Consider the following 111,609-nt stretch of genomic DNA (forward strand, 5'->3'; position numbering starts at 1 on the left):
CCGGACTCGAGAGTCCCGGAGTAGAGGCGGATGTAGGTGAGCTTGCCGAGGTGCGGGTCGCTCATGATCTTGAAGGCGAGCGCGGAGAACGGCTCCGAGGCGTCGGGACGACGCTCGATGACCTTCTCCTCGTCGTTGACCGCGTGACCCTTGAAGGCCGGGATGTCGGTCGGCGCCGGGAGGTAGGCGACGATCGCGTCGAGCAGGGGCTGCACGCCCTTGTTCTTGAACGCGGTGCCGCACAGGACCGGGTTGATCGAGCTCGACAGCGTGGCGCGGCGGATGGCCGCGACCAGCTGCTCCTCGGAGGGCTCGACACCCTCGAGGAAGAGCTCCATCAGCTCGTCGTCGTTCTCGGCCACGGTCTCGACCAGGCGGTCGCGCCACTCACGGGCGGTCTCGGCGTGGTCGGCGGGGATGTCGACGGTGTCGTACATCTCGCCCTTGGCCGCCTCGGCGCTCCAGATCAGGCCCTTCATCTTCACCAGGTCGATGACGCCCTTGAAGTCGGCCTCGACGCCCCAGGGAAGCTGGATGACCGCGGGGGTCGCGCCCAGCCGGCTGATCATCATGTCGACGCACCGGTGGAACTCCGCGCCGACCCGGTCCATCTTGTTGACGAAGCAGATGCGGGGAACGTCGTAGCGGTCGGCCTGCCGCCAGACCGTCTCCGACTGCGGCTCCACCCCGGCGACACCGTCGAACACCGCGACGGCACCGTCGAGCACGCGGAGCGAGCGCTCCACCTCGATGGTGAAGTCGACGTGGCCCGGCGTGTCGATGATGTTGATGGTGTGGCCGAGCCACTCACAGGTCGTCGCGGCAGACGTGATCGTGATGCCGCGCTCCTGCTCCTGCTCCATCCAGTCCATCGTGGCAGCGCCCTCGTGGACTTCACCGATCTTGTAGTTGATACCGGTGTAGAACAGGATGCGCTCGGTCGTGGTGGTCTTGCCCGCGTCGATGTGGGCCATGATCCCGATGTTGCGGACCTTGGCCAGGTCAAGCGTGGTCGCCACTGCTCTCGCGTCCTCGTCGTCTCGTCGAAATTCCGCCGACTACCAGCGGTAGTGGGCGAAGGCCTTGTTGGACTCGGCCATCTTGTGGGTGTCCTCGCGCTTCTTCACGCTCGCCCCGAGGCCGTTGCTGGCGTCGAGGAGCTCGTTCATGAGGCGCTCGGTCATGGTCTTCTCGCGGCGTGCACGCGAGTACTGCACCAGCCAGCGGAGGGCCAGCGTGGTGCTGCGCGCGGCGCGGACCTCGACCGGGACCTGGTAGGTCGCGCCACCGACACGGCGGCTGCGGACCTCGAGGGTCGGCTTCACGTTGTCCAGGGCGCGCTTCAGCGTGACGACCGGGTCGTTGCCGGTCTTGTCCTTGCAGCCCTCGAGGGCGCCGTACACGATCGACTGGGCGATCGAGCGCTTGCCGTCGAGGAGCACCTTGTTGATCAGGGCGGTGACCAGCGGCGAGTTGTACACCGGGTCGGCCATGAGCTGGCGGCGGCCAGGAGAACCCTTGCGAGGCATTACTTCTTCTCCTTCTTGGCGCCGTAGCGGGAACGAGCCTGCTTGCGGTTGCGGACGCCCTGGGTGTCGAGCGAGCCGCGGATGATCTTGTAGCGAACGCCGGGGAGGTCCTTCACACGACCGCCACGAACGAGCACGATGCTGTGCTCCTGGAGGTTGTGGCCGACGCCGGGGATGTATGCGGTGACCTCGATGCCGTTGGTCAGGCGAACACGCGCGACCTTACGAAGCGCCGAGTTCGGCTTCTTCGGGGTGGTGGTGTAGACGCGGGTGCAGACACCGCGCCGCTGAGGGCTGCCCTTGAGCGCAGGAGTCTTGGTCTTGGAGACCTTGTCCTGCCGGCCCTTTCGGACCAACTGCTGAATCGTGGGCACTACGACAACTCCGTTTCGTGCCTTGGCCGGTGAATCGTGAACATGCTTATTCGCAGGTACTGCCGGTGTCATGACCTGCTGGTTTTCCCTCTCCGCCGACCCACGCGGTCGGGCGTGTCGCGCACTGGTGGCGCAACACCCCGGACCTGGAAATCGGGAACCAGGGGCACACGGCGCGCTTCGCTGGCAAGCTGCGCGCACGCGTGTTGGGCCCATGAACCCATGGGCACGAAAGAGAAGACTACCCAGCCGGTAGCGACACGTCAAAACGGTCGCGAGTACGGGTCGTCGGGATTCGCACCTTGAGTCCCGCGGCCCACCTTTCAAACGCAGGCCGTGATTGAGTCCGTGTCAACTATACCGCGCGATGGCAAGTGAAAAAGCCGGAAGCCCGGCACGAGGCCGGGCTTCCGTGATGAATCTCTGGTGACTAGCGGCCGTACTGACCGAAGTCGTACTCCTCCAGCGGGACGGCCTCGCCGCTGCCCGAACCGAAGGTGTAGTCGGCCGCGGAGCCGTCGTAGCCGCCGACCGTGTACATCGCGGCCTTGGCCTCCTCGGTCGGCTCGACCCGGATGTTGCGGTACTGGGGCATGCCCGTACCGGCCGGGATGAGCTTACCGATGATGACGTTCTCCTTGAGGCCGAGCAGGCTGTCCGACTTGGCGTGGATCGCCGCGTCGGTGAGCACCCGGGTCGTCTCCTGGAAGGACGCCGCCGACAACCACGACTCGGTGGCGAGCGAGGCCTTGGTGATGCCCATCAGGACCGGACGGCCGGAGGCCGGCTGCCCGCCCTCGGCGACGCACTCACGGTTGATGCGCTCGAACCTCGGACGCTCGACCAGCTCACCGGGCAGCATCTCGGTGTCGCCCGACTCCAGCACGTTCACGCGCTTGAGCATCTGCCGGACGATGACCTCGATGTGCTTGTCGTGGATCGACACACCCTGCGAGCGGTAGACCTGCTGGACCTCTTCGACGAGGTGCAGCTGGACCTGGCGCGGGCCGAGGATGCGCAGCACCTCGTTGGGGTTGCGGGCACCGGCGATGAGCTGGTGGCCCACCTCGATGTGCTGCCCCTCGGAGACCTGCAGCCGCGACCGCATCGAGACCGGGTAGGCGATCTCGTCGCTGCCGTCGTCGGGGGTGATGACGATCTTGCGGGTCTTGTCGGTCTCGTCGATCCGGACCCGGCCGGTGACCTCGGAGATCGGGGCCACACCCTTGGGGATGCGGGCCTCGAAGAGCTCCTGGACACGCGGCAGACCGTGGGTGATGTCGGCGCCCGCCACACCACCGGTGTGGAAGGTCCGCATCGTCAGCTGGGTGCCGGGCTCACCGATCGACTGGGCGGCGATGATGCCGACCGCCTCGCCGACGTCGACGAGCTTGCCGGTGGCCAGCGACCGGCCGTAGCAGGTGGCGCAGACACCGATCTTGGCCTCGCACACCAGCGTGCTGCGGGTGCGGACCGTCTCGATGCCGGCCTCGACCAGCGCGGTGACGGTGATGTCGTTGATGTCGGTGCCGACCGCGGCGATGAGCTTGCCGTCGACCTCGACGTCCTCGGCCAGGATCCGGCCGTGCACGTTGGACTCGGCGTTCTCCGCCTTGACCAGGTTGCCCGACGCGTCGCGCTCACCGACGTGCAGCGGGACCGCGCGGTCGGTGCCGCAGTCGATCTCGCGCACGATGACGTCCTGCGCGACGTCCACCAGACGACGGGTCAGGTAACCCGAGTCGGCGGTACGCAGCGCGGTGTCGGCCAGACCCTTCCGCTGACCGTGGGTGGAGATGAAGTACTCCAGCACCGACAGGCCCTCGCGGAAGGAGGACTTGATCGGACGCGGGATCGTCTCACCCTTGGTGTTGGACACCAGGCCGCGGATGCCGGCGATCTGACGGACCTGCATGAGGTTTCCTCGGGCGCCCGACTGGACCATCATCCAGATGGGGTTGGTCTTCCCGAAGGCGTCCTGCATGTCCTGGGTCACGTCGCTCGTGGCCTTGGTCCAGATCTCGATGAGCTCCTGACGGCGCTCCTCGTCGGTGATCAGACCGCGGTCGTACTCGCGCTGGACCTTGTCGGCCTGCTTCTCGTACGACTCCATGATCGCGCCCTTGTTCGGGGGCGCGATGACGTCGTCGATCGAGATGGTCACACCGGCGCGGGTGGCCCAGTAGAAGCCGGCGTCCTTGAGCGCGTCGAGCGCGTTGGCGACCTCGACCTTGGGGTAGGTCTCGGCCAGCTCGTTCACGATCGCGGACAGCTGCTTCTTGCCGACCTGGTAGTTCACGAACGGGTAGTTCGCGGGCAGCGTGTTGTTGAACAGGCAGCGGCCGAGCGTGGTCTCCAGGCGCAGCGGGTCGCCGGCCTCCCAGCCCTCGGGCGCCTCCCAGCCGCGCGGCGGGGCGACGTCCTTGAGCCGGACCTGGATCTTCGCCTGCAGGTCGAGCTCGTGACGGTCGAAGGCCATGAGGGCCTCGGAGACCGACGCGAACACCCGGCCCTCACCCTCGGCCTCTTCGGCCTGGGTGGTGAGCGAGTAGAGGCCGATGACCATGTCCTGGGTGGGCATCGTCACGGGCTTGCCGTCGGCGGGCTTCAGGATGTTGTTGGTCGACAACATCAGGATGCGCGCCTCGGCCTGGGCCTCGGCCGACAGCGGCAGGTGCACGGCCATCTGGTCGCCGTCGAAGTCGGCGTTGAACGCCGTGCAGACGAGCGGGTGGATCTGGATGGCCTTGCCCTCGACCAGCTGCGGCTCGAAGGCCTGGATGCCCAGGCGGTGCAGAGTCGGAGCACGGTTCAGCAGCACGGGGTGCTCGGTGATGACCTCTTCGAGCACGTCCCACACGACCGGGCGGGCCCGCTCGACCATGCGCTTGGCGCTCTTGATGTTCTGCGCGTGGTTCAGGTCGACCAGGCGCTTCATCACGAACGGCTTGAACAGCTCCAGCGCCATCTGCTTGGGCAGACCGCACTGGTGCAGCTTCAGCTGCGGGCCGACGACGATGACCGAACGGCCGGAGTAGTCGACTCGCTTGCCCAGCAGGTTCTGGCGGAACCGGCCCTGCTTGCCCTTCAGCATGTCGCTGAGGGACTTCAGCGGACGGTTGCCGGGGCCCGTGACCGGGCGGCCGCGGCGGCCGTTGTCGAACAGCGCGTCGACGGCCTCCTGGAGCATGCGCTTCTCGTTGTTGACGATGATCTCGGGGGCGCCGAGGTCGAGAAGCCGCTTGAGGCGGTTGTTCCGGTTGATCACTCGCCGGTAGAGGTCGTTCAGGTCGGAGGTGGCGAAGCGGCCACCGTCGAGCTGGACCATCGGCCGCAGGTCCGGCGGGATGACCGGGATGCAGTCGAGCACCATGCCCGCGGGCGAGTTGCGGGTGTTCAGGAACGCCGCCACGACCTTGAGCCGCTTGAGGGCGCGGGCCTTCTTCTGGCCCTTGCCGCTGCGGATCGTCTCGCGGAGGTTCTCGGCCTCCTGGTCGAGGTCGAAGCTCTGCAGCCGCTCCTGGATCGCCTGCGCGCCCATGCCTCCGCGGAAGTAGCGGCCGAACCGGTCGCGCATCTCGCGGTAGAGCAGCTCGTCGCCCTCGAGGTCCTGGACCTTGAGGTTCTTGAAGCGGCTCCAGACCTCCTCGAGCCGGTCGAGCTCACGCTGCGCCCGGTCGCGGAGCTGACGCATTTCGCGGTCGGCGCCCTCGCGCACCTTGCGGCGCTGGTCGCCCTTGGCCCCGGCGGCCTCCAGCTCGGCCAGGTCGGCTTCGAGCTTCTTCTGCCGGGCCTCGATGTCGGCGTCACGGCGCTGCTCGACGTGCTGACGCTCGACCGAGATCTTGGCCTCGAGCGAGGACAGGTCGCGGTCGCGCATCTCGGTGTCGACATGCGTGATCATGTACGCCGCGAAGTAGATGACCTTCTCCAGGTCCTTCGGGGCGAGGTCGAGCAGGTAGCCCAGACGCGAGGGCACACCCTTGAAGTACCAGATGTGGGTGACCGGGGCGGCCAGCTCGATGTGGCCCATCCGCTCACGACGCACCTTGGCACGGGTCACCTCGACGCCGCAGCGCTCACAGATGATGCCCTTGAAGCGCACGCGCTTGTACTTGCCGCAGTAGCACTCCCAGTCCCGGGTCGGACCGAAGATCTTCTCGCAGAAGAGTCCGTCCTTTTCGGGCTTGAGGGTCCGGTAGTTGATCGTCTCCGGCTTCTTGACCTCGCCGTGGGACCACTGGCGGATGTCGTCGGCGGTGGCCAGGCCGATCCGGAGCTCGTCGAAGAAGTTGACGTCCAGCATGTACTAAATTCCCCCTCAGACTTCTTCCACGCTGCTCGGCTCACGCCGGGACAGATCGATACCGAGCTCCTCCGCCGCGCGGAAGACGTCCTCGTCGGTGTCACGCATCTCGATGGACATGCCGTCGCTGGAGAGCACCTCGACGTTCAGGCACAGCGACTGCATTTCCTTGATGAGGACCTTGAAGGACTCGGGGATGCCGGGCTCGGGGATGTTCTCGCCCTTGACGATGGCCTCGTAGACCTTCACACGGCCGAGGACGTCGTCCGACTTGATCGTGAGGAGCTCCTGCAGCGCGTAGGCGGCGCCGTAGGCCTCCAGGGCCCACACTTCCATCTCGCCGAAGCGCTGGCCGCCGAACTGCGCCTTACCGCCCAGCGGCTGCTGGGTGATCATCGAGTAAGGACCGGTCGAACGGGCGTGGATCTTGTCGTCGACCAGGTGCAGCAGCTTGAGGATGTAGATGTAGCCGACCGAGATCGGGTGCGGGAACGGCTCGCCGGAGCGGCCGTCGAAGAGCCGGGCCTTGCCGTTCTCCTGGACCATCCGGGAACCGTCGCGGTTCTTCAGGGTGCTGTTGAGGAGGCCGACGATCTCCTCCTCGTGGGCGCCGTCGAACACCGGCGTCGCGACCTTGGTCCAGGGCTTGACCTCGCCCATCTCCTTCTCGCGCAGCCGCTCGGCCCACGCCTCCTCGATGCCGGAGACGTCCCAGCCTCTGGCGGCGATCCACCCGAGGTGTGTCTCCAGCACCTGGCCGACGTTCATTCGGCCGGGCACGCCCAGCGGGTTGAGCACGATGTCGACCGGGGTGCCGTCTTCCAGGAACGGCATGTCCTCGACCGGAAGGATCTTGGAGATGACGCCCTTGTTGCCGTGGCGGCCGGCCAGCTTGTCGCCGTCGGTGATCTTACGCTTCTGGGCCACGTAGACGCGGACCAGCTCGTTGACGCCGGGAGGAAGCTCGTCGCCCTCCTCGCGGCTGAACACGCGGACGCCGATGACCTTGCCCGACTCGCCGTGGGGAACCTTCAGCGAGGTGTCGCGCACCTCGCGCGCCTTCTCACCGAAGATCGCGCGGAGCAGGCGCTCCTCGGGGGTCAGCTCGGTCTCACCCTTGGGGGTGACCTTTCCGACGAGGATGTCACCCGTGACCACTTCGGCGCCGATCCGGATGATGCCCCGCTCGTCGAGGTCGGCCAGGACCTCCTCGGAGACGTTCGGGATGTCCCGAGTGATCTCCTCCGGGCCGAGCTTGGTGTCGCGGGCGTCGACCTCGTGCTCCTCGATGTGGATCGAGGACAGGACGTCGTCCTGCACGAGGCGCTGCGACAGGATGATCGCGTCCTCGTAGTTGTGGCCCTCCCACGGCATGAACGCCACGAGCAGGTTCTTGCCGAGCGCCATCTCACCGGTGTCGGTGCAGGGGCCGTCGGCGATGACCTGACCCGACTCCACCCGGTCGCCCTCGGCGACGATGGGCTTCTGGTTGAAGCAGGTGCCCTGGTTGGACCGCTTGAACTTGGCGACGCGGTAGGTGGTGCGGGTGCCGTCGTCGTTCATCACGGTGACGTAGTCGGCGGAGACCTCCTCGACGACACCGGCCTTCTCGGCGCTGATGACGTCGCCGGCGTCGGTCGCCGCACGGTATTCCATGCCGGTGCCGACCAGCGGAGCCTCGCTCTTCAGCAGGGGCACCGACTGGCGCTGCATGTTCGAACCCATGAGCGCGCGGTTGGCGTCGTCGTGCTCCAGGAAGGGGATCATGGCGGTCGCGACCGACACCATCTGGCGCGGCGAGACGTCCATGTAGTCGACCTCGGACGGGTGCACGGCCTCGAACTCGCCGCCCTTGCGGCGGGCGAGCACGCGGTCTTCGGCGAAGCTGCCGTCGGTGTTCAGGCGCGTGTTGGCCTGGGCCACGACGTGGCGGTCCTCGACGTCGGCCGTCAGGTAGTCGACCTGGTCGGTGACCTTGCCGTCGACGACCTTGCGGTAGGGCGTCTCGACGAACCCGAAGGAGTTAATCCGGCCGAACGACGCGAGCGAGCCGATCAGGCCGATGTTCGGGCCTTCCGGCGTCTCGATCGGGCACATGCGGCCGTAGTGGGACGGGTGCACGTCACGGACCTCGAAGCCGGCCCGCTCACGCGACAGACCACCGGGGCCGAGCGCCGACAGACGGCGCTTGTGGGTCAGGCCCGCGAGGGGGTTGGTCTGGTCCATGAACTGCGACAGCTGCGAGGTGCCGAAGAACTCCTTGATCGACGCCACGACCGGGCGGATGTTGATCAGGGTCTGCGGCGTGATCGCCTCGACGTCCTGGGTCGTCATGCGCTCGCGCACGACGCGCTCCATGCGGGCCAGGCCCAGGCGGACCTGGTTCTGGATCAGCTCGCCGACGGTGCGCAGGCGGCGGTTGCCGAAGTGGTCGATGTCGTCGATCTCGACGATGACCTGACCGTTGTCGCCCATCGACTCCTCGCCGGCGTGGAGCCGGACGATGTACTCGATGGCGGCGACGATGTCGTCTTCGGTGAGGGTGCCCTGCGTGATCTCGGAGTCGCAGCCGAGCTTCTTATTGATCTTGTAACGGCCGACCTTCGCGAGGTCGTACCGCTTGGGGTTGAAGTAGAGGTTCTCGAGCAGCGCCTGCGCGGACTCCTTGGTCGGGGGCTCGCCCGGACGCAGCTTGCGGTAGATGTCGAGCAGCGCGTCGTCCTGGCCGGAGGTGTGGTCCTTCTCCAGGGTGGCGCGCATCGACTCGTACTGGCCGAAGCGCTCGAGGATCTGGTCGGTCGTCCAGCCGAGCGCCTTGAGCAGCACCGTGACGGCCTGCTTGCGCTTGCGGTCGATGCGGACGCCGACGCTGTCGCGCTTATCGATCTCGAACTCGAGCCAGGCACCCCGCGACGGGATGACCTTGGCGCCGTAGAGGTCCTTGTCGGACGTCTTGTCGACGGTGCGCTCGAAGTAGACACCGGGCGAACGGACGAGCTGGGACACCACGACACGCTCGGTGCCGTTGATGATGAAGGTGCCCTTCGAGGTCATGAGCGGGAAGTCGCCCATGAACACGGTCTGGCTCTTGATCTCACCGGTGGTGTTGTTGATGAACTCCGCCGTGACGAACATCGGGGCGGAGTAGGTCATGTCCTTGTCCTTGCACTCGTCGACCGAGTACTTGGGCGGCTCGAACCGGTGATCCCGGAACGAGAGGGACATGGTGCCGGAGAAGTCCTCGATGGGACTGATCTCCTCGAAGATCTCCTCGAGACCCGACTGGGCCGGCACATCGCGGCGGCCCGCCTGGCGGGCCGCCTCGACCCGGGCCTTCCACTTCTCGTTGCCGAGCAACCAGTCGAAGGACTCGGTCTGCAGAGCTAGTAGATCAGGAACTTCCAGAGGCTCCTGGATACGTGCGAACGACACGGTGCGGGGACCGGCGGGTACGGCGGAGGCGTTGCGCGAGGCTGCCAACAGATGTCCTTCCGAGGGCTCGCGGACTGACTACACGCACGCCAGACGACCAAGGAAAGCGAGGTTACTCAGAGAAACGGTCGTCAAAGGGCAGCGCAAAGGGGCAGTGTAGCCGATGGGCATACACCTGTCCACTCCGCTCTCGCTCTGCGCTCCACGTTGCTGGCAGCATCACCCGTCTGGGCTCAAACGTCAAGCCCGAGAGACGACATTTCGGCTAACCAATGGCCAGCACGCTGGGTTTTTCCCTTCCGTGAGACGACCGCCGGCTGCGAAGCCCTATCGACAACCCGCCGAGCCCAGTCGATACCCTGGACCCGAGTCCGCTAACGCTCTGTCACACGGAAGGCCCAACGATGACCGTTGATCGACCTTCCAACGCCCTGGACATTCCCTGGGCCCGCGAAACCAAAACACAAACGTGACTAACAATTGGGTCTCGCGGCTCAGCGGATGGGCGTGTTGCCGATCAACGTCGAGAGCCCGGACACCAGCCAGCGACCGTCCGTAACCACCATGACCAGGCGCGCTCTGTTCTGCACGACCTCCGCCGGCCCCTCTGTCCGGCTTGTGGTGGTGTTCAGGAAAACCAGCACTTTGACCCTTTCGGGACTGGCCTCCTCGACCGCCACGGCGGCCACCGTCGCCTGCTGGACCTTACGCTCCCGGCGCACCTGCGGGACGAACGTGCCCGCCAGGTTGGCGTAGTGCTCGGCCAGCGGTCCGGTGGCGTGACCACGGGCCCGCGCGAGATCGGCCTCGATCGTGCGGTGATCATAGGAGAGCATGTCGGCGGCGTACGCCCGGGCCGCCTGCCGCGCCTCCGCGGCGGCCGTCGCGGTGTCCTGGACCCGCTTCAGGTCCAGGTAGAGCCGCCCGAGCGCGCCCAGCGCCAGCACGGCCAGCACGACGAGCAGGGAGGTCAGCCGCAGCGCGCGCTGGACGACGGCCATCACGACACCAGCTCCGCATTCGCGACCAGCCAGCGGCCGTTCTCCTTGGCCAGGTCCATGCGCCAGCGGTAGAAGCGGTCTTCGAGCCGGTCGTCCTTCCGGCCGGTGAAGTCGACCAGGACGTCGGCGACCACGAGCACCTGCGCGCGGGTCCCCTCGGCGTTCATGGACGCCAGCCCGGCGCCCCGGAGCACGCCCGTCTGGAGGACCTTGTCCTTCATCACCGCCTCGCGGGCGGCCGCCTGGTCGCGTTCGTAGCGGGCCCGGGTCTCCCCCGTCGACGTCGACACCACGCCGCGGAAGGCGGTGTCGAAGGTGCGGTGATCGAGCGACATCAGGCTGACGGCGTGGGTGGAGGCGGCCGCGACGGCGGCGGCCTCGTCGGCCTCCCGGGCCAGGGCCGAGGCTCTCAGCGTCCACACCCACCCGGCGGCGGCCCCCAGCAGGAGGACCAGGGCCAGCAGGGCCAGGTTGAGACGGCGGGGGGCCTCACGGCGGATCCTGGCCACGGGCGGATTGTACGTGGGCCGTGCCGGGGCGCCGGCGGAAAGCGATCAAATCGGTCTGAGACCCGGACCGCCCCGGAAAAGCCGGAAGCGGCCCGCCCAGGCACCTGGGGCAGACCGCTTCGCGGGGTGAAGCCACTTACTTGACGGTGACCTTGGCGCCGGCGCCCTCGAGGGCAGCCTTGGCCTTCTCCGCCTGCTCCTTGTTGACCTTGCCGTCGAAGACCGCCTTCGGAGCGCCGTCGACCAGGTCCTTGGCCTCCTTCAGGCCCAGGCTGGTGAGCGCGCGGATCTCCTTGATGACCTGGATCTTCTTGTCGCCGGCGGCCTCGAGGATGACGTCGAACTCGTCCTGCTCCTCGGCCTCTTCGGCCGGAGCGGCGCCGCCGGGGCCGGCGACGGCCACGGCCGCGACCGGGGCGGCGGCCTTGACGTCGAAGGTCTCCTCGAACAGCTTCACGAAGTCGGACAGCTCAAGGAGGGTCATCTCCTTGAAAGCGTCGAGCAGCTCGTCGGTGCTGAGCTTCGCCATGATGGTTCCTCCATAAGGATCGTGCTGAATAACGTGAAAAGGGACCGCGGTTTGCGTTTCCCCCCGCTCGCGCGGACCTGCTTACTCTCCGGACTCCTCGCGCTTGGCGCGCAGGGCCTCGGCCAGACGAGCCATCTGCGTGGGCAGCGCGGCGAAGGTGGCGGCAGCCGTGGACTGCTTGGCCTTCAGGGCACCGGCCAGCTTCGCGAGGAGCACCTCACGCGACTCGAGGTCAGCGAGCTTGGAGATCTCGGCGGGCGTCATCGACTTGCCGTCGACGACACCGCCCTTGATCACCAGAAGGGGGTTGGCCTTGGCGAACTCACGCAGACCCTTGGCGGCCTCCACCACGTCGCCCTTGACGAACGCGATCGCGGTCGGGCCGTAGAGCAGGTCGTCGAGGACCGTGATCCCGGCGTTGTTCGCCGCGATCTTGGCCAGCGTGTTCTTCGCCACGGCGAACTTCGCATGCCCACCGAGAGAGACGCGCAGCTGCTTGAGCTGGGCGACGGTGAGCCCGCGGTATTCGGTCAGAACGGCGGCGCTGCTGCCGTCGAACTCAGCCTTGAGTTCGTCGACCGCGCCGGCCTTCTCCGTCTTCGCCATGGGCCTCCTTCCAGATGTCGCCGCCGGAAGGGATGAAGGCCCCAAGAAAACAGACGAGCCCCGGGCGCAGGGCGCACGGGGCTCTCAGCAAGCTCCAGAAAAGGCTTGTCAGAGGCTCTCAGTCACACCTGCGCGGGTCGCCCACAAACGTGGGACCTTCGGTCACCGGGATAGGCACCCGGAGACGACCGGCGGTCTTTGGCAGGTCTAAGAGTACGGTGTCAAGCCCGCAACACCAAATCAGCCGCCCACGGGCATGTTCTTGGGCAGCTCGCCGACCTGGTCGGCGGCCGGCGCGGCGATCTGGAGCTGCTCGTTGAACGACTTGAACAGCAGGGTGGCGGAGAAGCTGGCACCGCTCTCGGCGCCGTTGAGGCCGATCTTGCGCGGCAGCCCGTCGGCGTCGATCCAGGCGTCGAACTTGACGTTCTTCAGCGAGGCGAGCTGGCCCTTGACCCGCTCCTGGGTCTCCTTCGGCAGCAGCAGCACGGCCGCGTCGGCGGGGAAGCTGCCCGAGTAGTGGGTGGTGTCGACCCCGTTCACCGACTCGGTGCCGACGGCCTTGACGTCCTTGGACGCCGTCAGCAGCGTGACGCTCGTCTTCAGGTCGATCTGCTGGGCCTGGTCGAGGAACTGCCCGGCGGCTTCTGCGCCCCCGACCTCCTTGAGGTCGACCTTCACCCACGGCTTGTCGGTGCCGAGGAGGGTCTTGAGCATGTCCATCTTCACGTAGGCGACCTCGTCGGCCAGGATCACCCGCAACCCGCCCGGCACGGTCTGACCGCCGAAGGACACCTGGCTCAGGGTCACGTCGGAGGCGAGGGTGGGCTTCTGCTGGAACAGCATGCTGCCCTGGACGCTGCCCTTCTGGCCCTTGGGGTCGGCGAAGTCGAGCACGATGTCGGCGCTGTAGGAGTCGATCGACTCGGCCTTCTGTGCCGTCTGCTGAATGGCCTCGGCGGCGGAGAGCTTGACGTCCCCCAGCGGCTGGGCAGTCGTGGTCCCGCAACCGGCCACCGCCAGGGCGGCGACGACCCCGGCGGCCACTAAGAATCTGCGCATCTTGTCAATCCCTTCGTCGGCCCGAGCCTACGTGGGGCCGTTCTGGCGCGCGTTCCTGTCCTCAGGATTCGCACAGAAAAGACACAACCCCCGTCCGGTACCCGGACGGGGGTTGGGTAGGCCTGATCGGCCAAGCAGTGGATCAGGCGTCGATCTCGGCGGTCATCCCGCGGGTGACGTTGGGGTCGACCGGGATGCCGGGGCCCATCGACGTCGCGAAGGTGACCTTCTTGAGGTAGCGGCCCTTGGCGGCCGACGGCTTGAGACGCAGCACCTCGTCGAGGGCGGCGGCGTAGTTCTCGAGGAGCTGACGCTCGTCGAAGGACGCCTTGCCGATGATGAAGTGGAGGTTCGCGTGACGGTCCACGCGGAACTCGATCTTGCCGCCCTTGATGTCGGTGACGGCCTTGCCGACGGCCGGGGTGACGGTGCCGGTCTTCGGGTTGGGCATGAGGCCACGGGGACCGAGCACGCGGCCCAGGCGGCCGACCTTGCCCATGAGGTCGGGCGTGGCCACGACCGCGTCGAAGTCGAGGCGGCCCTTGGCGACCTCGTCGATCAGCTCGTCGGCGCCGACGATGTCGGCCCCGGCGGCGCGCGCCTCCTCGGCACGGTCACCGGTCGCGAAGACCAGGACCCGGGCGGTCTTACCGGTGCCGTGCGGGAGGTTGACGGTGCCGCGGACCATCTGGTCGGCCTTGCGCGGGTCGACGCCCAGACGCAGGGCGACCTCGACGGTGGCGTCGAACTTCGTGCTCGCGGTCTTCTTCGCCAGGCGGACCCCTTCGAGGGGGGCCAGCAGGGCGTCGCGGTCGACCTGAGCGGCCGCGTTCTTCCAGCTCTTGCTGCGCTTCACTGCGATCTCTCCTGAGAGGGAGTTCGTGGTGCGGGCCGCGCTCGGCCCTCCCACTGGGTTTGATTTGCCGCGCCTTCGGCACGGCGGCTTGGTCGCTTTGATCCGGTTTCTTCCCTCGTCGCTCCGGGTCGCTTCGCTCCCCTGCGCTCCTCAGTCCAGAAACCGGCGCTCCCTCGCGGGATTACTCGGCGATCGTGATGCCCATCGAACGGGCGGTGCCGGCGATGATGCGCTCGGCCATCTCGATGTCGTTGGCGTTCAGGTCGGGCATCTTCTGCTCGGCGATGGCGCGCAGCTGCTCCTTGGAGAGCTGGCCGACCTTGGTCTTCAGCGGGTTGTTCGAGCCGCTCTTCAGACCGAGGGCCTTCTTGATCAGTTCGGGCGCCGGGGGCGTCTTGGTGACGAACTGGAAGGTGCGGTCTTCGAAGATGGTGATCTCGACGGGGATGATGTTGCCCCGCTGGGACTCCGTCGCAGCGTTGTACTGCTTGACGAACTCCATGATGTTGACGCCGTGGGGACCGAGGGCGGTACCGACCGGCGGGGCGGGGGTGGCCTGGCCAGCGGGAAGCTGGACCTTCACCAACGCCGCGATCTTCTTCTTGGGAGGCATGACTCTCTCCGGGTCCTGTTATTCGATGAAGCGTTCCCCCGGCGAATCGGAGGGGGAACATGTCGGCGAGCCGCCCTTCGCGAAGGAGCGGCTCTAGCCGAACGTCTAATTGTAGGCGACCGCCTCAGATCTTCGAGACCTGGTTGAACGACAGCTCAACGGGGGTCTCGCGACCGAAGATCGACACCAGCACCTTGAGCTTCTGCGACTCGGGGCTGATCTCGCTGACCGAGGCCGGGAGCGTGGCGAACGGGCCGTCCATGACGGTGACCGACTCGCCGATCTCGAACTCGACGGTCGAGGCGGCCGACTTGGTGGCGGCCTTCTTGACCTCTTCGGTCGGCTCGGGCGCCAGCAGCTTGGCGACCTCGTCGAGGTTCAGCGGGCTGGGCTTGTTGGACAGGCCCACGAATCCGGTGACACCCGGGGTGTTGCGGACCGCGGCCCAGGACTCGTCGGTGAGCTCCATGCGGACCAGGACGTAGCCCGGCAGCACGCGCTCCTTGATCGGGGTCTTCTTGCCGCCCTTGAACTCGGTCACCGTGTGGGTCGGCACCTCGACCTGGAAGATGTAGTCCTCCATGTTGAGGCTGCCGGTGCGGCTCTCGATGTTCTGCTTCACGCGGTTCTCGTAGCCGGCGTAGGAGTGGATCACATACCACTCGCCGAGCTGGCCGCGCAGCTGGCGCTTGAACTCCTCGACGGGGTCGACGTCGGGGAGGATGTCGCCGTCTTCGTCGACGTTCTCGTCGTCTGAGTCGGCGGCGGAAGCCTTGACATCGGTGGCCTCGTCGGCTTCCGCAGCGTCGTCAGCGGCCTCGTCGACCTCTTCAACGGCCTCGTCGTCCCACTCGTCGCGGGAGTCGTCGGCCGGCAGCGGGGACTCGGACACGATGGCTATTCCTCTTTCCGTCGGGTTTTACTGTGCTGGGCGGGTCAGGAACCGAAGACCGCCAGCACACCCTGCGTCAAAAGGAAGTCTAGTGCGGACACGATTCCGACCATGATCAGGCAGAAAACGAGGACCACGATGGTGTAGTTGATCAGCTCCTTGCGCGTAGGCCAGATGACCTTGCGGAGCTCCGCTACTGCCTGCCGATAGAAAAGGGCAGGGGTGGTGCGCTTGGCCTTCTTCTCGCCACTCGGCTTTTCCGGCTGAGCCGCGGCCTCGCCGCGCGTGTCGATCGCCACAGTCCTCACCTGATCCGTCGTGTCCATCGCAACCGGCGGCTCATACGCCCTTAGTGCGCGGACCGCACTCCGCAGGGCACGAGGGACTCGAACCCCCAACCGCCGGTTTTGGAGACCGGTGCGCTACCAATTGCGCTAGTGCCCTAAGCCGTGCACCACACTACAGGAGAACAGGCGAACTGTTCACCGCCGTTGTGGGCCACTAGACGTGGAAGTGTACGCACGATCGGTCACTTCGTCGAACCGGTACGACCCCGCAGGTCAGACGTGTCGTCCGCATCGTGGATATGGCGGGGCGGCCGGATACCCGTCTGAAAACATGTGCGCATGAGCCGAATCTCCGCGCGTGTCGCCGCCATTTCCGAGTCAGCCACCCTCGCCGTCGACGCCAGGGCGAAGGCGATGAAGGCCGCCGGCCGGCCCGTGATCGGGTTCGGCGCCGGGGAGCCCGACTTCCCGACACCCGGCTACATCGTCGAGGCGGCCGTGGCGGCCTGCGCGGAGGACCGGTTCCACAAGTACACGCCGCCGGGCGGGCTGCCGGAGCTGAAGCAGGCCATCGCGGCCAAGACGCTGCGCGACTCGGGGTTCGAGGTCGACGCGGGCCGGGTGCTGGTCACCAACGGCGGCAAGCACGCCGTCTACGCGGTCTTCGCGACGCTGCTCGACCCGGGTGACGAGGTGCTGGTCGTGGCGCCCTACTGGACCACCTACCCCGAGGCGATCAAGCTGGCCGGGGGCGTCCAGGTCGACGTGGTCACCGACGAGGACAGCGGCTATCTGGCGTCGGTGGAGCAGCTGGAGGCGGCCCGGACCGACCGGACCAAGGCGCTGCTGTTCGTGTCGCCGTCCAACCCCACGGGGGCGGTCTACTCCCCCGAGCAGGTCGAGGCGATCGGCCGCTGGGCGGTCGAGCACGACCTGTGGGTCGTGACCGACGAGATCTACGAGCATCTCGTGTACGGCTCCGCCACCTTCACCAGCATCGCGACGGCGGTCCCCGAGCTGGCCGACAAGGTCGTGGTGCTGAACGGCGTGGCGAAGACCTACGCGATGACCGGTTGGCGGGTGGGGTGGCTGATCGGCCCCTCCGACGTGGTGAAGGCCGCCACCAACCTGCAGTCCCACTCGACGTCCAACGTGTCGAACGTGGCCCAGGCGGCGGCGCTGGCGGCGGTGTCGGGCGACCTGTCGGCGGTGGCCGAGATGCGGACCGCCTTCGACCGGCGGCGGCGGACCATGGTCCGGATGCTCAACGAGATCCCGGGCGTGGTCTGCCCCGAGCCGTTCGGCGCCTTCTACGTCTACCCGTCGGTCAAGGAGCTGATCGGCAAGGAGATCCGGGGCCGCCGGGCGGCGTCGTCGGTCGAGCTGGCCGAGCTGGTGCTGGAGGAGGCCGAGGTCGCGGTGGTCCCCGGCGAGGCGTTCGGCACGCCGGGGTACTTCCGGCTCTCCTACGCCCTGGGCGACGACGACCTCGCCGAAGGGGTCACCCGGCTGGGCAAGCTCTTCGGCGAGGCGCGCCAGTAGTCCAGGCCGGCCTCGCCCATGACGATGAGCGCGATCGCGAGGCCGGGCTCGGGTGTCCAGAGAGGCGCGAACCCCGCTGCCGGCGACCACCTCGCGAAGCTCGTCGTCGGCGAAGCACTGCGGGCCATGGCCTTGACCGTCTGGCTCTGAATCCCGTCATGCCCTCACCTACGCCTGACCGGGCGGGGAGGTTGCCCTACTTCTCGAGGCGGATGTGCCCGATCACCTTGGCGATCTCGGCCAGGGCCGTCTTCTCGCCGAGCGAGGCGCTGTAGTCGGGGCTGAACAGGACCTGGACCACCTGGTCACCGGGAAGGTCACGGCTGGCGGTGAGGGTCGAGCCGGCGCCGAAGTCGAGCTTCTCGCCGCCTTCGCCGTAGTTGGAGACCCAGGTGCCGGGGGCGATCTGCTCGCCGTCGCGGCGCAGCAGGTTCTGGTCGACGCCGACGATCACCTGGATGGAGTACATGCCCTCCTCCAGGCCCGCGGTGACGTAGGGCACGGTGGCGGACTTCGGGCCGAAGCCGCCCACGTAGGAGTCGCCGCCCCACTTCACGCCCTCGGGGAGGTAGCCGACGTGGATGCCCATCCAGGTCAGGCCGTCGCCGAGGTCGCCCAGGTTCTCGATCTCCGGCTTGCCGCCCTCGTCCTCCGGGGGGGCCGTCGGGGAGACGGTCGGGGCGGGCACCCACGGGACCTTGATCTGGACGAGCGCCTTGGGGTCGGCGACCTCTCCGGCGGCGGGGCTGGTCTGGATCACCTTCTCGCCCGCGACCACTCCGGCCTGCTCGCCGCCCTCTCCCGGCGTCATGAGCATCGGGGTCAGGCCGGCCTGCTCCAGGACCATGTAGGCCTGCTTGGCGTTCATGCCGACCACGTCGGGCACCACGATCCCGGGCACCGCGACCGCGGGCGCCGAGGCGCCGCTCGCCGGGCCCGCCGACGGGGTGGTGTTCGTCAGCACGACGGGGACGGTGACCGCGACCGCCGCGGTCACCAGCACGGCCCCGGCCGTACGGAACCGGACGAGGGAACGCCGACGGCGGCGCCGGACGGCGCTGCCCATCGACGGCGGGGCGTAGACCTCGCCCACCTGGGCGCGCATCGCCTCTTTCAGTGCTTCCTCGACGTTCATGCGGGCACTCCTTCGACCATCGCTTCTCGGATTCTGGCGAGCCCCCGCGCCGCCTGGCTCTTCACCGTGCCGACCGAGCAGCCGAGCAGGGTGGCGGTCTCGGCCTCCGACTGGTCCTCCCAGTAGCGCAGCACCAGGACGGCCCGCATGCGGGCCGGCAGTTTGCGCAGCTCGGCCAGCATCGCTTCGCGAAGACCGAGGTCGGGGCCGTCGACGGGGGTGTCGGGCGGCGCGGCGAACGTGATCTCCTGGATCACGCGCCGGCGGCGCGAGCGGGTGATGGCGCTGTTGACGACCACTTTCCTGGCGTAGGCCTCCGGGTTGTCGGCCCGGATGCGGGACCAGTGGCGGTAGACCTTCTCCAGTGCGCCCTGAACCAGATCCTCGGCGTCGTGGGCGCTGGCCCCGCAGACGAGGATCGCGGTGCGGAGCAGCGCCGTGCTGCGCGCGGCCACGAACTCGTCGAAGGCCGCTTCGTCTTCATCGGTCATGGGCTCCCCTTTCGCTCGTCCACAACGCGCGAAGCGGGTGAAGGGTTGAGTGCTGTTGCGGCAGGATATGGAGATGCGGCGGCCACTCGAAACACTCCCCAAGGCACATCTCCACCTGCACTTCACCGGCTCGATGCGCCATTCGACGCTCATCGAGCTCGCCCGCGAGCAGGGCGTGCACCTGCCCGACGCCCTGGTGCAGGACTGGCCGCCGCAACTGCACGCCACCGACGAACGCGGCTGGTTCCGGTTCCAGCGGCTCTACGACATCGCCCGGTCGGTGCTCCGGCGGCCCTCCGACGTCTACCGGCTGGTCCGCGAGGCGGCCGAGGACGAGGCCCGTGAGGGGTCGCGGTGGCTGGAGATCCAGGTCGACCCGTCGGGTTACGCCTCGAAGTTCGGCGGGCTGACCGAGACGCTGGAGCTGGCGCTCGACGCGGCCCGGCAGGCGTCCACGGCGACCGGGGTCGGGGTCGCGGTGATCGTGGCGGCCAACCGCACGCGCCATCCGCTCGACGCCCGCACCCTGGCCCGGCTGGCCGCGCAGTACGCCGACAAGGGCGTGGTCGGGTTCGGGTTGTCCAACGACGAGCGGCGCGGCCGGGCGCGCGACTTCGACGCGGCGTTCCGGATCGCGAAGCGGGCCGGGCTGCTGGCGGTGCCCCACGGCGGCGAGCTGCTGGGCGCGGCCTCGGTCGCCGAGTGCGTCGACGACCTGGGGGCCGACCGGGTCGGTCACGGCGTACGCGCGGCGGAGAGCCCCCGGCTGATGGAGCGGCTGGCCGACCGGCAGATCACCTGCGAGGTCTGCCCGCTCTCCAACGTGGGTCTGGGGGTGGCACGGGGTCCGGAGGACGTGCCGCTGAGGAGGCTCTTCGAGGCCGGGGTGCCGATCGCGCTGGGCGCCGACGACCCGCTCCTGTTCGGGGCGCGGCTGCTGCCGCAGTACGAGCTGGCCAGGGACGTCTACGGCTTCTCCGACGCCGAGCTGGCCGAGCTGGCCCGCCAGTCGATCCGGTCGTCGACGGCCCCCGAGCCGGTCCGCAAGGAGATCATCGCCGACATCGACGCTTGGCTAGCGAACTGACGCCGCGATCCTCTTGGCCTCCTCGACGTCCGGCACGCCTTCGAGGCGGAGTCCGACGCGGCCGTGCTGCCAGATGAGGGTGGGGCCGGCCAGTCGCAGGGAGACCGGCGCCCCGCCTCCCACGGGCAGGTATTCGACGCCGTGCTGCTGGGGGATCCACACCCCCGAGGTGGTGCCGAGCCAGAGCTGCTGCGGGAACGGTTCGCCGAGTTCCTTGTGCCAGACCTCGCGCAGCGACCCGTCGTACTGGTCGAGGCGGATCGTGTCCCAGTACATGCTGACGACCTGACCGCCGTCGGCCACCCTGACCTGGTCGGGTTCGCCGAGCACGGCCGGCACGACGAGCGGGAAGGCCACCGCCGACCGGGCCTCGGCCAGGGCGGCGCTCGTCTCCGAGGGAAGCGGCGCGGGCGAGCCCGACGGGACGGGCGCGGCGCCGCCGATCTCGATCTCGACCCCGGCGAACCGCAGCACTCCGGCGACCGCCGCGCGGCCCTGCGGGGTGGCGGCGACCAGCACGACCAGGACGGCGGCCACGACGGCGACCAGCCGCTTGGTGGTGAAACGCCGCTTCGGCGCGGGCTCGCGGAGGGCGGTCAGCACGCGGTCGGCCATCGCCTCGGGCGGCGGCGGCACGTGGAGCGACTCGCCCAGGGCGCGCAGTTCGGCCTCGAAGGGGTCGTCAGAGGAGTTCACGGTCCACCTCCTCCCTCAGCCGCCGCAGACCCCGATGAGTGCGGCTCTTGACCGACCCGATCGGGCAGTCGAGGACCTCGGCCGTCTCCGCTTCGGACAACTGCAGGAAATACCGGCAGACCACCGCTTCACGTTCCCGATCAGGCAGGGCCCGGACCGCCGCGAGCAGCCGCGCCGACCGGTCGCCCGCCACCGCCGTGTCCTGCGGATCTTCCGGCCCGCCCGGTCCGCGCACCGCTTCCAGCCGCACCGACAGGTCGGCCCGGCGTCCCCGGGACCGGGTGGCGTTGTGGGTCTCGTTGGCCACGATGCGCAGCAGCCAGGGCCGGAAGGCCGAGTCGCGCCGGAACGACCTCAGATGACGATAGGCCTTGACGAACGCCTCCTGGACCACGTCCTCGGCCTCGTCGCCCGCGCCGAGCAGGAACGCCGTGCGGTGGGCGATCGCGGTGTACCGGGTGACCAGCGCCTCGTAGGCGGTCAGGTCACCGGCGAGCGAACGGCCGACCGCTTCGTCGTCGGTCAGAGGGGGAGGATCATCGGCATTCATCGGCGGGATGATTCCACCGCATCGCTTCAGAATTGGGAAGACCGCCCAAGGCGTAGCCGACGCCGCCGTCGAGGGACAGGCGCCGGCCTTCGGCATAGGCCTCCAGGTATTCCTGTTCGCCGAGGACGCGGCGGGTGCGCCGGTCGGTGCGGCCGCGCGACTCGACGAAGCCGGGCGGGGCGAAGTGGGCCGGCCCGAACTCGGCCCACAACCGCTCCCCCACGCCGAGCAGGCGGGCGGCGCGGACGGCGTCGCCCATCGCGACGGCGCAGGCGGCCAGGCGTTCGACGGCCATCGCGCTGCCCATCACGTCGCCCAGGCGCCAGATCGTGCGCAGGGAGGTGCGGGCGTAGCGGTCGGCGGTGACGGCGTCGCCCCGGCCGAGTTCGGCGGCGGCCCTGATCTGGTCGCCCATCGAACGCGACCACTCCTCGCCGAGCGCCTCGCACGCCTCCCGCTGGGCCTCCAGGACGGTGATCGCCTCGTCGGGGTCGCCCCGGCCGATCAGGGCCAGCGCGAGCAGCGTCATCGCCGACAGGCGGGCGACGTAGCGGCCGCCCACCCGGTCGAGGTGGTCGATGGCCTCCTCGGCGAGGAGGCGTACGGCGTCGAAGTCGCCCTGGAAGAGCGCCAGACTCGCCGCGCCGGTGCAGGCGTGGCCGATGGCGGCCGGGTCCTCCTGGGCCAGGGCGGCCTCGCGGGCCTGGGTGAGGCGGACGGACATCTGGTCGTGGTCGCCCTGGGCGAAGGCGACGAAGGCGGCGGCCCACAGGGCGCGGGTGCGCTGAGGGCTGTCGGAGGTGTTACGTTCCAACGCCCGGTCGAGGTAGTAGCGGCCCTCGCGGGCGTGGCCCAGGCAGTACCAGACGAACCACAGGCGGCCCACCAGGTCGAGGCCGATCGGGCTGGCGATGCTCCGGTCGAGGGCCAGGCGCAGGTTCGGCATCTCGCCGCGGGCCCAGTCGGACCACGACGCCTGGTTGGGGCCGCACCAGTCGGCCTCGGCGCGGCGGGCCAGCGAGACGTAGTGGTCGCGGTGGCGGAGCATCATGTGCTCCTCCTCGCCGAGTTCGCGCAGCCACTCGGCGCCGTAGACGCGGACCGTCTCCAGCATGTGGAAGCGCTCGCCGACGGCGCAGACGACCGACTTGTCGGCCAGCCTCGCCAGGGTGCCGGGCACGTTGGGCAGCCGGTCGTCGCCGCACACGTACTGCGCGGCCTCGGTCTCGAACGACCCGGCGAACACCGACAACCGGGCCCAGAGCAGCCGCTCGTCGGGGGTGCACAACTCGTGGCTCCAGCCGACCGACGTCCGGAGCGCGGCGTGCCGGCCGGTGCGGCCCGGGTGGCCCGAGAGCAGCGCGAACCGGTCGTCGAGCCGGTCGGCCAGCTCTTTGGGGGTCATCGAGCGCAACCGCCGGGCGGCCAGTTCGATGGCCAGCGGCAGGCCCTCCATCCGCCGGCAGAGCTGGGCGACCTCCTCATCGGAGGTGAAGCCGGGCATGACGGCGGCGGCGCGTTCGGCGAACAGGCGCAGGGCGTCGGCCTCGGCGAGCGGGCGGACCCGGAAGACGCGTTCGGCCGGGTGGCCGAGCGGCTGGCGGCTGGTGACCAGGAAACGCACGCCGGGCGCCTTCGCGAGCACCTGGCCGACCAGGGTGCGGGCGGGCCCGACGAGGTGTTCGACGGTGTCGAGCACGATCAGCAGCCGACTGTCGGCGAGGTGCGCGGCCAGCACCTCGCCCTGGGGCCGGGCCGACTGTTCCGGAAGGCCGAGCGCAGCGGAGACCGCGTGGGCGAGCAGATCGCCGTTGCGCTCGGCGGCCAATTCGGCCACCCGGACCGGCTCCAGGTGAACCCTGGCGTGTTGGGCCGCCACGCGGAATGCCAGACGCGTCTTCCCCACGCCGCCCGGACCGGCGAGCGTCACCACCGACGATTCGGTGATCAGTCGGCCGACCTCGGACAACTCCGCGTCTCGCCCGACGAAGGTACTGGTTTCCGCCGGAAGGTTCACGGCCGTCAGGGTTTCACGGCGCAATCACGTTTGAGGGGCGGAGGTGGATAATTCTCTACCTCGGGTGGAAATTTCTAATGCGCGGTCGAGTCCCATTCTCCGGCCGCGCGCCAGCGCCGTCTGGTAGGCCTCTTCGCCCAGTTCGAGTGCCGCCTTTCTGGCGCATTCCTCGTGGGCGGCGGTGAAGTGGCGGGAGCCGTACAGAGGAGAACCGACCGACTCCCAGACGACCGCCGCCGCGCCCTGCAGCAGCGCGCCGCCGGCGGCGTCGCCGGTGCCGACCAGCACCAGCGCGAGCAGCTCGACGTCGAGCACCGTGCCGATCAGATCGTTGAAGACCCTGCTGTACGTCAGCGACTCCCGCACCAGCCGCTCGGCCCCGGCGTGGTCGCCCGACCCCCACGCGAGATAGGCCTCCACGTAACAGACGTAGGCGAGCACCCACCTCTCGCCGTGGTCTTCGCAGAGCCGCCGCACGTCGCGGCAGATCACCCCGGCCGGTTCGAGCCGGCCGGTGAACGCCTGGGCCATGGCCAGCTCGATCTTGCCCATCAGCACGTGGGTGTCGAGCAGCCCCATGTCCTCGTACTCGGCCAGCGCGTGGAGCAGCAGCGGGATCGCCCGGTCGAGCTCGTCGGCCAGCATCGCCAGCGCGCCCAGCCGCTGCACCGCGCGGGCCCGCGACCGGTCGTCGCCGCGCTCGCGGCACTCGGCCAGCAGCGCCGTGGCCCTGGCGGTGTCGCCCATCATGATCGCGACGTACCCGGCCACCCACAACGCCTTGGCCCGCTCGGGCGTGGGCGAGGGGTCGGAGTCGAGCACCTGCTCCAGCCAGTGACGGCCCTCGCCGAGATGGCCGCAGCAGACCCAGTAGAACCACAGGGTGGCGGCCAGGTCGAGGCCGTCGCGCTCCTCGCCGGGGGTGGAGACGCAGAACTCCAGGGCGGCCCGGAAGTTGCCGTGCTCGGCGTGGGTGCGGGCGTAGATCTTCTGCTGGCCGGGCCCGAACCACTGCGACTCGCCGCGCCGGGCCAGCCGCAGGTAGTGGTTCTTGTGCTTGCGCCGCAACCGGTCGGTCTCGTCGGGGCCCAGCCGGTGGAGCCACTCCTCGCCGTAGTCGCGCACGGTGTCGAGCAGCCGGTACTGCCCTCCGGCACGCACCACGATCGACCGGTCGACCAGGCCGCTGATCAGGCCGAGCAGCGCGTGGGCGGGAAGGGTGCGGTCGGCGCACACCTCCTCGGCGGCGGCCAGCCCGAACGACCCGGCGAACACCGACAGGCGCGCCCACAACAGGCGTTCGGCCGGGGAGCACAACTCGTGGCTCAACCCGATCGCCGCGCGCAGCCCGTCGAGCAGCCGGAACCGGTCGTCGAGCCGGCGCACCAGTTCTTCGACCGGGAACTCGGCGAGCCGCACGGCGGCCAGCTCGATCGCCAGCGGGATCCCGTCGAGCCGGTCGCACAACCCGGCGTCGTCGGCGACCACCCGCCCCGCCCGGTCGGCCAGCAGTTCGAGCGCCTCGGTACGGTTCATCGGCGCCACCGCGAACAGGTGTTCCCCGGCCACGTCGAGCGGCTGCCTGCTGGTGACCAGCACCCGCAACCCGGGAGCGCCGCGCAGCAGCAGCTCGGCCAGCTTGGCGCACGCGTCGACGAGCCGGTCGGCGCCGTCGAGCACCAGCAGCGCGCGGCGGTCGGCCAGATGGGCGGTCAGCACCTCGTCGGCCGGTCGGGCGGTGCGGTCGGTCAGCCGCATCGCGTCGGCGACGGCATGGGCGAGCAGATCGGGCTCGCCGACCTTGGCGAGGTCGGCGACGAACACCCCGCCCGGGAAACCGGCCTGCGCCACGGCCGCGGCCCGGCTCGCCAGCCGGGACTTGCCGACGCCCCCCACACCGGTGAGCGTCACCAGGCGCGAGACCTCGAGCAGACGCGCGATCTCGGTGATCTCCGGCTCCCGGCCGATGAAACTGGTCACCTCGGCACGCATTGACGAATCGTAACTCTCTAGTGGGAGATGCCGCAGAAGAGAATCGGCGTCATTCTCCTGGGCACTAGACTCGCTCGGACCGCCACCGACGAATGAGGAGCCATGTCTGGGTACGACCGTGTAGTACAGCCCGCGGCCGGAGACGAAGCCCTGGAGAACCATCTGGGCGGCGACGAGGCGCGCAACTACCGGCAATACGAGTTCGACATGGTTGCCCCGCACGTCGGCCGGTCGATGCTGGAGATCGGCTCCGGTCTCGGGCACTTCGCCGAGCAGTTCCTGCCGCGGCTCGACCGTCTGGTGACGAGCGACTTCGACCCCTACTGCGTCGAGCAGCTGGAGAAGCGGTTCGCCGACAACCCCGACGTGGGCGTGCTGCAGTTCGGGTTGCCGACCGACATCCCGCTTGAGGAGAAGGTCGACACGGTCGTGCTGATGAACGTGCTGGAGCACATCGAGGAGGACGTCGAGGCGCTGCGTTCGCTGGCCCGCGTCACCCAGCCCGGCGGCAAGATCATTATTTGGGTGCCCGGTTACATGCAGCTCTACGGCGACTTCGACAAGAAGGTCGGCCACGTCACCCGTTACACCCCCAAGACGCTCGGCGCGACGGTGCGCGAGGCCGGGCTCGGCATCCACACGCTGAAGCCGATCAACTTCCTGGGCGGCATCGCCTGGTGGGCGGCCGTGCGCCGGGGCGGCGTCGGCTATCCCGACCCGCGCCTGGTCAAGATCTACGACCGGACGGTCGTGCCGGCCACGCGGTTCATCGAGCGGTTCATCACCCCGCCGTTCGGCCAGACCGTCTTCTGCGTCGCGACGGTGAAATAACTCAGGCTTTTCTCACCCTTCTCCTCCGGGCGCCACAGAAGCGGAGGAGAAGGTGTGGCGCATGAGACGCCACGATGTGACCGATATGGGGCTTTTAGTGGGAGAAAAGCACCATACTTGAGCTCGCCATGAGTGAGACCAGGATCCTCGTCGTCGAAGACGACCCGAACATCCGCGACATCATCGAGGTGGCCCTCCGCTTCCACGGGTTCACCGTCAAAGCGGTGCCCAACGGGCGCGACGCGCTGCGCGAGTTCGCCGACCGCAGGCCCGACCTCATCGTGCTCGACGTGATGCTCCCCGACATCGACGGGTTCGAGATCTGCCGCCGGGTCAGGGCCGAGGGCGCGACCACGCCCGTCATCTTCCTGACCGCGCGCGACACCGTCTCCGACACCGTTCGCGGGCTCACCATGGGAGGCGACGACTACGTCACCAAACCCTTCTCGGTGGAGGCGCTGGTCGCGCGGGTGCGGGCGGTGCTGCGCCGGACGACCGTGCCCGACGTCGCGGAGCGCCCCAGCCGGGACGTGCTGCGGGTCGCCGATCTCGAACTCGACGAGGCCCGGTGGGAGGTGCGCCGCGGCGGGGTCAGGGTGGAGTTGTCGCCGACCGAGTTCCGGCTGCTCGCCTTCCTGATGGAACATCCCGGGCTGGTGCTGACCAAACGGCAGCTGCTCGACCAGGTCTGGGGGTACGGCGGTTCGTCGCAGGTGCTGGAGACCTACATCTCCTATCTGCGGCGGAAGCTGGACCCGCTCGGACCACCTCTGATCCACACGCAACGTGGCGTGGGATACGCTCTGCGGCCCTGACGATCGGGGCCAGACGAAATGGCGTTGACGATGTCGCTCCGCTCCCGGCTGCTGGCCGGGCTGCTCGTGGTGAGCACGATCCTGCTGGTCGTCCTGTCGGTCACGAGCGCGGTGGTGCTGGAACAGCACCTGACCAGCCGGCTGGAGAGCCAGTTGCTGGCCGCCACGGCGACCGCCACCCGGCGGGTCGACGCCGTGGAGTCGGTCACCCAGGCGCTCGCCGGTTCGCCGTTCGCGGTCGCGCAGGTCAACCTGGAGAGCGGGCGGCCCGCGCTCGTCAACGGCGACTTCCCGCAGTCGTCGAAGGTGCCGGGCATGCTCTCCGACCTCGGCGCCGACCGGCTGGGCGGGCACGCCGCCGCCGGACGCACCTTCCGGCTGGGCGACGACCTGCTGGCGAGCGCGGCGAAGGACCGTACCGGAACCAGCATCGTGGTCGTGGCGGTGCCGTTCGACGTCGTCGGCGACCCGGTCCGCCACCTGCTGCTGGCCGAGCTGGTCACGGGCGGGCTGCTGATCGCGCTGCTGGCCCTGGGCGGGCGGCTGCTGATCGTGTCGGGCCTGTCGCCGCTCGACCGGATGTCGCGCACGGCCCTGCGGATCGCCCAGGGCGGCGACCTGTCGGCCCGGATGCCCGAGGGCGCCACCGAGGTCGGGCGGCTGGGCAGCGCCATCAACCTGATGCTCGACCGCATCTCCGAGGCGTTCCGCGACCGCTGGACCTCCGAGGAGCGGGTCCGCCGCTTCGCCGCGGACGCCTCCCACGAGCTGCGCACCCCGCTGTCGACGGTACGCGGCTACGCCGAGCTCTACCGCGCCGGCGCGATCCCGCCCGAGGAACTGCCCAAGATCATGGGCCGTATCGAGGACGAGGCGACCCGCATGGGCAACCTGGTCACCGAGATGCTGGAGCTGGCCCGCCTCGACAAGGGCGCGACCCTCAGCCTGGCCGCCACCGACCTGGCCGAGGTGGTCAGGGAGGCCGCCGCTGACGCGGGCGCGCTGAACCCCGGCGCCCCTCTGGTCGTCGACGCCCCCGACTCGCTGGTCGCGGTGGTCGACGAGGCCAGGGTCCGGCAGATCATGGTGAACCTGCTGGCGAACGTACGCGCGCACACCCCCGAAGGCACCCCCGCGCTGATCCACCTGGCGCAGGACGACGCCCGGGTGCTCCTGGAGATCACCGACCAGGGACCGGGCATGCCCGCCGAGCAGGTCGCCCGCGCGTTCGACCGGTTCTCCCGGGGTTCGTCGGAACGCGCCACCGGCGGGGCGGGCCTCGGGCTGGCCATCGTGAAGGCCATCACCGACGCGCACGGCGGGCGCTGCTGGATCACCTCGGCCCCCGGCAACGGGACGACCGTGCACGTGGCGTTGCCCACCGCGCGCACGGCCGTCATGAGCGAGGTCTAGCTCAGGGCCTCGGCGCGGCCCTCTGCGCGGGCGCGGGCCAGCAGGTCGTCCAGGCGCCTGCGACGGCGCCGGGTGATCGCCCGGTAGGCGAGGAAGAGCGCCGCGACCAGCACGATCAGGGCGAGCTGCGGCCACGGGACGGTCCACAGCGTCACGTCGGCGCTCATGGGGGCGCCGCCCTCGACCGAGGGGGTCACGGTGACGTTCGCCGACATCGGGCCCAGGGCCCAGACGCCGCCGATCCTGGTCGCCACGGTCCGGCTGTCGCCGGGGAAGATCTCCGCCACGTCGGCCCGGCCGTCGCGCTCGGCGATGCCGGTCAGGTCGCTGACCGCCACCGCGCCCGCGCCGCTCGCCGCGACGTTGCCCTTGTTGGTCGCCGTGTACGTCACCGTGACGACACCGGAGGAGAAGGGGTTCCACGGCTGCTCGTAGGTGGCCGACAGGCCGGTGACCGCCACCTGCGCCCGGATCGTGCCGGTGGCGCGCATCATGACGCGGAAGCCGACCCGGCTCTCCACCGCGACCGTGCCGCTGGCGCTGGTGACGGTGGCGGCGATGCCGGCCGGGTGGTCGCCGGGGGCGGCGTCCTTCGGCACGGTGATGGTGAACGGCACGACCGTGGTCGCGTTGGCTGCGACCTTCACCTCCTTCTGGACGTCGATCCAGGTGCCGCCGTCCGTGGAGGCCTGGTCGGACCGGAGCATGTTGAAGCGGCCCTTGTCGGTCAGGTAGCCGTCGGCCGCCTTGAGGGCGAAGACCGCCTCGCCGTCGCTGAAGTTCCGCACCGCCAGGTGCTCGGTCACGGTCTGGCCGGGGTCGAGGGAGAGCTCGATCCAGCGGCGGCCGTCGGGACCCGCCGCGTTCGCGGGCTGCACCGACCAGGTCAGCGTGGCCGGTTCGGCGTGGGCCGCCGCGGGCGTGAGCGGAACGGTGAAAAGCACCGCCGCGAGGACGGCGAGAAGGCGGGTCATGGCGGGCTCCTCCGGCGGGACGGGCGGACGGGGGGCCCGGCGGCCCCCCGTCCAGGGGGTTACTCGAACAGGGAGAGGGTCAGCGTGGAGCTGTAGGAACCGGCGGCCACGTCGGCCGGGGTCTTCAGGAACAGGTCGGCGTCGACGGTGTAGGAACCCTCGGTGACCTCGCCGGAGTCGAAGGTCGAGACGAGCAGTTCCTGGTCGACCAGACCGACGTTGTTGCCCGGCTGGGTCGGCTCGTCGAGCACGGTCACGACCTCCTCGCCCTCGGCGACCAGGCCGGTCTCGCCGCCGTCGATCAGGTTCGGCTTCCAGCCGAGGTGACCGGCGCTGATGGCCGCCTGCCCGGCGTCGCCGGTGAAGTCGGACGCGTTGCCCAGCACGGCCCAGGCCGCGCCTTCGGGGATCTCGTCGCCGGTACGGGTGTCGGTGACCGTCACGGTCGGGAGGGTGCCGGTGAACCGGCGCTCCTCCAGGGTCGAGCCCTCCTCGGCCAGGGCGACCGAGTTGGCGGCGATCGACATGGCCAGGACGCCGGGCTCCTCGATCGGGGCGATCTCGACGGTCACCGCGACGTCGGTGCTGTCACCGGGGTCGGCCGCGGCCGCGCCGGGGATGGCGACGGCGGTGGTCATGGCGACGGCGGCCGCGAGCAGCCATTTGTGCTGGATCTTCATTCTTGCTCCACTTTGGGGGGTTGCCGAACTCATGAGGTGCAGGAGAGAGCGGGGTGGTCCACCGTGTGCTCGGACGTCGTCTCCCCGTCGGTGGCGGTGACGGTGACCGAGCCGGCCGCGAGCGAGGCCGCGCGGGTGGTGAACGACTGGTAGGCGTTGGCGCCCGGGGCGACGCCGGTGAACGACTTCGTGCCGAAGGCGGTCTCGACGGTGAGGTCCACCGCCGCGTCGTGGTCGTTGCGCGCCTGCACGGCGACGTACGCCTTGCCGGCCAGGCAGCGCGGGGTGACCGTGACGGTCACCGGGATCTCGGCGGGCTCCTCGGGGCCCGGTTCCTGGGCGAACACGCGCCACTCCGTGACCGCGACCGCGGAGTGGGTCGTGCCGTTGCCGTTGGCCCGGATCGTGGCCCGCACGCGGGAGGTGGTGACCGGGGTGAAGGTGACGGAGTTGAACGTGGTCGTGCTCGTGCCGTAGGCCGACGGGTCGGCCACGTCCTTCCAGGCCGAGGCGGCCGCGTCCCAGTACTGGAGGACCCAGCCGTCGGGCTGGGCGACGCCGTCGCCGGTCCCCTGGTTGGAGTCGCGCCAGAACTTCAGCTCGGCACCGATGATCCGGACCGGGCGCGACCATTCGTACTGGATCCACTGGGTGGCCGGGCGGGTGCCCGACCATGTGCCCCAGATCTGCGCCTGGCTGGGGTTGGCCGGGTCGGCGTTGTCGTTGAGGGCGGTGACCGCGTTCCAGCCCGCCGTGTACGACGCGGTCGGCGTCGCGATCGGCGCGACGTTGCCGTTGAGCGGCGCCGACAGGTCGGCCGGGACGACGATCGTCTTGGCCGTCTCCAGGTTGCCCGCCCGGTCGGTCGACCGGTACGCCACCGTGTGCCTGCCGGCGTCGGGCACCGAGATGACGCCGCCGGCGAGCGGGGTCCAGGGGCCGGTGCCGATGGCGTACTCGATGGCCGCCACGCCCGAGGTGGGGTCGGCGGCCAGGACCTTGACCGTCCGGTTGCCGTTCAGGGTCCCGACGGAGACCGGCGGGGTGGCGTCGATCTTCACCGCCAGCGTGGCCGGGCCGGAGACGTTGCCCGCACGGTCGGTCGCCTTGGCGGTGACGGTGTGCTGACCGTCGCCGGTGACCTCGGCGTCGGCCTGGCGGGTGTCGGCCGTGACGACCGGCTGGGCGTCGTCGACCCTGGTCTCGATGGTCATCCGGCCGCCGCTGTCGTCGACCCCGGCGGCCCGGACGCGGACCGCCGAGCGGTACCAGCCGTTGTTCCCGGCGCTGCCGCTCGGGGTGAGGGTCAGCGTGGGGGCCGTTTCGTCGCCTTCGGTTCCCTCCAGCGGCAGAACGGTGACCTGGGCGGTGACCCTGCCCGCCGAGTAGCCGAGAACCGTCCCCTGGATGGAGAACGTGCCCGGCTGGGCGACCTGCCCGGCCGTCAGCGTGTCCCAGTAGACCGGGACCTGGAGCGTCTCGCCGCCGAAGGCGACCGGGACCGTGCCGGGCAGGTCACGCTCGCCGACCTCGACCCTGAGGGCGGGCGGGGTGACGGTCTGCGGCTGGGCGGCCAGGATCTTCCACTCCTCCACCGCGACGGCCGAGTAGGTGCTGCCGTTGGTCGAGGCGTTGAAGGTCGCCCGCACCTGCGTGGTGGTGACGGGGTCGAAGTCGGTGTTCTGGAAGCCCTGCGTGGCGGTCGGGTAGCCGCTCGCGCCGGGCAGGTCGGCCCACTGGCCGGTGGCGAGGTTCCAGTACTGGATCTTCCAGCTCGCGGGCGCCGCGACGCCCACGCCGGTGCCCTGCGCCGAGTCGTTCCAGAAGTCGATCTGCGAACCGGAGATCCGCATCGGCTGGTCCCAGGTGTACTGGGCCCACTGCTGCGGCGGGTTGCTGCCGGTCCAGGTGCCCCACATGTCCGGCGGCAGCGGGTTGGGCCGCACGATCTCGTCGTTGAGCGACTTGATCCAGTACTGGGTGGGGACGGGCTCGTTGGAGACGGTGGCCTTCGCCTCCTGCGCGATGTTCGGGCGCGGGGTGAGGTCGCGTCCCTTGACCGGCGTCGGCGTGACGAGCTTCATGCGCGGCGGGGTCTGGCTGTCGTCCCACTCCACCGGGTCGATCGCGACCGAGCGGCGGAAGTGGTTGCCGCCCGCGGCGTCGGCCGTGTGGTAGGCGATGTACCACTTCCCGTCGAACTCCAGGATGCCCGGGTGGCTGGTGGTCGAGGAGACCGGCCGGAGCATCGTGCCGCGGTAGGTCCAGGGCCCTTCGGGGGCCGTGGCGGTCGCGTAGGCGATGCACGCGTGGTAGTTCGCCGGGGTGCACTGCGAGGTCGGGCCGGCGTTGTTGCCGGCGTACGCCATGTAGTAGGTGCCGTTCCGCTTGAACGCCCAGGCCGCCTCGAAGAAGCCGGTCAGGCCGGTGACCGTGCGCTGCGTGGTGACCGGGGTCTTCATGTCGGCGGCGAGTTCCAGCATTCTCAGGTTGCCGAACGATCCCCACCAGATGAAGACCCGCTGGCCGTCGACCAGGACGGTCGGGTCGATGTTGTGGATGGTGTTGGCCGTGGGCACCCGCTGGGAGATCAGCGGCCCGCCCACGTGGTCGGTCCACGGGCCGGTCGGCGACGACGAGACGGCGACGCCGATGGCGAACTTGTCGGAGGCCGGGCTGTCGCGCTCGTTGATCGGGACGTACCAGTAGTAGCGGCCGTCGAGGCCCCTGACGACCTGGCCCGCGTAGGCGCGGCCCGGGGTGGCCCAGGAGAAGACCGCCTCCGGGCGCATGAGCGAGGGGTGGTGGGTCCACTGGCCCGACTCCACGTCGGCGGTCGCGAACGCACCCCACTCGTTCATGATGAAGTCGTTGGTGGTGGGCCCGGCCTGGTCGTGGCCGGTGTAGATGAACAACTGGTCGTCCACGACCAGGGGGGCGGGGTCGGCGGAGTAGTAGCTGCCGTCCTTCAGGATCGGGTTGACGGTGCTGGTGAAGGTGTACGAGTCGGCGGCATGGGCCGGGCCGGGGAGCCCGGCCAGGCAGGCCGCCACGAGTGACGCGGCGGCCGCCGCCCGTATGGCGATCTTCAAGGTGCTCTTCCTTACCGTCGGCAAGGGCGGCGGCGCCCCGTGAGGGACGCCGCCACCGGGGGTGCTAGCCGCAGTCGTGCGCGTTGTAGGGCACGGTCGCCGTCTCGGTGACCGTCTGGCCGCCGACGGTCCCGGTGACCTTCACGGTCGCGGCGCCGGCCGGGATCGACGTGGCGCGGGTGTTGAACGACTGGTAGGCGTTCTTGCCGGGCGCCACGTTGGCCACGGTCTTCGACCCGTACGGCGTGACCAGCTCGATCGTGAGCGGCCCGCCGGAGTCGTTGCGGACGTTGAGCGACAGGTGGACCTTCGTGCCGGTGCACTGCGTCTTCGGCGTGGCGGTGGTCGCGAACTGCGGACCGCCCTCGCCGACGACGAGCTTCAGCGTGGTCTGGATGGTGCCCGACTGGCCGACGTAGGGCGGCAGGACCAGGTCGCCGATGATCGTGTACGTCCCGTCGGTGTTCACCACCTCGGGGTTGTACCGCCAGTTCACGCCGATGGCCTGGTTGTCACGCGAACCGTCGTTGTACGACACCGAGACCTTGGTGGGCAGCACCGGCTGCTCGCCGACCTCGACGTGCCGCTCGAACGACTCGGCGCCCTGGATCGAGATGCCGCCCTCCGACATCTCAGGACGCACGTAGACGCGCGCTTCGGCGATCAGCCCGTAGGCGTCGTTGGTGCCGTACACCACGAACGGGTCGACGTTGGTCTCGGCGACCATGTCGGCGGTGATGGGCTGCCACTTGAACGCGACCTGGGCGGGGGCGCCGCTCGTGTACGTCGCGTCCAGCGTCGCGGGCAGGGTCGGAATCAGCCCGACGCCGGTCCGGATCAGCACCGGGGAGGCCACCGAGTCGACGGTCTCGCCGTTGGCGCGCCAGCGCAGCACACCGGTGCCGGCGCCGCCGGTCATCAGGCCCCAGATCCGGATGCGGATCCGGCTCGTGTTGACCGGGGTGAAGTTGAACCTGTTGTAGGTGTTGGTGTTCAGACCGGCCGCGTACGTGGAGCCTCCGGTGAGGGTGACGGGTGTCCAGGTGGTGCCGTCGTCGGAGGTCTCGATGGCGTACGTGGTGGCCGTCGGGCGGCGGGTGCCGCCGTTGTCGTCGTACCAGTAGACGTCGGTCGAGGACAGCCGGACCGGCGCGGACCAGGTGTACTGGAGGTACGCCTCGGTGGCGACGCTGGTGCCGCTGCGCGGCTGGCCCCAGGTGCCCCAGCCGTTGCCGGAGCCGGGGTTGGAGCTGCTCGGCGTGGTGACCTCGTTGACGCGGTTCTGGTTCTCCCACGACGCGGAGCCGCTGGAGGTGATCGTGGCCGTGGCGCCGAACTCGGCGCTGACGGCCTTCTTGGCGAGGGTCACGCTCACGGTCGCGGTCGTGCGCTTCTCGCCGTCGTCGGCGAAGAAGCGCAGGACGTAGTCGCCCTCGACGGTGCCGGTCACCCGGGTGGCCAGTGCGTGGGGGTCGGTGAAGATGACGCCCGCGCCCTCGGGCGCGGAGACGGTCTCCCAGCCGTAGGTGAGCTCCTCGTCGTAGGGCACGCCGTCGTCGGCGGCGGTGCCGACGACGCGGGTCGACAGGTTGCCGTCCTGCGAGGCGTCACGGGTGGCGGTGACGGTCGGGGCCTGGTTGGTGACGTCCGGGACCTCACGGCCGGAGTCGAAGATCTGGATCTCGGCGATCGCGGTGTAGTAGGCAGGGCTGTTGGTGAAGGCGATGCGCACCTTGTCGGTGGTCACCGGGTCGAACAGCGCCTCGTTGAACTTCGCCGTCGGGACGGCCGGGTTCTTGAACTGGCCCGGCACCTCCTTCCAGCCGCCGTTGCCGTCGGGGACCTGGACCCACCAGCGGGCGGGCTCGTGGTACCCGCCGGTCTGGCGGTCGCTGACGAAGAACACCTTGACGTTGTCGAACGCCTTGGCCGAGCCCAGGTTCAGCTCGACGTAGCCGTTCTTGTTCGTGGTGCCGTAGTTGCCCCAGTAGGGCTCGTTGGCGGTCACGCCGTCGGTGACGGCCGCCAGCGCCACGGGACGCTCCAGCTCCTTGATGGCGCCGGGGGTGTAGTTGAACTGGGTGGTGCTCCACCCGGGCGTGTGGAACTGCCGCCACGGCGCCGGGCGCGCGCCCTGCTGGGTGTACGACGAGGCGAGGGTCGCCCCCTTCGCCAGGTTCGGCGCGTCCTCGGTGAGGTCGATGCCGGCCGTCTTGAGGTAGGAGACGACCCGCTCGTCCTCGATGGGGGTGTCCACCGAGGCCGGGAACTCGTCGCCCTCGGCGTCCGTGAAGGTCACGGTGACCCCGGCCGCGGGGGTGACGGTGTTGGTCGCCGGGTCGTAGGTGACCTTGCCCAGCTTGTCGACGGCGAACTTGCGCTCGCCGTTGAGGAACAGGCTGTAGCCCGAGCCGAGGCCGTAGGCGGTGCCGTCGGGGTCCCAGACGAGGGTGACGTCCTGGCCGTGGTACTTCAGGTTGTTGACCATGAAGTGCTCGTAGCCGAAGTCGATCGGCCAGAGCTCGATCTTGTCGTCGGCGCGCGGCTGGATGCCGCCCATGTCCTCGACGAAGATGTAGTTCATGTTCCCGAGCATCACGTGGTTCGGGTTGTTGCGGTTGTAGGTCCTGGTCGTCGGGTTCCAGTTGGAGTAGTACTCCGACTGGTTCGGCGCCCGCAGGTCACCGGCCGGGTAGATGCTCCACGCCATCCAGTCGAGCAGGCGCTTGGCGTAGGCCGGGGTGATGTACTTGCCGGCCGGGTCGTAGTGCCGCAGGGCCGACCGCACGGCGCGGTACTGCACGGTGAAGTTGATGTTGGAGAAGTTGTTCGAGCCGCCGACCCCGTAGGCCGTCTTGTCGTACTGGTTGGCCGTGTAGAACGGGAAGATCGGGAAGTTGTCGCCGTAGGTCAGGAAGCGGAAGCCGTCGACATACTTGGCGGCCTGGTCGAACGGGATCAGGTTCTCGGCGTAGACGTCGTAGAGGTTCGACTCCTTGGCCGGGATCAGCCCGCGCGCCGCGACCGGCAGCGGGTTGGCCGTGCCGTTGGAGCTGGCCGCGCTGGTGGCGCCGTGCGAGGTGGCGGCCAGGAACATCCTCATGTCCGGGCTCCACAGCTTGTTCAGGATCGCGTCCCTGATCCCGTTCGCGCCGGCCGCCATCTCGTCGACCTTGGCCTGGTCGGCCCCGGCGATCGAGTAGAGCTGCCGGGCGGCGTCGAAGGCGCCCCACACGTACGCCGACTCCGGCCGCTCGATGGTCCGGGCGCCGGGCGCGCCGCTGCCGCTCTTGGGGAACCCGAAGGAGATGGCGTCGGAGTCGTTGCCGGGCATGTAGTTGGTGTCGTAGGCGATCAGCTTGTCGCCGTTGCCGTCGTAGTGTTCGAGCTGGCCCTTGCCGTCGCCCTCGAAGTAGCGGGCGAACCTCTGGGCGATCTCCTTGCCGCCGCCGTGCACCTCGTAGGCCTCCAGGCCCGCGGTGCCGATGTACTGCGAGTAGTGGTTGTTCCAGCTCGTGTGACCCGGGCTGTCCAGGAACGCCGAGGAGCCCGAGAGCTCGCCGATGTTGAGGATCTGCCCGTACGGCAGGTACGGCGTGCGCAGCCACTTGGTGTCCTGCAGGTGCATCGGCTGCGTCAGGGCCACGGCGTTCTGGTAGAGGTTCACCCCCTCGATCGTCGTGGGGTACTGGTAGACGTAGCCGGTCGCGTTGGCGTCGAGCGAGTTGTAGCGCTCGCCCCACCAGCGGTAGACGATGGCCTTCTCCAGCGCCGGGTCGGGCACGTCGATGTAGGGCACGTCCTTGGCCCACTGGCGGTTGAAGGCGGTGATGCCGTCCTTGACCGCCTGGGCCGGGCTCTTCTGGGCGTAGGCCTTGTACTCGGTCGTCGCCTGCGGCAGCGAGTCCTGCGTGACCGCGCCGACGACCGACAACGAGACCGAGCCGCCCGCCGGGACGGTGATCTCACGGTCGAGGTTGGTCCCCGTGCGGGTGAACCCGTCACCGGTCAGGTTGACCCTGATCTGGTTCCACGGAGAGTCGATCGTGCCGTTGTTGGAACCGCTCATGATGGTCCGCGTGCCGGTCAGTTCGGCGTCGCCCTCGCCCGCCTGGGTCGCGAGCGGGGAGGCCGCGCGGACCGTGAAGGTGGCCGCCGTGCCGCCCGGGTTGTCGAAGGTGATCGCGGTGACGGCGACGTTCTCGTAGGTGATGAACTTCGTCAGGTCGGCGGTGACGCCGGTGCCGCCGATCGTGTACCGGGTCCTGGCGTGGGAGGGCGCGTTGAACCGGTTGGCGTTCACCTCGGTCACGGTCTGGCCGGGCACGGTGACGGTGTAGAAGTTGCCGAGGCTGTTCGGGCCGCCGACGAAGGCGCTGCCGGCGAAGCCCATGGTGGTGAAGTTGGCGTTGCTGGCGCCGCGCATGTAGAGCGAGCGGCCGCGGGTCATCAGCACGGCCGACCCGATGGCGCCCTTCACGCCCAGGACGCGGTCGAGGTAGTAGTCCGTCCCGCCGGCGGCGAGGTCCTTGTCGAAGATGGACTGGTGCATGCTGGACGCGGTGAACGGAACACCCGGCTTGACCTGGTCGGCGACGTCGCCGACGTTGCTGTAGACCGGGTCGCCGATCTCCATCACGTGGTTCTGGCCGTTGGTGTAGACACCGACGTCGCCTTCGTTTCCGGGGAGAATCGGGGATGCGGCATGGGCGGCGGGAGGCAGGCTGACCAGGCCCGCCACAGTGAGCGCAGCCAGGGCGAGCCACGTCGGCGCCCTGCCTGTGCGTCTGGCACTCATTTAGACTTCCTCCAGGTACCGGGATCGGTCGGTTCGGGCGGTGTCGACGGGGAGCCAGACCCGCATGGTCGCGGGCCCGTGGTTGCCCCAGCGGTGGTAGGCCACCAGCCGCAGGGTGATCGGCTCCTCGTCCGGGGTTTCCTTCTCGGCCGTGTACGGCCAGCCGGTCGGCGCCCCTGAGATGAGCGCCGCCTTCACGTCCAGTTCGACGGCCCCGTCGACCATGTGCTCGACCACGTGCTCGACGGGCTCGTCCGGCCTGACCACGACCTCGGCCAACGGAGGCCGGTCCCCCACCGATTCGGCGCAGTAGACCAGCGGGCCCCGCTCGATGGCGACGCTGCCCCTGAGCGCGTCGATCCGGGCGTCCGGCACGGTCCACCGGGAGATGACGGGCAGGTCGAGGGTGATGACGTCGCCCGGACGCCACCCGCCTTCGGCCTCGGCCACGGCGTAGCCGGGCGCGACCGCGCGGCGCGTCCCGGCGTAGGAGACGGTCGCGCCCTCGGCCCACGAGGGCACCCGCAGGGAGATCGACCCGGTCCCGCCCTCGGCCACCGTGACCTCGACCCGCCCCGACCACGGGTAGTCGGTCTCCACGTTCAGCACGAGCCCGTCGTGCCGGATCTGCGAGGGCGTGTAGTGGTGGATCCGGACGCCCGCCTCCCCGGCCGCCGCGAAGTAGGCGGGCAGCGAGGCGAACGTCCGGGCGATGTTGCTCGGGCAGCACGACACCGTGAACCAGGGCGAGCGCAGCCCGCCCTCGGCGGCCAGGTTGATCCCGTCGAGCGGCTCGGCGGGCACCCGGACCTGGAGGGGGTTGGCGTAGAAGAACGACTTGCCGTCGAGCGCGGGCGAGGTGGCCAGCACGTTGTAGAGGGTGCGTTCGGCCAGGTCGGCGTAGCGCACGTCGCCGGTGGCCAGCAGCAGCCGGTGCGCGAGCATGAACGAGGCCACCCCGGCGCAGGTCTCCGAGTAGGCCCGGTCGGACGGCAGCTCGAAGTCCTCGCCGAAGGACTCGCCGAAGTGCCGCGAACCCATCCCGCCGGTCAGGTAGGTGCGCCGCGCGATCGTCGACTCCCACTGCGCCTCGACGGTCTTCAGCAGCTCCACGTCGCCGGTCTCGACCGCGACGTCGACGACCCCGCAGGCCAGGTAGAGCGCCCGCACGGCGTGGCCGTGGAACACCTTGGCCCGCCGGACCGGGACGTCGTCCTGGAAGTAGCCCCGGCCGAACTCGATGTCGGCCAGCGCGGGCAGCCCCCGGCGGTCGACGAACCGGCGGGCCATCTCCAGGTAACGTTCCACGCCCGTCGCCCGGTAGAGCTCGACCAGGGCCATCTCGATCTCGGGATGCCCGCAGGTCTCGGTGGTCTCCATGAACCGGTCGCACACGTGGTCGGCGACCCGGCGTACGACCTCGGTCAGTTCGTCCTCGCCGTGGGTCCGTAAGCGGGCGACCCCGGCCTGGATGAGGTGGCCGTAGCAGTAGAGCTCGTGGCCCCACTCGAAGTCGGTGTAGCGGGCGTTCCTCCACCGGGTGTTGAGGTAGCCGTCGGCCTCCTGGGCGCGGGCCACGGTCCCGGCCAGTTCGGGCAGCGCCGGGTGGCCGGCCCAGGCCATGCCCTCCAGCAGCTTGTAGATCTCCGAGTCGCTGAACTCCCGGCCGCGACGTGGCACCTCGCCCCGGAAGTTGGCGATCCAGCCCTCCTTCTCCATCCACTCGTGGCAGTGGGCCATGGTGACCTCGCGGTTCAGGGCGATCCGGTCGCCCCAGAAACCGGGCGCGGGGCGCACGGCGTCCAGGCCGAGGGGGGACAACACGCCGGAGGAGGGCAGCACAGGACTAGCCACGCAGAGCTCCTGACATGAATCCGCGCACGTAGTGGCGCTGGAGGACGAGGAAGAGGATCAGGCACGGGATCGCCATGACCATGACGCCGGCCTGCAACATGCCGTAGTCGATGGCGCCGAACGTGTTCTGCGTCATGCTGACCACCGCGACCGGCAGCGTGAAGCTGGCGCCGTCGTTGAGCAGGATCAGCGGCGCGAAGAAGTCGTTCCACGACGCCAGGAAGGCGAACAGCCCGACGGTGACCATGGCCGGCCGGACCGCGCGGAGCAGGATGCGGACGAACGCCCGGAACGTGGTGCAGCCGTCGACCAGCGCCGCCTCCTCCAGTTCCTTCGGCAGCGCCTCGAAGGCGTTGCGCATCATGAACAGCGCGAACGGGAGCTGGAACATGACGAAGACCAGGGCCACGCCGACGAGCGAGTTCTGCAGTCCGATGTAGCCGAGCAGCACGTACAGCGGGATCAGCACCGTCGCGTACGGCACCATCAGGATCGCCAGCGTGGCCAGGAACAGCAGGTTCTTGCCGGGGAAGGCGAACCGCGCGAAGGCGTAGCCGCCGAGCGCCGAGACGACCAGGGTGCCCGCGACGGTCAGCACCGACACCAGCACGCTGTTGGTCAGATAGGTGCCCAGCCCTTCGCCGAACCGCGCCATCTCGACGTAGTTGTCCGGCTCCTCCATGGACGCCCACCCGCTCCACACCAGGGGGAACAGGAACAGGACGGCCAGGGCCGACATGGTGGTGTAGTACCTCACTCCGGCCTCCTGAGCACCCGCAGCTGCAGGGCGTTGAGCGCGACGAGGGCGACCAGCAGCACGACCGACAACGCGGCGGCGCCGCCGAGGTCGAACCGGAGGAAGGCGTCGCGGTAGATGACCATGACCATCGAGACGGTGCTGTTGTCCGGTCCGCCGTTGGTGAAGATGAAGAACTGGTCGAAGGCCAGCAGCGAGCCGGTGACGCTCATGATGAGCATCAGCGCGATCGTCGGGCGCAGCAGCGGCAGCGTGATCCTGCGGAAGATCACCCAGCGGCTCGCGCCGTCGGTCCTGGCCGCCTCGTACACCGCGACCGGGATGGCCTGCAGGCCGGTGAGCAGGATCAGCATGTTGAACCCGGCGAAGCGCCAGAGCACGAGCGTGATGGTGGAGAACAGCGCCATGTTCGGCGTGCCGATCCAGCTCACCGGTTCGTCGATGATCCCGAGGGTGCGCAGGATCGGGTCGATCGGGCCGAAGTCACTGTTGAGCATGCCGTAGAAGAGCAGCGCCGCCGCCGCGAAGCCCACCGCGCCCGGCAGGAAGAACGCGGTGCGGAAGAACCCCACGCCGGGCCTGCGCTCCTGGACGAGCAGGGCCAGGCCCAGCGCGAACAGCGAGAGCACGACCGTGATGATCACGGTGTACTTGAGCGTGAACCAGACGGCGTCGGCGAAGAGCGGGTTGTCGGCGATCTTGGTGTAGTTGGCGGGGGCGTTGAGCGTGGCCTCGCCCAGCAGCGGCCACCGGTTCAGTGACATCCAGCCGACGAGGACGAGTGGCGCCAGGAAGAGCACGACCACGATGAGGGCGGTCGGGGCGGCGTACAACCAGCCCTGTGCTCCTTGACGGCGCCACCAGGGCGGCGGCGCGACGGCGGCGGAGGAACCGCCGCGCGCCGCCCGCCCACGGGGGCGGGTCAGGGTGGTCATGACCGGAGCGAGGCGTTGATCGCGGCGTTGAGCTCGGTCACCTTCGCGGCGTCGCCGAAGAGCGCCTCGCGGGCGAGGCGGAGGAACGGCCCCTGCGGGTCGTTGAAGCTCTCGCCGAACTTCAGCGCCATCGGGGTCTGGCCCTTGCCGACCAGGGAGTTGATCAGGACGACCCGGGGGTCCTCGGCCGAGTACTTGTTGTTCGCCAGGTCGACCCGGGCGAGCACGTCCTTGTTCTTGGCCATGACCTCGACCTGGGCCTCGTCGGAGACCGACCAGGCCAGGAAGTCCCAGGCGGCGTCGGCGTTCTTGCTGGTGGACGAGATGCCGACGGAGTCGCCGCCCACGAAGGTCGACTCGCCGCCGTCGGGGCCGGCGATCGGCGCGACGCCGATGTTCATGTCGGCGGGCATCGAGCCGAGCGTGGTCGACGGCATCGGCATGACGCCGATCTCGCCCTTGGGGAAGAAGCCGGTCCAGGTCGGGCCCTGCTCCTCCTTGGTGGTGGCGCCGGTGACGCCCTTCTCGAACAGGCCGCGGTAGATCGCGAACACGTCGGTCATCGGCGACCTGTCGTTGAGGGACTCGGTGCCCTCGGGGTTCAGCGTCTGACCGCCGGCCGCCCAGACCGAGGGCCAGAAGGTGAAGACGAAGCAGCCGCCGCAGTTGCCGCCGAAGAAGGTGCCGCTGACCTTGCCGTCCTTGCCGAGTTTCTCGTCGACGACGGTGGCCTGCTCGGCGAACTCCTTGAGGGTCGTCGGGCCCTTCTCCGGGTCGAGCCCGGCCTTCTCGTACAGGTCCTTGTTCCAGAACCAGACCGACAGGTCGAGCGTGTGCGGGAGGGTGTAGTTCCGGCCCTCCAGCGTGCCGAGCTTCATGTGCGAGGGGGCCAGGCTGTCCTTGAACGGCAGCGACGCGACCCGGTCGGTGATGTCCATGAACAGGCCCTGCGACGTGTAGTTGGGCACGAACACCACGTCGGAGGCGAAGATGTCGGGCAGTTGTCCCGCGCCCGCCGCCGCGGCGACCCGCGGCTGGTAGTTGTCCGTCGGGATGACGGTCAGTTTCACCTGGTTCTGGTGGCTCGCGTTGTAGGCCTGGACCAACCGCTCACTCTGCGCCTGGGTGGCCGCCCGCGTCCACATCGTGATCTCGACGCCGGCGTCCGAGGCGGCGGGCCGACCCGCCTGCGCCTGCTGTTCACCACCACCCGAACCGCCGCACGCCGACACTAACGACACCAATGCGACCACCGCAGCGCTGACCAGCACACGTGGCTTCATGGCCTGCTCCTTCCGATACCCCCCGAACCGACGACCGAAATCACCTAAAAGGTTTTCGTAACGTAGAAGAAACCTGCATCACTGTCAACGGTTCGCCGGGTATGATGCCGTTTGACCAGCAAGTGTCAGGCGAAAGGGTTTTCGGGAGTGACGACGAGACGTGCGACCATAACCGACGTGGCCGCCCTCGCGGGCGTCTCCGTCGCCACGGCGTCCAAGGCGCTCAACGGCCGCGACGACGTCCGCGCCACCACCAGGCAACTGGTCCTCGATGCCGCGGCCCAGCTCAGCTTCCAACCGAACGTGCTGGCTCAAGGCCTGCTCAGCGGCCAGACGCGCACCGTCGGGCTGCTCACGAGCGACATGGTCGGCCGGTTCGGCATCCCGGTCCTACTAGGGGCGGAAAACGCTTTCGGAGCCGGGGAGATGGCGGTGCTCCTCTGCGACGCCCGGGGCGACGCCATCCGGGAGCAGCACTACATCCGCACCCTGCTCTCCCGCCGGGTCGACGGCCTCATCGTCGTCGGCGAGAGCACCAACCCCCGGCCGTCCATCACCAAGGACGTGCCCGTTCCGGTCGTGTACGCCTACGCGCCCTCAGACGATCCCGCGGACGTGTCGTTCGTGCCCGACGACGAAGGCGGCGCGCGCCTGGCCGTGCGCCACCTCATCGCGACCGGGCGCACCCGCATCGCCCACATCACCGGCCCCACCACCTACAAGGCGGCCACCGACCGGGCCGAGGGCGTGCGGGAGACGCTGGAGGAGGCCGGCCTGGCGCAGGCCGGCGAGACGCTCTACGGCGCCTGGTCCCAGCGGTGGGGCCGCCTCGCGGCCGACATGCTGCTGCTGAACGACCCCGCGATCGACGCGGTGTTCTGCGGCAACGACCAGATCGCCGCCGGCTTCATCGAGGCCGTCAGGGAACGCGGCCGGCGGGTGCCCGACGACATCGCGGTCGTCGGCTACGACAACTGGGAGGTGCTGTCGGAGGAGACCCGGCCCACCCTCACCACGATCGACCCCGACCTGGAGCGCCTCGGCCACACCGCCGCCCAGCACCTGTTCGCCGCCATCGACGGCAGGGCCACGCCGGGCGTGCACAGCATGCCGACCCGCCTGGTCATCCGCGACTCCACCGCTCCCGGAATTCCTGACACGCCCTGGCAGGTATCGCGAGGAGGATCGGACGCATGACCACGATCGCGAAACTGATCGCAGTGAACATCGACTGCGCCGAACCGAAGATCCTCGCCGAGTTCTACGCCACGATCTTCGGCTTCGAGGTCCAGCACTCCCAGGACGAGTACAGCGCCATCGGCGACGGCACCACGACCCTCTACTTCCAGCAGGTCCCCGAGCAGGCCCCGGCCCCGTGGCCGGGACCGGGCAAGCAGTTCCACTTCGACGTCCGGGTGCCCGACGTCGCCAAGGCGGTCGAGGAGTATCTCGCGCTCGGCGCCACCAAGCCCGACTTCCAGCCGGGCGGCGACCACTGGACCGTGATCGCCGATCCCGAAGGGCACCTGATCGACGTCTGCCCCGAACGCTAGAGCCGCTCGATGATGGTGACGTTGGCCTGACCGCCGCCCTCACACATCGTCTGCAGGCCGTAGCGGCCGCCGGTGCGCTCCAGCTCGTGCAGGAGCTTGGTCATCAGGATCGCGCCGGTGCCGCCCAGCGGGTGGCCCAGGGCGATCGCGCCGCCGTTCGGGTTGGTCCTGTCGGGGTCGGCGTCGAGCTCCTTCATCCAGGCCATCGGGACCGGCGCGAACGCCTCGTTGATCTCGACCACGTCGATGTCGCCGATGCTCAGCCCGGCCCGCTTCAGCGCCTTCTTCGTCGCCGGGATCGGCGCGGTCAGCATGTAGACCGGGTCGTCGCCGGTGAGCGCCAGGGTGACGACGCGGGCCCTGGGCGTCAGGTTGTGGTCGCGTACGGCCTGCTCGGAGGCCACCAGGATCGCGCCGGCGCCGTCGGAGATCTGCGAGGAGGTCGCGGCCGTGATCCGGCCGCCCTCCCGCAGCAGCTTCAGCGAGGCCATCTTCTCGAGCGTCGTGTCGGGGCGCGGGCCCTCGTCGTCCTCGACGCCGGCGACCGGGACGATCTGGTCCTTGAAGTAGCCGTTCGCGACGGCCTTGGCGGCGCGCTGGTGGCTCTCGTAGGCGTAGCGGTCCATGTCCTCGCGGGAGAAGTCCCACTTCTCGGCCATCAGCTCGGCGCCCCGGAACTGGGAGATCTCCTGCATGCCGTAACGCTCGACCCACTTCTCGCCGAACGGGAACGGCATGCCCTTCTCCAGGGCGGCCGTGATGCTGGACCCCATCGGGACGATCGACATCGACTCGACCCCGGCCGCCACCACCAGGTCCTGCGTACCCGACATGACACCCTGGGCGGCGAAGTGGATCGACTGCTGCGACGACCCGCACTGCCGGTCGATCGTGACACCCGCCACGCTCTCGGGCAGCCCCGCGCTCAGCCACGCGTTCCGCGCGATGTCCATGGACTGCGGCCCGAACTGCATGACGCAGCCCATGATCACGTCGTCGACGGCGGACGGGTCGACCCCGGTCCGGTCGATGAGCTCCTTCAGCGGATACGCGGCCAGATCGACCGGATGGACGGCCGACAGCCCGCCCTTCTTCCTGCCGACGGGAGTACGAACCGCACCGACGATGTACGCCTCTGCCACGATGGCCTCCACCTGTGTCACGAAACCGAGCAACATTCGGTCGTTACTTCGGAGGCTACAACAGTCGCTTCCTAGACGCTCCTGGGCGGTAGCAGATCGGCGGGCTCGAAGACCTGGAATCCCCAATGGTCGACCACGGGACCGTCAAGGGCGGTACCGAGGGCCAGGGCGACGTTGCCGGGGTCGAGCATCCGGGCGTCACCGTCGAGCTCCTCGGTGGCGCTGACGGCGATCCTGACGACCTCGGTGGCATAGGGCATGAGCCCGGCGACGGCGGCGGGGAACCGGTGCACGGGGGTGACGGAGACCCGGAAACCGGCGGCTTCGTAGACGCCGTCGGAGGACCAGCGCGACCTACGCGCGGCGGCGGAGGCGGACTCAGCGCCGCCTTCTTGGGCGTTCTCCGAGAGGTCATCTTCGGCCGTGTCACCGATGTCGTCACCGGTCGCCACATCGCCCGGTTTGTCGTCATCACCGGTCGCGGCTTCACTGGCACCGCCTGCGGCTTCACCTGATTCGGCTTCAGGCCCGGCTGCGCCTTCGCTTGACGAGGCTCCCGAGCCGGCCGCGGTCGCGCTCGATGCGGCTGTGGTGTCGGCTGTGGTGTCGGCTGCGGCTTCGGCGGACTCGCTCTCGGCGGCATCCGGTTCGGCCCCGGTTCCTGCTGCTCCAGCGTCGCCCTCCGGCTTTGCGATCGCGCCGCGCTGACCGTCCTCGACGCCGCTCTCGGATTCGAGTCCGGAAATTTCGGATCCGTCCCCAGTGGCGGCGGCGCTCGACTCGGTGTCCGGCGCGGCCGGATCGGCGTCCTCTTCCGTGCCGAGGATCTTCTCCAGCGCAGGAGTCAGCTCGGACTCCTCGACCGCCGGGAGGTAGACCACGTACTCCAGCTCGACGTCTTCGGCCGGGTCGTCGGCCGAGCCCTCGCACAGGCAGTAGCCGCCCAGGCGGTAGGCCAGTCCCGCCGCCAGCAGCTTGTCGTAGTAGTCGACCGGCAGCGGGCGCTCGGCCACCACGCGGTGCGCCCAGAGCTTCTCCTCGCCGTCGAGGCCGAGCTTCTTCTGGAGGTCGGGGGTGAGCTCGACGGCGTCGTGGATGCGGGTCGCGGCGGCCAGCACGTCGGCGCCGTCGAGTTCCGCCTGCGGGTCGGCCAGCCGGACGATCTCCAGGATCGCCTCGGGCTTGGTCTTGGCGGGCACCACGACCGTGGGGCCGGTGCGAAGACGGCCGGGCAGCAGCAGATTGGAGAGAAGACCCATGTGCCCTTCCTTACGTAGAAGTCAGGACGAGGCTAGGCCGGTCCCTGTCATCGTCGCGTAAACGATGACATTGTCTACGTAGTGACGGGTGGTGCGGTTGAATGTTCCGGCACATGTGATCAATCTGAGCTCGGCCATGTCGCTGTCGCCGTAGACCCGCTCGGTCGGGAACGTCGTCTTGTCGGCCTGCTCGATGCCGCCGACGGTGAAAATCGCGACGGTGCCGTCCTGCCGTACCACTTCGATGGTGTCGCCGTAGCGCAGCTCGGCCAGCCGGTTGAACACCGCGGGCGAGGTCGCGGTGTCGCGGTGACCCACCAGCGTGGCCGGCCCGGCCGAACCCGGGGTCGGTCCCTTCCGGTACCAGCCGACCAGGTTCGTGTTGGCCAGCGGCGGCGGCTCGATCGCACCGGTCTTGTCGAGGCCCACCGAGCGCACCGGCGCGTCGATGTTGAGCCGCTTGACGATCAGGCGCTTGGGCGACGACGGCTGGCTCATGGGGGCGACGGGCGTCAGCGGCGGCAGCGGCGCCGGCGCCTCCGGCACGGCCTGCGGCAACTCGGGACCGCCACCACGCCCGACCTCGGGGAGCATGCCGTTGGTGACGTTGAATTTGACCCGGTCAGGCTCGCCGTACTCCTCAGGGTTGCCCAGGATGAACACGAGGCCGAGCCCGACCGTCAGGAGACCGGCGACCGCGGCGATGATCAGCACCAACCGCACCAGCTGCGTGCCGTTCTTCCCCTCAGGCTCCGGCTGCGGCGCCGGAACCTGCTGGTAGTAGACGTAGCCCTGCTGCGGCTGGTTGGGATCCTGCGGGTAGTAGCCGGTCACCGGCGCCTCATCCCTGCTGCGGCCGTCGCCGGGAGCGCAACATCAGTCCGCCGACGCCGGCGGCGAGCACGATCGCCGAGCCGGTCAGCACGAACACCCGCCCGTCGGGGCCCAGCATGCCGCCGCCACCGGTCGCCACACCGCCGTCGGGCGTCTCGACCTGGTCGTCGACCGGCACCTCGGCGGTGGCGGTCTCGGTCACCGTCTTGGTGGTCCGGGGCGTCGGCGTGTTGGAGGTCGACGGGGTCGGCGTGGGCGTGGGCGTCTGCGAGGTCGACGGAGTGGTGCTCGCGCCCGTGACGCTCAGGGTCGCGCTCGCCGGGGTCGGGAGCGGAGCCGTGGTCGGCAGGCTGCAGACGAACTTGGCGGCCTCGGTGGTGCCGCTCATCAGGCGGAGCGTGAAGTTCTTGGCGGTCAGGATCAGCTGCGTCGTCCCGGTCGACGGGGTGATCGTGGCCGTGGGGGTCGGCAGCGCGGGGAGCGCGCCGCCGATGGAGATCGGGGCCCCCGGGGCGACGGAGGCCGAAGGCGTCACCGTGGCGATGGCCGCGGCGCTGCCGTTGCCCTTGATCTCGATCTCGGCGGCCAGCTGGATCGAGTTGGTCGTCTCGAGCGCCACGGGCGCCGGGGGCAGCGCGGTGCCGCTCAGCGCGACGGTCGCGGTGAACCCGGTGCCGACGGTCCCGGCCGTCACCGAGGAGTTGAGGGCGACGGTCACGTCATAGTCGACATCGGTGCCCGGGTTCCCGCTCAGGTGGGGCTTGCAGGTGTAGTTCACCGTCTTCGTGTCGGCGGTGGCGCTGCTGAGCATGGGACCGAGACCAAGAAGAAGACCAGCACTGACCACACCGGCGGCGGCGGCCTTGGTAGCGATGCGTCGCCGTGCCTTGTACTTCAGCACTGACTCTCTCCGTTTCAGATTCGATGACCGTTTCATGGCGGATGGGGAGATCCTAGGGACAAAGACTGGGAGAAGGCAGAGATAACCCCAACTCTGACGACAATCAGTAAAGATTTCGTCAAGACACCACACGTCTCCTCAGTATCAGCCCTCCCACCATCGCGGCGAGCGTGAGGGTGCCTCCGGCCAGCACGAGCACCCGCCCGTCGGGCCCCAGCGACCCCCCTCCACCGGTGGCCACACCTCCGTCGGGGGTCTCGACCTGAGCGGTGACGGTCGCCGTCGCGGTCCGGGTGGAGCGGTCGACCGGCGTGGGCGCGGTCACCGTGGCGGTGGCGGTCACGGTGCCCCTGGGGGTCGGCGTGCCGCTGCCGCTCGGAGTGTGGCTCGGAGTCGAACTGGGGGTCGAACTGGGGGTCGTGGACGACGTCGGGGTCGGCGACGCGACGACGGTGATCTTCAGCGCGACCGGGGTCGCGGTGTCGGGGAGCTCGCAGGTGTAGAGCACGGAGTCGGTGGTGGCTCCGGAGGGCCTGACCCGCACCACGAACTCACGGGCGGACACCTCGAACACCCCGGTGGCCTCGGGGGTCACGACCCCGACCAGCGGCGGGATCGGCCAGAGGGTCGCGCCCTGGGTGAGCGCCGCGTTGACCGTCATCGTGGCGGTGGCGGTCGCCCCGGGGTACGCCGAGGGATCGTCGTCCGACCCGCTGGGGGTCTGGCTCGGCGTCTCGCTGGGGGTCTCGCTCGGAGTTTGGCTGGGAGTCTGGCTGGGGGTCTGGCTCGGCGTCGTGCTGGGGGTCTCGCTGGGGGTTTCACTGCCCGAGCCGCTGGGAGTGGTGCTCGGGGTCTGGCTGGGGGTGGCGCTCGGTGTGGGGGTCGATCCGTCGATGGCCGGGCCGGTGGCGCGCAGCTCGCCCTGGGCGCCGATCTGGTCGCCCACGGCCAGCGGGGTCGGCAGGCTCAGCACGGGCCCGCCACTGGCCGTCGGCGTCCCGGGGACGAGGCTCCAGATGACCGACACGGGCGCGCTCGGGGTCGGCTGGTCGGGCCCGCCGAGGAGCACCCGTACCTGGTAGGGCGTCGACGACGTGTCGGCGCCCCGGGCGCACTCGTAGGTCGTCGTGCCGTCGCTGTTCCCGGCCAGCGCGGGGAGGCCGAGTAAGAGCAGGGCGGCGGCCGCCCCGGCGCCCGCTCCGCGCACGGCGAAGCGGGCACGAGTCTTCAGCATCCTCATCGCTTGCCCCCGGATACGCCGTCTATCCGCGGACCTCGGTCAGGGTCGCGTAGACGACGATGTTGTCGGTGTAGTGATGGGTCTTGGCATTGTAGGCACCACCACAGGTGATCAACCGAAGGCTTGAGGTGATGGTGTTCCCGTAGACGCGCTTGGTCGGGAAGGCCTTCTTGCTGACCTGCTCGACACCGTCGACGGTGAAGACCGCCAGTTTACCGTCCGCCCGCAGGATGCTGATCTTGTTGCCGCGCTTGATGTCACGGAGCCGGCTGAACACCGCGGCGCCCGAGCGGGTGTTGACGTGCCCGAGGATGACGGCCGGACCCTGGTCGCCCGGGGCGGGGCCGAACCTGTACCAGGCGGTCTCCTTGGGCTTGGCCAGCGACGGGGTCGCGATCTCGCCCTTCTTGGTCACGCCGACGGTGCCGATCTTGGCCCGGTTCACGCCGACGGCCGGAATGCTGATCTTCACCGGACGCGACGACTTGGGCGCGGTCACCTTCGGCGCCGAACTGGCCTTGGCGGCCGGCTTCGGGACCTCGACGTTGAGGCCCACGCCGTTCGCCTGCGCCACGACCTGGGGCGACAGGGTCAGCGGGGCGACCGGCTGGGTGGCCGGCGCGGGCGGCGGCGCCGTCGGGTCGGCCGCGGTCAGCGGGACCCCGGGGCCACCCGGACCCACGGTCGGCGGGATGACGTAGGAGTTGCCGGCGGCCTGGATGTTGACCTCGTCGGCCGGCTCCTCGACCGCCGGGGTCGGCGAGAGCACCATCAGCAGACCGGCCATGATCGCCGCGATGCCGCTGAAGGACCCGCCGACCAGCAGCGCCGTGAGGGTGCGCTTGGACATGCCGCCGGGCGGCGGCGCCTGCGCCGGGACCTGGACGACGGGCACGACCTGACCGGCGGCCGTACCGGCGACCGGAACCGCACCCGCCGGAACACCGGCACCCGGAGCACCCGCACCGGCAGTGGCCTGAGCCCCGGCAGCCTGTCCGCCGGGCAGAGCGGCACCGGGAACCCCAGCGCCAGGAATGCCGGCGCCGGGAACTCCAGCGCCAGGAACACCGGCACCCGGAACACCGGCGCCCGGAACCTGGCCCACCGGCACCATCACGACGGGCACCATGCCCGGAGGCACCGACCCGCTCGGGACCATGACCACGCCACCCGGCGCGACCGCGCCGGGCACGTCAGCACCGGCAGCCGGAGCCTCGGCGTCCTGAGCCCCCGAAGCCTGCCCCTCGGAAGCCGCAGAGCCGTCGGCGTCGGCCGGGGTCTTGGGCTCGATGGGCATGGCCGGCTTGTCGCCGCTGTCGCCCTTCACGAGCTTGTGCCCGGTCGCCTTCAGCAGCCGGTCGTAGGGGTGCTGCACGATCGCCCCGGGAGAGGCCGGCTTCGGCTGCTCCTCCTCGGGCTCGGGGTCGGGCGTCGGATAGGGGTTGCGCTTGTCCGTCATCACCGCTCCCCGGCGTGGGCCGCGCGCCTGCGCAGCAGCTTGAGTCCGCTGACCATGCCGCCCATCAGCAGCAGCGCACCGACCACCAGCACCGTGACGCCGGGGTTCGACCGGTCGGGCGCCACACCGGTCTGCGCGCCGCCCAGCGGCGTGATGGCCACCTGCGCCACGGTCGGGGTCGAGGTCAGCGTCACGGTCGTGGTCGCCGTGGGGGTCGGGGTGCCCTGCACGATCACCGACACCAGCGGCGTGAAGTTCTCCTGCGGGGTCGGCGGCCTGCTCACGTTGCCGGAGGGGCTCGGCGAACCGCTCGGCGAGGTGGAGGGCGTCGTCGACGGGGTGGTCGACGGCGTGACCGACGGGTCGCCCGAGGGGGTCTGCGACGGGTCGCCGGACGGGTCGGGCGACGGGGACTGCGAGGTGCCGCCGCCGGTCACCGTCAGCGGGATCAGCGGGAACTTCGGCTCGGGGCTGCAGACCGTGCGGTAGGGCGAGGCGTTCAGGTTGTCGGCCGTGTCGGCGTACACCTTCCAGGCGTCGACGCGGGCGAACTTGTCCTGGGTCTGGTTCTTGATCTTCACGGTGTACTTGCCGTAGGGCAGGTCGGTCGCCGCGGTGAACTTCTCCAGCACACGGCGCTCGCCGGCCACCTGCCAGTAGGCGTTGTAGCGCTCGGAGGCCTCGTCGGGCGGGTTGCCCTGGTCGGTGACGAGCGTGAACTCGCTCATGTCGTTCTTCTTGTCGCCGAACAGGTCGACGCCGGTGCCGACGAAGGTGAAGGTCGCCTCGTCGCCCTCGTTCTTGGCCTCGCGGAGGTCCTGCTCGTAGTGCGTCTTGCCGAAGTAGGCCAGCGGGTCGTTGACGTGGTTCCAGCCCGGCCCGTACCAGTGCGAGAAGTCGCCGACCGGCTGGAAGTCGTTGTTCCAGGTCGACTCGACGTCGGCGAGGTCGAGGATGATCGGCCCGACCTCGATCGACCCGGAGCCGGCCCGCTCGGCGGTCGCCAGGCCCGGCGAGACCAGCCCCAGCGACAGCGGCTTGCCCGTGCGCAGGTCGTCGGCCGGGACCAGACGGACGCCGGTCGAGTCGATCGCGCCCTGGCCGGTCCACACGCCGTGCGCCTTCACGCGGGCGGTGACCGCGAGGTGGGCGCCCTTGTCGTGATTGGGGTTCAGCGGGTCGGGGACCTTCACGCTGCGCTGGGCGTCACCGAGCTGCCAGTTGATGACGAGCTGCTGCCCGACGGTCAGTTCCTTGGACGAAAGGGAGATCGACGCCGCGATCGTCTGCTGGTCGGCCAGCGGGCCGACACACTTGAAGTAGTAGGGACCTTCTGCCGAACCCTGGCTGGTGCCGGGGAAGGCGATCAGTGCGCCAGCAGTGGCAATTCCCACCGCTCCCAGGGCGGCCCACCGCCGACGCATCCGTTCCCACCGCATTGCGCACACTCCGATATCGCGGCATACCAAACCGAAGGTAGATCTTATGGGGTTAAGGAACGTGATTGGTGGGAACGTGGCGCACTTGTGATGCGCTCCCCAGCATGTTCTGAGGAGTAACAGAATCGTATTCTGGTTGTCATGGAGCGAACCCTCTTCGAGGAGGAGCACGAGCTCTTCCGTGACACCGTGCGCGACTTCATGAGCCGCGAAGTCATCCCGAACCACGCGCAGTGGGAGAAGGACGGCATCGTCCCCCGCGAGATCTGGAAGAAGGCCGGCGACCTGGGCATGTTCGCCATGTCCGTCCCCGAGGAACACGGCGGCATCGGGATCACCGACTTCCGGTTCAACGTGGTGGTCATCGAGGAGATCATCCGCGCGGGCGCCAGCGGCCTCGGCTTCGGCCTGCACAACGACGTGATGGCCCCCTACTTCGTCGACCTGACGAACGACGAGCAGAAGGCCCGCTGGTTGCCCGGCTTCGTGAGCGGCGAGCTGATCACCGCCATCGCGATGACCGAACCGGGCGCGGGCAGCGACCTCCAGGGCATCCGGACCACCGCCGAGAAGGACGGCGACGACTACGTCCTGAACGGCCAGAAGACCTTCATCACCAACGGCATCAACTCCGACCTGGTGGTCGTGGTGGCCAAGACCGATCCGGCGGCCGGGGCGCGCGGCACCACGCTGTTCGTGGTGGAGCGCGGCATGCCCGGTTTCCAGCGGGGCCGCAACCTCGACAAGGTCGGCCTCAAGGCGCAGGACACCGCCGAGTTGTTCTTCGAGAACGTCCGGGTCCCGGCCGCCAACCGTCTCGGGCTCGACGACGGCCAGGGCTTCTTCCAGCTCATGGCCAACCTGCCGCAGGAGCGCCTGTCGATCGCGGTGGTCGCGGTCGCCGCCGCCGAGGCCGTGCTGGCCACGACGATCGACTACTGCCGCAACCGCCAGGCGTTCGGCCGGAACCTGGGCGGCTTCCAGAACACCCGGTTCGTGCTGGCCGAGCTGACCACCGAGGTCGAGATCGCCCGCCTGTTCGTCGACACCTGCGTGACCGCGCTCAACGCGGGGACGCTGACCCCGGTCGACGCCGCCAAGGCCAAGTGGTGGACCACCGAGCTGCAGAACAAGGTCATCGACCGCTGCCTGCAACTGCACGGCGGCTACGGCTACATGACCGAGTACCCGGTGGCCAAGGCCTGGCTCGACGCCCGCGTCCAGACCATCTACGGCGGCACCACCGAGATCATGAAGGAGATCATCGGCAGATCGTTCGGGTTCTGAACCGATCCAAAAGCGGCGGTAAAGCTTCATACTGGGCCCATGGAAATCACCGGGCTGATCCTGCTGGTCTTCCTGGCGTTCCTGGCGGCCTGGCTGCTGAACAAGGTGCGCCGGTTCTTCCGGCTCGGCGCCGTCGCCTACGGCGGCGTAATGATCGTCTTCATCATCACCATGCTGTTGATCTGGGGTCAGACCATCCGATGAAACCCGCGTTCGACCCGGCTCTGCCGCCCGCCGACCGGGCGCTCATGGCCGCCTCCCCCGAATTCCTCCACCCGGTTCCCGGCCGCCCCCGCTGGGGCGGCCGCATCGGCGCCGACGCCTGGGCCGCGCTGCTGTCGGCCTCGTTGTGGGGGTTCCTGCCCGTCGTGATCGGCCGCCTCCACGGCCGGTGGTGGTTCCCGCTCGGCGCGACCCTGCAGGTCGTCCAGCTCATGATCTGGTTCTTTTACGGCTTCGCCCTCGCCTTCACCATGAGCCTCGCGGTCGAGGCGGTGGCATTCCTCGTCCTGCTCGGCCTGTCGGGCGAGTCTCCGGTCGCCAAACTGGCCCGCAAGCACCAGGGCCGCTACATCGCCGACCTCCACCTCCGCGACGCCGAGTTGCTGGAGCGCACCCAGAAGGCGGTCGCCGCCGTGCTCGAATCGAGCGTCAACCGGGCCGGCCTGCTCGACGACATCGCCAACACCGTCACCCTCCCCCGCCAGGAGTGGGAGATCGCCGAGACCCTCGCCGAGATGACCCGGCTGCGCCGCGAACAGCGGGCGGCCCGCAAGGGCAAGGTCACCGACCGCATCAAGGACATGCTCGACGCCCACCAGAGCGCCATGAAGGTCGCCACCGACTCGCTGACCGAGCGCGTCGAGGCCCTGGAGGACTACGCCCTGCGGGTGATGGCCGCCGACGACGCCTACCAGGAGTGGAAGACCCTCCAGGAACTGGCCGACGACGGCGACGCCTACACCGAACTCCTGGCCCGGACCGTCCGCGACCGCCTGGCCACCGAGGAGATCGACGCCCTGACCGAGAAGGCCGCCAGGGTCGAGGCGGCGCTGCGCGAGAGCGTGCGCGACGCCCGCAAGGCCGGCCTGGTCCTGCTGCCGAAGGCGGGCTGACATGCCCAAGGTCTCTCCCAAGGCCCGCCGCCTCTACGTCCGCGTCCCGGTGTGGGCCAACGCGCTCGGCGGCGTCCTCCTGGTCACCCAGCTGATCACGGGCATCTCCCTGGCCACCGCCTCGACGCGCACGCCGGTCGCTGTCCCCGTACAGAAGCGGGAGACCCCGATCCTCGCTTCGCCGGTCCCTGCCGACGTCGAGACCACGCCCGAGCCGACGCCTGAACCGACGCCGGAGCCGACGCCGTCGCCCTCCCCCACGCTGGAGGTCGACCGCATCCCCGAAGGCACCGTCGTCCGCCTGAAGAAATACTCCGGCACCCCCTCGCCGGTGATCGGCGAGGTCCGCGACCGCAAGGCCCGCCTCCGCTACGCCGAGCTCGGCGAGCCCTGGAAACCCGCCAAGGGCCAGCCGGAGGGCCTGTTCTCCGACGGCCGCTACTCCACCCGCCAGAGCTTCGTCACCGAGGAGTACGGCCCCGACCTGGACAACGAGTGGTTCGCCGACATCGACGCCCAGCGCCTGTGGAGCGACCTCGACGGAGGCGACAGCCCGTACGACGCCGCCGTCGCGATGCTCGACTACAAGCAGGAGAACAACTTCCCCCGCGGCACCAAGGGCAAGGACGTCGCCTCGCAGCGGGTGCCCAACGGCTGGCTGGTGGCCCGCGAGATGCGCATGCCGCCCAGCGAGCTGGGCCGCAAAGCACGACTGGAGCTGGCCGTCGCCGTCGCCGTGGAGACCGGCGCCGACCGCCCGTCGGTCATCTGGATCACCATTCCGGAGACCCACAAGCGCCTGTGGCCCGACGTCTCGACGGTGGTCAGTTCGCTGCGCGTGCTCCGCTGAGGAGCACCCGTGCCACCAGCTCGGGGTCGTCGGTCATCGGGACGTGCCCGCAGTCGCGCAGCAGGTGCACCCGCTTCTGCGCCCACCGTCCGGCCCTGACCGCCTGGCGCGTGGGCGTCAGCCGGTCTCTGTCGCCCCACGCGATGGTGACCGGCACCTTCGGCGGCGCGGGCGGCGGCAGCCAGTAGAACGCGTCGAGCGTCTCGTAGAACCCGGGCGCGTCCTTGAGCGCCTGCCATCCGGCGTGCATGACCTCGTCGGACACCCGTTCGGGATGGGCGACGACCAGCCCCAGGCCCTTCCGGGTGGCCGGCGCGGCCCGCATCACCTTGAGGACACTCCGGAGCCAGAGCAGCTCGGTCCGCGACCAGAACCCGGCCGGGGAGATCGCGGTGGCCGTACGACACACCCCGCGCGAGGCCATGTCGAGGGCGAGGTAGCCGCCGAGGGAGTTGCCCGCGACGTGGGGTTCCTCGATGCCGAGATCGTGCCAGAAAGCCTCGACGGCGTAGGCCAGCGACTCGGCGGTGGAGATCGTGCCCGGCGGCAGGGGCGGAGAGGCGCCGAACCCGGGCAGGTCGACGGCGATCACGTCATGGTGCCGGGCGAGCAGGCCGATGACCGGTTGCCAGGCCTGCCAGTGGTGCCCGATCCCGTGCATCAGCACCAGAGGCGGGCCGGCTCCCGTGCGGCGGTAGACCAGCTCCATGGCTTCGAGTCAAACACCGAAACCAGGGGAAAGCCAGATCAGCGACCGCCGACCGGAATCTCGAACCAGACGGCCTTACCGTCGGGGGTGGGCCGGGAACCCCAGCGCCGGGCCAGCTGGTCGACCAGGTAAAGCCCTCGCCCGCCTTCGTCGTTCTCCCCGGCGCTGCGGATGCGGGGCAGCCGCAGGTCCTGGTCGAACACCTCGACCCAGATCGACTCACCGCCGCGCCGGAGCCGGAGCGTGAACTTCTTCTCGGGGTCGGCGGCGGCGTTGAGCGCGGCGATGCCCTCACGGCCGAGGTCGAGATCGAGGTCGACCTCGAGATCGGGGAAGTCCCACGACTCGTCGAACGGCAGCGGCGGCCCGTCGAGCACCAGCTCGCGGCGCGGCGCACTCGCCGACGCGGCATGGAGCACGACGTTGGTGACCACCTCGGAGACGAGCAGGCAGGCCAGCTCGCCCTTCTCCTCGGGGATGTTCCAGCGCTCGAAGGCGTTGCGGGCCATCCGCCGCGCCTCACCGACCATGATCGGCTGGGCGGGGTAGTCGGACTCCTCGAACTCCAGCTCGCCACCGCCCGACCGGACGACCAGGATCGCCATGTCGTCGTCGATCTCACCGGGCACCGCGCTGGTGGCGGCGTCGGCGATGCGCTCGACCGGCTCGTCGGCGATCTTGGAGATCTCGTCGCAGAGCACCCGCACGGCCTCTTCGAGATCGCGCGAGGGTGTGCCCGACTCGCGGTGCGGCCGCCGGTCGACCAGCCCGTCGGTGTAGAGGAGCAGGGTGGCGCCCGGGGGCAGCACCCGCGTCTCCTCCTTGTAGACCAGGTCGGCGTGGACGCCGGTGGCCCGCACGCCCAGCGGCTTGCCGACGTCGCCGATGTCGAGCTCGGTGACCGAGCCGTCGACGATCAGCAGGGGCGGCGAGTGACCGGCGTTGGCGAACGACAACTCGCGCGACCAGGCGTCGTAGACCATGTATTGGCAGGTGACGATCGGCGGGCTGGTGACGTCGGCGCCGTAGTCGTCTTCCTCGGGAGAGGCCAGTATGCGGGTCCACTCGTCGAGGCGGGCCAGGATGTCGGCCGGGGGCTTGTCGTCCTGTGCGAAGGCCCTCAGGGCGGCGCGGAGCTGGCCCATGACGGCGGCGGCCTTGGCGCCGCGACCCTCGACGTCGCCGATCACGATGCCGACGCGACCGGCCGAGAGCGGGATCACGTCGTACCAGTCGCCGCCGACCTGGGTCTGGATGCCCTGGCCGTGGCTGGACAGCGGGGCGGCCGGGAGGTAGCGGACGGCGATCTCGAGCCCGTCGAGCTTGGGCAGTTCGCGCGGCAGCAGGTGCTTCTGGAACGACTCGGCGGTGTGGCGCTCCTCCTCGAACAGGAGGGCGTTGTCGACGGCGATGGCGACCCGGGTGGCGATGGCGCCGACGAAGTCGCGGTCGAAGGCGTCGTAGTGGGGCGAGCGCCGGTCGGTCAGGTTGGACATCGACAGGTACATCAGCCCGAGGGACTCCCCGCGTGCGCAGAGCGGCGCCACGATCGCCGAGGTCACCCCGACCTCGCCGTCGACCCGGGCCGCGCCCTCGCTGATGGACGGGTAGCTGACCTGGGAGAAGTCTTCGACCAGGATGGTCTCCTGGCGGCGCAGCGCGCTGTCGGCGAAGTGGCCGATCGGATAGCGGATCTCGGCGCCGACGGGTTTCCAGGTGTCGGCCGGGGGCTGCCAGCCGCCGACGTGGGTGGAGACCTTGCGGACCAGCCGCTCGCCCTCCATCAGCTCGATGAAGCAGTGGTCGGCGAACTGCGGGACGAGCATCTCGGCGACCCGGTTGAGGGTCTCCTCGACGTAGAGGGAGCCGGCCAGCCGCTCGCCGATGCGCTCGAGCAGGCCGAAGCGGTCTTTCTCCCGCTCGTTGCTCTTCATCGCCTCGCGCGCGGTGATCACGATGCCGGTGACCGACCCGGAGGTGTGCCGCATGGGCACCGCCTGCGCCCGGACGTAGATCAGCGTGCCGTCGTGGCGGACGACGTCGAAGGTGCCTTCCCACACGTTGCCCTTGAGCACATGTTTGGCGAGCTCGACGCCCAGCGGGTGGTCACGCTCCATGATGCTGATGGAGATCGTGTCATCACGCCCGTGGGCGTAGCCCGGCCGGCCGAACAGCTGCTCGGCGAAGGGATTCCAGTAGAGAACGTTGCTGAACCGGTCGGTGACGACGACGGCCAACTCCGCCTGGTCGAGCACCGCGCCCGCGGAGAGGTGGTCGGTCGTGTCCTGCGACAGGTCCCCCCAGCGCTTCATCCGACGACCACTCCTAGGAGAACAGAGCTGGACCCGTTGGGATCAGCGCTTGGAGACGAAAACGTGTGCTGCGACGTCGCGCGGAAGCTCCGCGAGGTTGTTGTCAGCCTGTTCGTCACCAGTCACCCGCACACCGTCGTCGCTCGCCGCGAGCGTCACCTCGCGTCCGGGTTGTATCCCAACTTGCTTGAGTTTAAGCATCACAGCGGGATCGCTTTGCACTTGTTCGCTAATTCGGCGCACGACAACGGGTATATCTCTGGGCCCCGCGACGTCGGCCATAGGCGAGACCTGCTCAATTTCCGTCAAACCGGACGCGCCCAGCTCTTCGAGCCCCGGGATGGGGTTCCCATGTGGGCAGACGGTCGGGTTCCCGAGGAGCGCCACGAGCCGCACCTCGACCTGTTCCGACATGACGTGTTCCCAGCGGCACGCCTCGACGTGGACGTCTTCCCACGGCATGCCGATCACCTGGATCAGCAGGCACTCGGCGAGACGGTGCTTGCGCATGACGCGGATCGCCTGCTTGCGACCCGCCTCGCTCAGGGTCAGGTGGCGGTCGCCCTCCACCTTGACGAGCCCGTCGCGCTCCATGCGGGCGACGGTCTGGCTCACGGTGGGACCGCTCTGCTGCAGCCTCTCGGCGATCCGGGCGCGCAGCGGGACGATCCCTTCCTCTTCGAGCTCGAAGATCGTGCGGAGGTACATCTCCGTGGTGTCGATCAGGCCGTGTGCGGTCAACGGTCATCCTCCCGGTCCTGTTCGATGCTACGACCCGCAAGCGCGTTCCCGCCGACCTTACTGGTCCAGAACAGCACCTTGGGCAACAGCCGGACGGCCGAAAACCTTCCGCGCTAGGAACCGACCCGGTAGTTACGGAACGACTTGACCGAAAGCCCGACCGCGAACACGCTCACGGCGCACAGCAGACCACCCCCGACCCAGGCCGGGACCAGCCCGAACGCCGAGGCGGTGGCCCCCGCCCTCAGGTCGCCCAGGCGCGGCCCGCCGGCCACCACGACGAAGAACACCCCTTGGAGGCGTCCGCGCATCTCGTCCGGCGCGTACGTCTGGAGGATGGTCTGCCGCCAGACCGCGGAGACGAGGTCGGCGAAGCCCCCGACGGCCAGCAGGGCCACGCACAGCCACAGAGGTTCGGCCAGGCCCGCCAGAGCCACGCTGAGGCCCCACAGGGCGATCACGACGGTGAGGGCCACCCCCTGGCGGCGTACGCGCCCCACCCAGCCGGAGAAGACGCCGCCGACGACCGAGCCGAGGGCGATCGAGGCCGACAGGGCGCCGAAGGCGAACTCCGAGCCGTCGAAGCGTTCGGCGGCCATCTGAGGGAACAGCGCCCTCGGCAGGGCGAAGGCCATCGCCACGATGTCGACGGCGAAGCTCATCAGCACGATCGGGCTGGTCATGATGTAGCGCAACCCCTCGACCACGGCTCTGGGGCCGGGGGCGGTCACCTCGCCGAGGGGTTCCAGCCTGGGGAGGCGGTAGGCGGCGTACAGGGTCGCGGTGAACAGGACGGCGTCGATGGCGTAGGCCGCCGAGAAGTCGGTGGTGGCGAGGATCACCCCGCCGAGCAGCGGCCCGAGCACCGAGCCGAGGCTGGAGAACAGGAAGCTCAGCGTGTTCGCGGCCGGCACGAGGTCGGTCGGCACCAGCCTCGGCACGATGGCCTGCCGGGTCGGCGAGCTGACCGCGAAGCCGGACGACTGCACGAACACCGCCGCCATGATCACCCACACGTTCTTGGCGGTCAGCGCGTTGACGAGCAGCGCGATCGTGGCGCCCCAGGTGAACAGGGAACTGATCAGCAGCAGCTTCCGCCGGTCCATGGCGTCGGCGACCGCGCCGCCCCACAGGCCGAAGACGACCAGCGGGACGAGGGCGACCGGCCCCATCATGCCGACCCAGAACGACGACTCGGTGATGGAGTAGATCTCGGCGGCGACGGCGACCCCGGTGAGCTGATACCCGATGAATCCGACGGCCTGACCGGCCAGGAGCCTGCGGTACTCGGGGATGGCCACCGGCCTTGTGTCCGCGAAGTGCCGTTCGAGTGCCGCCCTCACCTTGCTCACGGGGGGACACCCTACTCATGGGGGAAATATCACATATTTCAGGGTTCGTCCGGATGTCGGCCCACCCACGAGGGCGGGGTCGATCCTCCCGCCCCAGACCGACGATTTCTCCGGGCATGAACCGAGCCTGTGGACAACGTCGCCCCGCTTCCGGCGGACCGGCCACTCCCCGTGGGCCGCCGCTCAGGGCGCCAGGCGGTCGACCGTCCACCCGTCGCCCGCCCGGCGGTAGCGGAGCCGGTCGTGCATGCGGTCGCCCCGGCCCTGCCAGAACTCGATCTCGCTCGGCACGACCACGTAGCCGCCCCAGAAATCCGGCACCGGCGGATCTTCCGGCCATCTCTCCGCGAGTTCCCGGTAGCGGTTCTCCAGGTCCTCTCTACTGCGGACGACCGCCGACTGTCGGGAGGCCCAGGCTCCGATGCGGGAGCCGTACGGGCGGGACTGGAAATAGGTCGCGGTGTCCTCGCGGGACAGGCGCCGGACGCGGCCCTCCACGCGGACCTGGCGGCTGATGACGTGCCAGGGGAACACCAGGGCCGCGCGGGGATTCTCGGCGAGGTCGCGGCCCTTGCGGGACTCGTAGTTCGTGAAGAACGTGAAACCTTGCTCGTCGGCGCCTTTCAGCAGAACTGTCCGGGCCGAGGGTCTTCCCCCGGCCGACGCCGTCGCGAGCACCATGGCATTGGGTTCCGGAACTTCGGCGCTCACCGCGTCGTCGAACCAGACGGCGAACTGCGTCATCGGATCGTCGGCCACGTCGAGCAGAGGTTCGCCCTGGTAGTTGCGCCGGAGCCCGGCGAGGTGCGATGCGCTGTCCACGGAACGGTATTCTTGCGCGCTTGACAGACGTCGGACACACCAGCCCTAACCAGGGACGACGGCGTTTGGGAGGGACCGGAGGCGACCCGCTGCAACCCTGGGGGTTAAATTGACCCGCCGGTATCTCGACATCAAGGCTTTGGACTTCACAAGAGAGGGAGGCGGCCGGGAATGTCCGACTTCAAACCCGGGCTCGAAGGCGTCGTAGCTTTCGAGACGGAGATCGCGGAACCGGACAAAGAAGGGGGCGCCCTGCGGTATCGGGGCGTCGACATCGAAGAACTCGTGGGCCGCGTCCCCTTTGGGAACGTGTGGGGCCTGCTGGTCGACAACGAGTTTTTGCCGGGGCTGCCCCCGGCTGAGCCGTACCCCGTTCCAGTCCACAGCGGTGACATCCGGGTCGACGTCCAGAGCGCGCTGGCCATGCTGGCCCCGGCTCTCGGCTTCCGCCCGCTGCTCGACATCTCCGACACGCAGGCCCGCGACGACCTCGCGCGCGCGTCGGTGACCGCACTGTCGTTCGTGGCCCAGTCGGCCCGCGGCCTCGGCAAGCCGATGGTGCCGCAGGCGCAGGTCGACCAGGCCGAGAGCATCGTCGAACGGTTCATGATCCGTTGGCGCGGTGAGCCCGATCCCAAGCACGTCAAGGCCATCGACGCCTACTGGACCTCGGCCGCCGAGCACGGCATGAACGCCTCGACGTTCACCGCCCGCGTCATCGCCTCCACGGGCGCCGACGTGGCCGCCTCGCTCTCGGGCGCCGTCGGCGCCATGTCGGGCCCGCTGCACGGCGGCGCCCCGGCCCGTGTGCTGCACATGATCGAAGGCGTGGAGAAGCTCGGTGACGCACGCAAGTGGGTGCAGAACGAGCTCGACTCGGGTCAGCGCCTGATGGGCTTCGGCCACCGTGTCTACCGAGCGGAAGACCCGCGCGCGCGGGTGCTCCGCCGTACCGCCAAGGAGCTGGGCGCGCCCCGCTACGAGGTCGCGGCCGCACTTGAGACGGCCGCGCTCGAGGAGCTGCACGCCCGCAAGCCCGACCGGGTGCTCGCCACCAACGTCGAATACTGGGCCGCGGTCATCCTCGACTTCGCCGAGGTGCCCGCGTCGATGTTCACCTCGATGTTCACCTGCGCCCGCACCGCCGGGTGGGCGGCGCACATCCTGGAGCAGAAGCGCACGGGCAGGCTCGTCCGCCCCAGCGCCACCTACACCGGGCCGGCCTCGCGGTCGATCAACGAGGTGCCGGGCGCCTCGGAGATCACCCCCGTCTGACCCTTCCTTTTCGTGAGGCTCGCGTCCCGTCCGGGACGCGGGCCTTTTCGTTTCTTTGCCGAGGCCCTGCGGCCCCGGCGGCACAGGGTGTTTCGCGTCTCATTTTCCATCTCAAAGGCTGGACCGGCGCGTACACCGTTTCGTGACCTCACTAATGTGGGACACGTGGCTGACATCGTGATCCCCAATGACATCAAGCCCGCCGACGGCCGCTTCGGCTGCGGGCCCTCCAAGGTCCGCACCGAGCAGCTGGCCGCCCTGGCGGCCTCCGGAGCGAGCCTCATGGGCACCTCCCACCGGCAGAAGCCGGTCAAGAACCTCGTCGGCCGGGTCCGCGCGGGCCTGTCCGAGCTGTTCTCCCTGCCGGAGGGCTACCAGGTCGTCCTGGGCAACGGCGGCACCACCGCGTTCTGGGACATCGCGTCCTTCGGCCTGATCCGCGAGAAGTCGCAGCACCTCCACTTCGGTGAGTTCTCCTCGAAGTTCGGCGCCGTCGTCAAGAAGGCCCCGTGGCTGGCCGACCCGTCGGTGATCAAGTCCGACCCGGGCACCCACCCGCTGCCGGTCGCCGAAGAGGGCGTCGACGTCTACGCGCTCACCCACAACGAGACCTCGACCGGCGTCGCGATGCCGATCGAACGGGTGGGCTCCGAGGGCCAGCTCGTGCTGGTCGACGCGACCTCGGGCGCGGGCGGCCTGCCGGTCGACGTGTCGCAGACCGACGTCTACTACTTCGCGCCGCAGAAGAGCTTCGCCTCCGACGGCGGCCTGTGGATCGGCCTGTTCTCCCCGGCCGCGCTCGCGCGGGTCGAGGAGATCGCGGCGACCGACCGGTTCGTGCCGGAGTTCTTCAGCCTTCCGGTGGCGATCGACAACTCGTCCAAGGACCAGACGTACAACACCCCGGCGGTGGCGACGCTGTTCCTGCTGGCCGACCAGCTCGACTGGATGAACGGCAACGGCGGTCTGGCCTGGACGACCGCCCGCACGGCCGACTCGGCCGCCCGGCTCTACCAGTGGGCGGAGAAGACGGCCTACACCAGCCCGTTCGTGGCCGACCCGGCGCAGCGCTCCAGCGTCGTCGGCACGATCGACTTCGACGACTCGGTCGACGCCGCCAAGGTCGCCGCGACGCTGCGCGCCAACGGCATCGTCGACACCGAGCCCTACCGCAAGCTGGGCCGCAACCAGCTGCGCATCGCGATGTTCCCGGCGATCGACCCGGCCGACATCGAGGCCCTGACGGTCTGCGTCGACTACGTGGTCGAGCGCCTCTAGTCCGGAAGACGAGGCCGCGAGGGTGCCCGCACCCTCGCGGCGGCCTAAGGCCTGGTTCTTGGATCTGCTGACAGTGGGTGCCTGGCTTTTAACGCTTGGCGTAGGGGTCGTGATGATCTGACGAACGCCGAATGGGAATGCCTGGCACCGCTGCTTCCGGTCGGGGCGGACGGTGGAATGTCCAGCGGACGGTGATCAACGGGGTGCTCTACCAGGCGCGGACCGGGCTGCCCCTGGCGGGATCTGCCCGAGCGCTTCGGCTCCTGGGTCACGGTCTACAAGCGGGCACCGTCGGTGGGCGGCCGGATGGCACCTGGCACGCGCTGCTGACCGCCCTCCAAGGCGCTCACGACGGGCGCGGGCACAGCGACGGGGACATCAGCGTCGACTTCACGGTCGTCCGCGCCCACCGGCACGCCGCCGGCGCACCCTACGATCCGCCGCATGTTGCCCCGCCCGCCCAGAAGGGGTGGCGGCCGCGACAAAGCAGGGCGATCCGTCCTGCTGGCGGAGGTGGTGCGGCAGTTCCGGGCCGTGGCCACCCGCTACGACATCTTCCTCGGCACGGTGACCATCACAGCTTTGCTCACATGGCTCCGCACCTGAGCCAGGAAACAGGCCCTAGACCTCGGTCGGCCTGTCGTAGCCTTCGTCCTCGCCGTACACCTTGTCGTCGGGGTCGTCCTCCGGCTGGTTGGCCGGGTCGGTGGCGGACGGGCTGAACTCTCCGGCGATGTCGGGCTCGTCGTGGTCTTCTTCGGGGTTCCGGCGGTCCGCTAGGGGGGCCGAGTCATCCGATCGCGTCATGACGGCTGCTCCTCTCCCGCTTTCGGGCTACCCGGTGCACGCGTGCCCAGCCCCTCATTCAGGTCAAGAATGCCGCCATCGGCTGGAGACCCACCCATGCCTGCGCGGTGTCGGCCAGGGTCGAGGGCTTCGATCTCCCGGTACTCGCGTGAGCCGTGCGCGCGGAAGACCTCCACGGCCTCGGCCCCGTCAATCGTGGGCTCAAACGGGAAGTTCGGTGACGCCGAGGGCGAAGTCCACGTTCCCCACCCCGTGGTTGGCGAGGCCCACCGTGATCACGCCCGCTCCCTCCAGCCAGTGCGCCATCTTCAGGCCGCCGACATCCAGCGGGCGCAGCCCGAGGCTCTCGACGAACGCCTCCACACGCGCCTTGGCCTGCGCGTCGTCGCCCGCGATGAAGACGTCGGGCCGGCCCTTCTCCAGGACATGGCGGAAGACGGTGTTGAACGCCTTCACCACGCCGGCATCGGCCGGGGCCGCCCTGGCGACCTCCTGCGCGATCGAGGTCTCCTCGCGGTGGGCCAGCCCGTCGAACGTGGAATTGAAGGGATTGCTGATGTCGACGATGACCTTGCCCGCGAGAGCGTCTCCGTACTGGGCGACGACCGGCACGACACCGTCGTGCAACAGGGCCATGATGACGATGTCCCCGGCCGGGGCGGTGCCCCATTCTCCTGTGGTGGCGCCGCCGCCGAGAGCCCTGGCCAGGTCGGCGGCCTTGGACTGATCGCGGCCCATGACCTCGACGGTGTTGCCGCCCGCTGTCGCTCGCGCGCCGATGGTGCGGGCCATGTTCCCGGTGCCGATGATGGTGATGTCGCTCATGAGGTGCTCCGCCCTGGTTGTGGTTGTGCGGTCTAGATGGCGGTGGTGCCGCCGTCGACGACGAGTTCCATGCCGTTGACGTAGCTGGAGTCGTCGGAGGCGAGGAAGAGAGCGGCGGTGGCGATCTCCTCGGGGCGGCCCATCTGGCCGCGGGGGATGAGGGACTCGAACTGGCGCTTGGTGGCCTCGTCGAAGAGTTCTTCCTGCTTGGCGGTGGCGACCTGGCCGGGGGTCAGGACGTTGACGCGGATGCGGCGGTCTTTGAGCTCGTTGAGCCAGATGCGGGCCCAGGCCTGCTGGACGGCCTTGCTGCCGGCGTAGACGCTCCAGCCGGGGAAGGCGCCGAGAGAGGCGTTGGAGCCGGTCATGAGGATGGAGCCGCCGTCGTTGAAGAGCGGGAGTGCCTTCTGGACGGTGAACAGGGTGCCGCGGGCGTTCAGCCCGAACCAGGTGTCGAACTGGGCCTCGGTGATCTCGCCGAGCGGGGCGGGCTCGCCGCCGCCGGCGCTGGCCCACAGCACGTCGATGCTTCCCTTCTCCCGTTTGACGGTGTCGTAGAGGCGGTCCAGGTCGTCCAGGTCGGCGGCGTCGCCCTGGACGCCGGTGACGTTGCGGCCGATCTGCTTCACGGCCTCGTCCAGGACCTCCTGGCGGCGGCCGGTGAGGAAGACGTGCGCTCCCTCGTCGACGAACAGCTTCGCGCCGGCCAGCGCCATGCCGGTGGTGCCGCCGGTGATGACCGCGACCTTGCCGTCGAGCTTTCCCATAGTCGCTTCCTCGGGTCGTGGTGCCGTCGCACCAGGGGGACGATGTTATGTACACCGATCTGTGTGCTTAACGTACGGGCTGGGCGGCCGGGACGCAAACTATGTACACCGGTCGTTACCCAACCGGCGTACCATGGGGCCATGACGGAGTTGGAGAAGGGCCCCACGGGCCGCCGCCGGGGCCGGGGCGCTCGCGAGCGCATCCTCAGCGCGTCCCAGCAGCTGTTCCGCGAGCAGGGCATCAACCGCACCGGCATGGACCAGCTCTGCGCGGCGGCCCAGGTCTCCAAGCGCACGGCCTACGAGCACTTCACCGGCAAGGACGAACTCGTCGCCGAATACCTGCGCAGGTTCGACCCCTCCGTTCTGTCCGGCGTGTTCGACCGCACCGACCTCACGCCCCGCGAACGGCTCCTCGCCGCCTTCGACATTCCCCCCACCACCCCCCTGTGCCCCTACATCGGCGCCGCCGTCGAACTCCACGACCCCCAGCACCCCGCATCCCAGTACGCGCGCGACTACAAGAAAGCCGTCGCCACGCGGCTCGCCGACACCGCCCGCGAAGCCGGCGCCGCCGACCCCGAACAGCTCGGCGAGCAGCTCGCGCTGCTCCTCGACGGCGCCGCGGCCCGCACCCGGGTCCTCAACGCCGACGCCTTCCCCACCGCCGCCGCCATCGCCACCGTCCTCATCGACGCCGCCATCCCCGCCACAGCCGCCGACGACCGGCGACGGGAGGAGGTCTCGAGCTGACTCGGCACTCCGCGGCCAGGCTGGACGCAATGCCGGTCGCCTACCAAGTGGACGCCCTCGCCGAGGTGCCCGACCTGCAGTTCTACGGAGGCCGCAGGTCGGCGTGACGGACGTGACCGACGGCGCGGTTTACCGGCCGCCGGCTGCACCACCGTCGACCAGGGCTCCGGCGTGGCCACCCCGGCGACCCTGACCTTGACGGGCCCCACCGGGGTCGGCTCCGTAAACGCGACGTGCGCCGGGCGCGGTCGACCAGGCGGGCAACGCCGCCCCGCCGGTCTCCGTGACTACACCGTCGCCTACGTGTTCACGGGCTTCGCCGCGCCGGTGCGCGGCGACGTGGTCAACACGGCCAACCGCGGTCCTACCTCGACACCTGCCTGGCCCTGCACGTGGTCCTCGGGGAAGGAGACATGACCCACACGGCCCGCTTCCGCTTCACCCGCGGCGACGCCCTCTAAGGAGGGGGCGGGCAGGCCTGTCGGCCTCGACCACGCCCCTCCGCCGTCGCCGGATCCCCCACGCGGTTCAGCCGGACCCGTGCATCCCGGCGCCGCGCGCCGCGTCCACCACGATGCTCGGGGTGACACGACCGGCTGTGGTCATGCGGTGATCGCGCGAGGTTCGAGATAGGCCTCCAGGCCGTAGGTGTGGTGCTCGCGGCCGATGCCGGACTGCTTGACCCCTACGCCAAGCGTTACAAGCCAGGCACCCACTATTCGACGGAGGGCGGCGGGACCCAGCCGGGCGGCTGCTCCACCGGGGCCCGCCCGGCTCGCCGCGCCAGTTCGTCGAGCAGCCGCAGGGCGTCGTCGAGGTCGACGCTCTGCGCGAACCGGGACAGCACCGGAGAGCGGTCAGGGCTCTCCGCGAGGGCCGTCAGCATCAGTTCGGTCAGATGCTCCTCGCGCGACTTCGTGGCGCCGTAGCGGAACGCCTTGCGCTCGGCGGTCCGGAACAGCAGGCGTTTTCGCACCAGCCGTTCGGCGACCGTCTGGATGGTCGTGTACGCCCACGGCTTCTCGGCCCGCTGGTTCAGCAGCGCCTGTATTTCGCGGATGAGCAGCGACTCCTTGGCGTCCCACAGAACGTCCATGATCGCGCGCTCCAGGGGCCCCAGGTTCACGAAATCGATTCTGTCAGGCTCTTCGCAGGTCGCGCCATGCGAACAGTGATGCGATCGTGCTCATTCGATGCTCGCGGTCGAGACGCGCGTGACGGGCGGCCTCCTGCGCCGCAGCACCCACGCCGCCAGCACGCCGCCGATCAACCCGAACAGGTGGCCCTGCCACGAGATGCCCGTCTCGCCCGGCAGCGCGCCCCACAGGATCGACCAGTAGAGGGCCGCGACGATCACGCCGAGCACGATGTCGAGCAGCCGCCGGTCGAACAGGCCGCGCGCCACGACGTAGCCGAAGTAGCCGAACACCAGGCCGCTGGCGCCCAGCGTGACCGAGTCGGGCGGGCTGGTGACCCACACCCCGACGCCGCTGACCAGGATGATGATCAGGCTGGCGCCCAGGAACTTCCCGAGGCCCCGGACGGCGGCCAGGAAGCCCAGGATCAGCAGGGGCAGCGAGTTGGCCATCAGGTGCGGGAAGCCGGCGTGCAGGAAGGGCGCGAAGAAGATGCCGGGCAGGCCGTCGGGTTCGTGGGCGATGATGCCGTAGCGGTCGAGATAGCCGTCGCCGACGTAGTCGACGACCTCCAGGACCCACATCACGCCCACGAGGAGCACGACCAGCAGGCCGCTGCCGATCGCCCCGGCGAGCAGGCCGCGCACCTTCTGCCGAGAGGTGGGGGGAATGCCGTCGCTCATGCCATAACGGTACGCAGTTCTCGTCATGAACGCGGAGTTCCCCCCACCGGGACGATCATTCCCCGCGCCAGACGGGCGCCCTCTTCTCTGCGAAGGCGGCCGCGCCCTCCATGGCGTCCTTGGAGGCGAAGATCGGGTTCATGATCTCGGACTGGCGGGCGAACATCTCGCCGAGCGGCCAGTCGACCGACTCGACGACGATCCTCTTGGTGCCCGCGAGCGACAGCGGCGCGTTCTGCGCGATCTTCCCGGCCAGTTCCTTGGCCGCCGCGACCGCCTCGCCCTCGGCGACGACCCGGTTGACCAGGCCGAGCTCGTAGAGGCGCTGCGCCGGGTAGAAGTCGCCGGTCAGGGCGATCTCCATGGCGACGTGGTAGGGGATGCGGCGCGGCAGCCGCATCACGCCGCCCGCGCCGGCGATCAGGCCGCGCTTGGGCTCGGGCAGGCCGAACTTGGCCGACTCGGCGGCCACGATCAGGTCGCACGACAGGGCCAGCTCGAACCCGCCCGCCAGGGCGTAGCCCTCGACGGCGGCGATCAGCGGCTTCTTCGGCGGCGACTCGGCCAGGCCGCCGAACCCCCGGTCGGGCACGAACGGCATGTCGCCGGTCAGGAAGCCCTTCAGGTCCATGCCGGCGCAGAAGGTGCCGCCCGCGCCGGCCAGAACCAGGACCGACACGTCGGAGCGGGCGTCGAGCTCGTCGACGGCCGCCGCGATGCCCTGGGCGACCGCGCCGTTGACCGCGTTCTTCGCCTTCGGCCGGTTGATCGTCAGGACGGCGACGTTGCCGTCGACCTCGACCAGTACTTCATCGGACATGGCGAGTCTCCTTACTTGGGCTGGAAGCGGATGCCGCCGTCGAAGCGGATGACCTCGCCGTTCATGTAGTCGTTCTCGATCAGCGAGCGGACCAGGTGGGCGAACTCGGCGGCGGTGCCCATGCGCTTGGGGAACGGCACCGGCGCGGCCAGGTGGGCCTTGAACGCCTCGGACTCGGGCCCGGAGCCGTAGATCGGGGTGTCGATGATGCCGGGGCAGATCGTCAGCACCCGCACGCCGATCGCGGCCAGGTCGCGGGCCGCCGGGAGGGTCATGCCGATGATGCCGCCCTTGGACGCCGAGTAGGCCACCTGCCCGGTCTGCCCCTCGATGCCCGCCACCGAGGCGGTGTTGATCACCACGCCGCGCGCGTTGTCGGCGTCGGCGGGCTCGGTCCTGGCCATCGCGGCGGCGCCGATGCGCATGAGGTTGAAGGTGCCGATGAGGTTGACGTCGATCACCTTCCGGTACGACGCCAGGTCGTGCGGCGACCCGTCACGGTTGACCGTGCGGGAGGCCCAGCCGATGCCGGCGCTGTTGACCACGGCCCGCAGCGGCTTGCCCACGGCGACCGCGGCGTCGACGGCGGCCTGCACGGAGGCCTCGTCGGCGACGTCGGTGCGGACGAAGATCCCGCCCAGCTCGTCGGCCAGGGCCTTGCCGCGCTCTTCGTTGAGGTCGGCGATGACGACGGTCGCGCCGATTCCGGCCAGCTCGCGGGCGGTGCCCTCACCGAGCCCGCTCGCCCCGCCGGAGATGATCGCTACACAGTTCCTCAGGTCCATACGCGGACCATAACCAACGAACCGAATGAAGTTCTACTCGGGGTGGCCCAAAATCGCGGTGTCGACGTCGGGATAGACCTTGATCCGCCGGTCGAGCCCGGTCGTGCGGAGGATCCGCGCGACCGGGGCCTGCGGCGCGGCGAGCGTCACGCCGCCGCCCTCGCTGGTCGCCAGCCGCCACGCCTCGATGAGCACGCTGAGGCCGCTGGAGTCCATGAACGAGAGCGACGTCAGGTCGAGCACCAGCACGGCGCCGTCCTGTTTGATCGCGTCGCGCACCTCGTCGCGCAGGAAGGGGGCGGTGAACAGGTCGAGTTCGCCCTCGACGGCCACCACCACGGCACCGGAGAGTGATCTCCGGGCAAGCCGCAGTTTCATTGTCGAACCTCCTCCGCGAGGCCCACTTTACTGGTGCATCACCGGCAGTGAGGTGCTTGAACCGTAAGATCGCCTTGTGACAGATGCCGGGATTCGGCTCCCCCAGGAACAGGTCAGCCCTCTGAGGGCCGTCCTGCGCCGGCTCTGGTACGCCCTGGCCGCCCTCGGCGCCGTGTTTCTGCTGGTCGCGTCAGACCTCGACGGATACAAGGACAGCTACGACGGCAAGGTGTCCCTGCTCGACGCGCTCTACTACGCCACGGTCACCGTCTCGACGACCGGCTACGGCGACATCACCCCGACCTCCGATCTGGCACGGCTGATCAACATCGTGCTCGTCACGCCGCTGCGCATCGTGTTCCTGGTCATCCTCGTGGGTACGACACTCGAAGTGCTCACCCGGCGGACCAGGGAGGATTTTCTCACCAACCGCTGGAGGTCCAAGTTGACCGGGCACACCGTCGTGGTCGGCTACGGCACCAAGGGCCGGGCCGCCGTGCGCACCCTCCTCGACAACGACCGCACCCGCGACTCGATCGTGGTGATCGACCCCAACGGGGGCGTCGTCAACGAGGCCAACGAGGACGGCTTCGTCGGCGTCGTCGGCGACGGCACCCGCAGCAGCGTGCTCAGAAGGGCCCGGATCGAGACCGCCAAAGAGGTGATCATCTCGACCCAGCGCGACGACACGACCGCCCTGGTCGTCCTGACCGCCCGCAGCCTCAACCCGAAGGCCACGATCGTGGCGGCGGTCCGGGAGTCGGAGAACGACCCGCTCGTGCGCAGCAGCGGCGCCGACGTCGTGATCACCTCGTCGGAGGCCGCCGGGCGCATGCTCGGCGTGGCCACCCAGAGCCCCGCGGTCAGCACGATCATCGACGACTTCCTCATGTACGGCACCGGCCTCGACCTCTACGAACGCCCGGTCAAGCCGGGCGAGGTCGGCGGCACCTGCGAGCAGGCCGAGGGCATGGTCGTGGCGGTCGTGCGCGACGGCCGGGTCATCCCCTACGCGAAGGTGCCCTCGCTGCTGTCCGGCGACCGGCTGGTCGTCATCCACGTGCCGGAGGACTAGGCACGGCGAAGCCGTAGGGCAGTTCCAGGCGGTGCTCGGCCAGCAGGTCGGCGTCGGCCAGGATCTCGCGGGTCGGCCCGTCGGCCGCGATCACCCCGCCCGACAGGATCACCGAGCGGTCGCACAGCTCCATCGCGTACGGCAGGTCGTGGGTGACCATGAGGACGGTGACGTCGAGCCCGCGCAGGATCTCGGCGAGCTCCCTGCGGCTGGCCGGGTCGAGGTTCGAGGAGGGTTCGTCCAGGACCAGGATCTCGGGGTCCATGGCCAGCACGGTCGCCACCGCGACCCGGCGGCGCTGGCCGAACGACAGGTGGTGGGGCGGCCGGTCGATCACGTCGGCCATGCCGACCTTCTCCAGGGCCGTGACGACCGCCTGATCGAGGTCGGCGCCGCGCAGGCCCATGTTGGCCGGGCCGAAGGCGACGTCCTCGCGCACGGTGGGCATGAAGAGCTGGTCGTCGGGGTCCTGGAAGACCAGGCCGACGCGCCGGCGCACCTCCTTGAGGTTCTCCTTGCGGACCGGCAGCCCGGCCACGCTGACCTCGCCGTGCCCGGCGGTCAGGATCCCGTTCAGGTGCATGACCAACGTGGTCTTGCCGGCGCCGTTGGGCCCCAGCAGGGCCACCCGCTCGCCCCTGGCGATCGAGAGGGTGACCCCGAAGAGGGCCTGCGTGCCGTCGGGATAGGCATAGGCCAGGTCGCGGACGTCGAGGGTCATGACACGAACAGTACGGCCGAGGCCACCACGGGCAGCACGGCGGCCATGGCCCACTGCGCCTTCGGCGCCCGGCCGTCGGCCAGCGTGGGCATGACGCCCGTGTATCCCCTGCTCAGCATGGCCAGGTGCACCCGCTCGCCGCGTTCGTACGACCGGATGAACATCGCCCCCGCCGACTTGGCCAGCACGGGGGCCTGCCGGAAGTCGCGGGCCGTGAAGCCCCGGGACTCGCGGGCGACCCGCATGCGGCGCATCTCGTCGAGGATGACCTCCAGGTAGCGCAGCATGAACGTGGCGATCTGGATCAGCAGCTGGGGCACCCTGAGCCGCTGCGCGCCCAGCAGCAGGGCCCGCGGTTCCGTGGTGGCGGCCAGCACGATCGAGGCCGCGACCCCGAGGGTGGCCTTGGCCAGGATGTTCCAGCTCGCCCAGAGCCCGGCGACGCTGAGCGGCACGCCCAGCACGTCGACCCGCTCCCCCGTCCCGATGAACGGGATGGCCACGGCGAACAGCACGAACGGCAGCTCCACCGCCAGGCGCTTCAGCACGTGTCCCGGCGGGATCCTGGCGAGGAGGACGACGACCGCGAGGCTCAGGGCGTACAGGAGGAAGGCCGCGAACCGTTCGCGCGGCGTCGCCACCACCACCACGGCGAAGAGCACGACGGCGAGCAGCTTGCACTGCGGGGCGAGCCGGTGGATCGGCGAGTCGCCCGGCAGGTAGAGGCCTTTCACGCCGCGGTCTTCTGCCGGACCGACCAGAGGATGGCCCCGCCGACCAGCAGGGTGATCACCACGCCGATGATCCCGGCGACCCCGACGGGGACGCCTCCGACGTCGCCGTAGTCGGCCAGGAGGAAGCCGCCGAAGGAGTGGTCGGTGGCCGCGCCGATGAAGCCCTCGTCCTCGGCGACCCGCTCCAGGCCGTCGGGCGAGGAGGAGGCGAAGAAGCTGACCACGCCCGCCAGCAGCAGGGCCACGATCCCGCCGCCGACGAGGAACGGCCGGACCGGCTTGGGCGTGCTCTCGGGCCGGGCCGGCTCGACGATCCGCTCGCCCGTGGCGGTCTTCAGGACCAGCGGCTTGGTGAGGAACCGGGCGCCGTACACGAGGTCGGGGCGCACGGCCAGCACGCTGCTGACGGTGACCGCGGTGATCAGCCCCTCACCGATGCCCACCAGCACGTGCACGCCGCCCATGGCGGCGAAGACGGCGCCGGCCTCGATCGGCGCGGTGCCGCCGACCACGAAGAGCACCGCGAACACCAGCGCGGCGATCGGCACCGAGATCAGCGCCGCCACGAACGACCCGGCGATCACCGAGGCCCGGTTCCTCGCCACCCGCGTGACCAGCTGGAAGATCCCCCAGCCGACGGCCGCCGGGACGATCGCGATCAGCAGGATGTTCAGCCCCAGCGCGGTCAGCCCGCCGTCGGCGAAGAAGAAGCCCTGCACGGCCAGCACCACCGACACGCACAACACGGCTGTGTACGGGCCGACGAGTATCGCCGCCAGCGCCCCTCCGAGCAGGTGCCCCGAGGTGCCCGCCGCGACGGGGAAGTTGAGCATCTGCACGGCGAAGATGAACGCCGCGACCAGCCCCGCCATGGGCGCGGTCCGGTCGTCGAGCTCGGTCTTGGCCTTGCGCAGGGAGACGGCGATGGCCGCCGCCGAGACGACGCCGGCGCCTATGGCGACCGGCGCGGTGAAGAAGCCATCGGGGACGTGCACGGCCTTCCTCCACTTTTGTACGAATTTTCCACAACAGTAGAGCAGTTGCGAGTCGTTCGCATTAAGACGAGGTGTGCAACAGGCGACGCTCCTTCCGCAGGCTGAGCGTGCCCGTGCGGGTCAGGTAGGGCAGCGCGACCAGGTCGTCGGTGAACCGGGCCGGCAGCGCGATGTCCCGGTCGCCTTCGAGCCGCGCCTGCCGCACGATCCCGTCGCACTCGGCGGTGACGTAGACGTCCCAGACGTCCTGCGGATCGCCGTCCTTCAGCAGCAGCCCTATCTCGGCCTCGGGAAACCCTTCGAGGGCCGCGGTGAACTCGATGCGGAGCCGGTCGCCCTCCCAGGCGACGTTGGTCAGCGCCCGGTGCAGCGGCGCCTCGGAGATGCGCGCGAGCCTTTCCAGCCTGCGGTGGTCCTGCAACGAGGCCAGCCGCGCCTGGTCGGCGGCGTCGAGCTGGGCCCGCACCCCCGGGGTCACCCAGGCGGCGCACCGGTGGGCGACCGCCTTGACGAGCGCGTCCCTGGCCTCGTCGTCGGCCTCCAGGAAGGGCTCGGCCAGATCGGGCAGCACGTCGCGGGTGATGTGCCGGGCGATCAGATGGTCGCGCAGCAGCCCGTTGGGCAGATGGCTCTGCACCCGGCGGACCAGCCGGTCGGGATGGTGCCGCCGCTTCTGCTGCGGCCCCCGCACGGTCGCGATCCGCTCGGCGTGGCAGTAGGCGTGGACGACGAAGTCGGCCGGGTCGGTGAAGGGGATCCGGTCGCGGAACGTGGTCCGGAACAGCTTGCCCAGTGACAGGTCGTCGTAGATGTCGCCGAGCAGCGCGTCGTCACTGGCCTCGGCCGCCACGGCGACCAGGTCGGCGCCGGTCCGGTCGGCCGTCTCGATCATGAGATCGACGGGCGGGATGGGGTGGTCGCCCGCGAAGTAGGTGTACCGGCCTCGGGTGGGGGCGGTCTCCGGACGGTCGACGACGTGGACGTTCCGGTGCAGGCTCGCGTAGAGCCGGGCGAGCCGCGAGTCGGCCACGAGGATCTCTTTGGAGGCCCGCAGAGCCAGCGCGTGCGTCAGCCAGCTGTCCAGGTGCACGGAACCGGCGGCCGGAACGACGACGCTGACGTCAAAGGGGTGGTGACGTTGCGCGTTCATCGGTGGACATTATGTGAGCGCCGCAGGTCTTCCGTGGGGAGGACGTGGCGATATGGCCCGAGGTCTAGTCCCGGGCCACACCACGTGGGTGATCAGGCCTCTGGTTCCTTGTGGGTGGTGACCGCGATCCGGTTCCAGGCGTTGATCGTGGAGATGCACACCACCAGCGCCGCGAGCTGCGCGTCGTCGAAGTACTTGACCGCCTCGCCCCAGACCTCGTCGCTGACGCCGGCGGAGTCGGCCAGCCGGGTCGCCTCCTCGGCCAGCGCGAGCGCCGCCCGCTCGGCCGGGGTGAACGACGGCGTCTCCCGCCAGGCCGCCACCCCCCAGATGCGTTCGTCGGGCTCGCCGGCCTTCTTCATGTCGGCGCTGTGCATCCGCACGCAGTAGGCGCACCCGTTGATCTGGCTGGCCCGCAGCTTGACCAGCTCGACGACCTGCGAGGGCAGCCCGCTGGACCGCAGGTAGCGCTCCAGCCCCAGCATCGCCTTGTACGCCTCGGGCGCCAGTGCGGCGACGTCGATTCTCATCGCAGACTCCTCAGTTTCTCTGGATTGCGGACGATGTCGACCTCGACGATTCGTCCCTGTCTGACCGCCAGCCCGTAGACGGCCGGCGGATCGTCACGGACCAGCCCCGGCAGGCCGTTGACCGTGACCGGCCGGAATCCCCCCTGCTGGATCCCGGCCAGGAACCGCGCGACCTTGGCGGCCCCGGAGATCGGCCGCAGGGCCGCCCTGACCAGCCCTCCCCCGTCGCTGCGCAGGACCACATCGGGATCGAGCACCGCGAGCAGCCCTTCGATGTCCCTCCCCGCGCAGGCCGCCGCGAACGCGTCGACCACCCGCTTGTGGTCGTCGACGTCGACGTCGAACCTCGGAGCCCTCTCCTGAACGTGCCTGCGGGCCCTGGCGGCGAGCTGACGGCAGGCGGCGGGCGTGCGCCCCACCGCCCTGGCCACCTCGTCGAAGGGCACGCCGAAGACGTCGTGGAGGACGAAGGCGGTGCGCTCGGCCGGGCTGAGGCTTTCGAGCACGACGAACATGGCCAGGCTGAGCGACTCGTCGAGCGTGACCCGGTCGGCGGGGTCGGCGTCGACGACCGGCTCGGGGAGCCAGGGGCCGACGTACTCCTCCCGGCGCTTCCTGGCCGATTTGAGGACGTCCAGGGCCAGCCGGGAGACGGTGACGACCAGCCAGCCCTCGACGTCCTCCGGCTGCTCCTCCGCCCTGGTCAGGCGCAACCAGGCGTCCTGGACGACGTCCTCGGACTCCTGGAGATCGCCCAGGAGGCCGTAGGCCAAGCGGACAAGTCTTGGCCGGAATGCCACATACGGTTCCACGCTAAGAAGGACGACACAGGGCACAGGGATGTGACATGGACTTCATCGAACTGAGCGAACGGGCGTGGAAGGCCAACCGCGAGGGGGACGCGGCCTTCTATGACGCCTACCTGACGGACGACCCGGTGGCGATCTCCCCGTGGGGGGTGGAGACCGACCGGGCCGCCATCCTGCGGACGTTCGCGGAGAACGAGAATCCGTACACCCGCACGGATCAGTCCGAGCATCGGGTGGTGCGGCTCAGCGACACCAGCGTGGTGCACACCTCGCGGGTGGAGATCGACTCCGCGCGGGGGACGATGGTGGTCTACGCGACCACGACGATGGTGCTGGACCCGTCCGGCGCCTGGCGGGCCGCCGTCTTCCAGATCACGCCGGTGGCCTAGCGGACGGCCTGGCAGCTGAGGCCGTCACCGGCGATCCTGGTCGCGCCCGCGATGACGTCCGTCGTGAGGTGTTTGCAGGCGAGATAGGGGTCGCCGGTGCCGCGGAAGACGAGACCGGAGCCCTGGGGGGTGTAGCACCTGAGGCCGCTCGCCTCGTAGAGGCCGAGCCAGGCCTCGGGGTGGATCTTCGCGGTGCAGTATTCGCCGATGCTGAGAGGGCCGAAGTTGAGGTTGACGATCACGGCCTGAGCTGGGGCGGTGAGGACGGTCGTGGCGGTGAGGGTGGCGGCGGCCACGAGGGTCAGGGCGCGGCGGAGCATGGGACCTCCCGGGGGGATGAGGGTCGTCATGCGGAGTATTTATTAGGAAACTTTCCTATGCAAGACGCTACTGACGTGCGAAAACGTCGAGATGTTGCGGATGACCCCTGCCCGCCGATCTGATCAGCCGAAAGTAACGCGAGGAAGCGAATATTGACTATGAGTTCAAAATAGGGCGAAATAGGGTTGGCGCGAAGAAGGGTGTGCCGGTTGGCGAACAACCACGAACTCACGACCCCGCTGCCCGAAAACGTATTTCCGGCAAACCTCGACGTCGCGGAATTGCTGGCCACGGGATGGCGGCCGTCCCCCTTTCGGCAGTTCATCCTGAAGGTGCACAGCCGATGCGATCTCGCCTGCCCGGGCTGCTACGTGTATGAAATGGCCGACCAGGGCTGGCGTGCTCAGCCGCGCCAAATGTCACCCGACATCGTGAAGCACACGGCATTCCGCATAGCGGAACACGCCCGCACCCACCGGCTGGCCGATATCGACGTCATCCTGCACGGAGGGGAACCGCTTCTAGCCGGGCCGGAATCCCTCGCCCATATCGTGCGGACGATCCGCGGCGAATGCTCCGCGACCGGCACCCGGGTCCGGGTGAGCATGCAGACCAACGGGGTGCGGCTGAACGAGACCTACCTCAGGCTCTTCGATGAGCTGGACATACGCATCGGAGTCAGCCTCGACGGGACCGCGGCGGCGCACGACAGGACCCGGCTCTTCGCGAACGGGAGAGGCAGCCACCGGCAGGTGAGCCGGGCACTGCGGTCGTTGACCGACGGGCCGTTCCACCATTTGTTCGCCGGCATCCTGTGCACGATCGACCTGAGAAACAACCCCCTGGAGACCTATCACGCTCTACTGGAATTCGATCCGCCGAGTGTCGATTTCCTGCTCCCCCACGGCAACTGGTCGGCGCCGCCGCCGGAACGCGAGCCCCATTCACCGGCGACGCCTTATGCCGACTGGCTCATCGAGATTTTCGACGAGTGGCGGGAGGCGGTGACGTTCCGTACCGAGATCAGGTTGTTCCACGAGATTCTGCGGTTGCTTTCCGGCTTCCCGTCCCGGACTGAAGCGGTGGGGCTGTCGCCTTCATTGATGGTGGTCGTGGAGACCAACGGCGACATCGAGCAGTCCGACATCCTGAAATCGGCCTATGACCGAGCCTCGGCTACGGGCCTCCACGTGCGGACCGACCCGTTCGACGCGGCCCTCGAGAACCCGGCGATCGTCGCCCGGCAAATCGGCGCGGCCGCGCTCGGGCCGGAGTGCACGGCCTGCGACCTGATGGAGGTATGTGGCGGCGGCCTCTACGCGCATCGTTTCCGCCCGGGCGCCGGCTTTCTCGGCCCCTCCGTGTACTGCCCCGATCTCTACCGGCTGATCTCGTACATCAGCGATCGGCACGCCCGTGACACCGCCCGATTGAAGGGACGTGTATGAATACGGTCTCTGACAAGACCTTCCGCGCGCTGGCCGAGGAACCCTCCAACGCGGAGGCGGCCGAAGAGCTCAACGGCATACAGGTCCGCCGCCGAATCGGTCTGCTGCGGGGAGTCGCCGAGGAAGCCCGGTTGTCCGGCCACCCCGACGCCGCTCTGGCGGGCGAGGCCTACACCACCCTGCTCGGCCTGGAGGCCGCAGCTCCCGTCGAAGTCGGCCGGATCCTCCAGCACCCGGCCGTGGGCGCCTGGGCCTGGCGGACGTTCCGCTCACTCCGGGCACGTGGCCAGGAACGGCCCGCCCGGCTGGCGGCCGTCGCCCTGGCGGCAGCCGTCACCTCCGGTGCGTCGTGCCGGCTGACGGTGATCCTCGACGACGACGGCGGGCTGATGCTGCCGGGCCTGGGCCGGCTGAGCCCAACCGGGACCTCAGGAGACGTCGAGGTGGCCGACGGCGTCATCCAGGCGGGCGACTGGCGCGCCGCGGCCGATCCGGCCGCCGACGGGCCCGGCTGGCAGGTGCTGCACCGCATCCGCATCGACGACGGCTTCTCCGTCACCCTGGACGACCTCGATCCCTACCGCTGGCCGGAGCCCGGCCGCGTGACCCCCCGGCTCGCCGCCGAGGAGCTGCCCGCGTGGCGGTCCCTGCTCCCCGAGGCCTGGCATGTCCTGCGCGAGAACCACCCGGGGGTCGCCGAGGAGGTCGTGGCGATCGTGCGTGCCCTCACCCCCATCCAGGCGCCACCGGAAGGTGTCAGCAGCTCCTCCGCCAGGGAGACCTTCGGCACGATCGCCATGTCCGCCCCGAAGGGCTCCCCGGCCTGGCTGGCCGAGACCTTCGCCCACGAGATCCAGCACGCCAAGCTCGACGCGCTCATGCATCTGGTGCCCCTGGTGCGCTACGAACGGACCGAGACCTTCTACGCCCCCTGGCGGCCCGACCCCAGGCCCGCTCACGGGCTTCTCCAGGGCGCCTACGCCTACCTCGGGGTCACCGAGTTCTGGCAGCGCCAGCATCCGTACGAAGGCGTCCGCGGCCGCGTCGAGCTCGCGCGGTGGCGGGAGGGGGTGCGGCTCGTCCTCGACACCCTGGAGAACGAGCGGCTCCTCACCTCGGCGGGGATCACCTTCGTCGAGGGCATGCGCGTCCGCCTCGGCACGGTGCTGGCCGAGACGCTCGACGAAGAGGCTCTGACCGCCGGCAGGGAGGCGGCGGCCGACCACCGGGCCTCCTGGGAGGCCCGGTACGGGCCGTCAGATCGGTAGCGGGTCGAAGTCGCAGTCGATGCGGACGCCCGAGGCGGCGGTCACCGCGTCGGGCTGGTCGAGGTCGAGCCGTTCCAGGTAGAGGTCGGCCACCTCGGCCTTGAGCTTGTCCGCGTCGGGCGCGCCGACCGCCTCACGGTCGAGAGCGAGGTTGGCGGCGCAGGCCAGGGCCAGGAAGTGGTCGCGGCCGAAGAGGCGGGTGAGCTGGTCGAGCGTGACCTCGCCGTGTTGCCGCGCCTCCTCGCTCCGGCCCAGGGCGGCCAGATCGCTGGCCAGGTTCACGGCGCACGACAGGACGTAGTGGTGGTCGGGACCGAGCCGTTCGGTCAGTCCTTCGCGGGCGGCCTCGTTGAGCACGCGTGCCTCTTCGGGCTTGCCGAGCAGGCGGTGCAGGATCGCCAGGTTGGTCATGCAGGCGAGGGTGAACGGGTGGTCGTTCCCGTACACCGACGGATAGGTCCTGGTCATCTCCTCGGCCAGTTCGTACGCCTCGGCGAGGTCGCCGCGTACCCGGAGGACGTTGGAGACGTTCACGGCGGCCGCGATCGTGTCGGGGTGGCGGGCGCCGAAGAGCCTGACAAGCCGCGTGTGGGTGTCGCGGGCGATCTCGATGGCCTCGTTGAGTGCGCCGGCGCGCCGCTGGGCGATCGACAGGTCCTTCGCGGTGATCAGGGTGGCCCAGTGGTCGCGGCCGAGCTTCTGGACCCCGAACGCCAGCGCGGCCTCACCGGTGTCGCAGGCCTCCTCGAAGCCGTTGGTGAGCCGCACGGCCCGGGCCATGCTGTTGCGGGAGAGCAACACGATCTCGGCGCTGGCCGGGTTGATGGCCTCGCTCTGGGCCAGGTAGACCTCGGTATGCAGCCGCCTGGCCTGTTCGTATCGGCTGTTCAGGCCGTAGTCGAGGGCGAGGCTGTTCTTGGCCCGCAAGGTGAGCACGTGGTCTTCGCCGAGCAGCCGCTCGTGCTGGCGGACCGACTCTTCGTCGAGTTCGAGCGCGGCCCGGAAGTCGCCGCGGGCGCGCATGCTGCCACCGAGGCCGTTGGTCGCGATCAGGGTCTCGGGGTGCTCGGCGCCGAACTCGGCGATCACCTTGTCGAGGGTGGAGCGGTCGAGTTCGTACACCTTGCTGTACTCGCCCATGCGGCGCAGGATGTTGGCCTGGTGACGACGGGCCCGCAGCACGTCGGGGTGGTTCTCCCGCGACTTGCCCCAGTCGGTGATGAAGGTGTCGACCAGTTCCAGCGCCGAGGGGTAGTTGCCGGAGGAGTACAGGTAGCGCACCACGTTCAGGGCGAACTCGCGGACGTCGGCCTCAGAAGAGCCCAGCAGTTGCGAAGGCCCCACGTGAGGCACCAGATCGGCGAAGTCGCCCCACTTGGAGTTGTCGTCGGGCGCCTGCGGCGCGCTGCCGGCGAGCAGGCGGTGGACCTCCTCGCGGTGCTTCGTCTGCCGCTCGTCGTCGAGGTCGGCGCGCAGCAGCGCCTGGATCAGCCGGTGCACCTGGATCGTCCGGTTGTCGGGGTCGCTCCGGATGAGCGCGTAGCGGCTGAGCTCCTTCACCGACTTGTCGAACATGATCGGGTCGGCCAGCAGTTTCTCCAGGCTCGGCGCGTTGGCCTTGTTGCCTCGCCGGAACACGTCGAGGGGGATGGGGTCGGGCCCGAAGAAGGCGCAGCAGCGCAGCAGGTTGAGCGCGATCGGGAGGCGCTCCTCCAGCAGCGACATCGACACCCGCCAGGCCGCCGTCATCGTCAGCGGGTAGTCCTTGGCCCGGTCGGTGTCGAGCAGCCGGGCGGTCTGCTTGTCGAGCAGCTCGATGTAGTCGTCGACCGTCATGGTGCTGCGCCGCTGCAGCGCGCCGACCTGCTCGAGGGCCAGCGGGAGGTCGCCCAGTTTGTCGGCCAACCGGAACGCCTCGTCTCTGCTGATGCGCGATCCCAGCCGCTTCGTGAGGAACTCGATGCTCTCCTCGCGGGAGAACACGTCGACCTGGAGAGACCGGAACTGGTCGTCCCAGTTCGGGTCGCGTGAGGTGATGATCACATGACCGGGACCGCGTGGGATGAACTTCTCGATGCGCGCGTCTTCGGCGTTGTCGAAGATCAGCAGCCAGTTGTTGTAGGGAGTGCCCTTCTCCAGCGCCTCACGCACGGCGTCGGCCGCCTCCTCCACACCCACGACCGACGCGGGGGTCAGTCCGAGGTGGGGCGCCATCGCCGCCAGGGCGGAGGAGACCAGGTAGTACTGGTCGGCCGGGATCCACCAGATCAGGTCGTAGTGGGAGCGGTAGCGATAGGCGTATTCGATCGCCAGGTGGGTCTTGCCGACACCGCCGTATCCCTGCAGCGCCTGGGGAAGCGGGATGACGGCGGTCACCGACCGGGTGCCCTCACGTAGCTGGTGCAGCAGACTCTCGCGGCCGGTGAAGTTCCGATTTCGTGGCGGAACCCGCTCGAAGATCTCCGGCTGCTTGTCCCCAAGGGAATGCGTCACTAGCGAGGAGGATTCGGCGACCATCGGACCTCCGCTGCTTCCATGAAAAGATTACTTGCTTCGCGCCAGAGCCTGTTCAAAACTCATCTATACAGCAAGTTCGTCAATGGCGCCCGGGCCGCGGGAGGCGGCCAACCGTAATTCCCATTTCGGCTGCCGCTGAAGGCGAGGACTTAATGAGCGATGCTGCGCGTGGTACTGCGGCGAGCGGGGAACCGTTCCTGAACGCCGTCGGCGAGGTTCCCTACGCAACCCTCCGTGGGCTGCTGGAACACTTCGTCGAAGCCCCTGCCACGACGAGTTCGGGGTTCCAGAACTTCATCTGACACTACGGCGGGAGGGTCGTGTACCGATGATGATCCGCGCCCTCCCGGCCGCCTGCCCGCAAGGCCGAAAAAATACCACCGGCCATCTCGGCGCGACTGGCCCTACAGTCGGGAACGAACATCGGGCCGATGAGGTGGAGCAATGCATGGGCGAAATGCGCGACGAGGATTGGGAACGGCTCATTTATCAATTGCGGGCCGGTCACTGCACCCCGTTCGTGGGCGCCGGCGCCTCAGCGAGTGTTCTCCCATCGGGCGCCGAGCTCAGTGAAAGGCTCGCGGCCATGTGTGGCTACCCCGGGCCGAACGGAACCGAACTCCTGCGGGTCGCCCAGTACGCGGGCGTGAAATACGGCGATCTCCACTACGTCAAGAACCGGGTCCGCGACGTGCTGACCGAGGACACGAGAACACCCGACTTCAGCAACCCGAACGAACCACACGCCCTGCTGGCCGACTTCCCGCTGCCGGTCTACCTGACCACCAACTACGACGACTTCATCGTCCAGGCGCTCGCCACACGGACGAAGTCGGCCATGGCGGCCATCTGCCCGTGGACCGAAACCATCGCCCCCGACCCGCTGTTCGCCGAGACCGCGGGCTTCAACCCCAGCCCGGCGACCCCGCTCGTCTACCACCTGCACGGCGCGATGCGCGATCCGGCCAGCTTCGTGCTGGCCGAAGACGACTACATGGTGTTCCTGCGCAACTTCATCATCGAGCGCACCAACGGCACCAACAGGATGTTCCCCCCGTCGATCCTCGCGGCGCTGACCACCCGCCCGCTGTTGTTCGTCGGCTACAGCCTGCAGGACTCGACGTTCCGGATGTTGTTCCAGGAACTCGGCCGGTCGATCCCCGCCATCAGCAGACGCCGCCATGTGAGCATCCAGCTCGCTCCCACCTCCGGCTACACCATCGAGGACATGGAGGGCCTGCTGAACTGGTACTACGCCGAGTGGCAGATCTCGGTCTACTGGGGTGGCATCGACGAGTTCTGCAAGGAGTTACGCGAGCGGATGGGAGCCATGCCGTGACCGGCCGAGATCAGCCGACCCTCGAACCCTACGTCGGCCTGCGCGCGTTCCGGCGGCAGGACAGCGGCAAGTTCTTCGGGCGGGCCCGTGAGGCCCACGAGGTCTGCGATCTCTGGCGCTCCAACCAGATCACGGTGTTGTCCGGCCCTTCTGGCGCGGGGAAGACCTCCCTGCTCAACGCGGGCGTCATGCCCCTGCTCGACCCGTCGCAGAACGACATCCTGCCGGTGGGGCGAGTCTCGGTCACCTCCTCGTTTCCCCGGGAGGCGCTGCCCGAGCACAACCCCCATGTCTACGCGCTTCTCTCGTCGTGGTCGCCGGGGGAACATCCGTCGCGCCTCGCCAGCCTCACCCTCGAACGGTTCTTCAAGCGCCGCCCGCCCAGGCAGGACCGCTACGGCGATCCGGTGCTCCGGCTGGCCTCGATCGACCAGGCCGAAGAGCTGTTCCTGGGAAACCACCGGCGGGCGCCCTACCACGAATGGTTCCTCGACCAGCTCGTCGCCGCCCTGAGCAAGGATCCCGACCTGCGGGTGCTGATCTCGATCAGAAACGACCAGGCCGGCGCCATCCTCCGCGACGAGCGCATCATCGACGTCATGACGAAGGGGCGGTTCACCCTCGGCGCCCTGGAACCACCGGCCGCGACCCAGGCCATCGTGGGCCCGCTCACCGGTACCGGCTACTCCTTCGACGACGCGGCCGCCCAGCGGCTGATCGACGACCTGAGCGGAGACGGCACCGCGCGCGAGTCGAAGGCCATCGAACCCGTCCAGCTCCAGGTGGTCTGCACGGTCCTGTGGGACTCGCTGCCTCCGGACGTCACCCACATCACCACCGAGCACGTCATCCGGTACGCCAACGTGCGCAGGTCGCTGGAGAAGTTCGTCGACCAGACGATCGCCGAAGTCGCCCGCGACCACCTCGACGGCGACACGGCCCGCCTGCGGGCCTGGCTGCTCGACAACTTCGTCGCCGACTCCGCCAAGACCCCGGTCTACCGGGGTGAGACCATGACGGCCGGAATCCCGAACGACGTGGTCGCGGCCCTGGTCGACCACCACATCCTGACCCCGCGCCCGGGCGTCACGGGAGACGACTCCCAGTGGTACGAGCTGTCACACGAGAGCCTCGTCCGCCTCATCCGCGCGGAGGCGGGCGACGTGGTGGTCGACAGGCGAACCTCCCAGCAGCTTCTCCACACCGCTCAGCACGCCCTCCGCGAGGGCGACTTCGCCCGCGCCCGCCGCGACGCCAGAGACGCGCTCGACCGGACCGACTCCTCCCGCCTCAGGGCCGAAATCGAGTCGTTCCTCGGCGACGTCGCCTTCCAGGACGCCCGCTATGCCACGGCCATCGACCATTACCGCGAGGCCGCCGCCCTGTTCGACGTCCACGGGCGCACGGAGATCGTGGGCCGCCTGCTGGCCGCAAGCGGCCGGGCCCGTCGCGCGCTCGGCCAGACGCGCCGCGCCATTCAGGACATCAAGTCCGCCATCCAACGGGTCCCGGACGACCAGGGCGTCCGGATCGAGCTCGCCTGGACCTATTGGTACGGGGGACACGAGGACAACGCGCTCAAGACGCTCGACAGGGTGCTCGACGACGACGCCAACTCCTGGCCCGCCCTGCGCGCCCGCGCCGAGATCCTGCTTCACCTTGACCGCACCGACGAGGCCCTGCTCGACTTCGGCCGGCTCGGCACGATACGTGAGCCATGGGTCCGCGCCGCCCACGCGTACGCGCTGGCGCGGCTCGGGAACCTGGACGAAGCGCGGAATGAGATCACGGCCGTACGCGCGACCACGGCGGAACACGGGCCCGCCCTCCTTTACGCGGCTCTGGTCGAGCAGCAGGCCGGAGATCTCACAGGAGCCGCCGACCTCGCCGCCGCCGCGATGGCCGCGAAGGCGCCACCACTCCCGGCACATCTCCACCGCCTGGCCGAACGGATGGCCGATGGCCAGTGAGGCCATCCGCTGGCCCACAACCCCGACCATCGCCTCGAACCGGGGCGCGTCGAAGGTTCCGTGGACGCTGTAGTTCGCGAACCGGCTACGAACAGCCATCCCCCACGAGATCACCCTCCACAGCAGGAGCAACCCGGCCACGAACGCGAACCCCCAGGCCAGCAGGAAAGCGGCCCGGTCGACCTCGTAAACGGTCACCAGCGCACCGCCCAGCGGTGCCGCCACCGTCACCGCGGTGTGACTGAGCAGGCGCGAGACACTGGCCACCCGGGCCCGTTTGCGGCGCCTGACATAGACGCCCTCGTAACTGCGCATGGCGATGTTGGTGGCGGTGCCCCATCCGGTCAGCAGCAGGCCCAGCGAGAACGACGCCGGACTCGGATGCAGGGCGATGGCCAGCATGGCGACGGCCACGACGGCGAGCTGGACGTAGAGCACCCAGTTCTCCGGGCGGATGGTCCTGGCCAGCACCGTGCCCAGGGTCCCGCCGATGCTCCCGAACATGAGGTAGAGCCCGATGTCGGCGGCGCCGAGCTGGGTGGCGTACCCGGCGATGAAGACGACGATCAAAGCGTTGATCATCAGATTGGTCGTGCTCGTCAGGATGACCGCGACCAGCAGGAACCGATGCCGGGCCAGCTCCCGCAGACCTTCTCCGATGGACGCCCAGAGCGGCTCCCGGCGGCCGCGTACTTCAGACCGGCGCACCCGCGCCGAGGGGACGGTGAACGCCGAGACGAGAAGCAACAGCGGCGCGAGGAGGAAGGGCACGGCGTGTTGCAGGCCGTAGAGGAACCCGGCCAGCGGCCGGGCGATCAGCGAGCCCACCTGGGTGCTGCGCTCACTGGAGGCGAGAAACCGGGTCAGCCGCTCACTGCGGACCATCGGGATCAAAGCCGCTTCCGCCAGGGAGTAGGCGATCCACATCGCACCCTCGACGAAGGCGGCGACCAGGATCACCGGAAGGGACAGAAAGTCGTAGACCAGCAGACCGCCGACAAGTAGCAACATAAGTCCACGAACAACTTCGACCAACCTCATAAGGCGAGAAGGGTCGATTCTGTCTATGATCGCCCCGAAAGGCAGATAAAACAGGAATCCCGGCAGTGCGAGCATAAAACTTGCCCACCCGACCGCCATCGCGGAGCCCGAATGGTCGAGAGCAAGGAGTGGATACGTCAGCGACAACGTTCGCGCCACGACCGTTGTGCTGGTGAGACCTACCCAGAAACCCATCAGCGACTGCCGCCGATCCACCCGCGGACCACCTTTCAGCTTTCGGCCCGCGGCGGCCCAATCCTTCGTCGCAACGCTTCGATCACCAGCGACGCAAGGCAGAGACCCGGGCACCGCGGGGCTTCTCTGCCTAAAAATTTCTTACTTTAGCGTCATATTTCTAACGCTTAAAGCACGATGCCAAATAGATTGTCAGGCACAGGAAATCGACCCCAAAAACGGAGATTCGGCCTGCTCAGGGCCGTCTCGTATGGGAGGATTACCCATATTTGTCTCCTCCCAATTGGAGCGTTCCATCGAAACTTGGCAAAAATGTGACACAAGCTTCTTGCGGGAGGGAAGCCATAACCAATATCGGCCTCTCGTGCGACGAGAGGCCGAACTATCAGAGCCGCCTTGGGGAATCGAACCCCAGACCTTCTGTTTACAAGACAGATGCTCTGCCGATTGAGCTAAGGCGGCTGGAACCATGGCTAGTCTAGTACACACCTACCCTCTGCGCAGGCGACTCACCTCGTAGAGAGCGATGCCGGCCGCGACACCGGCGTTCAGCGACTCGGCGGCGGCCCCCATCGGAATACGAACCACCTGGTCACAGGCCTCCCGCACCAACCGGGAAAGCCCCTTCCCCTCGGACCCCACCACGACGACCAGCGGCTCGCCGGCAAGGGTCATGTCCCCGATGTCCGTCCGAGACTCCCCGTCCAGTCCGACGACGAAGAGCCCTTCCTCCCGATAGCCCTGCAGCGCCTGCGTGAGGTTGGCCCCCCGGGCGACAGGAAGCGTGGCGAGCGTCCCAGCGGACGTCTTCCAGGCCCCAGCGGTAACCCCAGCGGACCGCCGCCCAGGCACCAGCAGCCCATGAGCCCCGAAGGCGGCCGCAGACCGCGCGATGGCCCCGAGGTTCCGGGGATCGGTGACCCCGTCGAGAGCCACGATCAACGGCACCTCAGCGGCATCCTGGGCGAACCGCACCAGGTCGATGGGGTGCGCATACTCGTAAGCCGGAATCTGAAGCGCGACGCCCTGGTGCACCCCACCCTCGGTCAACCGGTCGAGCTTCCCCCGGTCGACCTCCAGCAGCGCGATCCCCTTGTCAGCCGCGATCTTGATCGACTCCCGGACCCGGTCGTCGTTCTCGATCCGCGCCGCGACGTAGAGCGCGGAGGCGGGCACCCCGGCCCGGAGAGCCTCGACGACGGGGTTGCGCCCCCCGATGTACTCAGGAGCGTCCTCGGACTTGCGCGCCCGCACGGGAGTCTTCCGAGGGGAGGTGCCGCCACGCTCCTCGCGCGCGATGCGCTCGGACCGGGCCTTGTCCTTGTACCAGTGCCGAGCCTCAGCGGGCGGCGTCGGTCCCCTGCCCTCAAGAGATCGCCGAACCTTGCCCCCGGTTCCCCGAGTGGCGCCCTGCCTTTTACGTCCCGCTGCCATAACTGAAAAGCCTATCCGTGAATTCAGCGGGCCAGTTCCCAGCGCGGGCCCTGCGGGGTGTCCTCGACGACGACCCCGGCCGCCGCCAGGGACTCCCGGATGGCGTCGGCGGCCGCATAGTCCTTCCGGGCGCGAGCGGCCTGCCGCTGCTCCAGGGCCACGGCCACCAGCGCGTCGACGACCTCGTGGAGCCCGGATTCGCCGGACGAGCGCCACTGCGGAGACCGGGGGTCGAGCCCCAGGACGCCGAGCATGGTCTGCGTCTCGGCGAGCAGCCGCGCCACCGCCTCCTTGTTGCCCTGGGACAGGGCCACGTTGCCCTCGCGAACCACCTCGTGGACGACCGCCAGCGCCTGCGACACGTTCAGGTCGTCGTTGAGCGCGTCGACGAAGGCCTGCGGCAGCGGCGCGGTCGCGTCGACGTCGTGGATGACCTCGGCCGCCCGCGAGACGAAGCCCTCCAGCCGCCGGTAACCGGCCGCCGACTCCTGCAGCGCCTCTTCGGAGTAGTCGATCGCCGACCCGTAGTGGGCCGAGACCAGGTAGTAGCGCAGTTCGACGGCGCGGACCTTGGTCAGCATCTCGGGGATCAGCAGCGAGTTCCCGAGGGACTTGCTCATCTTGGTCCCGCCGAGCTGCAGCATGCCGTTGTGCAGCCAGAACCGGGCGAAGCCGTCGCCGGCCGCCTGCGACTGGGCGATCTCGTTCTCGTGGTGGGGGAAGATCAGGTCGACGCCGCCGCCGTGGATGTCGAAGGTGCCGCCCAGGTATTTGGTCGCCATCGCCGAGCACTCGAGGTGCCAGCCGGGACGACCGCGGCCCCACGGGGTCGGCCAGGTCGGCTCGCCCTCCTTGGCGCCCTTCCACAACGCGAAGTCGCGCGGGTCGCGCTTGAGGGAGTCGGTGTCGGTGTCGCCGGCGGCCCGCATGTTCTCGAGCTTCTGGTTCGACAGTTTGCCGTACCTGTCGGCGTAGGAGACCACGTCGAAGTAGACGTCGCCGCCCGAGGCGTAGGCGTGGCCCTTGTCGATCAGGCGGTGCATCAGCTCGATCATCTCGGGCACGTGACCCATCGCCCGGGGCTCGACCGTGGGAGGCAGGCAGCCGAGCTGGTCGTACGCCCACGTGAAGGCCCGCTGGTTCCGCTCGGCGACCACGAACCACGGCACGCCCTCGGCGGCCGCGACCCGGATGATCTTGTCGTCGAGGTCGGTCACGTTGCGGCAGAACGTGACGTCGTACCCGGAGTGCATCAGCCAGCGGCGCAGGACGTCGAAGTTGACGCCGGAACGGATGTGACCGATGTGGGGCGGAGCCTGGACGGTCGCACCACACAGGTACATCGTGACCCGGCCGGGCTCAACCGGGGCGAATTCACGGACCGTTCGGGTGCTGGTGTCATAGAGTCTCAGGCTCACAAAGGCAAGGCTAACGCCTTCCCGGCCAGCACAGGCCGAGTTAAGAAACCGTGAGCGTCAGCCGCGCAGATACACCTTCTCCGGAGCGATCCGCACGATCACGCGCTCGTTGTCGGGGCTTCCCTCGACGAACGGTTTGCCGGTGTATTTGTGCGAAAGCTCTTGGATCAGGTCGCCGTTGGGGTCGTCGAACAGCGTCACCGGGCCGCGGACCTCGGCGTACACATAGGGATCGGCCGGGTCGACGATCAGAATCGAGACACGCGGGTCGCGTTCCATGTTGCGGTGCTTTCGGCGTCCCTTGACCGTCGAGAAGAGAATCTCGTTCCCGTCCGTGCGCACCCACACCACCGAGGCCTGGGGGCTTCCGTCGGGGTTCACGCTGGAGACGGTGGCGAAATTCGGCCCGTCGAACAAGGAACGTGCGCCGTCAGGCAAGGTCTGCTCTCCCATAGGAGCGATCATGCCATTTCGTACGTGTCATAAAACGGCCGGGGGCACCCGAGTCGCTAGGCTCGACACGCCATGGACGCGATTCCCCCCGCGACGGCAGGCCCGGCCTCCCGTCCGTCTTCCTCCGGATCCCGCCTGCTGAGCCGGGTGGCCGTGATCGTCGCGAGCCTCGCGGTGGCGGTGCTCGCCGGAGCCGCCTGCGTGCTCTCCTTCGACGACCTGCGGGCCCTCGCGCTCCAGGGCCAGGCCGACCCCGAGTTCGCCTACCTCTACCCGGCCGGCTTCGACGCCCTGCTGGTCGTGGCCCTGCTGGCGGTGCCGGTGGTCCGCCCGGGACGGCTGGTCATCCGCCTTCAGGCCGCCCTGATCCTGATCCTGCTGCTCGTCGCGGCGGCGGCGGCCGACGTCGCGACGGCGTCCGGCGTGGTCCTCGCGGTCCGCCCCGCCGCCGTGGTGGTGGCGCTGGTGCCCTGGATCATGCTGGTCGTGGCCTTGTGGTTGTTACTGCTGATCGTCCGGTACGCCCAGACGAAGAGCGCCGACCTCGACGACGACCCCGACGACGACGTGGTCCCCTTCACCCGCACCGCCCACGTGACCGTGCCCCCCGACTACACGCCGCCGACCCCCGTGAGCCCCGTGACCGAAACGGTCGCGCCCCCGGAGCTGGCGCCCCCGCTCACCCCGTCCCCGCCCCCGCGTCCGGCCCGCTGGGGCGACCTGATCCGGCCCAGCGCCGGCGACGTCCTCGTCCACCCGCTCCCCGAGCCCGACGACGAGACCGACAAGAAGTACGGCGAGGCCGCCGCCCAGGCCGCCGAGAAGCTGAGCCGCCGCGAGGAGCCCGACGAGGCCAACGTGGACACCCAGCCGATGCGCAACCTCCCGGCCGACCCCGACCCGGAGCACGGCCCCGAGGCCGCCGACCCGGAGGAGTTCGAGGCCGCCACCTGGCGCGAGCCCTACGACGACGAGGTCACCGCCCCTCCGTCCGGCCACCTCCGCAGCACCCCCACCCCGCCCAGCGACTCCTGACGAAGCCGAAAGGCCCACCGCGACTCCGAGTGGGAGCCGCGGCGGGCCTTTGAACAAGTTTCGGTGTCGGCCCCGGAAAAGGCCGGTGCCCGGCGGCCGGGTGGCCGTCGGGCATCAACCTGTACCGGCTGGTCAGACCCTGGTTCGGCCTCGCAGCGCGGCGACGGCGCCGACTCCGATGACGGCCAGGACGACCTGCATGACCAGTTCGATCCAGTCGATCCCGTCGGTCGTCGCGACACCCAGACCCTGGGCGATCGCCGTGCCGATGAGGGCGGCGACGATACCGACGACGATGGTCAGGATCCAACCGATCGGCTGACGGCCGGGCAGAACCAGTCGGCCCAGCGCACCGATGATGGCGCCGATCACGATGGCGCCGAGAATGGTCTCGATGGTCATTATTCGACCTCCCCTTGAGGGTGACAGCTTCACGCTCAAGCGGTCGAATACCCTCCATCGACAAAATATGCCTGGGGCCGGAATTTTTTAGATCCCGCTGTGCCCCGGCCGGCCCGTGGCCCCTCCGTGCCCACGCCCGCCACCTGCGGTGATGCCCCGCCCGGCGACGAAGCCGACGCCGATCACGGCCAGCACGAGCTGGAGGATGTGCTCCCACCAGTCGAACCCGCGCGTGTTGGCGAACCCGAACAGCGCCGCGATGAGCGACCCGATGAGCGCGGCGACGATGCCGACCAGGATCGTCATCCCGATGCTGATGTTCTGCCGTCCGGGCAGGACCAGACGCGCCAGCGCGCCGATGACGACACCGATGATGATGGCGCCAAGGATCGAAGCGATCATGACATTCCCCCCGACGAGGTGACATCTGCACCTCTAGGGGATGAAGTACCCAAAAAGGGACGGCGATCCACGCACCGCGCCTGGTTACGGGATCGCCGCCCCAACCGCATATGAGACGCCGCATCGCAGACCCCGGTTGCCATCCACTTTGGACCGCACCAAAGCGTTATCCCAGCCTGTGGCGGCATCAGCACCAAGAGCCCGCTGTGACAGATGAGACGCCAAAAACCGCTGCTCCGTTACGGCTCCGCCCACCCCGGCACCGCCCGCCGTCCAGACGACGGCCATCACCCGGCGCTCCTCGGCCGCTCACCCACGCACCGCGACGCCGGTTGAAAAACTGAGAGTGCAGGAGAACGCCCGAGCCATATCGCCCCGGAACCCGGATCAAGCCGCGGCGTCGACCGTGAAGCCGATCTCTAACGGCCGACGATCAGCGCGTTGGCGATCGCCGCGATGCCCTCGCCGCGGCCCGTCAGCCCGAGCCCGTCGGTCGTGGTCGCGCTGACGCTCACGTCGGCTCCCACCGCCGCGCCCAGCGCCTTCTCCGCCTCATCGCGGCGAGGCGAGAGCTTGGGCCGGTTGCCGATGATCTGCACCGCCACGTTGCCGATCTCGTACCCGGCCTCGCGCACCAGCCGGGCCGTCTCCGTCAGCAACGTCACACCCGACGCCCCCGACCAGCGGGGATCGGACGTGCCGAAGACCTTTCCCAGGTCCCCGAGCCCGGCGGCCGACAACAACGCGTCACAACACGCGTGGGCCGCCGCGTCGCCGTCGGAGTGGCCGGCCAGCCCGGTCTCCCCCGGCCAGAACAGCCCCGCCAGGTGAAGGTCACGCCCAGAAGCGAAAGGGTGGACGTCGACACCGACGCCCACCCTGGGAAGTTTTGCGCTCAGGAGTTCAGCACCTCGTCGAGCAGGGCTTCCGCTTTGTCCTCGTTGGTCTTCTCCGCCAGGGCGAGTTCGCTGACCAGGATCTGCCGAGCCTTCGCGAGCATCCGCTTCTCACCTGCGGAGAGTCCACGCTCGCGGTCGCGGCGCCAGAGGTCCCGAACCACTTCGGCCACCTTGTTGACGTCACCGGACGCGAGCTTCTCAAGGTTCGCCTTGTAACGGCGCGACCAGTTGGTGGGCTCTTCCGTGTGAGGCATGCGCAGGACGTCGAAGACCCTCTCAAGGCCCTCCTGCCCGACCACATCGCGCACGCCGACGAGCTCCGCGTTCTCCGCAGGCACCTGGACGGTGAGGTCGCCCTTGTCGACCTTCAGTACCAGGTAGGTCTTTTCCTCACCCTTAATCGTCCGAGTGGTGATGGCTTCGATCCGAGCAGCCCCGTGATGGGGGTAGACGACCGTGTCGCCGACCTGGAAAGTCATGTGACAAGTACCCCTTCCGCTGTACTCCAGGGTACCACGCGCCAACACTCTCCCGGAACAGTGAAATCACCATAACTGCAGGTCAAAGCCTCATTTTGGGACTTGACAAGAGCTCTACTGTGTGAATCGAGCCGTCCGACAGGCGGGATGACCTGCGCCTCGAGTGTTCCCGGGGCGGTTATCGGACGGGCCTGCCACGCCGATATGGTGATCCCCGCATACGATCGCGCGCGTTAGCAAGGAGATTCTCGACCGTGACCACGACCAGCCGCAGGGTGATCGCCATCGCCGCGTTTCTGGCCGCCGCCCCCGCGCTGGCCGCGTGTGGCGCCGGGACCGACGCGAACACCAACAAGCCCTACGCGCCGACCGAGTCGCAGGTTCTCATCCGCGACGGGCAGTACGGCGTGAACGGCATGAAGGTCAGCCAGGCCTACATGCTCGGCCCCGACCCGGGTGGTCAGATCCCCGCCGGCGGCACCGTCCCGCTCTACCTGTCGCTCACCAACGACGGCACCGCGCCCGACGTCCTGACCGGCGTCACCCCCGACCCCAACGCCGCCACGGCGGCCCAGGGCGGCGGCGTGCAGCTCCCCGTGGGCACCCTCGTCCACACGGGCACCGGCTCGAACCCGCAGATCCAGATCCAGGGCGTGAAGTCGGTCCTGCGCGGCGGCGAGAGCATCCCGCTGACCCTCAAGTTCCAGAACGCGGGCGAGGTCACCATGGTCGTCCCGGTCATCACCCGCAACCGCGAATACGCGACCCTCCCGCCGGTCCCGGGCGCCGTCCCGGCCCCGCCCAAGCCGTCCCCCACGGCCACCGCCACCGGCGAGTCCTCCGGCCACTGACCCCGCCACCGACCGGCCGTCCCCACACGGCCGGTCGGTCCCGCGTCGCGGCCGTTCGGGGTCGTCCGACCGCGATCTTGCTCCGTTACGGCTCCGCCCACCCCGGCACCGCGGAACGCCCGATCACCCAGCGCTCCTCGGCCGCTCAGGCCAAGCCCCGTAACGGACGCTCCACAGGCCCGGTCCCTCGACCACGCCAATTCAGCGGTCTACACGGCAACGCGCACGGGTCAGCCCATCCGGCGCTCCGCGCCGGAAATTTCAGGATTCGCTCCGTAGGCACACGACACGTTGCGGCGGTCGGCTCAGCGGCCGGGAAGCACCGGTTGATCGGCCGCCAGCGGGGAGGTGGGCGGGGTCAGGGTAGGCGGAGCCGTAACGGAGCAGGAACTTCAGAACAGACGCATGGCCGACCCGCGCGTCTTCGCACGGGCCGGCGGAGCCGAGCCGGTCTCAGTCTTCGATCACCGGGTCGAACTTGTAGCCCAGTCCCCGGACCGTCAGGATGCAGCGCGGGTTGGCCGGGTCGGACTCGACCTTGGCCCGCAGGCGCTTCACGTGGACGTCGAGGGTCTTGGTGTCGCCCACGTAGTCGGCGCCCCAGACGCGGTCGATGAGCTGGCCGCGGGTGAGGACCCGGCCGGCGTTGCGGAGCAGGACCTCCAGGAGTTCGAACTCCTTCAGCGGGAGCTGCACCTGGCGGCCGCGGACGGCGACGATGTGGCGGTCGACGTCCATGCGGACCGGGCCGGCCGCGAGAACCGCCGACTCGACCTCCTCGACGTCGCCCTGGCGGCGGAGCACCGCGCGGATGCGGGCGACCAGCTCGCGGGAGCTGAAGGGCTTGGTGACGTAGTCGTCGGCGCCGAGTTCCAGGCCGACGACCTTGTCGATCTCGCTGTCCTTGGCGGTGAGCATGATCACGGGGACCTTGGACCGCTGGCGGAGGGAACGGCAGACCTCGGTGCCCGGCAGGCCCGGGAGCATCAGGTCGAGCAGCACGAGGTCGGCGCCGTTGCGGTCGAAGGTCTCCAGCGCCTCGGGGCCGGTGGCCGCGACCGCGACCTCGAAGCCCTCTTTGCGCAGCATGTAGGAAAGGGCGTCGGAGAACGACTCCTCGTCTTCCACGACGAGTACCCGGGTCATGTGGCCGCCTCCAGGGGAGTTGACGTTGTGCGGGGTGTGGCGACCGCGACCCCGCCGAACGCGGGGAGGCGGAGAGTGAAGGTCGAGCCGGAGCCTTCCTTGCTCCAGACCGACACCTCGCCGCCGTGGGCGACGGCGACGTGTTTGACGATGGCCAGGCCGAGGCCGGTCCCGCCGGTCGAGCGCGAACGGGCCGCGTCGACCCGGAAGAAGCGCTCGAAGATGCGTTCCTGGGCGCTCTCGGGGATGCCGATGCCCTGGTCGCTGATGCTGATCTCGACCGAGTCGCCGGCCGGGCGGGCGCTGACCACGACCCGGGTGTGCTCGGGGCTGTAGGCGACCGCGTTGTCGATCAGATTGCGCAGGGCGGTGACGAGCAGTTCGTCGTCGCCCCAGATGTTGAGGCCGCCGGTGCCGCCGGCGACCAGCGTGATGTCCTTCGACGCGGCCTTGGTGCTGCACCGGTCGATGGCCTCGTGGACCGCCTCGTCGACCTGGACCGGCTCCGGCGTCGGGATCTCCTCGGCGCCCTGGATGCGGGACAGGGTGATCAGGTCCTGGATGAGATAGGTGAGGCGGGCCGCCTCGTGCTGCATGCGGCCGGCGAATCGGGTGACCGCCTCGGGGTCGTCGGCGGCGTCCTGGATCGTCTCGGCGAGCAGGCTGAGCGCGCCGACCGGGGTTTTGAGCTCGTGGCTGACGTTGGCGACGAAGTCGCGGCGGACCGCCTCGACGCGGAGCCGGTCGGTCTGGTCTTCGGCCAGGACCAGCACCTGGCCGGTGGAGCCGAGCGGGGCGACGCGGACCGCGAAGGAGGTCGACTCCTGGCCGAACTTGCGGCCGGACGTCTCGATCTCGCCCTCGCGGATCTCGCCGTCGCGGCGGACCTTGCGGGCCAGCGCGAGCAGCTCGGCCGAGATGAGGGTGTCGCCGCGGACCAGGCCGTAGGCGCGGGCCGCCGAGCTGGCCCGCAGGACCCGGTCCTCCCTGTCGAGTACGACCGCCGAGGACGGCAGCACCGCCAGCAGCGAGGCCACCCCCGGAGACAGGGTCTCCTCGGGCGGGGAATCGGGCACCGAAGCGGGTTCGGACTGCCGCCGGATCGCCAGCATGACGAGGGTGCCCACCAGGAACCCACCCATCGCGGCAAGACTCGCCAGCAACTCATTCACGCTTCGATGCTAGGTGGGAATGCCCCTGTTCCTTACGGCCGGATGCCGACTGACCATGGCCTTTCCCGAAGAGTTCACTTTCCGGTCGGAGATCGTTCACGAAGCGCGGATTACCGTGACGGGCATGCGCGACGCCTATCATGACGAGCTGGACAACCTCACCGTACGTCTGGTCGAGATGACCCGACTGGTTCGCTCGGCCATGTCCCGGGCCACCACGGCCCTGCTTGACGCCGATCTTCACCTCTCCGAGAGTGTGATCTCTCAGGACGAGGAGGTCAACCGGCTGTACGCCGAGGTGGAGACCTCCATTTACGAGCTGATGGCCACCCAGCAGCCCGTCGCGGTCGACCTCCGCACGGTCATCACCGCGCTGCGCATGGCCGCCGACCTGGAGCGCATGGGCGACCTGGCCGAGCACATCGCCAAGATCGCGCGGATGCGTCACCCCGAGTCGGCCATCCCGGCCGAGCTCCGCGACACCATCGTCGAGATGGACCAGGTGGCCGAACGTCTGATCACCAAGACCGGCACCTGCATCGCGACCCGCGACGTCGAGCTGTCCAAGGAACTGGAGGCCGACGACGACGCGATGGACATGCTGCACCGCCGCCTGTTCCGCGTCCTGCTGTCGCCGAAGTGGGACCACGGCATCGAGGCCGCGATCGACATCACCCTGGCGGGCCGCTACTACGAGCGCTACGCCGACCACGCCGTCCGCGTCGCCCGCGACGTGGTCTACCTGGTCACCGGCTCCCGCGACGGCGAGGAGTAAACCAAGAGCGAGAGCCCCGGCCCTCGGGGGGCCGGGGCTCTGTGTTTGTTTTGCGCGGGCTCCGCCCGCGCGGCGCGGTGTTTGACTGCGCGGGCTCCGCCCGCGCGGCCCGAGCGCTTTGAGCCGGCGTCTTCCCTCGTCGCTCCGGGTCGCTTCGCTCCCCTGCGCTCCTCAGTCCAGACGCCGGCGCGCTCGGGCACCTCATGAGCAGACGTCGCTAAAACTCATGAGCAGACGTGGTTGGGACTCATGAGTGGGCCCGGAGACTATTTGCCCTGGTTCGCTACTGCTTCGATGGCCGCAGCTGCGGCCTCGGGGTCGAGGTAGCCCGAGCTGACGGGCTTGTAGTCGGCGTCGAGTTCGTAGCGCAGGGGGATGCCGGTGGGGATGTTCAGGCCGGCGATGTCGGCGTCGCTGATGCCGTCGAGGTGCTTGACCAGGGCGCGCAGGGAGTTGCCGTGGGCGACCACCAGGACGGTCTTGCCGGCGGCGAGCTGCGGGACGATCGAGTCGTACCAGTAGGGCAGCATGCGGTCGACGACGTCTTTCAGGCACTCGGTCTTGGGCCGGAGTTCCTTCGGCAGGCCCGCGTAGCGGACGTCGGCGAACTGGGAGAACTCGTCGTCGTCGGCGATGGGGGGCGGCGGGGTGTCGTAAGAACGGCGCCAGAGCATGAACTGCTCGTCGCCGAACTCGGCGCGGGTCTGCGCCTTGTCCTTGCCCTGGAGGGCGCCGTAGTGGCGCTCGTTGAGGCGCCACGACCGCTCGACGGGGAGCCAGAGCAGGTCGGCCGCCTCCAGCGCGAGGTTGGCGGTCCGGATCGCGCGGGTGAGCAGGGACGTGTGGACCACGTCGGGGCGTACGCCCGCCTCAAGCAGCAGCCGGCCGCCGCGCGCGGCCTCCTCCTCACCGGCAGCCGAGAGGTTGACGTCGACCCAGCCCGTGAACAGGCCCTTGACGTTCCATTCGCTCTCGCCGTGCCGGAGCAGTACCAAAGTCGCCATGACCGGCATCTTAGTGGTGGACGGTTAACGCTCCGGGTCGGCGAAACGGGCGAAAGCCTGCAAATTGGCAGTCGACTCGCCCCGTTCGAGCCGCCACTCCCATTCGCGCCTGATCGAGCTCGCGAAGCCGATCTCCAGGGCCGGATCGAACAACTCGTCGGCGTAGGTGAGCACGCAGCCCAGCAGCCGGTCGACCTCGGCCTCGGTGACGCCCTCATGGGGGATCCGGCCGACAAGGTGGACGTCGCCCCGGTGGTCGAGGGCGAAGTGCACGCCGTACATCGAGCCGTTCTTGGACAGCAGCCAGCGGTAGAACTCCTGGTGGTTCTCGTCGGGGCCGCGGCAGAAGAAGGCCTCGATGTTGAGGGCCTGGTCGTCGACGACCAGCCAGGTCATCGTCTGGAGCTTGTGGGTGCCGGGGAGCTTCACCAGGTAGGAGCCGCTGCGGGGGCTCTCGTAGGTCAGGCCCATCGAGTTCAGGGCCGCCTCGATCACGGCGGAGACGGTCATCGGGCGGCCGCCACGGGCAGGAGCTGGCTCATCGCTCCGGTATACACCTCCACGAGCCGCGCCGCCGTGGCCTGCCAGCCGAACGCCGCGGCGTGGCGGATCGCGCCCTCGGCGAGGAAGTCCCGCCAGGCGGGCCGGTCGAGCAGGCCGGCCAGGGCGGTCGCCCACTCGGCGGGGTCGTGACTGTTCATCAGCAGGCCCGAGACGCCGTCCTTCACGGCCGTGCGCAGCCCGCCCACCGACGCGGCCACGACCGGGGTGCCGCACGCCTGCGACTCCAGGGCGACGAGGCCGAACGACTCGTTGTGGGAGGGCACGACCGTGACGTCGGCGGCCCGGTACCAGTCGGCCAGCTCGGGCTGCGGGCACGGCGGCGCGAGGTGCACCAGGTCGGTGATGCCCAGTTCGGCGGCCACATCGGTCAGGAGGGACGGCCGGGCGAGCCCGTTGCCGCTCGGCCCGCCGACGCAGGCCACCACGAGGCGGTCCCTTAACGCGGGGTCGTCGGCGATCATCTTGGCGGCGGCCCGGAGCAGCACGTCGGGGGCCTTCAGCGGCTGGATGCGGCCGACGAACAGCAACACGTGGGCGTCCTGCGGCAGGCCCAGCCGGTGGCGGGCGGCGCCCTTGGACGCGGGCTGGAACACCTGGAGGTTCACCCCGGGGTTCACCACGCTCACGCGGGCGGGCGGGGCGGCGTACAGGGAGATGAGCTCTTCGGCCTCGGCGGCGGTGTTGGCGACCAGCCGGTCGGCCACGTCGACGACCTGTTCCTCGCCGAAGACGCGGGCCGGGGGTTCGGGGCAGTCGCCCTCGGCCAGGAGCAGGTTCTTGACCTTGGCCATGGTGTGCATGGTGTGCACGAGCGGCACGCCCCAGCGCTCCTTGGCCAGCCAGCCGACCTGGCCCGACAACCAGTAGTGGGAGTGGATGAGGTCGTAGCGGCCGGGCTCGTAGATCGCCTCGGTGCGCAGCACGCCCGACAGGAACGCGCACATCTGGCCCGGCAGGTCGGAGCGGTAGAGCTCCTCGTAGGGGCCGGCGGTGACGTGGCGGACCGAGACTCCCGGCGCGAGTTGCACGATCGGGGGCAGGTCGCGCGACGTCTGCCTGGTGAAGATCTCGACCTCGACGCCGAGGTCGGCCAGCCGTTTGGCCGTCTCCACGATGTAGACGTTCATGCCGCCCGCGTCGCCGGTACCCGGCTGGTCGAGCGGTGACGTGTGCATGCTGATCGTCGCGACCCGGTTCACCCGTCGCACCCGCAACCACCTCCAAACAACGACTAACCATGACACTCAGCCCAAGATTCCCGCTCTCACTAGGATTGCGACCATGACGAAAACAGCCGTGGTCACGGGGGCCAGCAGCGGAATCGGCGCCGCGACGGCCCGCAGGCTGGCGAAAGAGGGATTCCAGGTGGTGGCGGCGGCCCGCCGCCGCGACCGGCTCGACGACCTGGCCGCCGAGCACCCGGGAATCGTCCCGATGACCCTCGACGTCACCTCCCAGGAGTCCGTCGACGCCTTCAACGCGGCCGTGCCGACGGTCGACGTGCTGGTCAACAACGCGGGCGGCGCGGTCGGCCTCGAACCGGTCGCCTACGGCCTGCTCGACGACTGGCGCCAGATGTACGAGGTCAACGTGCTGGGCACCCTCCGGATGACCCAGGCGCTGCTGCCGAAGCTGGTCTCCAGCGGCGACGGCGTGCTGGTCATGCTGACCTCGGTCGCCGGGCTGGTCTCCTACGAGGGCGGCGGCGGCTACTGCGCGGCCAAGCACGGCCAGACCTCCATGACCGAGACGCTGCGCCTGGAACTCGTCGGCGAGCCGGTCAGGATAATCGAGATCGCGCCCGGCATGGTGGAGACCGAGGAGTTCTCGCTCAACCGCTTCCGCGGCGACGCCGAGAAGGCCGCGAAGGTGTACGAAGGCGTGCCCGACCCCCTGACCGCCGACGACGTGGCCGACGTGATCGCGTTCGCGGTGACCCGTCCGGCCCACGTCAACATCGACCGCCTGGTGATCCGCCCCCGGGCGCAGGCCGCCCAGCACAAGGTCCACCGCGTGTGAGACCGGTCGGGGCGATCACCCGCGGCACCACCGGGCACAACCGGCTCCGGAGGGCCGACCGGTGGCTGGCCGCCGTCCACGAGGGGCTGCTGCGGTCGGCCGCCGACCCGCTGGTGGTCGACCTCGGGTACGGCGCCTCCCCCGTCACCACGCTGGAACTGTTCGCCCGGCTCCGGCGGGTCCGGCGCGACCTGGAGGTCGTGGGGGTCGAGATCGACCCCGAGCGGGTGGCGGCGGCGTCGGCGTACCGGAAGCCCGGTCTGGACTTCCGCCGGGGCGGCTTCGAGATCCCCGGCCGGCCGCCGCTGGTGATCCGGGCCTTCAACGTGCTGCGGCAGTATCCCGAGGCCGAGGCCTGGCGGCACTGGGAGCTGATGGCCTCGCGGCTCCAGCCCGGCGGGGTGATCGTCGAGGGCACCTGCTCGGAGATCGGGCACCGGGCCGTCTGGGTGGGCCTCGACCGGACCGGCCCGCGCACGCTCACCTTCGCGGCCCGGTTCGGCGGCGTCGACCGGCCCTCCGACCTGGCCGAACGGCTGCCGAAGACGCTGATCCACCGGAACGTGCCCGGGGAGAGGGTGCACGCCTTCCTCACCGACTGGGACCGCGCCTGGGCGATGTCGGCCCCTTTCGGGGCGTACGGGGCACGGCAGCGCTGGATCCAGTCGATCGGGCGGCTCAGGGAAACCTGGCCCCTCTACACCTCCGCCCCCTACGGGGGAACGGCCCGATGGCGACTCGGTGAGCTGTCCCTTCCCTGGTCGGCGCTTGTAAGCTGAGGTGTACCCCACCCTCCTCTACGAGACGTAGTACTACGCCGGGTAGGCTGAATGTCGTGAAGGGTCTTGGCGAGCTTGAGCGCAGCATCATGGACGTTCTGTGGGCGGAGGGTGGTCCGTTGACCGCCCGTGAGGTGGGGCGGCTGATCGCCGATCGCGATCTGGCGCCGACGACCGTCATGACCGTGCTCGACCGGCTCACCCGGAAGGGCTTCCTGACGCGGGTCCGCGACGGCCGTGCGTGGCGCTACGAACCGGCCGCGAGCCGTGACGCCTACATCGCCGAGCTGATGCTGGAGGCCCTCGACATGACGGGAGACCGTTCCGCCGCGCTGACCAGGTTCGCGCAGGCCGTGTCCGGCACCGAGGCCGACGTGCTCCGAAAAGCTCTCACGGAGCTGGAGGAGGAGTGATCGCGGCCGTCGCGCTCGCCGCGCTCGCCGCCGTCTGCGCGGTGTCCGCGTGGCGGATGACGTCCGTCCGCTGGACCTGGCGTGCCCCCCGGGCCGCCATCGCCCTGTGGCAGGCCCTCGGCCTGACGTGGGGGCTGGCCTCCGTCGGCGCGCTCCTGGCCTACGCCCTCGAACCGTGGGGGCGCGGGGTGATCCACGGGCTGGTCTATCTGGTCACCCACTGGCGGGAGCCCTCCGGGCTCCAGCGGGTGGGCGCGCTGGCCGCCGGGCTGGCGCTGCTGACCGTGCTGATGGCCGTGGTCGTGGTGGCCATGGCGCAGACCCTTCAGGCCCGCCGCCGCCACCGCCTGCTGCTGTCGCTGGTGGCGCGCGACGAACCGGCCGTTCCGGGTGTACGGGTGGTCGACCACCCCGGGGCCGCGGCCTACTGCGTGCCGGGGCTGAAGTCGCAGGTGGTGATCAGCGAGGGCACCCTGAGCCTGCTCTCCCGCGACGAACTGGCCGCCGTGCTCGCCCACGAAGACGCCCACGCGCGCGAGCGCCACGACCTGGTGCTGCTGCCGTTCGCCGCGCTGCGCTGGGTGCTGCCCTGGTCGAAGGTGGTGCGCGACGCCAACGCGTCGGTCGCGCTGCTGGTCGAGATGGCCGCCGACGACCACGCCCGGCTGCGGGTGCCGCCGAAGCGGCTGGCCACGGCGCTGCTGCGGTTCGGCACGGCCGGCGCGTTCGCCACGCCCCACGGCGCGCTCGGCATGGGCGCCGAGAACGTGATGGCGCGGGTGAACCGGCTGGTCCAGCCCGGTCCGGCCATGCGCAAGCGGTACCGCTACGGCATCGTGGCCGGGGCTGCCCTGCTTACGACCACAGCGCCCCTTTTGTGGTTCTTGCCCCAGTGAGTTAGCTATCGTTAACCAGTGCGTTTGCAAATGCATACACGCTCTGGTTAGCTGGGAGACATGGAACTCCCGAAGGTCGGCTCGATCGGTGAATACATCCGCGAGCAGCGCACGCAGGCGAAGATCTCGCTGCGTCAGCTCGCGGCCCAGGCCGGGGTGTCCTTTCCTTACCTCAGCCAGGTCGAGCGGGGAGTGCGCAAGCCGAGTGCCGAGATCCTCAACCAGATCGCCAAGGGTCTGCGGATCTCGTCCCAGGCGCTCTATGTGCAGGCCGGTCTGATCGACGAGCGCGAGCCCGACAGCGACGTCCTGGCCGCCATCAGGGCCGACGTCACGATCACCGGACGGCAGCGCCAGGTTCTGGTCGACATATACGAGTCGTTCCGCAAGGAGAACAAGGCCGCGGAGAAGGAAGGGGCCCAGCCGACGCAACCGGCCGAGCCCCTCGATGCGGCCTCACTTAACGGTCACGCCACGTCAGAAGGGTACAACCTGCCATGACCCTCGCCACCGAGGTCAAGAAGATCACAGAGTCCAAGCCGTTCTACGCCCTGACCGGGGCCGGCGACTACGCGGTGGAGAAGCTGCGCGAGATCCCCGACCGCGTCATCAACCTCCAGGCCCGCCGCGAGGAGGCCTTCGCCTACGCCGGCCGGGTGCAGGGCAAGGCCGAAGACTACGCCAACAGCGTCGCCGAGCGGCTGAACGCCATCTACGAGGAGATGGCGAACCGCGGCCGCAAGGTCGTCAGCCAGGCCAGCGGCGAGGCCGCACTGGAGCTCACCGAGGTCTCCGAGGCGGCCGAGCCCGCCGTCGCCGCCAAGGCGACCACCCCGGCGAAGCGCCCGGCCGCCCGCCGGACCAACGCCACGAAGGCGTCGTAGCGGAACCGTTCGCGGCCCCGGTGGGACATCCCCCACCGGGGCCGCGGCTTTCTCGCCCTGCACACCACGGAAACCAGACACTAGGCTGGTGGACATTCCGACCTTGACCCCGCGGGAGTGAAGCGATGCTCTACGGCGTACTGGACCTCATCTTCCTGGGCCTCGCCATCGCGGCGTTCGGGATGTCGGTGTGGGCCCTGATCCACGCGATCCGCACCCCCGCCCGCGCCTTCCAGGCCGCCGGCAAGCTCAACAAGAACCTGTGGATGCTCTTCACCGGCCTGGCCACGATCTTCACGCTCGCCTCCGCCGCCGGATACATGGGCGGCGGGCTGAACATGCTGAACATCTTCACCATCGCCTCGGTGATCGCCTCCGGCATCTACCTGGCCGACGTGAAGCCGGCCGTCAGCGAGTACAAGGGCGGCGGTGGCGGCAACCAGGGCCCCTACGGCCCCTGGTGATCCCCTGGCGTGATCAGAGCCAGTCCCGCTTCTTGAACTGCGTGTAGAGGACGACGGCGGCGACCACCCAGAGCCCCGTCGACGTCCAGAACCCCCACGGCTGGCCCGAACCCGGATAGGGCACGTTCTGGCCGTAGAAGCCGGTGATCATGGTGGGCACGGCGATGATCGCGGCCCAGCTCGTCACCCGCTTCATGATCAGGTTCATCTTGTTGTTGGCCATGGTCATGTGCGCCTCGCGGATGTTGCCCACCAAGTCGCGCAGCGAGTCGGTCCATTCGGCGGCGCGCACGGCGTGGTCGTAGACGTCCTGGAAGTAGGGGGCCAGGGAGCTGTCGCGGATCACGTCGTTGCGGCGGAACAGGGTGTTGACCACCTCGCGCATCGGGGCGACCACCCTACGCAGGTTGACCAGGCTCTTCCGCAGCTCGAAGGTCCGGCGCTGCTCGCCGGGGCCCGGCAGGGTCTCCTGGAACAGGCCCTCCTCCAGCTTCTCGATCTCGTCGTCCATGGCCTGCACGACCTCGAAGTGGCTGTCGACGACGTAGTCGAGCAGGCCGTGCAGCAGGAAGGCCACCCCGTGTTCGGCGAGGGCGCCGCCGGAGTCCCAGCGGCGCTGCACCTGGTCGATCGAGAAGGCCTCGCTGGTGCGCACGGTCACCAGGGCCCGTTCGGTGACGAACGCCGACGCCTCGACCGACTCCAGGCGGCCGGTGTCCTGGTCGAAGTGGGTGGCGTAGACGTTCAGGAACATGTGGGTGTCGTAGACGTCGAGCTTGGGGCGCTGGTTCGCGTGGAGGGCGTCTTCGACGGCCAGCGGGTGGAGGCCCAGCTCCTCGCTGATCGCGTCGAGGTCGGCGCGCGTCGGGGTGCACAGGTCGAACCAGACCATCACGTCGGGCTCGCCCAGGTGGTCGGAGACGTCGGCGATCGGGAAACCCTCGGATTCGAGTTTCCCCTTGCGGTAGAGCCGGGTGCGCGCCACCGGGTCAGCGTACTCCGATGGCACTATCGTGACGGGTCATGACATCTCTGGCACGCCCGTTAGGGCTGGCCCTCTTATTGATCGTCCTGTTCGCCGCGCCGGCCCGTGCCGCCGGGACGAGCGAGGTGACCATGCAGTTGCGGCCCGACGGGGTGCTGCACGTGGTCGAGCGGGCCGACGGGCCGCTGAGCCGTACGGTGACCACCCGGACCCGCCACGACGACGGCTTCGACCGGATCTACCGCATCACCAACGTCAAGGGCGCGACCCTCGACGGCGAGACGCTGACCGTACCGGCCGCCGGGACCGTCGAGTACGACGTCACCGGCGCGGTCACCCCGCTGCCCGACGGCACCGAGGAACTGCGCTGGTTCCCGGCCGGCGGGCCGCTCGACGCCGTGACGGTGTCGGTCCGCGGCCCCGGCCAGATCCAGAGCCTGGCCTGCTTCGCCGGACCGGCCGCCTCGGCGCTCGGCTGCACCGCCGCGAGCATGGACGAGTCGGCCGAGAACGCCGCCTTCGAGCAGACCGGCCTCGCCGAGGGCGAGCAGCTCACGGTCGTGGTCGCCTACCCCGCCGGGTCGACCGGCGCGCAGCCGATCCTGGAGCGCCGCTTCGACCTGGCCACCGCCTTCACCGTCGACGTGTGGACCGGCGGCTCGCTGGTCGCCCTGCTGCTCCTGCTGCTCGGCGGCCTCTACGGCCTCTACCGCTCACGCGGCCGCGACGCCCGGGTGGTCGAGTCGGAGTCGGGCATGTACGCCCCCCTCGAAGACGGCCGCTTCGCCCCGCCCGACGGGGTGCGGCCCGGCCAGATCGGCACCCTCATCGACGAACAGGCCGACGTGATCGACGTGACGGCCACCATCGTGGACCTGGCGGTACGCGGCTACCTGCGCATCGACGAGCAACCGCGCGGCCCCTACGACGCCCCCGACTGGCTCCTGGTGAAGCTGCCCAAGGCCCCCGTGCAGGCCCTGCTCCCCTACGAACGCGCCCTGTACGACGCCATGTTCGACCTGCGCGACGACATCCTGCTCTCCCAGCTCCACGGCGGCTTCTCGGCCGGCCTGGCCCGGGTGCGCGACGCCCTCTACCGCGACGTCGTCAAGCAGGGCTGGTTCGCCCGGCGGCCCGACTCGGTGCGGTCGCGCTGGACCGTCCTGGGCGTCCTGCTGACCCTGGTGGGCCTGGCCGGCACGGTCGTGCTGGCCTGGCAGACCACCTACGGCCTGGTCGGCCTGGCGGTGATCATCGCCGGGGCGGCCCTGACGGTCGGCGGCCAGTACATGCCGGCCAAGACCGCCAAGGGCGCCGCCGCGCTCGCCCACACGCTGGGCTTCCGCCAGTTCCTCATCTCGGGCGACGTGAACGGGCTGCCGGAGGGCCAGCGGGTCGAGTTGTTCTCCCGCTATCTGCCGTACGCGGTGATCTTCGACAGCGTCGACCGGTGGGCCCGTGTCGTGTCGACGATCACGACCGAGGGCGACAACCTGTACTGGTACCACGGGCCCGCCGAGTGGGACCTGTCGAAGTTCGCCGACTCGATGCGCACGTTCGTGATGACCACGTCGGGCGCGATCTCGGCGGCCCGCCAGTTCAGGTCGTTCTGACCCGGAGCTCGCCCACGGGCCGCCCGCCGCCCTTGATCGGCGGCACCAGGTCGCCGGGCACGTCCTCGCCCAGCGCCCTCAGGACATGGGCGGTGACCGCGACCCTGGCCCGCTGGCCGCCGTCGACGATCTTCACGGCGGCGGCCCGCCCGTCGGCCAGCGCGAACGCGTCGAACGCCTCGGCGCCCGCCTTCAGCATCAACCCCGGCACGCTCCGCATCAGCACCGCCTCGGGCCGCGTCGTGCCGCTGGTGTATTCGGGGTGGGCCCGCATCGCGTCGGCGATCCGGCGCTCCTTCGAGCCCTCGGGGGCGGTGACGATCCGCCGGAAGGCCCGCACGACCCCGACCATCGACACGTAGAACAGCGGCGCGCCGCAGCCGTCGACGCCGGTGGCGGCGATGCGCTCGGAGGTGAGCTCCTCGACGGTGGTCCGGATCGACTTCTGCAGCGGGTGGGTGGGGTCGAGGTAGCCCTCGGTCGGCCAGTCGTTGACCGCGCACGTCGCGAGCATCGCCGAGTGCTTGCCGGAGCAGTTCATGTAGACGCGGCCGAAGTCGAGGGAGGATCGGTCGTCGGGATAGTCCTCGGGGCACCGCAGGGCGCTCTCGTCGACCCCCGCCCGAGCGAGGATGCGGCGGGCCCCCTCGACGTGGATCGGCTCCCCCGCGTGGCTCCCGCAGGCCAGCGCCAGCAACTCGCCGTCGAGGTCGAGCCCGGCGTGCAGCATGCCGGCCGCCTGCAGCGGCTTCATCGACGACCGGGGCGAGGCGGGGGCCTGCACGTCGCCATGGACCAGGACGGGGGAACCCTCGGCGTCGACGGCGACGACCCGGGCGCGGTGGACCGACTCCACGAACCCGGAGCGAACCACCTCGACCAGCAATTCGGACATGCCGTCGACTGTAGGGCATGGCAGAATCCCGCCATGCGCGCGGTGGTCCAACGAGTGAGCCAGGCATCGGTGACGGTCGACGGGACGGTGGTCGGCGCGATCGACGAGCCCGGCCTGATGGTCCTGGTGGGGGTGACCCACACCGACGGCCCGGCCGAGGCGGCGAAACTGGCGGCGAAGTTGTGGGGCCTGCGCATCCTCGACGGCGAGAAGTCCTGCTCCGACATCGGGGCGCCCCTGCTGGTGATCAGCCAGTTCACGCTCTATGCCGACACGAAGAAGGGCCGTCGCCCCACGTGGCAGGCCGCGGCCCCGGGCCCGGTGGCCGAACCGCTGGTGATCGCGGTCCAGGAGGAACTCCGCAGGCTCGGCGCGCGGGTCGAAACCGGCCGCTTCGGCGCCGACATGAAGGTCGCCCTGATCAACGACGGCCCGATCACGCTGGTCATCGACGTCTGACCGGTCAGGCCCGCCAGATCCCGATGCCGAGTGCGGCCAGTTCGGCGGTCGCGCCGCGCGGATCGGTGATCGCTTGTTCGGCCACCCTGGTCAAGTCGAGGGGGCTGCCGTCAGCGGCGACCAGTTCGGCCGGTGCGCTCCACGAATGCCGGAAGGTGGCCTGGCCCGCGCGGACGGCGGCCAGGTTCATCAGCACCTCCAGCGGGGTCAGGATCAGTTCCGGCAGGTCCTCGGTCGCGGCCTCCGGGAACAGCGGCCGCGCGACCTCGTCGAGGCGGCCGTCTTCCAGCATTTGCAGCACCTGGGGCAGCCCCGGCCCGGTGAGCCCGATGGTGTGGAGAATGCCGTCGGTCTCGCGCTGGAGTTGCGCGGTGGTGGCCGCATGGGTGAACTCGGGCCAGGCGAGCACCATGTCGTCTTCGACCTCCCGTCCGAGGGCGTGCAACGCCGCCCGGGTGGCCTCCAGTTCGACGGCCCGCAACGCCGCCTGGGCGGCGGCCAGGTCGAGGATCAGCGACGTGGCGGGCCGTCCGTCCGACACGGCGAAGGACTCGGGAAAGCGCGCGGCGCGGGTGGCCGACGACGGAAACGGGTCCCACCGTGACGGGTTGGCCGGGAGCGGCTTGGCCCGCAGGGCGTCGAGCTCGTCCTTGCGCGCGGCCACGAATTCGGCGAAGCCGCCGTACAAGTCATCGGGCAGGTGCCCCGCCTCAGAGCCCGGCAGCAGGTGGAAATCGTGGAAGAAGTTCCACGCTTCAATGACCGCCCAGATCTCGTGCATCGCGCCGACCGCGTCGGCCGACCCGGCCACCCGCACGGCGACGGCGTCGGCGCGGAACTCCCAGCGGCGGCAGACTGCGTTGTCGATCAGCCGGTACAACCATCTGTATCCGCGGAACGCCCACGCGGCCGGGTTGGTGGGGCGGAGGGCCTCGGCGGTGGTGACGATGGCCGTGTCGGACCGGATGGCGAACCCGACCCACCGGGTGTGGCCGGCGGCGAAGTGTGCCATGAAATGCGCCAGCCCGAACCGGGCCTGGCCGACCGTCATCGTCTGGAGCAGCGGCAGGCCGACGTACAGGACGCGGTGACCTCGCAGGAAGGCGTGGGTGTACCGGACATTGGGCTCCGACATGAGCCGGACCTCGTGGGGAGGACGGGTGCCGGCCTCCGCGGCCACCTCCCGAGCGAGCTGCCACAACCCCGGAGCCTGATCGGCGTCGAGGGCCGGGCCGGTCGACCGATCGTCCCGCCACCGCAGTGCCCGCCACAACCCGCGCCCCAGCGCCCACACGAGGCAGCCGGCCCAGCCGAACATGACCAGCACGAGGATGACGAAGCCGACGGGCGGGACCCTCCCCGGGGGTATCGCCCGTAACAGCACGACGAACCCGGTGAGCTGCGCGGCCGCCACGCCCACCAGGCCGCACAACATCACGATCGACACCAGCGCGCGTCCCACGCGAGCAGGCTAGTGCCTACATGAGATTGGGGCGCTTCCGGTCGCGGGCCATCATCGCGGCCTGCCTGCGCAGTTCCGGGTCGACCTGGACGTTGCGGCCGGCGTCCTGGGGGACGATCACTTCCTGTTTGGCCGCCACGTGGCCGGCCACCAGGTCGATGTCGACCGGGACGGTGCGCTTGACCACCGCCAGGGCGATCGGCCCCAGTTCGTGGTGGCGGGCCGAGGAGCCCACGAAGCCGATCTGGCCCGGGGTCGCCGAACCCTCGACCGCCGCCTCGGGGTCGGCCTCAAGGGGGGTGCTCACGCCGAGCGTCACCGGGGTGCCGTGGGGCGGGAGTTCGTCGACGCTGCCGTCGAGGTGCAGGAAGACCAGCCGACGCGGCGGGTGGCCCAGGTTGTGGACGCGGGCGACCGTCTCCTGACCCCGGTAGCAGCCCTTCTTCAGGTGGACGGCGCTCTCGATCAGCCCCAGCTCGTGGGGGATCGACTTGTGGTCGGTGTCGAAGCCGTAGCGGGGGATGTGGGCTTCGATGCGCAGCGCCTCGTAGGCCCAGAGCCCCGCCAGCGGCCCCTGCGCGGCGAGCTCCGGACGCGGGATCAGCCGGTCGTCACCGGGGAGGCCCGAGATCACCGCCCAGTCGGCCGACACGTCGGCGATCTCGACGCGGAGCATGAAGCGCATCTTCTCGAGCCAGGTCACCAGGGCTTCGGAGGTGCCGGGCTCGACGTGGATCCAGGTCG

Annotated in this window: 106 protein-coding genes, 2 tRNA genes and 1 pseudogene (2 of these 109 running past the window's edge); 34 read left to right on the top strand and 75 right to left on the bottom strand. The window is 69.6% G+C overall.

Features of this window, described 5'->3' with window-relative positions; genetic code table 11:
- The 15 genes from fusA to QSK34_RS18400 all read right to left on the bottom strand — a co-directional run.
- A protein-coding gene (fusA, locus tag QSK34_RS18330; RefSeq protein ID WP_285585470.1) for an elongation factor G crosses the window boundary here: on the bottom strand, positions 1 to 1,019 show its start. It extends 1,075 nt beyond the left edge of the window; only the first 1,019 of its 2,094 coding nucleotides appear in the window; its start codon is at positions 1,017 to 1,019; the stop codon falls past the left edge of the window.
- A gap of 39 nt (positions 1,020 to 1,058) precedes the next feature.
- On the bottom strand, positions 1,059 to 1,529 hold the full coding sequence (gene rpsG / locus QSK34_RS18335; protein ID WP_030451505.1) for a 30S ribosomal protein S7: 471 nt from the start codon (positions 1,527 to 1,529) through the stop codon (positions 1,059 to 1,061).
- Positions 1,529 to 1,903, bottom strand: coding sequence for a 30S ribosomal protein S12 (gene rpsL, locus QSK34_RS18340; RefSeq protein WP_030451506.1), 375 nt, complete (start codon positions 1,901 to 1,903; stop codon positions 1,529 to 1,531). The genes rpsG and rpsL overlap by 1 nt, the downstream gene beginning before the upstream one ends.
- 430 nt (positions 1,904 to 2,333) lie before the next feature.
- The gene (locus QSK34_RS18345; RefSeq protein WP_285585471.1) at positions 2,334 to 6,209 is read right to left on the bottom strand and encodes a DNA-directed RNA polymerase subunit beta'; all 3,876 of its coding nucleotides are present in this window, start codon (positions 6,207 to 6,209) and stop codon (positions 2,334 to 2,336) included.
- Positions 6,210 to 6,224: 15 nt separating this feature from the next.
- Positions 6,225 to 9,689 carry a DNA-directed RNA polymerase subunit beta gene (rpoB, locus tag QSK34_RS18350; protein WP_285585472.1) on the bottom strand — a complete coding sequence of 1,155 codons (3,465 nt, stop codon included), beginning with the start codon at positions 9,687 to 9,689 and terminating at the stop codon, positions 6,225 to 6,227.
- A gap of 446 nt (positions 9,690 to 10,135) precedes the next feature.
- On the bottom strand, positions 10,136 to 10,642 hold the full coding sequence (locus tag QSK34_RS18355) for an Rv1363c family protein (RefSeq protein WP_285585473.1): 507 nt from the start codon (positions 10,640 to 10,642) through the stop codon (positions 10,136 to 10,138).
- A complete protein-coding gene (locus QSK34_RS18360; protein WP_051759362.1) occupies positions 10,642 to 11,151 on the bottom strand; it encodes an Rv1363c family protein in 510 nt (169 codons plus the stop codon). The genes QSK34_RS18355 and QSK34_RS18360 overlap by 1 nt, the downstream gene beginning before the upstream one ends.
- 136 nt (positions 11,152 to 11,287) lie before the next feature.
- Positions 11,288 to 11,680, bottom strand: coding sequence for a 50S ribosomal protein L7/L12 (gene rplL / locus QSK34_RS18365; protein WP_062345068.1), 393 nt, complete (start codon positions 11,678 to 11,680; stop codon positions 11,288 to 11,290).
- 81 nt (positions 11,681 to 11,761) lie between these two features.
- The gene (gene rplJ, locus QSK34_RS18370) at positions 11,762 to 12,286 is read right to left on the bottom strand and encodes a 50S ribosomal protein L10 (protein ID WP_161482550.1); all 525 of its coding nucleotides are present in this window, start codon (positions 12,284 to 12,286) and stop codon (positions 11,762 to 11,764) included.
- A 240-nt stretch (positions 12,287 to 12,526) separates the two neighbouring features.
- On the bottom strand, positions 12,527 to 13,348 hold the full coding sequence (locus tag QSK34_RS18375; RefSeq protein ID WP_161482549.1) for an SCO4651 family lipoprotein: 822 nt from the start codon (positions 13,346 to 13,348) through the stop codon (positions 12,527 to 12,529).
- Positions 13,349 to 13,490: 142 nt separating this feature from the next.
- On the bottom strand, positions 13,491 to 14,204 hold the full coding sequence (rplA, locus tag QSK34_RS18380) for a 50S ribosomal protein L1 (RefSeq protein ID WP_285585475.1): 714 nt from the start codon (positions 14,202 to 14,204) through the stop codon (positions 13,491 to 13,493).
- A gap of 181 nt (positions 14,205 to 14,385) precedes the next feature.
- Entirely contained in the window at positions 14,386 to 14,817 is a 432-nt protein-coding gene (gene rplK / locus QSK34_RS18385; RefSeq protein WP_030451515.1) for a 50S ribosomal protein L11, read from the bottom strand.
- A gap of 124 nt (positions 14,818 to 14,941) precedes the next feature.
- A complete protein-coding gene (nusG, locus tag QSK34_RS18390) occupies positions 14,942 to 15,709 on the bottom strand; it encodes a transcription termination/antitermination protein NusG (RefSeq protein WP_161482548.1) in 768 nt (255 codons plus the stop codon).
- Positions 15,710 to 15,753: 44 nt separating this feature from the next.
- On the bottom strand, positions 15,754 to 16,008 hold the full coding sequence (secE, locus tag QSK34_RS18395; protein WP_030451517.1) for a preprotein translocase subunit SecE: 255 nt from the start codon (positions 16,006 to 16,008) through the stop codon (positions 15,754 to 15,756).
- Positions 16,009 to 16,080: 72 nt separating this feature from the next.
- Positions 16,081 to 16,153, bottom strand: a tRNA-Trp gene (locus tag QSK34_RS18400).
- Positions 16,154 to 16,335: 182 nt separating this feature from the next.
- On the opposite strand from QSK34_RS18400, the gene QSK34_RS18405 reads away from it, so the two are divergent.
- Positions 16,336 to 17,538 carry a pyridoxal phosphate-dependent aminotransferase gene (locus QSK34_RS18405; RefSeq protein ID WP_285585476.1) on the top strand — a complete coding sequence of 401 codons (1,203 nt, stop codon included), beginning with the start codon at positions 16,336 to 16,338 and terminating at the stop codon, positions 17,536 to 17,538.
- 196 nt (positions 17,539 to 17,734) lie between these two features.
- Here QSK34_RS18405 and QSK34_RS18410 read toward each other — a convergent pair whose 3' ends face one another.
- Both QSK34_RS18410 and QSK34_RS18415 read right to left on the bottom strand, forming a co-directional pair.
- Positions 17,735 to 18,673 (bottom strand): PASTA domain-containing protein, encoded by a 939-nt coding sequence (locus tag QSK34_RS18410; RefSeq protein WP_285585477.1) that lies wholly within the window; start codon positions 18,671 to 18,673, stop codon positions 17,735 to 17,737.
- On the bottom strand, positions 18,670 to 19,164 hold the full coding sequence (locus QSK34_RS18415) for a SigE family RNA polymerase sigma factor (RefSeq protein ID WP_030451522.1): 495 nt from the start codon (positions 19,162 to 19,164) through the stop codon (positions 18,670 to 18,672). Before QSK34_RS18415 ends, QSK34_RS18410 begins: the two co-directional genes overlap by 4 nt.
- Before the next feature lie 73 nt (positions 19,165 to 19,237).
- Between QSK34_RS18415 and QSK34_RS18420 the strand changes: the two genes are divergently transcribed.
- The gene (locus QSK34_RS18420) at positions 19,238 to 20,251 is read left to right on the top strand and encodes an adenosine deaminase (protein WP_285585478.1); all 1,014 of its coding nucleotides are present in this window, start codon (positions 19,238 to 19,240) and stop codon (positions 20,249 to 20,251) included.
- Here the strand turns inward: QSK34_RS18420 and QSK34_RS18425 are convergent.
- Genes QSK34_RS18425 through QSK34_RS18440 form a run of 4 tightly spaced genes read right to left on the bottom strand, consistent with a single transcriptional unit; the run spans position 20,240 to position 25,506 of the window.
- The gene (locus QSK34_RS18425) at positions 20,240 to 20,947 is read right to left on the bottom strand and encodes a hypothetical protein (protein ID WP_285585479.1); all 708 of its coding nucleotides are present in this window, start codon (positions 20,945 to 20,947) and stop codon (positions 20,240 to 20,242) included. The genes QSK34_RS18420 and QSK34_RS18425 overlap by 12 nt on opposite strands.
- Positions 20,934 to 21,497 (bottom strand): RNA polymerase sigma factor, encoded by a 564-nt coding sequence (locus QSK34_RS18430; RefSeq protein ID WP_285585480.1) that lies wholly within the window; start codon positions 21,495 to 21,497, stop codon positions 20,934 to 20,936. The genes QSK34_RS18425 and QSK34_RS18430 overlap by 14 nt, the downstream gene beginning before the upstream one ends.
- Positions 21,484 to 23,514 carry an ATP-binding protein gene (locus QSK34_RS18435; protein WP_285585481.1) on the bottom strand — a complete coding sequence of 677 codons (2,031 nt, stop codon included), beginning with the start codon at positions 23,512 to 23,514 and terminating at the stop codon, positions 21,484 to 21,486. Before QSK34_RS18435 ends, QSK34_RS18430 begins: the two co-directional genes overlap by 14 nt.
- A 24-nt stretch (positions 23,515 to 23,538) precedes the next feature.
- Positions 23,539 to 25,506: an ATP-binding protein gene (locus QSK34_RS18440; protein ID WP_285585482.1), complete on the bottom strand. Its 1,968-nt coding sequence runs from the start codon at positions 25,504 to 25,506 to the stop codon at positions 23,539 to 23,541.
- Between the two features lie 102 nt (positions 25,507 to 25,608).
- On the opposite strand from QSK34_RS18440, the gene QSK34_RS18445 reads away from it, so the two are divergent.
- The 3 genes from QSK34_RS18445 to QSK34_RS18455 all read left to right on the top strand — a co-directional run bounded on the left by QSK34_RS18445 (position 25,609) and on the right by QSK34_RS18455 (position 28,565).
- Entirely contained in the window at positions 25,609 to 26,337 is a 729-nt protein-coding gene (locus tag QSK34_RS18445; protein ID WP_161482540.1) for a class I SAM-dependent methyltransferase, read from the top strand.
- Between the two features lie 128 nt (positions 26,338 to 26,465).
- On the top strand, positions 26,466 to 27,152 hold the full coding sequence (locus QSK34_RS18450) for a response regulator transcription factor (protein WP_161482539.1): 687 nt from the start codon (positions 26,466 to 26,468) through the stop codon (positions 27,150 to 27,152).
- A gap of 30 nt (positions 27,153 to 27,182) precedes the next feature.
- The gene (locus QSK34_RS18455) at positions 27,183 to 28,565 is read left to right on the top strand and encodes a sensor histidine kinase (protein ID WP_285585483.1); all 1,383 of its coding nucleotides are present in this window, start codon (positions 27,183 to 27,185) and stop codon (positions 28,563 to 28,565) included.
- Here QSK34_RS18455 and QSK34_RS18460 read toward each other — a convergent pair.
- From QSK34_RS18460 to QSK34_RS18495, 8 genes are all read right to left on the bottom strand, one after another.
- Positions 28,562 to 29,539, bottom strand: coding sequence for a WxL protein peptidoglycan domain-containing protein (locus QSK34_RS18460; protein WP_285585485.1), 978 nt, complete (start codon positions 29,537 to 29,539; stop codon positions 28,562 to 28,564). The two genes, QSK34_RS18455 and QSK34_RS18460, sit on opposite strands and share 4 nt — an antisense overlap.
- A gap of 59 nt (positions 29,540 to 29,598) precedes the next feature.
- Positions 29,599 to 30,219: a hypothetical protein gene (locus QSK34_RS18465; protein WP_285585486.1), complete on the bottom strand. Its 621-nt coding sequence runs from the start codon at positions 30,217 to 30,219 to the stop codon at positions 29,599 to 29,601.
- Positions 30,220 to 30,248: 29 nt separating this feature from the next.
- Complete coding sequence (locus QSK34_RS18470) at positions 30,249 to 33,311, bottom strand: family 43 glycosylhydrolase (RefSeq protein WP_285585487.1); 3,063 nt, start codon at positions 33,309 to 33,311, stop codon at positions 30,249 to 30,251.
- Between the two features lie 64 nt (positions 33,312 to 33,375).
- Positions 33,376 to 38,109: a discoidin domain-containing protein gene (locus QSK34_RS18475; RefSeq protein ID WP_285585488.1), complete on the bottom strand. Its 4,734-nt coding sequence runs from the start codon at positions 38,107 to 38,109 to the stop codon at positions 33,376 to 33,378.
- Complete coding sequence (locus QSK34_RS18480) at positions 38,110 to 39,963, bottom strand: glycoside hydrolase family 127 protein (RefSeq protein ID WP_285585489.1); 1,854 nt, start codon at positions 39,961 to 39,963, stop codon at positions 38,110 to 38,112.
- Complete coding sequence (locus QSK34_RS18485; protein ID WP_285585490.1) at positions 39,956 to 40,720, bottom strand: carbohydrate ABC transporter permease; 765 nt, start codon at positions 40,718 to 40,720, stop codon at positions 39,956 to 39,958. The genes QSK34_RS18480 and QSK34_RS18485 overlap by 8 nt, the downstream gene beginning before the upstream one ends.
- A complete protein-coding gene (locus QSK34_RS18490) occupies positions 40,717 to 41,655 on the bottom strand; it encodes a carbohydrate ABC transporter permease (RefSeq protein WP_285585491.1) in 939 nt (312 codons plus the stop codon). The genes QSK34_RS18485 and QSK34_RS18490 overlap by 4 nt, the downstream gene beginning before the upstream one ends.
- On the bottom strand, positions 41,652 to 42,938 hold the full coding sequence (locus QSK34_RS18495; RefSeq protein WP_285585492.1) for an ABC transporter substrate-binding protein: 1,287 nt from the start codon (positions 42,936 to 42,938) through the stop codon (positions 41,652 to 41,654). The genes QSK34_RS18490 and QSK34_RS18495 overlap by 4 nt, the downstream gene beginning before the upstream one ends.
- 147 nt (positions 42,939 to 43,085) lie before the next feature.
- Here QSK34_RS18495 and QSK34_RS18500 point away from each other — a divergent pair, with 147 nt between their 5' ends.
- Together QSK34_RS18500 and QSK34_RS18505 are read left to right on the top strand one after the other, a co-directional pair.
- Entirely contained in the window at positions 43,086 to 44,135 is a 1,050-nt protein-coding gene (locus tag QSK34_RS18500) for a LacI family DNA-binding transcriptional regulator (RefSeq protein ID WP_285585494.1), read from the top strand.
- Complete coding sequence (locus tag QSK34_RS18505; protein WP_285585496.1) at positions 44,132 to 44,491, top strand: VOC family protein; 360 nt, start codon at positions 44,132 to 44,134, stop codon at positions 44,489 to 44,491. The genes QSK34_RS18500 and QSK34_RS18505 overlap by 4 nt, the downstream gene beginning before the upstream one ends.
- Here QSK34_RS18505 and QSK34_RS18510 read toward each other — a convergent pair.
- The 7 genes from QSK34_RS18510 to QSK34_RS18540 form a co-directional block, all read right to left on the bottom strand.
- A complete protein-coding gene (locus QSK34_RS18510; RefSeq protein ID WP_285585497.1) occupies positions 44,488 to 45,633 on the bottom strand; it encodes an acetyl-CoA C-acetyltransferase in 1,146 nt (381 codons plus the stop codon). The two genes, QSK34_RS18505 and QSK34_RS18510, sit on opposite strands and share 4 nt — an antisense overlap.
- A gap of 71 nt (positions 45,634 to 45,704) precedes the next feature.
- A complete protein-coding gene (locus QSK34_RS18515; RefSeq protein ID WP_285585498.1) occupies positions 45,705 to 46,892 on the bottom strand; it encodes a hypothetical protein in 1,188 nt (395 codons plus the stop codon).
- 21 nt (positions 46,893 to 46,913) lie between these two features.
- Positions 46,914 to 47,726, bottom strand: coding sequence for a class F sortase (locus tag QSK34_RS18520; RefSeq protein ID WP_285585499.1), 813 nt, complete (start codon positions 47,724 to 47,726; stop codon positions 46,914 to 46,916).
- Between the two features lie 7 nt (positions 47,727 to 47,733).
- A complete protein-coding gene (locus tag QSK34_RS18525) occupies positions 47,734 to 48,537 on the bottom strand; it encodes a hypothetical protein (protein ID WP_285585500.1) in 804 nt (267 codons plus the stop codon).
- A gap of 208 nt (positions 48,538 to 48,745) precedes the next feature.
- Entirely contained in the window at positions 48,746 to 49,867 is a 1,122-nt protein-coding gene (locus QSK34_RS18530; protein WP_285585501.1) for a hypothetical protein, read from the bottom strand.
- Positions 49,868 to 49,889: 22 nt separating this feature from the next.
- Positions 49,890 to 51,326 (bottom strand): class F sortase, encoded by a 1,437-nt coding sequence (locus QSK34_RS18535; RefSeq protein ID WP_285585502.1) that lies wholly within the window; start codon positions 51,324 to 51,326, stop codon positions 49,890 to 49,892.
- On the bottom strand, positions 51,326 to 52,750 hold the full coding sequence (locus QSK34_RS18540; RefSeq protein ID WP_285585503.1) for a hypothetical protein: 1,425 nt from the start codon (positions 52,748 to 52,750) through the stop codon (positions 51,326 to 51,328). Before QSK34_RS18540 ends, QSK34_RS18535 begins: the two co-directional genes overlap by 1 nt.
- A gap of 156 nt (positions 52,751 to 52,906) precedes the next feature.
- Here QSK34_RS18540 and QSK34_RS18545 point away from each other — a divergent pair, with 156 nt between their 5' ends.
- From QSK34_RS18545 to QSK34_RS18560, 4 genes are read left to right on the top strand one after another with little or no spacing between them, the layout of a single operon-like run.
- Positions 52,907 to 54,052 carry an acyl-CoA dehydrogenase family protein gene (locus tag QSK34_RS18545; RefSeq protein WP_285585505.1) on the top strand — a complete coding sequence of 382 codons (1,146 nt, stop codon included), beginning with the start codon at positions 52,907 to 52,909 and terminating at the stop codon, positions 54,050 to 54,052.
- Between the two features lie 39 nt (positions 54,053 to 54,091).
- A complete protein-coding gene (locus QSK34_RS18550; RefSeq protein ID WP_197038532.1) occupies positions 54,092 to 54,256 on the top strand; it encodes a hypothetical protein in 165 nt (54 codons plus the stop codon).
- Positions 54,253 to 55,167, top strand: a complete 915-nt coding sequence (locus QSK34_RS18555; protein WP_285585506.1) for a hypothetical protein — start codon at positions 54,253 to 54,255, stop codon at positions 55,165 to 55,167. Before QSK34_RS18550 ends, QSK34_RS18555 begins: the two co-directional genes overlap by 4 nt.
- 1 nt (position 55,168) lies before the next feature.
- Positions 55,169 to 56,017 (top strand): hypothetical protein, encoded by an 849-nt coding sequence (locus QSK34_RS18560; protein ID WP_285585507.1) that lies wholly within the window; start codon positions 55,169 to 55,171, stop codon positions 56,015 to 56,017.
- On the opposite strand, the gene QSK34_RS18565 is transcribed toward QSK34_RS18560, so the two are convergent.
- The 5 genes from QSK34_RS18565 to pdxH all read right to left on the bottom strand — a co-directional run bounded on the left by QSK34_RS18565 (position 55,992) and on the right by pdxH (position 61,953).
- Positions 55,992 to 56,726 (bottom strand): alpha/beta fold hydrolase, encoded by a 735-nt coding sequence (locus tag QSK34_RS18565; protein ID WP_285585508.1) that lies wholly within the window; start codon positions 56,724 to 56,726, stop codon positions 55,992 to 55,994. The genes QSK34_RS18560 and QSK34_RS18565 overlap by 26 nt on opposite strands.
- 38 nt (positions 56,727 to 56,764) lie before the next feature.
- On the bottom strand, positions 56,765 to 59,038 hold the full coding sequence (locus QSK34_RS18570; RefSeq protein WP_161482527.1) for an ATP-binding SpoIIE family protein phosphatase: 2,274 nt from the start codon (positions 59,036 to 59,038) through the stop codon (positions 56,765 to 56,767).
- 42 nt (positions 59,039 to 59,080) lie between these two features.
- Positions 59,081 to 59,779, bottom strand: coding sequence for an iron-dependent transcriptional repressor DtxR (locus tag QSK34_RS18575; RefSeq protein ID WP_030451552.1), 699 nt, complete (start codon positions 59,777 to 59,779; stop codon positions 59,081 to 59,083).
- Between the two features lie 113 nt (positions 59,780 to 59,892).
- Positions 59,893 to 61,131, bottom strand: a complete 1,239-nt coding sequence (locus tag QSK34_RS18580; RefSeq protein ID WP_285585509.1) for an MFS transporter — start codon at positions 61,129 to 61,131, stop codon at positions 59,893 to 59,895.
- Between the two features lie 183 nt (positions 61,132 to 61,314).
- Positions 61,315 to 61,953 (bottom strand): pyridoxamine 5'-phosphate oxidase, encoded by a 639-nt coding sequence (gene pdxH, locus QSK34_RS18585; RefSeq protein ID WP_161482526.1) that lies wholly within the window; start codon positions 61,951 to 61,953, stop codon positions 61,315 to 61,317.
- Positions 61,954 to 62,124: 171 nt separating this feature from the next.
- Between pdxH and QSK34_RS18590 the strand changes: the two genes are divergently transcribed.
- The 3 genes from QSK34_RS18590 (at position 62,125) to QSK34_RS18605 (ending at position 65,112) form a co-directional block, all read left to right on the top strand.
- Positions 62,125 to 63,228 (top strand): citrate synthase 2, encoded by a 1,104-nt coding sequence (locus QSK34_RS18590; RefSeq protein ID WP_030451555.1) that lies wholly within the window; start codon positions 62,125 to 62,127, stop codon positions 63,226 to 63,228.
- 165 nt (positions 63,229 to 63,393) lie between these two features.
- Positions 63,394 to 64,506 carry a phosphoserine transaminase gene (gene serC, locus QSK34_RS18595; RefSeq protein ID WP_161482525.1) on the top strand — a complete coding sequence of 371 codons (1,113 nt, stop codon included), beginning with the start codon at positions 63,394 to 63,396 and terminating at the stop codon, positions 64,504 to 64,506.
- 444 nt (positions 64,507 to 64,950) lie between these two features.
- Positions 64,951 to 65,112 (top strand): hypothetical protein, encoded by a 162-nt coding sequence (locus QSK34_RS18605; protein ID WP_285585510.1) that lies wholly within the window; start codon positions 64,951 to 64,953, stop codon positions 65,110 to 65,112.
- A gap of 15 nt (positions 65,113 to 65,127) precedes the next feature.
- On the opposite strand, the gene QSK34_RS18610 is transcribed toward QSK34_RS18605, so the two are convergent.
- From QSK34_RS18610 to QSK34_RS18620, 3 genes are all read right to left on the bottom strand, one after another.
- Positions 65,128 to 65,313: a hypothetical protein gene (locus QSK34_RS18610; RefSeq protein WP_285585511.1), complete on the bottom strand. Its 186-nt coding sequence runs from the start codon at positions 65,311 to 65,313 to the stop codon at positions 65,128 to 65,130.
- A 201-nt stretch (positions 65,314 to 65,514) separates the two neighbouring features.
- Positions 65,515 to 66,138: an NADPH-dependent F420 reductase gene (locus QSK34_RS18615; RefSeq protein WP_285585512.1), complete on the bottom strand. Its 624-nt coding sequence runs from the start codon at positions 66,136 to 66,138 to the stop codon at positions 65,515 to 65,517.
- Positions 66,139 to 66,170: 32 nt separating this feature from the next.
- A complete protein-coding gene (locus QSK34_RS18620) occupies positions 66,171 to 66,905 on the bottom strand; it encodes an SDR family NAD(P)-dependent oxidoreductase (RefSeq protein WP_285585513.1) in 735 nt (244 codons plus the stop codon).
- Between the two features lie 141 nt (positions 66,906 to 67,046).
- Between QSK34_RS18620 and QSK34_RS18625 the strand changes: the two genes are divergently transcribed.
- Positions 67,047 to 67,658: a TetR/AcrR family transcriptional regulator gene (locus QSK34_RS18625; protein ID WP_285585514.1), complete on the top strand. Its 612-nt coding sequence runs from the start codon at positions 67,047 to 67,049 to the stop codon at positions 67,656 to 67,658.
- Between the two features lie 715 nt (positions 67,659 to 68,373).
- On the opposite strand, the gene QSK34_RS18630 is transcribed toward QSK34_RS18625, so the two are convergent.
- From QSK34_RS18630 to QSK34_RS18650, 5 genes are read right to left on the bottom strand one after another with little or no spacing between them, the layout of a single operon-like run.
- Positions 68,374 to 68,784 carry a BlaI/MecI/CopY family transcriptional regulator gene (locus tag QSK34_RS18630; RefSeq protein ID WP_285585515.1) on the bottom strand — a complete coding sequence of 137 codons (411 nt, stop codon included), beginning with the start codon at positions 68,782 to 68,784 and terminating at the stop codon, positions 68,374 to 68,376.
- Positions 68,785 to 68,844: 60 nt separating this feature from the next.
- A complete protein-coding gene (locus QSK34_RS18635) occupies positions 68,845 to 69,477 on the bottom strand; it encodes a rhomboid family protein (RefSeq protein ID WP_285585516.1) in 633 nt (210 codons plus the stop codon).
- A 55-nt stretch (positions 69,478 to 69,532) separates the two neighbouring features.
- The gene (locus QSK34_RS18640; protein ID WP_285585517.1) at positions 69,533 to 70,297 is read right to left on the bottom strand and encodes a crotonase/enoyl-CoA hydratase family protein; all 765 of its coding nucleotides are present in this window, start codon (positions 70,295 to 70,297) and stop codon (positions 69,533 to 69,535) included.
- An 11-nt stretch (positions 70,298 to 70,308) separates the two neighbouring features.
- Positions 70,309 to 71,082 (bottom strand): SDR family NAD(P)-dependent oxidoreductase, encoded by a 774-nt coding sequence (locus tag QSK34_RS18645; protein WP_285585518.1) that lies wholly within the window; start codon positions 71,080 to 71,082, stop codon positions 70,309 to 70,311.
- A 33-nt stretch (positions 71,083 to 71,115) separates the two neighbouring features.
- A complete protein-coding gene (locus tag QSK34_RS18650) occupies positions 71,116 to 71,460 on the bottom strand; it encodes an STAS domain-containing protein (RefSeq protein WP_030451563.1) in 345 nt (114 codons plus the stop codon).
- Between the two features lie 76 nt (positions 71,461 to 71,536).
- On the opposite strand from QSK34_RS18650, the gene QSK34_RS18655 reads away from it, so the two are divergent.
- Positions 71,537 to 72,535, top strand: coding sequence for a potassium channel family protein (locus QSK34_RS18655; protein ID WP_285585522.1), 999 nt, complete (start codon positions 71,537 to 71,539; stop codon positions 72,533 to 72,535).
- Here QSK34_RS18655 and QSK34_RS18660 read toward each other — a convergent pair.
- The 6 genes from QSK34_RS18660 to sigJ form a co-directional block, all read right to left on the bottom strand.
- Entirely contained in the window at positions 72,513 to 73,256 is a 744-nt protein-coding gene (locus QSK34_RS18660) for an energy-coupling factor ABC transporter ATP-binding protein (RefSeq protein WP_285585523.1), read from the bottom strand. The two genes, QSK34_RS18655 and QSK34_RS18660, sit on opposite strands and share 23 nt — an antisense overlap.
- Positions 73,253 to 73,990, bottom strand: coding sequence for a cobalt ECF transporter T component CbiQ (cbiQ, locus tag QSK34_RS18665; protein WP_285585524.1), 738 nt, complete (start codon positions 73,988 to 73,990; stop codon positions 73,253 to 73,255). The genes QSK34_RS18660 and cbiQ overlap by 4 nt, the downstream gene beginning before the upstream one ends.
- On the bottom strand, positions 73,987 to 74,985 hold the full coding sequence (locus tag QSK34_RS18670) for an energy-coupling factor ABC transporter permease (protein WP_285585525.1): 999 nt from the start codon (positions 74,983 to 74,985) through the stop codon (positions 73,987 to 73,989). Before QSK34_RS18670 ends, cbiQ begins: the two co-directional genes overlap by 4 nt.
- 61 nt (positions 74,986 to 75,046) lie before the next feature.
- Positions 75,047 to 76,135 carry a hypothetical protein gene (locus QSK34_RS18675; RefSeq protein ID WP_285585526.1) on the bottom strand — a complete coding sequence of 363 codons (1,089 nt, stop codon included), beginning with the start codon at positions 76,133 to 76,135 and terminating at the stop codon, positions 75,047 to 75,049.
- 92 nt (positions 76,136 to 76,227) lie between these two features.
- On the bottom strand, positions 76,228 to 76,665 hold the full coding sequence (locus QSK34_RS18680; protein ID WP_285585527.1) for a carboxymuconolactone decarboxylase family protein: 438 nt from the start codon (positions 76,663 to 76,665) through the stop codon (positions 76,228 to 76,230).
- Positions 76,662 to 77,501 carry an RNA polymerase sigma factor SigJ gene (sigJ, locus tag QSK34_RS18685; RefSeq protein ID WP_502875529.1) on the bottom strand — a complete coding sequence of 280 codons (840 nt, stop codon included), beginning with the start codon at positions 77,499 to 77,501 and terminating at the stop codon, positions 76,662 to 76,664. The genes QSK34_RS18680 and sigJ overlap by 4 nt, the downstream gene beginning before the upstream one ends.
- Positions 77,502 to 77,512: 11 nt before the next feature.
- Between sigJ and QSK34_RS18690 the strand changes: the two genes are divergently transcribed.
- Positions 77,513 to 77,863 carry a nuclear transport factor 2 family protein gene (locus QSK34_RS18690; RefSeq protein WP_161482513.1) on the top strand — a complete coding sequence of 117 codons (351 nt, stop codon included), beginning with the start codon at positions 77,513 to 77,515 and terminating at the stop codon, positions 77,861 to 77,863.
- Here QSK34_RS18690 and QSK34_RS18695 read toward each other — a convergent pair.
- Complete coding sequence (locus QSK34_RS18695) at positions 77,860 to 78,183, bottom strand: hypothetical protein (RefSeq protein ID WP_161482512.1); 324 nt, start codon at positions 78,181 to 78,183, stop codon at positions 77,860 to 77,862. The two genes, QSK34_RS18690 and QSK34_RS18695, sit on opposite strands and share 4 nt — an antisense overlap.
- A 201-nt stretch (positions 78,184 to 78,384) precedes the next feature.
- Here QSK34_RS18695 and QSK34_RS18700 point away from each other — a divergent pair, with 201 nt between their 5' ends.
- A complete protein-coding gene (locus tag QSK34_RS18700) occupies positions 78,385 to 79,632 on the top strand; it encodes an FxsB family cyclophane-forming radical SAM/SPASM peptide maturase (protein WP_502875530.1) in 1,248 nt (415 codons plus the stop codon).
- A complete protein-coding gene (locus QSK34_RS18705; protein WP_285585530.1) occupies positions 79,629 to 80,900 on the top strand; it encodes an HEXXH motif domain-containing protein in 1,272 nt (423 codons plus the stop codon). Before QSK34_RS18700 ends, QSK34_RS18705 begins: the two co-directional genes overlap by 4 nt.
- Here QSK34_RS18705 and fxsT read toward each other — a convergent pair.
- Complete coding sequence (gene fxsT, locus QSK34_RS18710; protein ID WP_285585531.1) at positions 80,889 to 83,393, bottom strand: FxSxx-COOH system tetratricopeptide repeat protein; 2,505 nt, start codon at positions 83,391 to 83,393, stop codon at positions 80,889 to 80,891. The genes QSK34_RS18705 and fxsT overlap by 12 nt on opposite strands.
- A gap of 610 nt (positions 83,394 to 84,003) precedes the next feature.
- On the opposite strand from fxsT, the gene QSK34_RS18715 reads away from it, so the two are divergent.
- Both QSK34_RS18715 and QSK34_RS18720 read left to right on the top strand, forming a co-directional pair.
- Positions 84,004 to 84,756, top strand: a complete 753-nt coding sequence (locus tag QSK34_RS18715; RefSeq protein WP_285585532.1) for an SIR2 family NAD-dependent protein deacylase — start codon at positions 84,004 to 84,006, stop codon at positions 84,754 to 84,756.
- A complete protein-coding gene (locus QSK34_RS18720; RefSeq protein ID WP_285585533.1) occupies positions 84,753 to 86,726 on the top strand; it encodes a tetratricopeptide repeat protein in 1,974 nt (657 codons plus the stop codon). The genes QSK34_RS18715 and QSK34_RS18720 overlap by 4 nt, the downstream gene beginning before the upstream one ends.
- Before the next feature lie 522 nt (positions 86,727 to 87,248).
- Here the strand turns inward: QSK34_RS18720 and QSK34_RS37795 are convergent.
- From QSK34_RS37795 to QSK34_RS18745, 5 genes and pseudogenes are all read right to left on the bottom strand, one after another.
- Positions 87,249 to 87,962, bottom strand: a pseudogene (locus tag QSK34_RS37795) (MFS transporter); the annotation flags it as partial.
- Positions 87,963 to 88,351: 389 nt separating this feature from the next.
- Positions 88,352 to 88,424 (bottom strand) — tRNA-Thr (locus QSK34_RS18730).
- 27 nt (positions 88,425 to 88,451) lie between these two features.
- Positions 88,452 to 89,396, bottom strand: a complete 945-nt coding sequence (rlmB, locus tag QSK34_RS18735) for a 23S rRNA (guanosine(2251)-2'-O)-methyltransferase RlmB (RefSeq protein WP_285585535.1) — start codon at positions 89,394 to 89,396, stop codon at positions 88,452 to 88,454.
- Between the two features lie 23 nt (positions 89,397 to 89,419).
- Entirely contained in the window at positions 89,420 to 90,814 is a 1,395-nt protein-coding gene (gene cysS, locus QSK34_RS18740) for a cysteine--tRNA ligase (RefSeq protein WP_285585536.1), read from the bottom strand.
- A gap of 57 nt (positions 90,815 to 90,871) precedes the next feature.
- Positions 90,872 to 91,267 (bottom strand): PPOX class F420-dependent oxidoreductase, encoded by a 396-nt coding sequence (locus QSK34_RS18745; protein WP_285585537.1) that lies wholly within the window; start codon positions 91,265 to 91,267, stop codon positions 90,872 to 90,874.
- 72 nt (positions 91,268 to 91,339) lie between these two features.
- Here QSK34_RS18745 and QSK34_RS18750 point away from each other — a divergent pair, with 72 nt between their 5' ends.
- Positions 91,340 to 92,302 carry a DUF2637 domain-containing protein gene (locus tag QSK34_RS18750; RefSeq protein ID WP_285585538.1) on the top strand — a complete coding sequence of 321 codons (963 nt, stop codon included), beginning with the start codon at positions 91,340 to 91,342 and terminating at the stop codon, positions 92,300 to 92,302.
- Positions 92,303 to 92,434: 132 nt separating this feature from the next.
- Here the strand turns inward: QSK34_RS18750 and QSK34_RS18755 are convergent, their stop codons facing one another.
- Together QSK34_RS18755 and QSK34_RS18760 are read right to left on the bottom strand one after the other, a co-directional pair.
- Positions 92,435 to 92,704: a GlsB/YeaQ/YmgE family stress response membrane protein gene (locus QSK34_RS18755; protein ID WP_161482501.1), complete on the bottom strand. Its 270-nt coding sequence runs from the start codon at positions 92,702 to 92,704 to the stop codon at positions 92,435 to 92,437.
- 87 nt (positions 92,705 to 92,791) lie between these two features.
- Positions 92,792 to 93,106: a GlsB/YeaQ/YmgE family stress response membrane protein gene (locus tag QSK34_RS18760; protein WP_235967395.1), complete on the bottom strand. Its 315-nt coding sequence runs from the start codon at positions 93,104 to 93,106 to the stop codon at positions 92,792 to 92,794.
- A gap of 213 nt (positions 93,107 to 93,319) precedes the next feature.
- Between QSK34_RS18760 and QSK34_RS18765 the strand changes: the two genes are divergently transcribed.
- Entirely contained in the window at positions 93,320 to 93,442 is a 123-nt protein-coding gene (locus QSK34_RS18765; protein WP_285585539.1) for a hypothetical protein, read from the top strand.
- An 83-nt stretch (positions 93,443 to 93,525) separates the two neighbouring features.
- On the opposite strand, the gene ispF is transcribed toward QSK34_RS18765, so the two are convergent.
- Both ispF and QSK34_RS18775 read right to left on the bottom strand, forming a co-directional pair.
- A complete protein-coding gene (gene ispF / locus QSK34_RS18770) occupies positions 93,526 to 93,984 on the bottom strand; it encodes a 2-C-methyl-D-erythritol 2,4-cyclodiphosphate synthase (protein WP_285585540.1) in 459 nt (152 codons plus the stop codon).
- 17 nt (positions 93,985 to 94,001) lie between these two features.
- Positions 94,002 to 94,484: a CarD family transcriptional regulator gene (locus QSK34_RS18775; protein WP_030451583.1), complete on the bottom strand. Its 483-nt coding sequence runs from the start codon at positions 94,482 to 94,484 to the stop codon at positions 94,002 to 94,004.
- Between the two features lie 254 nt (positions 94,485 to 94,738).
- Between QSK34_RS18775 and QSK34_RS18780 the strand changes: the two genes are divergently transcribed.
- The gene (locus tag QSK34_RS18780) at positions 94,739 to 95,335 is read left to right on the top strand and encodes a copper chaperone PCu(A)C domain-containing protein (protein ID WP_161482499.1); all 597 of its coding nucleotides are present in this window, start codon (positions 94,739 to 94,741) and stop codon (positions 95,333 to 95,335) included.
- Positions 95,336 to 95,788: 453 nt separating this feature from the next.
- On the opposite strand, the gene QSK34_RS18785 is transcribed toward QSK34_RS18780, so the two are convergent.
- A complete protein-coding gene (locus tag QSK34_RS18785) occupies positions 95,789 to 96,481 on the bottom strand; it encodes a response regulator (protein WP_030451587.1) in 693 nt (230 codons plus the stop codon).
- Positions 96,478 to 97,623 (bottom strand): sensor histidine kinase, encoded by a 1,146-nt coding sequence (locus tag QSK34_RS18790; protein WP_161482674.1) that lies wholly within the window; start codon positions 97,621 to 97,623, stop codon positions 96,478 to 96,480. The genes QSK34_RS18785 and QSK34_RS18790 overlap by 4 nt, the downstream gene beginning before the upstream one ends.
- Before the next feature lie 154 nt (positions 97,624 to 97,777).
- Between QSK34_RS18790 and phoU the strand changes: the two genes are divergently transcribed.
- Complete coding sequence (gene phoU / locus QSK34_RS18795; protein ID WP_161482497.1) at positions 97,778 to 98,428, top strand: phosphate signaling complex protein PhoU; 651 nt, start codon at positions 97,778 to 97,780, stop codon at positions 98,426 to 98,428.
- Between the two features lie 266 nt (positions 98,429 to 98,694).
- On the opposite strand, the gene QSK34_RS18800 is transcribed toward phoU, so the two are convergent.
- Genes QSK34_RS18800 through mshA form a run of 3 tightly spaced genes read right to left on the bottom strand, consistent with a single transcriptional unit; the run spans position 98,695 to position 101,171 of the window.
- Positions 98,695 to 99,432, bottom strand: a complete 738-nt coding sequence (locus tag QSK34_RS18800; protein WP_030451590.1) for a phosphoglyceromutase — start codon at positions 99,430 to 99,432, stop codon at positions 98,695 to 98,697.
- A gap of 24 nt (positions 99,433 to 99,456) precedes the next feature.
- Entirely contained in the window at positions 99,457 to 99,942 is a 486-nt protein-coding gene (locus QSK34_RS18805) for a YbjN domain-containing protein (RefSeq protein ID WP_285585541.1), read from the bottom strand.
- Positions 99,939 to 101,171: a D-inositol-3-phosphate glycosyltransferase gene (gene mshA, locus QSK34_RS18810; protein ID WP_502875534.1), complete on the bottom strand. Its 1,233-nt coding sequence runs from the start codon at positions 101,169 to 101,171 to the stop codon at positions 99,939 to 99,941. Before mshA ends, QSK34_RS18805 begins: the two co-directional genes overlap by 4 nt.
- 106 nt (positions 101,172 to 101,277) lie before the next feature.
- Here mshA and QSK34_RS18815 point away from each other — a divergent pair, with 106 nt between their 5' ends.
- The 7 genes from QSK34_RS18815 to QSK34_RS18845 all read left to right on the top strand — a co-directional run bounded on the left by QSK34_RS18815 (position 101,278) and on the right by QSK34_RS18845 (position 105,451).
- The gene (locus QSK34_RS18815; protein ID WP_285585543.1) at positions 101,278 to 102,015 is read left to right on the top strand and encodes an SDR family NAD(P)-dependent oxidoreductase; all 738 of its coding nucleotides are present in this window, start codon (positions 101,278 to 101,280) and stop codon (positions 102,013 to 102,015) included.
- Complete coding sequence (locus QSK34_RS18820) at positions 102,012 to 102,794, top strand: class I SAM-dependent methyltransferase (protein WP_285585544.1); 783 nt, start codon at positions 102,012 to 102,014, stop codon at positions 102,792 to 102,794. The genes QSK34_RS18815 and QSK34_RS18820 overlap by 4 nt, the downstream gene beginning before the upstream one ends.
- 56 nt (positions 102,795 to 102,850) lie before the next feature.
- A complete protein-coding gene (locus QSK34_RS18825; RefSeq protein ID WP_081898316.1) occupies positions 102,851 to 103,207 on the top strand; it encodes a BlaI/MecI/CopY family transcriptional regulator in 357 nt (118 codons plus the stop codon).
- On the top strand, positions 103,204 to 104,103 hold the full coding sequence (locus QSK34_RS18830; protein ID WP_161482493.1) for a M56 family metallopeptidase: 900 nt from the start codon (positions 103,204 to 103,206) through the stop codon (positions 104,101 to 104,103). The genes QSK34_RS18825 and QSK34_RS18830 overlap by 4 nt, the downstream gene beginning before the upstream one ends.
- Positions 104,104 to 104,163: 60 nt before the next feature.
- Complete coding sequence (locus tag QSK34_RS18835; protein WP_285585545.1) at positions 104,164 to 104,604, top strand: helix-turn-helix domain-containing protein; 441 nt, start codon at positions 104,164 to 104,166, stop codon at positions 104,602 to 104,604.
- Positions 104,601 to 104,987, top strand: coding sequence for a hypothetical protein (locus tag QSK34_RS18840; RefSeq protein WP_161482491.1), 387 nt, complete (start codon positions 104,601 to 104,603; stop codon positions 104,985 to 104,987). Before QSK34_RS18835 ends, QSK34_RS18840 begins: the two co-directional genes overlap by 4 nt.
- Positions 104,988 to 105,112: 125 nt before the next feature.
- Positions 105,113 to 105,451 carry a DUF2516 family protein gene (locus tag QSK34_RS18845; protein WP_030451599.1) on the top strand — a complete coding sequence of 113 codons (339 nt, stop codon included), beginning with the start codon at positions 105,113 to 105,115 and terminating at the stop codon, positions 105,449 to 105,451.
- Positions 105,452 to 105,464: 13 nt separating this feature from the next.
- On the opposite strand, the gene QSK34_RS18850 is transcribed toward QSK34_RS18845, so the two are convergent.
- A complete protein-coding gene (locus tag QSK34_RS18850) occupies positions 105,465 to 106,436 on the bottom strand; it encodes a magnesium transporter CorA family protein (protein WP_285585546.1) in 972 nt (323 codons plus the stop codon).
- A 38-nt stretch (positions 106,437 to 106,474) separates the two neighbouring features.
- Here QSK34_RS18850 and QSK34_RS18855 point away from each other — a divergent pair, with 38 nt between their 5' ends.
- On the top strand, positions 106,475 to 108,049 hold the full coding sequence (locus tag QSK34_RS18855; protein ID WP_285585547.1) for a DUF2207 domain-containing protein: 1,575 nt from the start codon (positions 106,475 to 106,477) through the stop codon (positions 108,047 to 108,049).
- Here QSK34_RS18855 and QSK34_RS18860 read toward each other — a convergent pair.
- The gene (locus QSK34_RS18860) at positions 108,036 to 108,944 is read right to left on the bottom strand and encodes an asparaginase (protein ID WP_285585548.1); all 909 of its coding nucleotides are present in this window, start codon (positions 108,942 to 108,944) and stop codon (positions 108,036 to 108,038) included. The genes QSK34_RS18855 and QSK34_RS18860 overlap by 14 nt on opposite strands.
- A gap of 33 nt (positions 108,945 to 108,977) precedes the next feature.
- Between QSK34_RS18860 and dtd the strand changes: the two genes are divergently transcribed.
- Complete coding sequence (gene dtd / locus QSK34_RS18865) at positions 108,978 to 109,403, top strand: D-aminoacyl-tRNA deacylase (RefSeq protein WP_062345217.1); 426 nt, start codon at positions 108,978 to 108,980, stop codon at positions 109,401 to 109,403.
- A gap of 4 nt (positions 109,404 to 109,407) precedes the next feature.
- On the opposite strand, the gene QSK34_RS18870 is transcribed toward dtd, so the two are convergent.
- Entirely contained in the window at positions 109,408 to 110,865 is a 1,458-nt protein-coding gene (locus tag QSK34_RS18870) for a M48 family metallopeptidase (protein ID WP_285585549.1), read from the bottom strand.
- Positions 110,866 to 110,881: 16 nt separating this feature from the next.
- Positions 110,882 to 111,609, bottom strand: partial view of a CAF17-like 4Fe-4S cluster assembly/insertion protein YgfZ gene (gene ygfZ, locus QSK34_RS18875; protein WP_285585550.1) — the 3' portion only. The gene runs 301 nt beyond the window's last position; only the last 728 of its 1,029 coding nucleotides appear in the window; its start codon lies beyond the right edge, outside the window; it ends in the stop codon at positions 110,882 to 110,884.

The sequence above is a fragment of the Herbidospora sp. NBRC 101105 genome (assembly GCF_030269205.1).
Classification (GTDB): Bacteria; Actinomycetota; Actinomycetes; order Streptosporangiales; family Streptosporangiaceae; genus Herbidospora; species Herbidospora solisilvae.

What these genes read in the sequence shown, in the direction of transcription:
- QSK34_RS18660 (WP_285585523.1), bottom strand. Translation starts at nt 73,256, where the DNA reads ATGACCCTCGACGTCCGCGACCTGGCCTATGCCTATCCCGACGGCACG.
- phoU (WP_161482497.1), top strand. Translation starts at nt 97,778, where the DNA reads ATGCGCGACGCCTATCATGACGAGCTGGACAACCTCACCGTACGTCTG.
- QSK34_RS18645 (WP_285585518.1), bottom strand. Translation starts at nt 71,082, where the DNA reads ATGGACCTGAGGAACTGTGTAGCGATCATCTCCGGCGGGGCGAGCGGG.
- QSK34_RS18605 (WP_285585510.1), top strand. Translation starts at nt 64,951, where the DNA reads ATGTTGCCCCGCCCGCCCAGAAGGGGTGGCGGCCGCGACAAAGCAGGG.
- QSK34_RS18695 (WP_161482512.1), bottom strand. Translation starts at nt 78,183, where the DNA reads ATGCTCCGCCGCGCCCTGACCCTCGTGGCCGCCGCCACCCTCACCGCC.
- QSK34_RS18535 (WP_285585502.1), bottom strand. Translation starts at nt 51,326, where the DNA reads ATGACGGACAAGCGCAACCCCTATCCGACGCCCGACCCCGAGCCCGAG.
- QSK34_RS18570 (WP_161482527.1), bottom strand. Translation starts at nt 59,038, where the DNA reads ATGAAGCGCTGGGGGGACCTGTCGCAGGACACGACCGACCACCTCTCC.
- QSK34_RS18805 (WP_285585541.1), bottom strand. Translation starts at nt 99,942, where the DNA reads ATGACCGTCTCCGCCGTGATCGAGGCGGCCCTGAACTCGATGGGCCTG.
- QSK34_RS18440 (WP_285585482.1), bottom strand. Translation starts at nt 25,506, where the DNA reads ATGCGTGCCGAGGTGACCAGTTTCATCGGCCGGGAGCCGGAGATCACC.
- QSK34_RS18560 (WP_285585507.1), top strand. Translation starts at nt 55,169, where the DNA reads ATGCCCAAGGTCTCTCCCAAGGCCCGCCGCCTCTACGTCCGCGTCCCG.
- rplL (WP_062345068.1), bottom strand. Translation starts at nt 11,680, where the DNA reads ATGGCGAAGCTCAGCACCGACGAGCTGCTCGACGCTTTCAAGGAGATG.
- QSK34_RS18785 (WP_030451587.1), bottom strand. Translation starts at nt 96,481, where the DNA reads ATGACCCGGGTACTCGTCGTGGAAGACGAGGAGTCGTTCTCCGACGCC.
- QSK34_RS18840 (WP_161482491.1), top strand. Translation starts at nt 104,601, where the DNA reads ATGACCCTCGCCACCGAGGTCAAGAAGATCACAGAGTCCAAGCCGTTC.
- QSK34_RS18675 (WP_285585526.1), bottom strand. Translation starts at nt 76,135, where the DNA reads ATGAACGCGCAACGTCACCACCCCTTTGACGTCAGCGTCGTCGTTCCG.
- QSK34_RS18815 (WP_285585543.1), top strand. Translation starts at nt 101,278, where the DNA reads ATGACGAAAACAGCCGTGGTCACGGGGGCCAGCAGCGGAATCGGCGCC.
- QSK34_RS18545 (WP_285585505.1), top strand. Translation starts at nt 52,907, where the DNA reads ATGGAGCGAACCCTCTTCGAGGAGGAGCACGAGCTCTTCCGTGACACC.
- QSK34_RS18680 (WP_285585527.1), bottom strand. Translation starts at nt 76,665, where the DNA reads ATGAGAATCGACGTCGCCGCACTGGCGCCCGAGGCGTACAAGGCGATG.
- QSK34_RS18445 (WP_161482540.1), top strand. Translation starts at nt 25,609, where the DNA reads ATGTCTGGGTACGACCGTGTAGTACAGCCCGCGGCCGGAGACGAAGCC.
- QSK34_RS18430 (WP_285585480.1), bottom strand. Translation starts at nt 21,497, where the DNA reads ATGAATGCCGATGATCCTCCCCCTCTGACCGACGACGAAGCGGTCGGC.
- QSK34_RS18490 (WP_285585491.1), bottom strand. Translation starts at nt 41,655, where the DNA reads ATGACCACCCTGACCCGCCCCCGTGGGCGGGCGGCGCGCGGCGGTTCC.
- QSK34_RS18860 (WP_285585548.1), bottom strand. Translation starts at nt 108,944, where the DNA reads ATGTCCGAATTGCTGGTCGAGGTGGTTCGCTCCGGGTTCGTGGAGTCG.
- QSK34_RS18690 (WP_161482513.1), top strand. Translation starts at nt 77,513, where the DNA reads ATGGACTTCATCGAACTGAGCGAACGGGCGTGGAAGGCCAACCGCGAG.
- QSK34_RS18550 (WP_197038532.1), top strand. Translation starts at nt 54,092, where the DNA reads ATGGAAATCACCGGGCTGATCCTGCTGGTCTTCCTGGCGTTCCTGGCG.
- QSK34_RS18465 (WP_285585486.1), bottom strand. Translation starts at nt 30,219, where the DNA reads ATGAAGATCCAGCACAAATGGCTGCTCGCGGCCGCCGTCGCCATGACC.
- QSK34_RS18420 (WP_285585478.1), top strand. Translation starts at nt 19,238, where the DNA reads ATGCGGCGGCCACTCGAAACACTCCCCAAGGCACATCTCCACCTGCAC.
- QSK34_RS18460 (WP_285585485.1), bottom strand. Translation starts at nt 29,539, where the DNA reads ATGACCCGCCTTCTCGCCGTCCTCGCGGCGGTGCTTTTCACCGTTCCG.
- QSK34_RS18845 (WP_030451599.1), top strand. Translation starts at nt 105,113, where the DNA reads ATGCTCTACGGCGTACTGGACCTCATCTTCCTGGGCCTCGCCATCGCG.
- QSK34_RS18410 (WP_285585477.1), bottom strand. Translation starts at nt 18,673, where the DNA reads ATGAACGTCGAGGAAGCACTGAAAGAGGCGATGCGCGCCCAGGTGGGC.
- QSK34_RS18590 (WP_030451555.1), top strand. Translation starts at nt 62,125, where the DNA reads ATGTCCGACTTCAAACCCGGGCTCGAAGGCGTCGTAGCTTTCGAGACG.
- rplJ (WP_161482550.1), bottom strand. Translation starts at nt 12,286, where the DNA reads ATGGCGAAGACGGAGAAGGCCGGCGCGGTCGACGAACTCAAGGCTGAG.
- QSK34_RS18405 (WP_285585476.1), top strand. Translation starts at nt 16,336, where the DNA reads ATGAGCCGAATCTCCGCGCGTGTCGCCGCCATTTCCGAGTCAGCCACC.
- QSK34_RS18790 (WP_161482674.1), bottom strand. Translation starts at nt 97,623, where the DNA reads ATGGGTGGGTTCCTGGTGGGCACCCTCGTCATGCTGGCGATCCGGCGG.
- QSK34_RS18540 (WP_285585503.1), bottom strand. Translation starts at nt 52,750, where the DNA reads ATGCGTCGGCGGTGGGCCGCCCTGGGAGCGGTGGGAATTGCCACTGCT.
- QSK34_RS18475 (WP_285585488.1), bottom strand. Translation starts at nt 38,109, where the DNA reads ATGAGTGCCAGACGCACAGGCAGGGCGCCGACGTGGCTCGCCCTGGCT.
- QSK34_RS18620 (WP_285585513.1), bottom strand. Translation starts at nt 66,905, where the DNA reads ATGGGAAAGCTCGACGGCAAGGTCGCGGTCATCACCGGCGGCACCACC.
- QSK34_RS18765 (WP_285585539.1), top strand. Translation starts at nt 93,320, where the DNA reads ATGAGACGCCAAAAACCGCTGCTCCGTTACGGCTCCGCCCACCCCGGC.
- QSK34_RS18705 (WP_285585530.1), top strand. Translation starts at nt 79,629, where the DNA reads ATGAATACGGTCTCTGACAAGACCTTCCGCGCGCTGGCCGAGGAACCC.
- QSK34_RS18555 (WP_285585506.1), top strand. Translation starts at nt 54,253, where the DNA reads ATGAAACCCGCGTTCGACCCGGCTCTGCCGCCCGCCGACCGGGCGCTC.
- QSK34_RS18505 (WP_285585496.1), top strand. Translation starts at nt 44,132, where the DNA reads ATGACCACGATCGCGAAACTGATCGCAGTGAACATCGACTGCGCCGAA.
- QSK34_RS18775 (WP_030451583.1), bottom strand. Translation starts at nt 94,484, where the DNA reads ATGACTTTCCAGGTCGGCGACACGGTCGTCTACCCCCATCACGGGGCT.
- QSK34_RS18525 (WP_285585500.1), bottom strand. Translation starts at nt 48,537, where the DNA reads ATGCTCAGCAGCGCCACCGCCGACACGAAGACGGTGAACTACACCTGC.
- rlmB (WP_285585535.1), bottom strand. Translation starts at nt 89,396, where the DNA reads ATGGCAGCGGGACGTAAAAGGCAGGGCGCCACTCGGGGAACCGGGGGC.
- QSK34_RS18835 (WP_285585545.1), top strand. Translation starts at nt 104,164, where the DNA reads ATGGAACTCCCGAAGGTCGGCTCGATCGGTGAATACATCCGCGAGCAG.
- QSK34_RS18530 (WP_285585501.1), bottom strand. Translation starts at nt 49,867, where the DNA reads ATGAGGATGCTGAAGACTCGTGCCCGCTTCGCCGTGCGCGGAGCGGGC.
- QSK34_RS18355 (WP_285585473.1), bottom strand. Translation starts at nt 10,642, where the DNA reads ATGGCCGTCGTCCAGCGCGCGCTGCGGCTGACCTCCCTGCTCGTCGTG.
- QSK34_RS18855 (WP_285585547.1), top strand. Translation starts at nt 106,475, where the DNA reads ATGACATCTCTGGCACGCCCGTTAGGGCTGGCCCTCTTATTGATCGTC.
- QSK34_RS18800 (WP_030451590.1), bottom strand. Translation starts at nt 99,432, where the DNA reads ATGGCGACTTTGGTACTGCTCCGGCACGGCGAGAGCGAATGGAACGTC.
- QSK34_RS18565 (WP_285585508.1), bottom strand. Translation starts at nt 56,726, where the DNA reads ATGGAGCTGGTCTACCGCCGCACGGGAGCCGGCCCGCCTCTGGTGCTG.
- QSK34_RS18455 (WP_285585483.1), top strand. Translation starts at nt 27,183, where the DNA reads ATGTCGCTCCGCTCCCGGCTGCTGGCCGGGCTGCTCGTGGTGAGCACG.
- QSK34_RS18450 (WP_161482539.1), top strand. Translation starts at nt 26,466, where the DNA reads ATGAGTGAGACCAGGATCCTCGTCGTCGAAGACGACCCGAACATCCGC.
- QSK34_RS18715 (WP_285585532.1), top strand. Translation starts at nt 84,004, where the DNA reads ATGTGTGGCTACCCCGGGCCGAACGGAACCGAACTCCTGCGGGTCGCC.
- QSK34_RS18625 (WP_285585514.1), top strand. Translation starts at nt 67,047, where the DNA reads ATGACGGAGTTGGAGAAGGGCCCCACGGGCCGCCGCCGGGGCCGGGGC.
- rplK (WP_030451515.1), bottom strand. Translation starts at nt 14,817, where the DNA reads ATGCCTCCCAAGAAGAAGATCGCGGCGTTGGTGAAGGTCCAGCTTCCC.
- QSK34_RS18375 (WP_161482549.1), bottom strand. Translation starts at nt 13,348, where the DNA reads ATGCGCAGATTCTTAGTGGCCGCCGGGGTCGTCGCCGCCCTGGCGGTG.
- QSK34_RS18415 (WP_030451522.1), bottom strand. Translation starts at nt 19,164, where the DNA reads ATGACCGATGAAGACGAAGCGGCCTTCGACGAGTTCGTGGCCGCGCGC.
- rpsG (WP_030451505.1), bottom strand. Translation starts at nt 1,529, where the DNA reads ATGCCTCGCAAGGGTTCTCCTGGCCGCCGCCAGCTCATGGCCGACCCG.
- dtd (WP_062345217.1), top strand. Translation starts at nt 108,978, where the DNA reads ATGCGCGCGGTGGTCCAACGAGTGAGCCAGGCATCGGTGACGGTCGAC.
- mshA (WP_502875534.1), bottom strand. Translation starts at nt 101,171, where the DNA reads ATGCACACGTCACCGCTCGACCAGCCGGGTACCGGCGACGCGGGCGGC.
- QSK34_RS18750 (WP_285585538.1), top strand. Translation starts at nt 91,340, where the DNA reads ATGGACGCGATTCCCCCCGCGACGGCAGGCCCGGCCTCCCGTCCGTCT.
- QSK34_RS18745 (WP_285585537.1), bottom strand. Translation starts at nt 91,267, where the DNA reads ATGGGAGAGCAGACCTTGCCTGACGGCGCACGTTCCTTGTTCGACGGG.
- QSK34_RS18345 (WP_285585471.1), bottom strand. Translation starts at nt 6,209, where the DNA reads ATGCTGGACGTCAACTTCTTCGACGAGCTCCGGATCGGCCTGGCCACC.
- QSK34_RS18650 (WP_030451563.1), bottom strand. Translation starts at nt 71,460, where the DNA reads ATGAAACTGCGGCTTGCCCGGAGATCACTCTCCGGTGCCGTGGTGGTG.
- QSK34_RS18760 (WP_235967395.1), bottom strand. Translation starts at nt 93,106, where the DNA reads ATGATCGCTTCGATCCTTGGCGCCATCATCATCGGTGTCGTCATCGGC.
- QSK34_RS18635 (WP_285585516.1), bottom strand. Translation starts at nt 69,477, where the DNA reads ATGAGCGACGGCATTCCCCCCACCTCTCGGCAGAAGGTGCGCGGCCTG.
- QSK34_RS18610 (WP_285585511.1), bottom strand. Translation starts at nt 65,313, where the DNA reads ATGACGCGATCGGATGACTCGGCCCCCCTAGCGGACCGCCGGAACCCC.
- QSK34_RS18495 (WP_285585492.1), bottom strand. Translation starts at nt 42,938, where the DNA reads ATGAAGCCACGTGTGCTGGTCAGCGCTGCGGTGGTCGCATTGGTGTCG.
- QSK34_RS18515 (WP_285585498.1), bottom strand. Translation starts at nt 46,892, where the DNA reads ATGGGTCTTCTCTCCAATCTGCTGCTGCCCGGCCGTCTTCGCACCGGC.
- QSK34_RS18615 (WP_285585512.1), bottom strand. Translation starts at nt 66,138, where the DNA reads ATGAGCGACATCACCATCATCGGCACCGGGAACATGGCCCGCACCATC.
- QSK34_RS18640 (WP_285585517.1), bottom strand. Translation starts at nt 70,297, where the DNA reads ATGTCCGATGAAGTACTGGTCGAGGTCGACGGCAACGTCGCCGTCCTG.
- QSK34_RS18755 (WP_161482501.1), bottom strand. Translation starts at nt 92,704, where the DNA reads ATGACCATCGAGACCATTCTCGGCGCCATCGTGATCGGCGCCATCATC.